The sequence below is a fragment of the Ruegeria sp. AB5 genome, assembly GCF_056542645.1.
In genome coordinates this window covers 1-112,568 of sequence record NZ_JBQGAE010000004.1, presented here as the reverse complement: position 1 = coordinate 112,568, position 112,568 = coordinate 1, and the positions used below count along the sequence as shown (strand labels likewise).

The following is a 112,568-nucleotide window of genomic DNA, read 5'->3' as shown; positions in this document are numbered from 1 at the left end:
CCCTGGCGGTGGCGGCCGTGTTGCCGCCATGCCCAACAAACGCACCGCGTATCTGGCTTATGCCGACCGGTTCATTCGGTCTTCCAGAACGTCGAATGGCACGCCTGGTTCGTCTTTTGCGCCGCGGATAACAAGCGATGTCTTGACGCTGGCCACGTTTGGCGTGGTCAGCAGGTCACCCGTCAGAAACTGTTGAAAACTGCTGAGGTCCGGCGCGACACATTTGAGCATAAAGTCGACCTCACCATTCAGCATGTGGCATTCACGGACCAGAGGCCAATCCCGGCATCGTTCCTCGAACGCGCTCAGCTCTGATTCGGCCTGACTGTCCAACCCGACCATTGCAAATACCTGCACTTCGAAACCGAGTTCTCGCGCGTTTACCTCGGCATGGTAGCCCGTGATGTAACCGGCCTCTTCCAAGGTGCGCACCCGACGCAAGCAGGGGGGTGCCGAAATTCCGACCCGTTTGGCCAATTCCACATTGGTCATACGACCATCTGCCTGCAGTTCCGCCAGAATCTTGCGATCAATCTCATCCAGCCGAGTCGTGACCATAAAATGCTCCTGATTTTTCGGTTCTTATATCAGCACCCGGGCCGCGCGCAATATTGTTTCGTGCATGCGCAATATTCTTTGTTTTCAAATCGCATAGGCGGTTGGCTCCATGCCGGAAGCGCATAGCAGGTCCGGCGCAGGAAGGGGCTTTAAGCCTTGTGCGCCTATCGCTATATCGTTGCGACGGGCAAACGCCCGATGCAGGCAGTTCGAGCGGGGGTACCATGGCCGACACACGACACACCAAGGTTCTGATCATCGGGTCGGGACCCGCAGGGTATACAGCCGGCGTCTATGCCAGCCGCGCAATGCTGGAGCCCATTCTGGTGCAGGGGATCGAACCCGGCGGACAGTTGACCACAACAACTGAGGTCGAAAACTGGCCCGGGGATACCGAAGTGCAAGGGCCGGACTTGATGATCCGCATGCAAGACCATACCAAGGCGATGGGATGTGAAGTCATCGGCGACATCATCAGCGATCTGGACCTCAGCCAACGCCCCTTCACGGCCAAAGGCGACAGCGGCGCCACCTATACCGCCGATGCCGTCATTCTGGCCACCGGTGCGCGCGCCAAGTGGCTCGGTCTGCCGTCAGAAGAAAAGTTCAAGGGTTTCGGTGTCTCGGCCTGCGCAACCTGCGATGGGTTCTTCTATCGTGGACAGGAAATCGTCGTGATCGGTGGTGGCAACACGGCCGTGGAAGAAGCTCTGTTCCTGACCAACTTTGCAAGCAAGGTCACCCTGATCCACCGCCGCGATGAATTGCGCGCCGAGAAGATACTGCAGGACCGGCTGCTCAAGAACGAAAAGATCGAACCGCTCTGGTTCCATGAACTGGAAGAAGTGATCGGCACCGACGCCCCTCTGGGTGTCGAAGGTGTACGCGTCAAGAACGTCAAGACCGGCGAGATCACCGAGATTCCGTGCAAAGGCGTCTTTGTCGCCATCGGCCACGCCCCTGCCAATGAACTGGTCAAGGACACGCTCGAAACCCATATGGGCGGCTATGTCGTGACCCAGCCGGGTTCGACCGTTACCTCAGTACCCGGTGTGTTTGCCGCGGGAGATCTGACGGATCACATATACCGTCAGGCGGTCACCAGCGCCGGGATGGGATGCATGGCCGCACTGGATGCCGAGCGTTTCCTCGCCGAACAGGGCTAAAGCCAGGACCATGGGTCAAGCTGCGGTGATGAACCTTGCTTGACCCGGCCCTGTCGCGGCGACACACTCGGGCAAAACAAAGGGGTGGCGCGTGGTCGCGATGGACAACGCTCTTTGGCGTGGCGGGTGGGCAACCCGGCTTCGGATCGGCAGCGGGCTGGTCCTTTTTGTCTTTGCCTTTTTCCACTTCATCAATATCGGCCTGGGTCTGTTTCACACCGACTATCTGCATGGCATGCAGGATGGACGAAAGGCCGTAACGCGCCACAACGCCATGAGCGTGGTTCTGTACCTCGCATTGATTTTGCATGCCGGTCTGGCGCTGACCTCGATCGTGCAAAGGCGCACGCTGCGCATGCCCTTCAGTTCCGCCTTGCAGATTGTGCTTGGATTGCTGATCCCGATCCAGTTGATCTCGCATATCATTCACACGCGCTATGCACACGAGATCTACGGTGTAAACGATGAAATGGGTTATATCATCGTGCTGATGTGGCCCAGCACCGCAGTTTGGATGCAAAGCCTACTGTTGCTGATAGTCTGGATTCACGGGTGTATCGGGCTGCATATGTGGCTGCGGTTGACGAATTGGTGGCCCAGAACCGTGCCCTATCTGATTGGACTGGCGGTGTTCGTGCCCTCATTCGCTTTGGCCGGAGTGTTGACCGAAGGCCGCAGGATCTGGTCCGATTTCTCCGACGAATTTCTGCGCGAACAGTATATCGAGCACTACAACTGGCCTTCGCCCGAAGCGTTTCAGACCATGTTCAGCATCAAAGACAACGCGCTGTTGGCTTTCTGGGCCGCGCTTGGGGCGACCGCCGTGATTTACATCGGTCGTAAACTGTGGCGTCGCAGGCATTCCGTCAGGGTCACATATGCCCGAGGCCCGGAGGTATTTGCGGAAAAGGGCATGACGCTGCTTGAGATGTCGCAGACCAACGGGATTCCGCATGCCGCGCTGTGCGGTGGCAAAGGGCGCTGCACCACATGCCGCGTGATTGTCGAAGACGGTGGAGATCACCTGCCGCCGCCCAGCGACATCGAAGCCCGCAGCCTCGCTGCTGTCCGTGCGTCGCCCCATACCCGCCTGGCGTGCCAGGTGCGCCCCACAGAACCCGTCAAGGTATTCCGTGTGTTCCGGCCAGATGGCAAACGGGACCGGGCGCATGCCAGTCAGGGGCGTGAGCGCAAGCTTGCGGTTCTGTTTTTGGACATGCGCGGCTTTACGGCCCGGACAACGGGGCAGTTGCCCTATGACATCGTGTTTCTTCTGAACCGGTTTTTTGATGCAATCGTCCCTGCGATAGTCGATCAGGGCGGGGTTGTGGACAAATACATGGGCGACGGTCTACTCGCGGTCTTCGATAGGGCCGACGCACAGAAATCAGCCCGCTCTGGCCTGAAAGCCGCGATCGACATCAGTCGCGCATTGAACCAGTTCAACCGACAGCTTGCCTCGGAAAACAGTCCGGATATCCGCATCGGCATGGGTCTGCATCTGGGCGACCTTGTTCTTGGCGAAATCGGGGCTGCCGGCAACGCCGCACAAACCATCATTGGCGATGCGGTCAATGTTGCGAGCCGCCTAGAGGCCGAGACAAAATCCCTGGGCGTCGAGCTTGTCGTGTCGAAAGAGTTGCTCAAGGCCGCTGGTATGCAAGTGCCCCAAGACCGTATCCAGCAGTTCCAGTTGCGCGGGGTCGCTCAGCCGGTTCCCGCCTTGCCCGTGGCCCGGGCATCCGAGCTTGACCACAGTCCGGAAGACAAGAACACTTATACTCGTGACACCTGAAATACACCAAATGCGCGGAACTTTGATCGCTTTCCCCGTTTTCTGTGGAAAAATCCTTCTAAATCGCAGAAAAACCGCACATTTCATCCTTAGTTTCACCGACACCTGTGGACTCTGGCTCTTTGCCGGGGCAAATGCCCCTCAGACGCCAAAAAAACTCCGGCACATCACCACTGCGACAAGAGTATTTCGATGACAATGTTGAGCAACCTCACCCCAATCCCTGAGCTATATGTTTCGTATGAGTCAGCGCAGAAACTGAAAGTTGAGGCTGCGGATTTGACCAGCCATGATCTGAGCCCGCGTCAGATTTGTGATCTGGAATTGCTGATGAATGGCGGCTTCAATCCTCTGAAGGGCTTTCTGAGCAAGGCAGACTATGACGGCGTGGTCGAAAACATGCGCTTGGCCGATGGCACGCTGTGGCCGATGCCGATCACGCTGGATGTCAGCGAAGAGTTTGCCGACAAAATCGAACTGGGCCAGGATATCGCACTGCGTGATCAGGAAGGCGTGATCCTTGCCACCATGACCGTGACCGACCGCTGGACGCCGGACAAGGCGCGCGAGGCCGAGAAGGTGTTTGGGGCCGATGACGACGCGCACCCGGCGGTGAATTACCTGCATAACGTAGCTGGAAAGGTCTATCTGGGCGGACCTGTTGTCGGCATTCAACAACCTGTCCACTATGATTTCCGCGGTCGCCGTGACACCCCGAACGAGCTGCGCGCCTATTTCCGTAAACTGGGCTGGCGCCGCATCGTGGCCTTCCAGACCCGCAATCCGCTGCACCGCGCGCATCAGGAACTGACCTTCCGCGCCGCCAAGGAAGCGCAGGCCAACCTGCTGATCCACCCGGTCGTGGGCATGACCAAACCGGGCGACGTCGATCATTTTACCCGCGTCCGCTGCTATGAGGCTGTCCTGGACAAATACCCGTCCTCGACCACTTCGATGAGCCTGCTGAACCTCGCCATGCGCATGGCCGGCCCGCGTGAGGCGGTCTGGCACGGGCTGATCCGCGCCAATCATGGTTGCACCCACTTCATCGTGGGCCGGGATCATGCGGGCCCCGGCAAGAACAGTCAGGGCGAAGATTTCTACGGCCCCTATGACGCGCAGGATCTGTTCCGTCAGTTCCAGGACGAGATCGGCCTTGAGATGGTCGACTTCAAACACATGGTCTACGTTCAGGAACGCGCCCAATACGAACCGAATGACGAAATCCTCGACAAGGACAACGTCACGATCCTGAACATCTCGGGAACCGAACTGCGCCGCCGTCTGGCCGAAGGTCTGGAAATCCCCGAATGGTTCAGCTTCCCCGAGGTTGTGGCCGAGCTGCGCAAGACAAGACCGCCGCGCAGCCAGCAGGGCTTTACCGTCTTCTTCACCGGGTTCTCGGGTTCGGGCAAATCGACCATCGCCAACGCGCTGATGGTCAAGCTGATGGAAATGGGCGGCCGTCCGGTGACACTGCTGGATGGGGATATTGTTCGTAAGAACCTGTCCTCTGAACTGGGCTTTTCAAAAGAGCACCGCGACCTGAACATCCGCCGCATTGGCTATGTCGCCTCAGAGATCACAAAGAACGGCGGCATCGCCATCTGCGCGCCCATCGCGCCCTATTCCACCACCCGGCGCGCGGTGCGCGAAGAGATCGAACAATTCGGTGCCTTCTGCGAGGTCCATGTTGCGACAAGCATCGAGGAATGCGAACGCCGCGACCGCAAAGGCCTTTATAAGTTGGCGCGCGAGGGCAAGATCAAGGAATTCACTGGTATCTCTGACCCTTACGATGTTCCCAAAAACCCGGAACTCAGCGTCGAAACCGAAAATGTCGAAGTCGACAACTGCGCCCATCAAGTGCTGCTGAAGCTTGAAAGCATGGGCCTGATCGCAGCGAGCTAGGTCGCAGACCACTCTGAAATTGGCAGACGACCTCCCACGACGGAGGTCGTTTTTCTTGGGCGGCGGCGTTGCAGAGATTGACAAGCCCGTGACGGCTTGCTGCAGTTGACCGATCAGTTTCATCACAACGGCCCATGACCCGCACCCTGCCCCAAATCGCAAGTTTCTGGTTCGGTTCCGATCTGAGTTGGCTGGAGACATTGTGCATTCAGTCCTTTCTGGACAACGGTCACTCCTTCACGCTCTACACCGCCGATGACCTCGCAGGTGTGCCTGCCGGTGCCGAATTGCGGCACGCCAGTGAAATCCTGTGGCCCGCCCCCTTTGACCTAAGGCCCGAGGATCGGTTGGGCGTTGCAGTATTCTCGGACATCTTCAGGCTGACACTGTTGCAGCAGACCGATTTCATCTGGGTCGATCTGGATGCGCTTTGCCTAAAGCCTTTCGATTTCACATCACCCTATGTCTTCGGGCGGTCCCAATCCGGGACATATCCCAACGGTGTGCTGCGCCTGCCAAAGACCTCAGCCACGCTGACGCAAATGCTGAAATTCGTCACATCCCCGAACCCGACCCAACCCTGGCGCGGACCCAAGCTGCACAGGCGCAACCAGCAACGCATCACCCAAGGCGACCGATGGGGCATAGAGGCGTTGCCATGGGGATGTTCCGGCCCAAAAGCCTTTGGACATTTCTTGCGCGAAACGGGTGAAGATGCTTACGCCTTGCCAGCTGACACGTTCTATCCGCTCGCCAATGAAGAGCTTTGGAAGCTGCACGACGCGCATGTGCCGCCTGTCGAGATCGAACGCAGCGGGGTGCATTCCGTTCACATCTTTGGGCATCAAAAAAAACTTATGGCGCAGCAAACCTCCGGCCTGCCCATGCAAGGGTCGTACCTGTGCACCCTCTGCCGGCGGCACGGGATCGACCCGCAGGTCAATCCGATCAAACAGATGGCGTGGATGGGCCTTTGACTACTAGCGCGCTGGTCAGTTCGTCCCGCAAAGCCCGTACGGCCCGTTCTTCAAACCGGCCGAATTCAGCCGCCTTGTCCTGGATGGCCCTAAGGTGTGGTAAGCGATTGGCAAAATCTCGTTCAGAGGTGGATTCGATCGCCTGCTGGATCTCCTCTTGGGTTTCACACAGGATCATGCCCGAGGTATCCATGAAATCCCCGATGTTCGGACAGCCCCAGTAGATCGGGACCGTTGTGCACAAGATCGAGTCGATCAGCTTTTCCGAAAAATAATTCCGTTCGCGTACATTCTCGATCACGACCGAATAGCGGTAAGGGGCCAGACCGTCCTCTTTCTGCTCAAACGGCGTGTATCCGCGCCCCATGATGTCCACATCTGCACCGCTTGCGCGGACCCAATCGATCACGTCATGGCGGAGCTGATGGCCCAAAAGATCCCGCTTGGCCGAGGCGATCAGCGAACATGATTTGGTCTTTTCCACCAGCAGTTCCCGCCAGTTTGGCACCATTGTCACCCCGTAAGGCAGAAAAACCGCGTTGGGCAGGTTTTCGAGCAGAACGCCGTGAAAGGTGAAGACACGGAAGAACCGCCGCCAGGTCAGGCGCAACTGCTGGTCATGTTTGCCATGAATGGCCGAAGGCTCGCCCATCATCAGCGAAATCCGGGCCTTGGTGCCGCGACGCAGCCGCCAATGAACCGTCGAATTGGGGTACATGATCAGATGGTCTGTCGGTGCAAGATCGCCCACTGTTTTGCCAAGCAAACGCTTTGGGCAATCTTCATGCCAGATCAGGTCCGACAATGCGACATCAGACAGCTTTGGTCCCAGACGGTGACCATAGGGTAACACGGCAATCGCGGCGTCTGTCATTGCTCCGCCTCGGGCAGATTGACCTGCCCCCGCATCAGGATATGCCCCCGGCCCGCAACTTTGATGCCGGTCATGGCGTCCGAAGGACCTATGCGCGTCACAGTCGCCTGCCCCGGGCGCCCCATGCCATGGCCCTGCTCTGCCGTGAATCGCTCTTTCTTCATCAACCCGTATTTCCAAAGATAGGCTGCCATGGCCCCGGTGGCTGAACCCGTGAACGGGTCCTCGGGCGGGCTGGGCGGGGCCAGCAACAGGCGCGAAAACGTATCCCCCTGCGTCGTTGCCCCCTGCAATGTGACCAGGAACGGCTCTGCCATATCCGACCCAGAGTGGCCAGCCGCTGCGGCAACCTTGCGCAACGGTCCTTCAACCAGCTTTGCAGCCCGCAAGGCATCGTGATCCCGCAGCACCGTGATACAGAATGGCAACCCGGTTGAGACCACTTGCGGCGGTGAGATGATGGCGTCCTCAGGCAGTGAGATCGCGGCAGAAACAAGATCAACCGGAACATGGGCCCCAAATTCCGGCGCAATCTGGGTCATCTCGATCTCTTCGCCATCCAGTCGAATGGCGATAAGGCCGGCTTTGGTCTCTAACGTCAGTGAGTCGCCCTGAACCAGACCTCGTGACCGCAGGGCCGCGACCGTTGCTATGGTTGGATGCCCGGCAAACGGGATTTCACGACTGGCCAAGAAATACCGGACGCGGACATCGGCAACATCAGACGGTCCGGTAAATGTGCATTCGACCAGAGAAGTTTCGCGCACATAGTCCATACAGACCTGACCCGACAGACGCGCGCCTCCGTGGACAACGGCACAGCCATTTCCACCAAAAGCCGTGTCAGTAAAGGCATCCACCCAGTCAAAATCGAACCAGCTCATCCACGGTTTTCCTTACATGCGTGTGTCATTCCGGATCATATCCGGTTCCGTCGCATGTTTCGCCGGTGTCGGGCGGAATGTCACGCGCATTCGCGCGAAGGTGGGGCCGTTCAGTGAACGGCCACCGGTGACAAATCGTGCTGGCGGGCCAGAACAAAGGCCAGCTTGCGGTCGGCAACCAGTGCCAGTTGCTGCCCATCCGAGTCGTGCACAGCGTAAAGCTGATCCAAATCCCCCGCCTGATCACGCAGATCGCTGGGCAAATCGGCGACCTCGACCGTTTTCACATAAACGATACGGTCGCCTTCGGTGTTGATTTCAATCGGTGTATTCATTGCTCTTACCCCTTTCTTATGTTGATCGTTTGCACCACGGTTTCCGGCACTGCACGGGTCAGATCCACGTGCAGCAGACCGTTCTCCATGATCGCCTCGCCCACCTCGACGCCGTCGGCCAGCACAAACATGCGCTGGAATTGACGCGCCGCGATGCCGCGGTGCAGAAAGATACGCCCATCGCTTTCGTCGCGTTGACGGCCCCGGATCACCAGTTGGCGATCCTCAATGGTGATAGACAGATCCTCTTCCGCGAACCCGGCCACCGCCAGGGTGATGCGATAGGAAAAATCCGAGGTCTGTTCGATATTGTAGGGCGGATACCCTTCGTTGCCGGCCTTTGCAGACCGTTCCAGAAGACGTTCCAACTGCTCGAACCCCAAAAGATGCGGGTATGAGCCTAAGGTAAGTTTTGACACGTGTTTCGTCCTTTTATGTCAAAGCGACGTATTGGGCGGCCCCGTTCCGGCAACCGCACAAGATAGAATATGGGAAGAAACCGAGATGTCCACAAGGTCTGGCGCGATAACGTCTTGCACACTATCTTGTTGGAGACGCACCACAACAAGCCCGAGTCGCCAATGAACGCGCCCACCGATCTTTCGATGAAAACAGATGAAGTTCTGCGGGTTGAATTGGAGGTGTTTCGCCGTCAGCACCGCGATCTGGATGAGGCGATCGAGGCGTTGCAGGCCACGGGCACTTCGGATCAGCTGACCATCAAACGGTTGAAAAAGCAGAAACTGCGGCTGAAAGACATCATCCGGTTGATCGAGGATCGCCTGACCCCTGACATCATCGCCTGACGCATTGCCACGCAGGCGGATTTGGCTATAGTGCGCGCTCTTTCGGAAGGCAGGGACGCAAGCGGATGAGCGATGTGAAAGTGGGGATCATCATGGGCAGCCAATCGGATTGGCCCACGATGAAAGAAGCCGCGACTATCTTGGATGAGTTGGACATCGCATATGAAAAGCGCATCGTCTCGGCACACCGCACACCCGATCGATTGTGGAACTACGGCAAGACCGCCGCGTCACGCGGGTTGAACGTGATCATCGCCGGGGCCGGAGGGGCCGCCCATCTGCCGGGTATGATGGCTTCAAAAACCCGCGTGCCAGTGATCGGCGTTCCGGTGCAAACGCGGGCCTTGTCCGGCGTCGACTCGCTGTATTCTATCGTCCAGATGCCCAAAGGGTTCCCCGTGGCCACCATGGCAATCGGCTCGGCTGGCGGTGCAAATGCAGGTCTGATGGCTGCTGGCATTCTGGCTTTGCAGGACGAAGCCCTGGCCGCGCGGCTGGAGGCATGGCGTGAGGCGCTGTCAGCCTCCATCCCTGAGGAGCCTGTTGATGAGTGACGCTCTGAAACCCGGCGCGAAGATCGGAATTTTGGGCGGCGGCCAATTGGGCCGGATGCTGTCGGTTGCCGCGTCCCGCTTGGGGTTTGTGACCCATATTTACGAACCGGGTGCCAATCCGCCCGCGGGCCAAGTGGCTGATCGGGTAACAACTGCGTCTTATGACGATGCCGAGGCGTTGCTTGCATTTGCCAAGTCCGTTGATGTCATCACCTACGAGTTCGAAAACATCCCGACCGAGGCGCTGGACCTTCTGGAAACTCATCGGCCAATACGTCCGGGGCGCGAAGCTTTGCGGGTCAGCCAGGACCGGCTGACCGAGAAGAACTTTCTGCAAGGGCTCGGACTGAACACCGCGCCTTTTGCCGACGTAACGGATCTGGCCAGCCTGAACGCGGCGATTGAACAGATCGGCGTACCCGCGATCCTGAAAACCCGCCGGTTTGGCTATGATGGCAAAGGGCAGGCCCGCCTGCATGCGCCTGAGGAGGCCGCAACAGCGCTGGCCGATATGGCTGGCGCACCTGCAATCCTTGAGGGGTTTGTGGACTTCAGCCACGAGGTCTCGATCATCGCGGCCCGAGGACTGGATGGTCAGGTCGCCTGCTTTGACCCGGGCGAGAACGTCCACCGCGACGGTATCCTGCACACGACAACGGTCCCTGCCCGCCTGCGCCCTGCGCAGCGGACGGATGCCGTTTTGCTAGCTGCCAACATCCTGAATGCACTGGACTATGTCGGTGTGATGGGGGTCGAGCTGTTCGTCACACCTGCTGGTCTGATCGTGAACGAAATCGCGCCACGCGTACATAACTCGGGTCACTGGACACAGAATGGCTGTGCCGTGGATCAGTTTGAACAACATATTCGCGCGGTGGTCGGTTGGCCTCTGGGTGACGGGCAACGCCACTCGGATGTGGTGATGGAGAACCTGATCGGCGACGACATGGACCGCGTGCCGGAACTGGCACAGGAGCGGGATGTTGCGCTGCACCTCTATGGCAAAGCCGAGGTCAAACCGGGTCGCAAGATGGGCCACTTCAATCGCATTGCACGTTAGTTTTTCGACTGTGCCCGCTCAGTTCACAAAGCGCGCAGCGATATCGCCGGACATATAGCTGAGGCGACCGCCAGCCATAGTCGCGGCGACGCGATGCGTTTTCGCCTCCAGAATCACGATGTCAGCCCGTTGGCCCGGTACCAGCACCCCACGATCCGTCAGGTTCAGCACCCGCGCGGGTCCCGACGAGACCAGTGCCCAAGCCGCAGCGAGGTCCAGCAATCCGCTCTTCGCCAACATCAAGGCGGCACGCCGCGGGCTGGGATAGTGATAGTCCGAGGCCAGCGCATCGCACAGCCCCATCGCAATCAGGTCCACTGCACTGGCGTTGCCCTTGTGCGACCCCCCTCGCACAACGTTTGGAGAGCCCAGTATTATGTGATCCCCGGCCGCCCGTGCGGCGTCAGCTGCAGCAAGCGTTTCAGGGAATTCAGCGATCGATACGCCGCGATCCCGCCACCACGCGCGCGTTTCGCCTGTCGCATCATCATGGCTGCCCAACCTGACGCCGCGTTGGGACAACTCGGCGCACAAGGCCTCAACAGCAGCCGGTACCTCATCCCGGCGCGCGTGCATCGACAACAGCATATCAAAATGTGCGTCAGGATTTCGTCCCGCTTTCAAGGCCTGTCCGGTCAAACGCGGGGGTTTGCGGCCTTCGGCCAGGCGATCATGCGGCAGATGGTCATTGAACACGACATAAGGTACCTGCCACTCGGAAATTTTGTCGGCCAGAGTTTCATAGTCGTCCAGCATGTGGGTTTCGAACCGCAACTGCGGGATCAAATCCGTAACGGTACTTTCTTTGACTGCCGAAATCGCCTCAAAGACCTGGGCTGCAAACTCCGGGCTTCGCACCCCGCCCTCCCAACTATGAAACTGGGCCAGAACGCCTGTCGTGATCCCGTTTGCGCCAAGCTCTGCCTCGACCGAAAGGATACCTTCGTTCATCTGCTTCATGGCCCCCCGGCGCGGAGCAATATGGCGTTCAAAACCGTCACCATGCAGGTCGATGATACCTGGCAAAACAAGATACCCCGATAGATCCACACGCCGTCCAGCCGGGTCCTGTTGCACCAGACCCTCGGCGATGGACAAGTCTGCACGCGACAGCCCAGCTTCCGGTCGCAGAACTTCTGCGCCGGCCAAAGTCAGTTCAAATGCGGTCATTCCGTGCGCTCCGAGTCGGGTTCCGAACAGTCCTGCCCGATGCATATCTCGTCAATTGCGTTCATCACCCCGTCAAGCCAAGTGATTTGCGGGTCGAACTGGCCGAATTCGATAAAGTGAAGCGCTTGCGCCATCACACGCGGGTTGTTCATCATGAAAGTATGTGTCACGGGTAAAACGATATGGTCCGCCATACCTTCGACCCGTGTTGTTCGGATCGACACTTTGCCATCATCCGGCCCGTCGATCATCGACGAGAAAACCGGGTTCAAAGAGTTCTCACCCGCGATCACGCCCAGTTCGAATTCCACCGGAGGCAATTGACGCGGAATGCCCTCGGGACCGGTACCCAACTGCAGGCCAGCCGGGCCGTTCAGATAGCCGAACACCTCCCAAGCGCTCATTTCATCTACCAACTGGCTGCCTTGATTGGGCGGGCCCAGCATCACAACGCGACCCAGGTTCTGCGGGTGGTTGTCCTGCAGCCAATAGCGCAGGAGGATGCCGCCCATGGAATGCGCCACGACGTTTGCGGTGTCATCGCCACAAGCCGCGAAGGCGTCGGGCAGAGTTTGCTCGGCCAGTTCCGGAATACCCAAATCGGTCGAGGGATATCCGGGGCGAATGACCTTATAGTCGTGGGTATAGAACAGTTGCTCCATCACCGAAAAAGACGCCTCGGTCCGTGCCAGACCATGCAGAAGGATCACGCATTTTGCGCTGGCCGCTGCGGGCAGAAGAAGCAATAGGAAGGCACATAGAAATCTCATACCCGCCAGATAAAGGCTAATGTGAAAAGTGAAAAGGTCCGACCTTATCCCCGGCGCTGGACCGCCAAGGCGATGCCGCCCAAAACCAGCACTGTCCCGATCATCAAACGCGTGCTTGCGACTTCGTTCAACAGAATGATACCGGCCACAATGGCGATGATGGGAACGCTTAGCTGTATGACGGCCGCAACAGAAGGCACAAGCTGCGGCAACACGCGGTACCACAGGGCATAACCCAGGCCCGACGTCACGCCACCTGAGAGAGCCGCCAGGAAATAGCCAAGGCCGGTCATATGCCAAGGTCCACCCACCATCACCACGGCGAACCCGGTGACTGGCAGCGCGACCAGGAAATTGGCAGCCGTTCCTTCTAGTGCATCCGGCTCGGACCGCCCGGCCAAAGAATAGACCGCCCAACCGATCCCTGCCGCGACCATCAATGCGCCGCCCAACCCGTCGACTTGTACATTCCCTGCGGGCCATAGCACAAAAGTCAATCCGCCCAGCGCCACAGCGGCGCCACCCAACTGGCGACGCGTCGGGGCAGCACCGGTCATCGAGCCATAGGCAAACATGGTAACCTGGACCACACCGAAAAGAATCAAAGCGCCCAACCCGGCGTCGAGTGTCAGATACGCCAGTGAAAATCCAATCATGTAGATCGAGAGCGACCCCGCCCCGATGATCCGGCGACCATTCAAAAGCGGCAAATGCCCGCCGCGAAACAGGACCAAAGCTGACAGAAGCACAGCGCCACATAAAACACGTATGACAGCAAAACTGATCGGATCGCTGGCACCACTCTCAATCGCCAACCGGTTCAGAATCGAGTTTGCCGCAAAAGCGCACATGGTCAGGCAGGTGAGAAGGAACAGTCTCATATCAATCGCATAGCTGTTTCGCGGCGGCTTGGACACTCACATTCTTGCGCTGGAGCTGAAACAAAGACGGGGCCGCCCAAAGGCGACCCCGTTCCCAGACACTGTGCCCCTTTTCGGCAGCTTGGCCACATGGCCAAACGCCTGTCGGGGCCGCCAGAATTCGCAAAGGCGAATTCGACGTTTTACATCATGCCGCCCATGCCGCCCATGTCGGGCATGCCACCGCCAGGTGCCGCGCCTTCTTTGGCGGGCTTGTCAGCAACCATCGCTTCGGTGGTGACCAACAGGCCAGCAACCGATGCCGCATCTTCCAGAGCGGTACGGACAACCTTGGCCGGGTCAATCACGCCGAACGAGAACATGTCGCCATATTCTTCGGTCTGCGCATTGAAGCCGAATGCTGCGTCAGAGGATTCACGGACTTTGCCAGCAACAACCGCACCGTCAACACCTGCGTTCTCGGCGATCTGGCGCAGCGGCGATTCGATGGCTTTGCGAACGATGTTGATGCCGGCGTTCTGGTCAGGGTTTGCACCTTCCAGTGTTTCCAGCGCTTTACCGGCCTGAACCAGCGCAACACCACCGCCCACAACAACGCCTTCCTGCACAGCAGCGCGAGTCGCGTTCAGAGCATCGTCGACACGGTCCTTACGCTCTTTCACTTCAACTTCGGTCATGCCGCCGACGCGGATAACAGCAACACCGCCGGCCAGTTTGGCAACGCGCTCTTGCAGCTTCTCACGGTCGTAATCGCTGGTGGTTTCTTCGATCTGAGTGCGGATCTGAGCAACACGTGCTTCGATCTCGGCTTTCTCGCCTGCACCGTCAACGATGGTGGTTTCGTCTTTGGTGATCTCGATTTTCTTGGCAGTACCCAGCATGTCCATGGTCACGGACTCGAGCTTCATGCCCAGATCTTCGCTGATGACCTGACCGCCGGTCAGGATTGCGATGTCCTGCAGCATGGCTTTGCGGCGATCGCCGAAGCCCGGTGCTTTGACGGCAGCAATTTTCAGGCCGCCGCGCAGTTTGTTGACAACCAGAGTCGCCAGCGCTTCGCCTTCAACGTCTTCGGCAATGATCAGCAGCGGCTTCTGCGACTGGATCACCTGCTCCAGCAGCGGAACCATCGGCTGAAGCGAAGACAGTTTCTTTTCGTGCAGCAGGATCATGCAGTCATCAAGCTCTGCAATCATCTTGTCTGCGTTGGTGACGAAGTAAGGCGAAAGGTAGCCACGGTCGAACTGCATACCTTCGACAACATCGGTCTCGGTTTCCAGACCTTTGTTTTCTTCGACGGTGATAACGCCTTCGTTGCCAACTTTCTGCATCGCATCCGCGATCTGCTGGCCGATTTCGACTTCGCCGTTGGCCGAGATGGTGCCAACCTGTGCAACCTCTGCCGAGTCCTTGACTTCGCGCGATGCAGCTTTGATGCCCTCTACAACCTTGGCGGTCGCCAGGTCGATGCCGCGCTTCAGGTCCATCGGGTTCAAGCCCGCTGCAACCTGCTTCAGGCCTTCTTTGACGATGGATTGGGCCAGAACGGTCGCGGTGGTGGTGCCGTCACCGGCTTCGTCATTGGTGCGGCTGGCGACTTCTTTCACCATCTGCGCGCCCATGTTCTCGAACTTGTCTTCCAGTTCGATTTCCTTGGCAACCGAAACACCGTCTTTGGTGATGCGCGGTGCGCCGAAGGATTTGTCCAGAACCACGTTGCGGCCTTTGGGGCCCAGGGTCACTTTAACAGCATCAGCCAGAACATTAACGCCTGCCAGCATGCGGTTACGGGCATCGGTGTCGAACTTGACGTCCTTTGCAGCCATGTCGTTTCTCCTTGAGAAATTTGTTGGAAATGAAGATCAGAGAAAGCGCGCGCTTACTCGATGATCCCCATGATGTCGCTTTCTTTCATCATCAGCAGCTCTTCGCCGTTGACCTGAACCTCGGTGCCCGACCATTTGCCGAACAGGATCTTGTCGCCAGCTTTAACAGCCATTGCGATAAGTTCGCCGCTGTCCTTGCGTGCGCCTTCGCCGGTTGCAACAACCTCGCCTTCGCTGGGCTTTTCTTTTGCGCTATCGGGAATGATCAGACCACCAGCGGTTTTCTCGTCGCTTTCGGTACGGCGAACCAGCACGCGGTCATGAAGCGGTTTCAATGCCATCTTTGCAGCTCCTTGGGCTCAAAGTTTGTTTATCCTCCCCTCGTCGACTGACGAGGCGTTAGCACTCATACTTGCCGAGTGATAACGGCGTATAGCTAGGAGGTCCGAAACTCCGAGTCAACAAGCCGTGAAGGTTTTTTTGGCAGGCCCGTTTATTGAGCGTCTTCCCAGCTATAGGCCCAGTGCTTCAGGCCGTCTTTCCCGGCCTCGGCCAGGCCATAGACCCCCTTTTCCACCTTGTCGAACCAACCATAGTGATTATCCCGCATCAGACTGGTGGCATTGGCAACGCCGGTTGCCTTTGCCACCCCCGACCCTTTGGTGGGTCCGTTTTCGGCCAGATGCGCCGCGCATTTCAGCGCGTCCTGCCGATAGGCGGTGACGATCCCATGGCGCGTTGCGCCACCCGCATTCGGGTCGCCCTCCAGCCGGTCGAACGCGCGCAGCAGACGCTCGGCCTTGGCTTTGTTCTTGCGTGGGGCATAGGGGCCGGGATCGCACTGCACCTCGACCGCCCCATCCGACCGGACTGTTATCAACCCAAGGCCCAATCGGCGGCACATCGCCTTGTTGTCATTCAGTGTGCGCCTTGCCGAACGGCCCCGGGGCTTGGAAACGCCGATATAGACCTGATCCGTGACCTTCAGCCGCGTGATCGCCTGATGAAACAGCGCCAATGAAAACCGCAACTTCAGCTCGACGATTACCGGCTCTTCGCCTTCACGAACCGCCACGACGTCGGCGGCGCCGACTTCGCCTTTGACGGTATAGCCCTGACGCTCTAGCAGCGCTTTGATAGGGGGATAGAGATCCTGCTCGCGGTTCATGACTCTATGCTATGCAAATTACTGTGGAATGCCAGACACAGATCCGACCAACGTCGATCAGTGTCGGTTGAAAGCAAGCCTTGGCCCCGGCAAGGTCACCGCGCATATGGGGATTGAACCTAACGGGTTAGTATGATGCGCTTTTTGATCTTTCTGGGAATTTTATTGTTGCCCGCCATGGCCCATGCGGCCTGCGAAGGGCGTGATCTGCGCACCGACCTGACCCCCGATGCGCAGGCAGAGCTGGCGCTGGCATTGGAGGGCTTCCAATATCCCGAGGGCAATCACTGGATCGCTACCAAGGGCGATACCGTCCTGCATCTGATTGGAACGCTGCACACGAACGACCCGCGCATGGATGCTGTTGCCCAGCGGCTGGAACCGACCCTCAGTCAGGCGGACGCGTTCTATTTCGAAGTCACCAAGGACGAGATGTCCGCCTTTGAGAAGAAACTCGTCAAAGATCTCAGCCCGGTTCTGATCACCTCGGGGCCCACCCTGATCGAGATGATGTCCGAAGAGGACTGGGCCGCGCTGTCCGATAGCCTGGCCGAGCGCGGCATTCCCGGCTGGATGGCGGCAAAGATGCGCCCCTGGTTTCTAAGCATCATGCTGGGTATCCCGCCATGCATGACCCAAGACCCCGAGGCCGATTATGGGATGGATGCGCGCCTGACCGATATGGCCGAAGCCCATGGCATCCCCCAACATTCGCTGGAGCAGATCGACGAGCTGATGGCCATGTTCGATCATCATCCGATCGAAAAGCAGGTACAGTCGCTGGTCCGCATGGCCGGCGCCTTTGAAAGCGGCGAGGATCAGCTGGCCACAATGGTAAACGCCTACCTGGAAGAAAAGCATGGCGAGATCATCCAATTTGCCCGACTTCAGGGGCTGGAAACCTCGGGCCTGTCGCAAGAGATCTTTGACGAGGAATGGGAGGGGTTCGAACAGCAACTTCTGGTCGAGCGTAACAACAACTGGATGCGGCACATCCTGGACATTCAGGACCAAACGGCGGTGATTGCTGTGGGGGCCGGTCATCTGGGCGATGAACATGGTCTGCTGAGCTTGCTGGATCAGGCTGGATACACTCTGGAACGCGCCGCGTTTTAGGCCGGGTCATCCCCATCGTCGCAGTCTATGCGCTGGCGGGTGACAACCGTGCCCGACCGCCCTATAAGGCGCCCAAATCTACCTTCCTCAGGACGCTGACATGACAACCCTCGTATTTGGACATAAATCCCCCGACACCGACTCCACCGGTTCGCCGATCCTGTGGTCGTGGTACCTGAACGAAATCAAAGGTGAACAGGCCGAGCCCGTTTTGCTGGGTGAGCCCAACACCGAAGCAGCCTTTATGCTGCAGCGCTGGGACCTGCCCAAGCCGCGCATCATCGCAGATGTTGAGGCCGACGCTCCGGTTGTCATCGTCGACACGAACAACCCCGCCGAGCTGCCCGCCAGCATCAACAGCGCTGATATCCGCACCATTATCGACCACCACAAGCTGGTCGGCGGTCTGGAAACCAAAGGCCCGATCGACATCACCGTGCGCCCTCTGGCCTGCACCGCGACCATCATGGTCGACATGATCGGCGACGATGCCGCCAAAATGCCCGACGCCATCAAAGGCGCGGCGCTGACCTGCATCCTGTCGGACACGCTGGAGTTCCGCTCGCCCACCACAACCGCCCATGACCGCGCTGTGGCTGAAAAACTGGCCGCCGAACTGGGTCTGGACGTCTCGGCCTATGCCGCAGAGATGTTCGCGGCGAAATCGGATGTGTCGTCCTTTTCGGACGCCGAACTGATCCGCATGGACAGCAAGGAATACGAGGTCGACGGCACCAAATTTCGCGTCTCGGTTCTGGAAACCACAGCGCCGGGCGTCGTACTGGATCGTAAAGACAGCCTGGCCGCATCGATGGCTGCCGTGGCCAACGAGGACAGCGTCGATCAGGTCCTGCTGTTCGTCGTAGACATCCTGAACGAAGAAGCCACTCTGCTGGTGCCCAACGATCTGGTCAAATCCGTCGCCGAGAAAAGCTTTGGCGCGTCGGTCGACGGCGACGCTGTGGTCCTGCCCGGGATCATGAGCCGCAAAAAGCAGATCATTCCGAATTTGAAGGTCTGACCGGAAAGACCCAAATCCCAAAGGCCCCCCGACCGGGTGTCTTTTTGTGCGAGGCTCTGCCTCGCGCTCCGGGATATTTAGAGCCAGATGAAGAATGGATCCCCTGCTTCATCCGGCCGGAAATATCCCGGGGAAAGCGCCCGAAGGGCGACGGGGGCAGAGCCCCCTCTGGCAAAACCCGTTGCGCTCTGCCATAGCCTAGGCAACACCCGACCCATCGCCGAAAGAGATCAAATGACCCAGATTATCTCCTCGCTGACCGAGATTTCAGATCGGTACAAGGCGCTCTTTGTTGATCTTTGGGGCTGTGTTCACAACGGCATCACTGCCTTTCCCGAAGCCGTGGCCGCATTGAAAGCCTACCGCGCAAATGGTGGCGTTGTCGTGCTGGTTACGAACTCACCCAAACCACGCGCTGGCGTCGCTGTGCAGTTGTCTCAGTTCAACGTTCCCGAAGATGCCTATGACACCATCGCAACAAGCGGAGATTCGGCGCGCTCGGCCATGTTCCGCGGTACCGTAGGGCACAAGGTATATTTCATGGGGGAATGGGAGCGCGATGCGGGATTCTTTGAACCCTTGAAACTATTGGATCATCCGATCCACATCGAGCGTGTCCCTCTGGACGAGGCCGAAGGCATCGTCTGCTGCGGCCCGTTTGACACGATGGCGGACCCTGACGTGAACCGGCCCGACTTTCTGTATGCAAAGCAAAAAGGTCTGAAGCTGCTGTGTGCCAACCCTGACATTGTTGTCGACCGGGGTGAAGTGCGCGAGTGGTGTGCCGGCGCGCTGGCAAAACTCTACACAGAAATGGGCGGGGAAAGCCTGTACTTTGGCAAACCCCACCCGCCGATCTACGATCTGGCGCGCCGTCGCCTTCAAGAGACAGGGACAGATGTCTCAGACAATGACATTCTTGCCATAGGCGACGGCCCTCACACTGACATTCTGGGCGGTATGGGCGAGGGAATCGATACGCTGTTTATCTCAGGTGGGTTAGCGGCCGCAGAAACAAAAACTGAGCACCATCCACATCATGAATCCCTAACCGATTATATTTCAAGGGAAAAAATAAATCCTACCTATACAATCGGTCGCCTGCGGTAAGCAGAAAAGACTTGATTTTCTGCGCTTGCAAAGTAATAAAGTTGCTCAAGGGCGACTTGTGATGGTCTTTTGTTGCCCTTCCAAATCTGAGTGAGGGCGACATGTTGGACAATCTTCCGCGCGGGACGATCTGCATCGAAGACATCGAGATGGGCATGACCCGACACCTGCGCAAAGTGGTGACGGATGAAGATATCGAGATGTTTGCGCAGGTTTCGACCGACCGCAATCCGGTGCATCTGGACGACGACTACGCCCGCGACACGATTTTCGAAGGCCGCATCGCCCACGGAATGCTGACGGCAGGGTTGATCTCGGCGGTGATTGGTGAGCAGCTGCCTGGCCACGGCACTGTCTACATGGGCCAATCCCTGAAATTCCTGGCCCCTGTACGTCCGGGCGATATGGTCTATGCCGAAGTCAAGGTCACCGACATTGATTTTGCAAAACGGCGGGTCAAGTTGGACTGCCATTGCGCGGTCGATGGCAAGAAAGTTCTGATCGGTGAGGCGATGGTGCTTGCGCCTTCACGCAAGTTCGACTGATAGATCCTAGCGGCAAAGCAATGTTCGTCACCCGGGTCGCCCGCGCGCTGGGATACCGGCGTTTGACCTGTGTCATTGGCGAGATCCAGCGGTTCCTATAGTTCATAGCGCACTGACAACTCACTGGCGTGGTGATCGGTGATGCCTGCAACCAACAAATCAGATCTGCTTGCAATAAGCCGTAAAGAGTATTCAAAACTGAAGTTTCTGGCGGCGTCCATTCTTGAACAGCAGGCCCAGGCAAAAGACGAGCAAGACACATCGATCAAGGACGTGATTGCGCATCGGGCGCATTGGATTGATCTATTTTTGGGATGGTACGTTGACGGACAAGCCGGGGGGCCGGTGTATTTTCCAGCCAAAGGATACAAGTGGAACGAATTGCCCCGGTACAATTCTGATCTCAGGAAAAAACAAGCGCCACTTGGCTGGAATGAGGCGGTCGACCTTCTGGACGGCAGGTACATCAAATTGATCGACTTTATCCAGGCACACTCTGACGTCGAACTGTACGGGGCTCCGATGAAGGGCGCGAAAAACAACTGGACGCCGGGACGATGGGCCGAAGCTGCGGGTCCGAGCCATTTCAGATCAGCCAGCAAGTACATCAGGGCGCGACTTAAATCGATGTAGCAGGTTCACGCAACCCAGATGCGGGTCGATCCCATCCCAGGCAATTCTGACGCATGGATTTGTCCTCATCCTTCACACGATGCGCTTGAAAATACTGGGAATGAACAGTACCCACGCCCTATGCAGATCATCCGGGATTTCCAATTTATCGAGCCAGAAGATCGCGGTGCCAGCGTCGCGATCGGGAATTTTGACGGCGTTCATGTCGGGCATCGGTCGGTAATCGAACTGGCCCGCAACGCGGCCCCAGATGCGCCCTTGGGCGTGCTGACATTCGAACCCCACCCCCGTGAATACTTTGCTCCGGATGCGCCACCCTTTCGGCTGATGCGCGGCGGCGCGCGCGCTCACAGGTTGGAAAAACTGGGCGTGCAAAAACTGTACGAACTGCCGTTCAATGCCGCGTTGGCCGGGCTGTCACCTCAAGAGTTTGCCCACAATGTGATTTGCGACGGCTTGGGCCTGTCCCACGTTGTTGTGGGTGCCGATTTCTGTTTTGGCAAAGGGCGAGTAGGCACGGCAGAGGATATGGTTCGGTTTGGCGAACAGATGGGGTTTGGTGTCACCATCGCACCGCTGACGGAGCGGTCCGAAAATGTGGTGTCCTCGACCGCAATTCGCATCGCGCTCAGTGACGGTCGACCACGAGATGCGGCGGCGATGCTGGGCCATTGGCATCGGATGGAAGGCGAGGTGATCGGCGGCGAGCAGCGCGGGCGTGAAATGGGCTTTCCCACTGCGAACATGTCGATCGAAGGACTGCATCCCCCGAAATTCGGCGTTTATGCTGTGTTGGTCGATGTTCTGGACGGACCCCATAAAGGCAGCTACCACGGCGCAGCGTCGATCGGGGTGCGTCCGATGTTTAATGGTGAGGTCCCCAATATCGAAACCTTCCTGTTCGATTTCTCTGGTGATCTATATGGTGCGACCCTTTCGGTCGGGTTGGTTGAATTCCTTCGACCCGAGATGAAATTCGACGGGCTGGACGGCCTGATCACGCAGATGGACGCCGATTGCGACGAGGCGCGCGGCATTCTGGCGGCCCTATGACCAAAGACCCCATAGATCGCTCGGCCCTCCCCCCCCGGTATTGGGAGCGCAAGCCCTTGCGCAAAATGAACCAGCGCGAATGGGAAGCCCTGTGTGACGGCTGCGGCAAATGTTGCCTGAACAAATTGGAAGATGAGGATACAGGCGAGGTCGCGCTGACCTGTGTCGCCTGCCGCCTGTTGGACGATGAAAGCTGCCGCTGCACCCAATATGACATTCGGCATCAGTTCGTACCAGAATGTATCGTGATGACCCCCGGCAATATCGACGATCACGCCTATTGGTTACCTCAGACCTGCGCCTATCGTCTGCTGTGGGAAGGCAAACCCCTTTACGACTGGCACCCTTTGATATCTGGTACGCCCGACAGTGTGCATGCTGCCGGGGTTTCGGTTCAGGGTCGCACGGTGTCCGAGTTCGAAACGCCCATGGAAGAGTGGGAAGACCATGTTATTGAGGAACCAACCTGATGTATTTCGCCTCTGACAACTCCGGGCCGGTTCATCCGCAGGTTCTGGCCAAACTGGCGCAAGCCAATGAGGGCTATCAGATGGCCTATGGGGCCGACACGCTGATGAATGAGGTGCGCGATCGCATCCGCAGTATCTTCGAGGCACCTGGGGCGGCGGTCTATCTGGTTTCAACGGGCACGGCAGCAAACTCTCTGGCCCTGGCGACGCTGTCGCAACCGTGGGAGACGGTGTTCTGTTCACCGGTCGCGCATATCCATGAGGATGAGTGCAACGCGCCAGAGTTTTACAGCGGCGCCAAACTGACGCTTGTGCCCGGTAGTGACAAGATGACACCCGAAGCGCTGCGCGGTTCGATTCTGGCCGAGGAAACGCGCGGTGTACACGGGCCGCAACGGGGTCCGGTTTCAATCACGCAGGTGACGGAACGTGGATCGGTCTATTCTCTGGACGAACTGCAGGCGCTTTGCTCGGTTGCAAAAACCTACGACCTGCCTGTGCATCTGGATGGGGCGCGGTTCACCAACGCCCTGGTTGCGCTGAACTGTTCACCCGCCGAGATGACCTGGAAAGCAGGTGTGGATGCCGTCAGCTTCGGCGGCACCAAGAATGGGTTGATGGGGGTCGAGGCCGTCGTCTTCTTCGATGAAAGCAAGGCTTGGGAATTCGAACTGCGCCGCAAGCGTGGGGCGCATCTGTTTTCCAAACACCGATACTTGTCGGCCCAGATGGCCGCGTATCTTGAGGATGATCTGTGGCTGAAATTGGCGCGACAGGCCAACGACAATTGCGCCCGCCTTGCCGACGGGTTGCGTGCCAAGGGCGCATCCTTTCTGCACGAACCTCAAGCCAATATGATCTTTGCGTCTTTCCCACGCTCCAGGCATCGCGAACTGCAAAAGGCTGGTGCTGTCTATCACCTGTGGGGAGCCGAGTTGGACGGGACAGATGACTCCGAAGATCTGGCGTGCCGTTTGGTATGCGACTGGTCGATCTCCGCCGATCAGATCGATCAGTTTCTGGCACTGCTCTGATCGCTGCAGGAGCGGGCGTTTGGTCGCCAGCACCCGCACCAACCACAAGCGAACTGCACTCTGCTAGCCTTTCAGATCAGACAGGTGCCGATCCAGATCATCCAGCCTGTCCTGTCCCCAGAAACGCTGATCATCCGGCGTGATGTAGAACGGCGCGCCAAACACGCCCCGGTCCACTGCTTCCTCAAGATTGGCAGCATAGGTTTCGGCCCCGACCAGCAGGCCGCTATCAGCCAGATTTGGGTCGAACCCGGCCTCTGTCAGGCACGCGCGGATCACGTCATCCTGCGCCACATCCTTTTCCTCGGCCCAGCAGGCGCGCAGGAAGGAATGGCAGAGCTGACCAACATCCCCCGCGCCGTCCTTGATCGCTGCAATCACCGCGTATGAGGACGGTGCCATGTTTGTCGGCCAATGCGCCGGTTGCAGGTTGAATTCCATGCCCAGGTTGCGGGACTGGCGGAGCAACTCTTGCGCGCGGTATTCGATGCGGGAAATATGTCGATCTTTCGGCGGCGTCCCCCCAGTACGCGCAAACAGGGCCAGGATGTCCAGAGGCTTGTAGTTGATGGTTGCGCCATGTTTCGCCGCGATCGCTTCCAGCCGGGTTCCGGCCAGATAGCTGTAGGGCGAAATTGTCGCAAAAAAGTAGTCAATCTGGGTCATCTACACTTTCTCCGCTGCGTTATCTTTGCGGAACGGTAAGGCCATGCTAAGCGGTGTCAACATCACGAATCTGTCACAATCTGCCAACGCTGCCCGGGGACCTCAGCCGATGCCGACACTCACCGAACCCAAGCTTATCGCTGGGAACGCCAATCTTCCGCTTGCGCAATCCATTGCACGCCGCATGAGCCTGTATCGCGGCGTCGATCAGGGTCTGGTCGATGCGCGGGTCGAGCGGTTCAATGACGGCGAGATTTTCGTCGAAGTGTTTGAAAACGTCCGGGGCGAGGACATGTTTATCGTCCAGCCGACTTCGAATCCGGCCAATGACAACCTGATGGAGCTGCTGATCATCGCCGATGCGCTGCGCCGGTCTTCGGCCCAGCGGATCACCGCCGTGATCCCCTATTTCGGCTATGCCCGTCAGGACCGCCGCACCAAGGCCCGCACGCCGATCAGTGCCAAACTGGTTGCGAACATGCTGACCGGCGCCGGGATCGAGCGTATCCTGACCATGGATCTGCACGCAGCACAGATTCAGGGGTTCTTCGACATGCCCGTCGACAACCTCTACGCCTCGCCAATCTTTGCGCTGGATGTGAAACACCAATTCAAGGACAGCCTCGATGAGATCATGGTCGTGTCACCCGACGTGGGCGGCGTAGCGCGTGCGCGCGAGTTGGCCAAGCGGATCAACGCCCCGCTGTCGATCGTGGACAAGCGCCGCGAAAAGGCTGGCGAAGTCGCCGAGATGACCGTGATCGGCGATGTCAAAGACAAGATCTGCCTGATCGTGGACGACATGTGCGACACTGCCGGCACCCTCTGCAAAGCGGCGCAGGTGTTGCTGGATAACGGTGCGAAAGAGGTTCATTCCTACATCACCCACGGCGTCATGAGCGGGCCTGCGGTCGAGCGTGTGACCAACTCGGTCATGAAATCCCTGGTGCTGACTGATACAATTCAGCCGACCAAAGAGATCGCCAAGGCCAAGAACATTCGCATCGTACCGACGGCTCCGATCTTCACGCAGGCGATCCTCAATATCTGGAACGGCACCAGCGTGTCGTCGTTGTTCGAAGACAAAACCCTGACGCCCATCTACGAGTCAATGTATCACATGGACTGATGTCGCGGTTGTGCACCCTCACTTCACCCCGCCCCTATTGCATCTTTGACAGGACACCCGAGTCATGACCGCACCCAAGCGTATCGTGCTTTCCAGCGACCATGCCGCCATTGATCTGCGACAGGCCGTCGCCAACCACATCTCGGAAAAGGGATGGGAGGTTGTCGATCTGGGCCCAACCACCCCGGAGAGCACGCATTACCCGGTGCACGGCAAAGCCGCTGCGCAGGCCGTGGCCTCGGGCGAGTGCCAGTTGGGCATTGTCCTGTGCGGCACTGGGCAAGGCATCATGATGGCAGCAAACAAGGTTCCGGGTATTCGCTGTGGCGTCTGCTCGGACACATTCTCGGCCCGGATGATCCGCCAGCACAACGACGCCAACATGCTGTCTATTGGCGCGCGCGTGGTCGGCGAAGGCACGGCGCTGGACATTGTTGACGCGTTTCTGGGGGCGGAGTTCGAAGGGGGTCGCCACGCAACGCGTGTAGACATGATTGAGCCCCGGGACGGCTAGTGCCGCCGCCACACTCGACTATGAGATGTTCCAGTCATCCGCGTGCGAAACTTCGCCAATAGCGGTCCAAGCCACGCGGATACGGGCAATGCGCGTGTCAGACCACGTGCGGAACACGGCTGTAAACCCGTCGGGCGTGACGTCCTGTGCCTTCACCTCAGCCCTAAGTGCCGAAGAAGTGTCCACGTCCCACAGTGAAATTCCGACCTGAACCACGGGAATGCTCCGAAAGGGTTCACTGAACCGGATCACGGTGCGGCGTTCGCGGGGGCCTTCGCCGGTCCACATATCGCCATCATTTGCGAATTCGGAAAACAGCACCTCTTCGCCCTGATCGATACCGATGGGATGGGATAGGAATTTCTTCATTCTGTCATCATTGTTGTTCAATTCCGGCAACTTATTCCGACAGTTCGGCAAAAGCACGACAAAAAAACGGCCCCGCTGGTGCGAGGCCGTTCAATGGCTTTGTTTGAGGAGCCGGTTACAGGCTCATATGCGTCCCAAGCGCTTCCATGTCGGCCAAAAGCTTGGCGGCATCGTCAACGATAGACTGATCCTCGCCTTCCTTTGCGGCCTCATGCGACGCGCGTGCCTCGGAGATCATTTCATCCAGGTGCGAGCGGGTAACTTCCGCCACGGGAATCGCCTTTTCTGCCAGAACCGACAGGCTGTCGCCGTTGATCTGGGCAAACCCGCCGGTGACCAGGTATTCGCTGGACCCTTGGGGTGCCTCAACCTTCAGCAGACCGGGGCGCAGCGTGGTGATGGTAGGGGCATGATCGGGCATCGCCGTCATATCCCCGTCCGCGCCGGGAATCTGGACCGCGGTGGCCTCAAGCGAAGCAAGGCTCCGCTCGGGGCTGACGAGGTCGAATTGCATCGTGTTTGCCATCAGGTGTGCTCCTTAGGCGGCTTCTGCGGCCATCTTCTCCGCTTTTGCGATCACGTCGTCGATGCCGCCAACCATCAGGAAGGCCGCTTCGGGCAGGTGATCGTATTCGCCAGCCACAACGGCCTTGAACGACGAGATGGTAACATCCAGGGCAACCTGAACGCCAGGCGACCCGGTGAAGACTTCGGCCACGTCGAACGGCTGCGACAGGAAGCGTTCGATCTTACGGGCACGGGCCACGGTCAGCTTGTCCTCTTCCGACAGTTCGTCCATGCCGAGGATGGCGATGATGTCCTGCAGCGACTTGTAACGCTGAAGGATCTGCTGAACGTCGGTCGCAACCTTATAGTGCTCTTCACCAACGATGGCCGGATCGAGCAGACGCGAGGTCGAGTCGAGCGGGTCAACGGCCGGGTAGATACCCTTTTCCGAGATCGCACGGTTCAGAACGGTGGTCGCGTCGAGGTGCGCAAACGAGGTCGCAGGCGCAGGGTCGGTAAGGTCATCCGCAGGCACGTAGATCGCCTGAACCGAGGTGATCGAGCCCGACTTGGTCGAGGTGATGCGTTCCTGCAGGGCGCCCATGTCGGTGGCCAGTGTTGGCTGGTAGCCCACCGCCGAAGGAATACGACCCAGCAGAGCCGAAACCTCGGAACCCGCCTGCGTAAAGCGGAAGATGTTGTCGACGAAGAACAGAACGTCGGTCCCGGACTGGTCACGGAACTGCTCGGCCAGGGTCAGACCGGTCAGAGCAACACGCGCACGCGCTCCGGGAGGTTCGTTCATCTGACCGTAAACCAGAGCAACCTGCGATTCTGACAGATTGTCGGGCTTGATCACGTTCGATTCGATCATCTCGTGGTACAGGTCGTTCCCTTCACGGGTCCGTTCACCAACACCCGCAAACACCGAAAAGCCCGAGTGCACTTTTGCGATGTTGTTGATCAGTTCCATGATCAGAACGGTTTTACCAACGCCGGCGCCGCCGAACAGGCCAATTTTACCGCCTTTGGCGTAGGGGGCCAACAGGTCAACAACCTTGATGCCGGTCACCAGAACTTCGGATTCGGTCGACTGTTCCGCGAAGGTCGGTGCGGGCTGGTGGATCGCGCGGGATTCGGTTGCTTCAACCGGACCCTTTTCGTCGATGGGCTCACCCACAACATTCAGGATGCGGCCCAGAGTGGCGTTCCCGACGGGAACCGAGATCGGTGCGCCCATGTCAGTGACTTCCGCACCGCGGACCAGACCTTCGGTCGCGTCCATCGCGATGGTGCGGACCGTGTTTTCACCCAAGTGCTGAGCAACTTCCAGTACCAGGCGCTTGCCGTTGTTTTCGGTTTCCAGCGCGTTCAGAATTTCAGGCAGTGCGTCATCGAAATGCACGTCGACGACGGCCCCGATGATCTGTGTGACTTTGCCTTTTGCATTCGCCATGTTTCGTCTCCGGTTTGTCTCTACAGCGCTTCGGCGCCGGAAATAATTTCAATCAGCTCGTTGGTGATCACGGCCTGACGCGAGCGGTTGAACTGGATCGTCAGCTTGTCGATCATTTCACCCGCGTTGCGTGTCGCGTTGTCCATTGCAGACATCCGTGCACCCTGTTCGGACGCTCCGTTTTCGAGCAGAGCCGAGAAGATCGCGGTCGCAACCCCCTTGGGCAGCAGGTCGGCCAGGATGGCCTCTTCGCTGGGCTCATAGTCGAAAATGGCACCGCTTTCGTCACCCGTCGCGTCATCTTCGAATGAGGCGGGGATGACCTGTTGTGCCGTCGGGATCTGGGTCACGACGTTGACGAACTTCGAATAGAAGATCGTGGCAACATCGAACTCACCCCCGTCAAAGCGAGACAGGACGTCCTTTGCGATGTCCTGCGCGTTGGTATAGCCCAGACGCTTGACTTCGCTCAGGTCGACATGCCCAACGAACAGATCGCCAAAGTCACGCTTCAGCGCGTCGCGGCCTTTCTTGCCGACGGTCAGAACCTTGACCGTCTTGCCCCTGCCGCGCAGCTCGTCCGCCTTTTGGCGGGCCAGCTTGGCGATGTTCGAGTTGAAGCCGCCGCACAGGCCGCGTTCAGCCGTCATCACAACCAGCAAATGGACATCATCACTGCCCGTACCACGGAGCAGCTTGGGGGCGCTGTCGCTGCCCCCGACCGATGCCGCCAACCCCGCCATCACGGCATTGAACCGTTCGGCGTAAGGGCGTGAGGCTTCGGCAGATTCCTGGGCGCGGCGCAGTTTTGCGGCCGCGACCATCTGCATGGCCTTGGTGATCTTGCGGGTCGATTTGACCGACTCGATCCTGTTTTTAAGGTCCTTAAGATTTGGCATATGCCCGCCTCTCCCTTAAGCGAAGGTTGCGGCGTATTCGTCAATCGCAGCCTTGATCTTGTCGGACGCGTCGCCCTTGATCTTGGGATCTTCGTCGGTGATCCACTGAAGAAGGTCCGCGTGTTTGCCACGCAGATGCGCCAGCAGGCCAGCCTCGTAACGGCCAACATCCGCTACGTCGATCTTGTCGAGGTAACCGTTGGTGCCGGCGAAGATGACGCAAACGATCTCGGCGTTGGTCAGCGGCGAGTATTGCGGCTGTTTCATCAGCTCGGTCAGGCGCGCACCACGGTTCAGCAGCTGCTGAGTTGCGGCATCGAGGTCAGAGCCGAACTGCGCAAAGGCCGCCATTTCGCGGTACTGCGCCAGTTCCAGTTTCACCGGGCCGGCAACCGACTTCATCGAGTTGGTCTGGGCGGACGAGCCCACACGCGAAACCGACAGACCGGTGTTCACAGCAGGACGGATGCCCTGATAGAACAGTTCGGTTTCAAGGAAGATCTGACCGTCGGTGATCGAGATCACGTTGGTCGGAATAAACGCCGAAACGTCACCACCCTGGGTTTCGATAACCGGCAGAGCCGTCAGCGAGCCCGCGCCAAAGTCTTCGTTCAGCTTCGCCGAACGCTCCAGCAGGCGCGAGTGGAGATAGAAAACGTCACCAGGATAGGCTTCACGTCCGGGCGGACGGCGCAGCAGCAGCGACATCTGACGATAGGACACAGCCTGTTTCGACAGGTCATCATAGATGATCAGCGCGTGACGGCCATTGTCACGGAAGTATTCGGCCATCGCAGTTGCGGCGTAGGGTGCCAGGAACTGCATCGGCGCCGGGTCGGACGCGGTTGCGGCCACAACGATCGAGTAGTCAATCGCGCCGGACTCTTCCAGTTTCTTCACCAGCTGCGCAACGGTCGAACGCTTTTGACCGATGGCAACATAAACGCAGTACAGCTTTTTCGACTCGTCGTCGCCGGCTGCCTCGTTGTAGGTTTTCTGGTTCAGGATCGCGTCCAGAGCAACAGCAGTTTTACCGGTCTGACGGTCGCCAATGATCAGTTCCCGCTGACCACGGCCAATCGGGATCATCGCGTCAACCGATTTCAGGCCGGTCGCCATCGGCTCGTGAACCGATTTACGTGGGATGATACCCGGGGCTTTGACGTCGGCAACGCCACGCTTGGTTGCGTTGATCGGGCCTTTGCCGTCCAGCGGGTTGCCCAGACCGTCAACAACACGGCCCAGCAGCTCGTCACCGATCGGAACGTCCACGATCGAGTTGGTGCGCTTAACAGTGTCACCTTCTTTGATGTCACGGTCAGAACCGAAGATAACGACACCGACGTTGTCACTTTCCAGGTTCAGCGCCATGCCCATGATTCCACCGGGGAATTCGACCATCTCACCGGCTTGTACATTGTCCAGACCGTATACACGGGCAATCCCGTCACCGACGCTCAGCACGCGGCCGATCTCGGCCACTTCGGCTTCCTGACCAAAATTCTTGATCTGGTCCTTCAGGATTGCAGAAATCTCTGCAGCTTGGATTCCCATTTATCCGACCTCTTTCATTGCATTCTGTAGGGAGTTGAGCTTCGAACGGATCGAGCTATCGATCATCTTCGAGCCCACTTTAACGACAAGACCGCCGATGAGGCTTTCATCCACGGTCGCATTGATTGTCACGGTTTTGCCCACACGCTCGGACAGCGTCTTGGACAGTTTGTCCAGTTGTGTCTTGGTCAGCGCCTTGGCCGAGGCGACATCGGCGGTCACTTCGCCACGCTCGTCGGCCAGCATGTCGCGCAGAACCTGCACCAGTTGCGGCACCACAAACAGGCGGCGCTTCTGCGCCATCAGGCCCAGCGTGTTGCGCAGGATGGCGTTCAGACCCATCTTGTCAGCGATTGCGGTGATTGCGCCTTCTTGTTCAGCGCGCGAAACCAAAGGCGAGGCGATCAGGTCGCGCAGTTCGGCGCTGTCGCCCAATGCTGCTGCCAGATCGTTGATTCCGGTTTCCAGACCTGCGAGGTCATTATTCTCTTTCGCGATCTCGAAAATCGCTGTGGCATAGCGCTCGGCAATGCCAGTGGAAATCGAAGCTGGTTCGGACACGTCCACCCTTCCGATATTTTGGGCCCCGATTTTGTGTAGCGGCCGCTACCCCGGGGCGTGAGGAAACCCCGCCCAAACGGCCGGGGATCAAAATCACCGGGGATGTAGCAGAGGTGAACCAACCTAGCAATATATTATCACGGCCAGCGGGTTATCCACAAAGTCTTTGATTTCAAACGGTTACACCAGGTGCGACCCTTTTGTCCGGGTCGGGGGCTGTAAAATTGTTACCAAAGTGTAGGTTTTTGCGATTCCTGTGACCTATTTCCCGCAATTTTCTGTTCAAACCGTCTTTGGAATACGCGCTTGCCTATGCAGGCTTCAGCAAGCCATCCAACGCCTTGATCGGGCGACGCTCGGCATCTTTCGTGACGCTCCCGCCGGGCGGCCGGATATGTTTGGTCGCTTCAACCATGAGCACTCCGCCCGCCATGACGGTTGGAAGACGCTGCCCGGTTTTTTCGATCAGACTGCCCGATTTCAACCAAAACCGCCGAAAAGACGGCGGTAGATACAGCGCCGAACAATGACCTTCCGGTTTGAAATGGTGCGCCTTGAGCTGGCTTTCCAGCTGTGTCGCCGAATACGGTCGTCCAAAGCCGAACGGCGTACGATCCGTTCGGGACCAAAGACCCGCGCGGTTGGGCACGATGAACACGGCTTTTCCGCCCGGCCCCAACACACGCCAGCATTCCTCGAGCAGTTGGCTTGGCCGCTCGGAAGTCTCCAGCCCGTGCATGACAACCAGTTTGTCCACGTGCCCGGTTTCGATGGGCCACAATGTTTCCTCGGTCAGAACCGAGACATTCGGCAGACCCGCTGGCCAGGGCATCACACCCTGGGGTCCGGGCATTAACCCGATCACCCGCCGCGCATCCGCCAGATAGGGGCGCAGCAAAGGCACCGCGAATCCGAATCCCGCGACGGTCTGACCTTTGGCCTCGGGCCAGAGGGCAGTCAAACGCCCACGGATCGCAGCCTGCGCCGCACGGCCCAACGTGCTGCGATAGTAAAAATTCCTCAGATCCTGCACATCAAGATGCATTGCGGACACCCGGTCAATCGGCTTAGCTGGGCGCAGTCTAGCAATGAAAGGGCAAAAGGCCATGCCTCTTGAGATCGTCACCATCCCATGTCTCAGCGACAATTACGCTTTTCTTGCCCATGACGCTCAAAGCGGCTCAACTGCGTTGATCGACGCGCCTGAGGCCGGGCCAATTCTGGCTGAACTTGACGCGCGGGGATGGACACTTGGCCACGTGCTGCTGACCCACCACCACTGGGATCATGTAGATGGTCTGGCCGCCATTTTAGAAAGGCAACCCGCCAAGGTGGTCGGAGCCGCAGCCGACGCACACCGCCTGCCCCCGCTCGACCAGCAGGTCGCAGATGGCGACAGGTTCGAGTTTGCCGGAGAACCGGTTCAGGTTCTGGACGTGTCAGGCCACACAATTGGCCATATTGCATACTATATGCCAGACAGCGCCGTCGTGTTCACCGCTGACAGCCTGATGGCGCTGGGTTGTGGCCGCCTGTTCGAAGGCACACCCGAGCAGATGTGGCGCTCTCTGAGCAAACTCGCGGCTCTGCCGGATGACACTCTGGTCTGCTCCGGCCACGAATACACGCAGTCGAACGCAAAATTTGCGATAACAGTCGATCCGGACAATGCTGCACTGCGGCAGCGCAGTGCCGACGTCGAGCGCGCGCGCGCCGCTGGAGAGGCCACTGTGCCTTCAAAACTGGGCGTTGAGAAGGCGACCAACCCGTTTCTGCGCGCCGAAGATCCGGCGATTCTTGCCCATTTGGGGATGGAAGGCGCAGGCCCCGAGGCCGTATTCGCTGAAATCAGGGGTAGAAAAGACAGATTCTGATGCTTATTTGCCCCTCTTCACGGCCACGGTCACAACAAATGTGACTGTCAAGTGAAAGAAAACCCTTGAAGCCGGACGCTGATCAACCAAACTCTAATAGTATGAGGACATGGTTGGGATGGGGATCCGGCCGAAAGCCTGCCCCCTTCTGACCCAAGACAGAGGAGCACCCGCGTGCCTTCATTCTCGAGCACACTAGAACAAGCCATTCACGCGGCTCTTGCGGCCGCGAATGAGCGGCGACACGAATTTGCAACGCTTGAGCATCTGCTGCTGGCGTTGTTGGAAGAGCCCGACGCGATCCGCGTCATGAAAGCGTGCAGCGTCGATCTGGACGAGTTGCGCAGCACTTTGGTCGAGTTCATCGACGAAGACCTGTCGAATCTGGTGACAGATATCGACGGATCCGAAGCTGTACCAACGGCGGCTTTCCAACGCGTTATTCAGCGTGCGGCGATCCATGTTCAAAGTTCGGGTCGAACCGAAGTGACCGGAGCCAATGTGTTGGTGGCCATCTTCGCCGAACGCGAAAGCAACGCGGCCTATTTCCTGCAGGAACAGGACATGACCCGCTACGACGCGGTCAACTTTATCGCGCACGGAGTTGCGAAGGACCCGGCCTATGGCGAAAGCCGCTCGGTCTCGGGCGCCGATCAGGTCGAAGAAGAGGTCCAGTCCAGTTCCGGTGACGGCGAACAAAAAGAAAGCGCCTTGGGCAAGTACTGTGTGGACCTGAATGCCAAGTCGCGCGCGGGCGACGTGGACCCATTGATTGGTCGCGCCGATGAAGTCGAACGCTGCATTCAGGTGCTCTGCCGCCGCCGCAAGAACAATCCGCTGCTGGTGGGTGATCCGGGTGTAGGCAAAACGGCGATAGCCGAAGGTCTGGCACATAAGATTGTCGCGGGCGAAGCACCGGATGTACTGTCGCAAACCACGATCTATTCACTGGACATGGGTGCCCTGCTGGCCGGAACCCGCTATCGCGGAGACTTCGAAGAGCGGCTGAAGGCAGTTGTCACCGAACTGGAAGATCACCCCGATGCTGTCCTGTTCATTGACGAGATCCACACTGTTATCGGTGCTGGTGCGACGTCCGGCGGCGCGATGGATGCGTCCAATCTGCTGAAGCCTGCCCTTCAGGGCGGCAAGCTGCGCACCATGGGATCGACCACCTACAAGGAATTCCGTCAGCACTTTGAAAAGGACCGCGCTCTCAGCCGTCGGTTCCAGAAGATCGACGTGAACGAGCCTTCGGTCGAAGACAGCGTCAAGATCCTGCGCGGCCTGAAGCCCTATTTCGAAGAGCATCACGCCATCAAATACACAGCCGACGCGATCAAGACAGCGGTCGAACTGTCGGCACGGTATATCAACGACCGCAAGCTACCGGACAAAGCGATCGACGTCATTGATGAGGCCGGGGCAGCGCAGCATTTGTTGGCCGAAAGCAAGCGTCGCAAGACCATCGGCGTCAAAGAGATCGAAGCCGTCGTTGCCAAGATCGCGCGGATTCCGCCGAAGAACGTCACCAAGGACGATGCCGTGGTACTAAAAGACCTTGAGGCCTCGCTGAAACGGGTGGTGTTTGGACAGGACGACGCAATCGTGGCGCTTGCCAGTGCGATCAAACTGGCCCGCGCAGGACTACGCGAGCCTGAAAAACCCATCGGCAACTATCTGTTTGCCGGCCCGACCGGCGTGGGCAAGACCGAGGTCGCTAAACAGCTGGCCGACAATCTGGGTGTTGAACTGCTTCGCTTCGATATGTCGGAATACATGGAGAAACATGCGGTCAGCCGTCTGATCGGTGCGCCTCCGGGCTATGTCGGGTTTGATCAAGGTGGTCTGCTGACCGATGGGGTCGACCAGCATCCGCATTGCGTGCTGCTGCTGGATGAGATTGAGAAAGCCCATCCGGACGTGTTCAACATCCTGTTGCAGGTGATGGACCACGGCGAATTGACCGATCACAACGGTCGGACGGTGAATTTCCGCAATGTCGTGCTGATCATGACCTCGAACGCAGGCGCTCAGGAACAGGCGAAGGCTGCCATCGGGTTTGGCCGTGACCGTCGCGAGGGCGAAGACACCGCCGCAATCGAGCGCATGTTTACACCGGAATTCCGCAACCGTCTGGATGCCGTAATCTCGTTCGCGCCGCTACCGAAAGAGGTTATCCTGCAAGTGGTCGAAAAGTTCGTTCTGCAGCTTGAAGCACAGTTGCTGGATCGCGGTGTGACCATCGATCTGACTCCCAAAGCCGCCGCGTGGCTGGCGGACAAGGGATATGACGACAAGATGGGGGCACGACCGCTGGGTCGCGTGATCCAGGAGCACATCAAGAAACCACTGGCCGAAGAACTGCTGTTCGGCAAACTGGCCAAAGGTGGCGTGGTCCGTGTGTCGGTCAAGAAAGGCGATCTGCATCTGGATATTCTTGGTCCGGATCAGCCGCGTATTCCGGGGAACAAGCCTCCGCTACTGACTGCGGATTAAATGCGCTGGTGGCTTGCCACAATTCTATCGCTCGTTGCCTCACAGGCGGCGAGCGATTTTTCTTTGCGACTTCCTGTCGACTGTGAACTGGGCAAAACCTGTCACATTCAGAACTACGTTGACCACCTTCCGTCCAGCGAGACGCAAGATTTTCACTGCGGACTGCTCAGCTATGACGGGCACAAAGGAACTGACTTTGCGCTGCCGACACTGGCCGAAATGCGCCAGGGCGTTGCGGTTTTGGCAGCCGCCCCAGGAATCGTTCGTGGTGTGCGCGATGGGATGGACGACAGACGATACACTCCTGAAACCGCGCATCTTGTCGAAAATCGGGAATGCGGAAACGGTCTTGTCATCGAACACGAAGACGGGTGGGAAACCCAATACTGCCATATGAAAAACGGGTCGCTCCGCGTCCAGCCGGGAACTTATGTTCAGGCCGGCACGGTGCTTGGCGAGATTGGGCTGAGCGGGAAAACGCAGTTTCCACATCTGCATCTGTCCGTGCGACAGGACGGCCAGTCCGTTGATCCATTTGTTCCGCAAGGCGTTTCTGCATGCGGACTCTCGGAACAGACCCTTTGGCAGAATCCGATAGACTACGTCCCTGGCGGGCTGATCTCGATAGGATTCGCCGACACGGTTCCCAGCTACGAGGCGATCTTGGACGGATCTGCGGCCAACAGCACGCTGCCGGCAACGGCGGCGGGTTTGGTTTTATTCGGTCATGCTTTTGGCAGTCGTGCCGGGGATATCCTGCGGCTTGAAGTGACGGGACCTGAAGGCAATCTGTTTCGGGAAGAGGCTAGTCTTGAGAAAGCCCAGGCACAGCTTTACCGTGCATTTGGCAGGCGACTGACACAGGACAGTTGGCCTCGAGGAACATATCTTGGCATCGTGTCGATGGAGCGGGACGGGCAGGTTATCAGCCAAAAGTCCGTGTCGTTGTTGATCCGCTGAGGATTACCGTTCGGTCAACTTCAACTCGATCCGGCGATTCTGCGCGCGGGCTTCCGGCGTGTTGGCCGGGTTGACAGGCTGAAACTCTCCAAACCCGTTGGCGGCCAGCCGGTTGGGCGGGATGCCCAGCGCGTTCACCATATAGCGCACGACGGACAGGGAACGGCCCTGGCTCAATTCCCAATTGTCGCGATACCGGCCTGATCCGGCAAACGGAACATTATCGGTATGACCATCCACCCGGATTACCCAGTTCAGACCCTCTGGAATTTCGGCGGCGACCGTACGCAGTATGTCCGCCACTTTGGCCACCTCTTGCCGACCCTCGGCTGACAAAACGGCCGAGCCTGTCGGAAACAGCACTTCGGACGAAAAGACAAACCGGTCGCCCTCGATCCGGACGCCTTCCTGATCGCCCAGAACATCCCGCAGCCTGCCGAAAAACTCTGATCGATATCGTTCCAGGTCCTCCGCCTGAGCGGTGAGTTCCTGGTTCTGCCCCGCCAGAGCCTCGGCCTCGGCCTCAAGGCGCTGGCGCTCGGCCTCTTCCAGCAGGCGGCGGCGGCGTTCCTCGGACGCTGCCCGCGCCAGGGCTGCGTTCAGGTCCTGTCCCAAAGACTGAATCTGGATCTCGGCTGCGGTATTGCGTTCCTCATAGTCGTCCAACAACGCCTGCAAGGACCCCAATTGCCCCCGCAACGCAGCGATCTGTTGATTCAGCAACGCCGCCTCACGCTGCGCTTCGGCTGAAATCGCTTGCTCATTCGACAATGTGTCCTGCGCAAGCGCCAAAAGCGCCGCTTGTTGTTCGGCCAGTGTCCTCTGTTCGAGCGCATCCGCTTGCGCTTGCGTTTGTGCGTCCAAAGCCGCCTGCAACTGTGCCTTCAATTCTTCGGGATTAACCTCACCGAACTGCCGTTCCAATTCCGCCTGTGCTGCCCGTGCTGCTGCAAGCAGTGTAAGCGTGTCTTCGGCTTCTTTCCGTTGCGCCTCAAGCGCCAGAGTCATCGCGGTCAGTTCGGCATCTGCATCCTGAAGACGGTTTCGCAAGACCTCAGCAGCAGCCGCTTCGGCCAAGCGCGCGGCCTCTTCATCACTAAGCTGTTGCTGCAACTGCGCGATTTCTGCAGATCGCTCTTCGCCGCGTTGCTCCAGATCTGCAACCAATGCTTCCAGCGCCTCGCGGCGAGCTGCAGCAAGACGAGCGGCCTCGGTCTGTGCATCGATTTCCGCCCGGCTTTGCGCCAAAGCCTGGTTCAACGCGTCCCGCTCACCCAACAACTCGGAGCGTTGTGTTTCCAAAGCGGCAATATCTTCTTGCGCTTGCGTTTTATCGGCCAGCAACGCGGCGACCTGAGCCTCAAAATCGGTGATACGGCCCTGCGCTTGGGCCAAATCGTCTTCAGCTTGGGTCAAAGTCGCGTTCAATGCACCCAGCCGCGCCTGCAAGCGGCTGTTTTCACGCTCTTCCAGTCCCAAAGCCCCCGCCAGCGCCGCGACCTCATCCGCCAACGCGGTCAGTTCGTCCTCCTGCCCGGAAATCGTCTCGCGCAACACGAATTGCACCACCATGAAGATGGTCAGCACAAAGGTCAGAACCATCAACAGACCGGTCATCGCATCCACGAAACCAGGCCAGACAGAGCCCTGGAAGCGTTGACCGGTGCGACGGGACAGAGCCATCGGTCACTCTCCTTCGTGCGTTTTGCGCACAGCGCCACGTGGCAGGGTCATCGCCTTGACCAGCAATTCTATATCTTTTCGGAATTCGTTCATGCTGTCCTGCCGCCCAGCCGAAATCTCTTCCAGAATGCGCAGCAGCTGCACGTCCATTGACCGTAGGCGCATCCGGCTTTCGGCGTCGATGCCTTCGCCTGCGCCATGCTCGCGCATATGATCCAGCAAGGCGTCCTGTGCCAGCGCCACGCGATCAAGCGCCGCCGAAATGCCTTCGTTGTCGGCCTGACGCTGGTTCATTTGCCCGATGGTGTCGACCAACTGACCCAGCTTGTTTGAAACATCTGTTCGCTCAGCTTCTTGTGCCACAAACATATCTTGCAAGGCATTCATCTGCTCGGACATGGCATCCAGAACAGGGGTCAGTACGGCGATTTCCGCCCCCCCTTCTTCGCTTGATGCAAATCCGACGCGGGTGATGGACGACAGCCATTCTTCAAGTTCGCGATAGAACCGGTTCTGGCCATGCCCCGCAAAGACTTCGAGCAGGCCAACAATCAGCGACCCGGCCAGACCCAGCAGCGAAGAGCCAAAGGCCACGCCCATACCCTGCAACTGTGCCTCAAGACCGGTCATAAGCCGGTTGAAGACGGCAAGACCTTCTTCCCCTTCCTGCGGGTTCAGGCTGCGGATCGTGTCCACGATCGCAGGCACGGTGGTGGCGAGGCCAAAGAATGTGCCCAACAGACCCAGATAGATCAGAACATTGGTGATATAGCGCGTGATCTCGCGTTCTTCTTCCACACGTTCCGCGACCGAGTCCAAAATCGAGCGGGTCGAGGTTGAACTGATCTGCGACCGCGCGCCCCGTTCCCGTAGCAGCGAGGCCAGCGGGGCAAGCAGTTGTGGGGTCCTAGCATCTTCATGCACAACCCCGCCCACAAACGCCTCAATCCAGCGGACCGAACCAATCAGCTGAGCCACCTGGTAGAAACAGGCGAACACCCCGATGATGAACACCAAAATGATGAAGCCGTTCAAATACGGGTTGGCAAAAAAGACGGGCAGAACATAGGGCAGCGCCAGAAACACACCCAGACCCGACAACCCGATTGCAATCAGCATCAAGACGATCTGACGGATCGGTTGCGAGAATTGCGGTCTCGCGCCCTGCTGTGCCTGCGCCATGCGCGTTGTTCCCGGTCTTTTTCTGCTCTGGCTTGAATCTAGCCAAATAATGCCGATGATGCCATGGGTTTATCCGGTGATACTGCGGACCCGTTGCGACAACCACTCAAGATCGGGATCTTGCAAACCGATCTCGGCCAGGTGCTCGGTGGTATTGTAAAGGTATTCTGTGTTGGGTCCGCGCCCTCCGACCGCGTGCGCGATGATCTGGGCCTGTTCTTCAAGCGGCATACCCCCGCAATACTGTACGTGATCCGCGTCGATGACATAGGTCACCGCGTTCACCACATTGCCATTGCCCAGATGCACATCCAGCATGCGTTCAACATAGGCTGACGAGATCAACTCGCGTTCGCGCAACTCGTGCAGAGTGCGGTCCTCATGCCCGGTTTCGACCGCCAAAGCCAGCCCTTTGCAATGCGCGGCGGGTTGCTCGTCGAGCGCCAAAACAAGGCCTGGATTGTCCTCGGTGCCGCGGTGATGGATCGAGCTCATGCAGAAAGACCGGGCGTAACCGTGCAGAGTCGCAAGCTCACTGCGGGCCACAGGGAACCCTGGGTTCCACAGCAGCGATCCATATCCGAAAACCCACATTGTCATTGCGCTGGCCCTTGCCCGTTTGGGCCTATAAACATCAAATCCGAGGCAGGAAAAAGGGCCAATGCTCATGCGCCGTCTGATACGAGTGTTCATTTTTGTCGCCATTGCATGGAGCGCCTATTGGTTTGTCGCAAGCTATGGCCTGCGCAATGCGATTACCGGCTGGTTTGACGCTCAGCAAGCGCGCGGGTGGCAAGCCGATTTCTCCGACGTTGAAACGGCAGGTTTTCCGACGCATCACGTCACCCGGCTGAACAACCCGGCACTGGCCGATCCGGCAACCGGCACGGCCTGGAGTGCCGATTGGATCGAATTCCAAAGCCCCGCAATCTGGCCCGGGCGGCAAATTCTGCGATTTGCCGAGACACCCCAACGCCTGTCCTATTTCGATCAGACCGCGACAATTGAGGCGGGTGATCTTCAAGCCGAACTGCAACTGCAACCCGGTGTTGCGCTGGTGCTGGAAAAGATGGCGTTGACCGCCGGCGCCTGGCTGATCACAGAGGACAGCGACGCCCTTGCCGGCGGGGACACTCTTGGTCTTGTCATGGAACAGACGGCGACCCCCGAAGCTTACGCAATCACCGCGCAAATCGATGGATTCGCTCCGGGTGACGACCTGCGGGCTTTGATGCAATCAGCGACGTCTTTGCCCCAAAGGCTTGAGACGCTGGAGCTGGACATGCTTACGACATTCGACAAGCCCTGGGATCGAACGGCGCTGGAAGAGAGCCGACCCCAGCCCGTGGCCATCGACCTGAATCTGGCCGAGATCAAATGGGGAGAACTCAGTCTGTTTGCCGCCGGTGAGTTGGATGTCGACGCGCGGGGTATTCCGACCGGGGAAATTGCGATCAAGGCCGAGAACTGGCGCGATATGATCGCGATGGCAAATGCGGCGGGGGCTTTGCCCGATCAAGCGGTCGATCCGGTCACCCGCGCGCTGAATTTCCTGGCTGGTCTGGGAGGGAACCCGAATGCGTTGGACCTGCAACTTAACTTTCGCGACGGGTTCGTGGCACTGGGGCCGCTGCCATTGGGCCCTGCCCCGCGTCTGATCCTGCGTTAACGGCAGTAGGGGCCGCTTCGGTAGCGGGCGGTATCCAGATGGAAGTGATCGCGGTGATACCGATCTGAATTCGGCCCCAGAACCGTACCGAACGGACCGCAAGCCCCGCGCCAGACCTTTTTAAGTTGCTTCTGCGACGGATTTTTGCGCCATCCGTTCAGGACGGTGACGACTTCTCCGTCCGCCATGACAAAGCCCGAGATATCAATGGCCCGTCCCTTGCCATGTTCCGAAACACGCGCACCCTTTTGATTGTTCCGCGTCCGGCACGCATAATGCGCGGCGACTTGCAACTGGACCACCGGTCCGCGTCGTTTGAACGTCTTCTTGACGGTTTTGTCGACCCATTCGTTCAATGCGATGGCGGTTCCGCAATCCATTGTCGACGCTCGACTGAGTGTCACGCCTGAAATGGACGTGATCTGAACCGCATCCTTGACCCCACATGACTTGTTCTTGCTCGACACGCGGCCGACCGGCTTGCCCTGAATGGCGATGTCGCCGCAAACAGAGCCTTTGCGCAACTTGCGCTTTTTGAACAACACCGCCTCTTCCAGAGATTTGGGTCGCAGATATGGCATCAGGGATGTATCCGGACCCAGCAACGGCAGGTCCGAAGGGCGCGCGGCAGCGGCAATAACCTGTGGCGAGACAGGTCGCGCCGCGGGACGCAGAGTGAAGAGGTTCAGAGGTGTCGCCGCGCGGCTGGAAACAGCGACCATCTCTACGCTTACCTGCGCATGATCAGGACGGGCGACGGGAAACAGCGATTGCTCTGGGGCTGAGGCCTGCGCGACCGTGGCCCAAAGCGTTGCCATCGGGAACAGGATATACCTCCAGACCTGTTTCATGAACTTGCCTTGCCGCGGCCAAAGTCAGGCGCGTCAGTGTCCTGACCTGCATCGATAATGCCACGGCGGATCGCCCGCGTGCGGGTGAAATAGTCGAACAGGTGGTCTCCGTCCCCGGTGCGGATGGCCCGTTGCAGGGCAAACAGTTCTTCGGTAAAGCGTCCCAGAATTTCCAGTGTCGCGTCCTTGTTGGCCAGGAACACATCGCGCCACATCGTCGGATCGGATGCTGCAATCCGGGTGAAATCCCGAAAGCCCGCAGCAGAATATTTGATAACCTCGGTGTCGGTCACGCGACGCAGGTCATCCGCAACACCAACCATCGTGTAGGCAATGAGGTGTGGCGCATGAGACGTCACCGCCAGCACCAGATCGTGGTGATCGGCGTCCATCTCATCCACGTTGGACCCCATCCCCTCCCACAGAGCCCGCAGGCGCGCGATGGCGTCAGTGTCCGAACCTTCAACAGGCACCAAAAGACACCAGCGATTGTCGTAAAGTTCAGCGAACCCCGCCTCAGGCCCGGAATGCTCGGTCCCAGCCAGAGGATGGGCCGGGATGAAATGCACACCTTCAGGGATATGCGGCGACACGGCCTCGATCACGTGACGTTTGACCGAGCCCACATCCGTTACGGTCGCGCCCTGTTTCAGAACCGGCGCAATGTCCTGCGCGACTGCGCCCATGGCCCCAACGGGAACACAGAGCACAATCAGATCCGCGCCCTCGACGGCCTCTTTCGCGGTATCGCACACGCGGTCGCACAAGCCGATCCTGCGCGCGGTGTCCCGGGTCGCCGCGGACCGGGCATACCCTGTAACTTCGCCCGCAAGACCCCCGCGCTTAATGGCCCAGAACATGGACGAGGCAATCAGACCCAGCCCGATCAGCGCAACACGGTCGTAAATCTGGCTCATGCGGCGCCCTCTTTGAATGCAGTGATGGCCGCGACAACACGGCGACAGGCCTCTTCATCGCCCACGGTGATCCTGAGGGCGTTCGGAAGGTTGTAGCCTGCAACGCGGCGCACAATCAAACCCTGCGATTTGAGATAGTCGTCGCAGGCCTCGGCCTCGGCCCTGTCGGCGAAACGCACGAGGATGAAGTTGGTGAAGGACGGGTCCGAGGGCACACCAACCTTGGCCAATTCATCCGCCAGCCAAACCCGCAGGCGGGCGTTTTCAGACTGACAAAAGGACAGGAAATCCAAATCGTTCACGGCCGCTTCGGCAGCTGCCAGAGCGGTCAGCGACAGATTGAAAGGTTGGCGCACCCGGTTCAGGACATCAATGATCCACTGCGCGGCATAGCCCCAACCAACACGCATTCCTCCCAACCCGTACACTTTCGAAAAGGTCCGGGTCATGATCACGTTTTCATGGGCGTCCACCAGAGACGCACCGCCGTCGAAACCGTCAACGAACTCGGCATAAGCCCCATCGATGACCATCAGACAGCTATCCGGCAGACCCTGCGCCAAACGCTCCAGTTCCTGTTGCGAGATCATGGTTGAGGTTGGATTGCCGGGGTTGGTGACAAACACGATCCGCGTGCGGTCCGTTACCGCGGCCAGAATGGCATCCACATCCACCTTGCGGTCACGCTCGGCCACCATAACCGGCGTTGCCCCGGCCATGCGCGCGATGATGGGGTACATAGAAAACCCATGTTCTGTATACACCACTTCATCCCCTGGTCCCGCATAGGCCTGAGCGACGAATTGCAGCACCTCGTCGCTGCCGACACCGCAGATGATCCGCGCCGGGTCCAACCCGTGGCGTGCGCCAATGGCGGCACGCAAACTGGCGTGATCGGTGCCAGGATAGCGATGCAAGGTTGCGGCGCTGTCGCGCACCGCCTCAATCGCCTTGGGGCTGGGTCCAAAAGGGTTCTCGTTCGAACTGAGCTTGATCACATGCTCCACGCCCGCCACATGCGACTGACCGCCCTGATACAGCGCGATGTCCATTATGCCGGGTTGAGGGGTGATCTTGGTCATGAGAGGCTCCGTTCAATGGGCCTCTCATACCTGTCTCACTGGGTTGAGAAAAGCAGCAATTCCATCATGCGGCTTTGAAACGCGCTGTCGCCGGATCGGCATGGTAATACGGCGCAAACTCTTCGGTCCGTCGGGACAGGTCATTGACGCTGTCGATGATGAACTGAACGGTTGCCTCGCTCATCAAATACGAGAAGTTCAGGCGCACCCATCCCGGTTTCTTCATTTCCTCACCTGCGGACAGCGCGGCGTGCAACTGCTCCGATGCCGCACGGTCGATGCCCAGAAGCCGATGCGCATACGGTCCCGCGCAGGCGCATCCACCGCGCGCCTGAATGCCGTAGACGTCACTGAGCATCCTTGTGAACAACTGCTGATGCACCGGTTGCCCCGCGTTGTCGTGCACGAGGAATGAAAAGATCGGCAGGCGATGCGCATTCTCAATTCCAAGCAGGATCAAGTTCGGATTGCCCTTCCACCCGTCCAGCGCCATTTGATTGAAATGCGCCTCGCGTCTTGCGATCTCTTCGGTACCCACGACATCCTTGACGATGAAAGCAAGCGCTGCACGGATATCACCGATTACGTTCGGGGTTCCTGCCTCCTCACGGGTGGACAAATCTTCGCTGTAGTCATGACGCCAGGGCGAAACGAAACTCACGGTCCCTCCGCCAGGCCAGCTGGGGCAACGGCGCTGAACCACACTCTGGTTCAATATCAGAACACCCGACGCCCCCGGACCGCCCGGGAACTTGTGCGGAGACACTACGATGGCATCCTTGGGCGCATCGGCAGGTCCCATGTCCATCGGCAGATACGGCCCGCCCCCGGCATAGTCCCAAACCGCCAACGCTCCGTACGCCTTCAGCATCCGCGTCACCGGATCAGGGTCAGTGATGATACCCGTGACATTGGATGCCGCCGAAAACGACCCGATCAGCAAATCCGCATCGGCATGGGCCTCCAATGCGTCTTTCAGCGCCTGCAGGTCGACCCCACCACCGTCGGCCTCAGAAATTTCAACCACCAATGCTTTGCTTTCCCGCCATGGCAGAAGGTTTGAATGGTGTTCATAGGGTCCAACCAGAACAACTGGCTGATCCGCGTCTTCCACCCCAAGCAGACTGACCAACCGGTTTAGGCCTGCCGTGGCACCGGACCCCGTGAAGATCACGGCGTCATCTTCCCTTGCACCAACAAGTCGAGCAATTTCCGCGCGGGCCTCACGGCGCAGGCGCGTCATGTAAGAGCCGCAATAGGAGGCCTCGGTGTGGCTGTTGGCGTAAAACGGCAACACATTCTGAGCCACATAGTCTTCGACCTGCCGCAACGCGCGACCCGAGGCAACGTAATCCGCGTAGACAAGCGGCACGTCCCCCTGCAGACCCGGGATCAGAACATTTTCTCCGATCAAGCCGTCGCGCAGGTTGGAATTGTGAGTGGTGGAACAAAGATCCGCGCGAAACTTGGACAGGGTCATGGCATTGGCTCCTAATTGCCCATCCAATGTGATTTATTCGGACTGCATAAACTTCACCAATCTTTGCGTAGAAATCGGAGATTTTGTGTCATATGATTAACTATGGCTTCAAAGTTAGATCATATTGACACACACATCCTTAAAGAATTGCAGAAAGACGCCACACTGTCCCAACGGGAACTGGCGGATCGCGTCGGCCTGTCACAAAACGCCTGCTGGCGGCGGCTGAAGGCCCTGAACGAAAGCGGGGTGCTGATCGGTTCGACGGCCCGGATCGCGCGTGAGAAACTGGGCCTGACCCTCGTGGTTTTTGTCATGCTGCGCACGCGCCACCACTCTGCCGACTGGCTACAGGCCTTTCGGCGTCACGTTCTGACTATCCCCGAAGTGGTGGATTTCCACCGAATTGGCGGAGACTACGACTATCAACTCAAAGTCGTCACGCAGGATATGGCCTCATACGACAAGGTCTACCAGCGCCTGATTGAAAAGGTCGAATTGGACAGCGTCACATCCTATTTCGCCATGGAGTCCATCGCCGAAGGGCGTCCATTGCCGCTCTGATCCGCTCTTCATCTGGCCCAAAATATCCCGGGGGGATCGCGGCTTGCCGCGATGGGGGCAGAGCCCCCCAAACAAAAAAGACCGCGCAGAACTGCGCGGCCCTTTGAATTTGATCCATCGGCGAAGATTAGTTCTTCGCGTAGAATTCCACGACCAGGTTTGGTTCCATCACGACCGGGTAAGGCACATCGCTCAGGCCCGGCGCGCGCACGAAGGTCGCGGTCATTTTCGAGTGATCCGCGTCAATGTAGTCAGGCACGTCACGTTCGGCCAGAGAAGCCGCTTCCAGAACAACAGCCAGTTGCTTGGACTTGTCGCGCACTTCGATCACGTCGCCTTCTTTGACACGATAGCTGGGGATGTTGACCCGCTTGCCGTTCACTTTGACGTGGCCGTGGTTCACGAACTGGCGTGCCGCAAATACTGTCGCAACGAATTTGGCGCGGTAGACAACAGCGTCCAGGCGACGCTCCAGCAGGCCGATCAGGTTTTCACCGGTATCGCCGTTCACACGCACAGCTTCGGCATAGATGCGGCGGAATTGCTTTTCGGTCAGGTCGCCGTAGTAGCCTTTCAGCTTCTGCTTAGCACGAAGCTGCAGACCGAAGTCCGACAGTTTGCCCTTGCGGCGCTGGCCGTGCTGGCCGGGGCCGTATTCGCGACGGTTGACCGGGGATTTCGGACGACCCCAGATGTTTTCGCCCATCCGGCGGTCGATTTTGTACTTGGCAGACGTGCGTTTGGTCACGGCTGATCTCCTTCTAAAAGTCGGGGCCCGCTTGGGCCACTATGAAGGGCGTTGTCCTCTTGAGGTTTCCCCCATGACAGGCATCCCCTTGCGGGGGCCACCAACACCAATGAAGCCGCGCTTATATCCGTGAAAATGCCAGAGTCAACAGCCACCAACGCGCATACAGAGCTTTAGTCAAAAAAACCGGGAAAGCGGTCTCGTTGAAATCCTACAGGATAGTTTGATCGCTTCGTCGCTTCAGGAAAGATGCGATTGACCCGGAAACGCGACCACTTTCGCTGTCGGTCGAAGTTGCACATCGGGCTGTGCTTCGACCTGGTTCAACTCGCTGATCCAAAAGTCCTGATCCCGAGGCGGGTATCCGTTTTCAAACACCAAAGTTGGTGCGGGTTCGTCCGCCACGACGATCAGGTCCGCCTTGAAGCTCTGCGCGCCATTGGTCAAAACAATGCTACCGCCGTAGTCCCCGGTAATATCCCGCACCACCGCGAACACCTCAGTGGTTCGGCCAACCCCAGACCCTGCATTTCCCGCCTGTTCAAGGCTTTGCTCTGCAACGTCGCTCAACATCAAGGCCTGACCCCGCCAGGACCACGCTGCACCAACGACCAAAAAGGCCAGAGGCGCAACCTCAAGCCCGTCAAGCTCTGTTTGTTTCCAAGAAATGGCTACACGACCGTTATACCCGGCTCTCATCTGCCTGCTCGCACCTTTCAACACCCCACCACTTACTCAATGATCTTTATCAGGATGGATTTCGGCGGAAAAGAGACAGAATTGCAGCAATCACGAGATTGTTGCCAAACGGAATCAGTAAAGGTGCCGCCGTCAGGCGCGGCAGATCATCATTCCGGCAACACTGGTGTCGCCCCAGCCAAGAAACCTATTTCGTTACCGGGCCTTACGGCGAACACGCCTATCAGTGCCCTACCTAGGTAAACATAAGGTTAAGAAATGCACAGATTTTGCAAAACTCCTCAAAAAACACAGCCAAGACCCCGATTGCGATCCGACTGAAACAAATCCCGGCAAGAACAATGGCCGGGACTGTCCCGTTTATCATAGCACTTGCGCACCTGAGCTCGGCCCAGATGCATAGTACCGAGATCAGGTTTTTGAGGACGAAGACAGATAGGTCCAGGTCGGTCCGGCAGTTTCACCTGATCCGTCCGGCAAGGGGATGCGCATCAATTTCTGAGCCAACGATTTGATCGTGTACATCGTGGGAACAAGGTCGCGCAAAGCGGATTTATCCTCGTTGAAGGCGCTGTTCAGGCCATCCAGCAAACCTGTCCATGCGGCGTTGAATTCGGCCGAGATGGCGGCAATTTCAGGTGCCGATTTATAGTTGTCTTCGCAGGGATCGTCCTTCATGGGCGAAACCGCACTCCAATCGACGATCAGGTCGTCCCCGGTGGGCGGGTCTGTCGCCAAATCATCCGGGTGGTAATAGCGGCTGTGCAGGATTTCGTTGAACTTGAAATAATGCGCAACGTCTTCGTGGTGTGCTGGTCCGGGAATGGTATCTCCGTCCCCTGCCCGGCCACCCAAATCACTGCCTTCACCCTCTTCCACGATTTCATCGATCGCTTCGAGTGCTGCCTTGCGGCGCTGCGCGGGTGTCCCGGTAATCTCGATGACCTCGCCGCCTGCGCCGAAATAGTCGTCATTGGTTATCTGCCGCTTGGGGTCACCTATGAAAATCTCCTTGTCGCCGAATTCCTTGCACGCGTCTTCCAACAGTTTTCGGACATAGGCGTAGAAGCCGCCAATGGTGTGATAGTGTCCTTTCAAGGCTTTGCGCGTATCTTTAGGCGCGGTTTCGATCTTGCGGAAACTCTTGACCTGTTTGGGCGAGAACCGGCGCAATCGCACCTCGGGTCCGGCCCCATCCAGCAATTCAGAAGGGTATGTCGGAAGCAGATCGGGATTGTTCAGCTGCGGTTTCCCCCCAATCGCATTCATCACGTTCGCTGCAAGAACCATATGCAGCATTTCCTCGACCATGACCTGGCGGATCACCTCGATCGGCTCGGCGTTGACGATGGTCGGTTCAGACCGGTCATATTGCCCCTGTTCCAGAATGGAATAGCAAGCAGTCGCGTAAGGCGGGATGGTGGACAGTTCCAACATCAATGCTTGTTGCAGATGCGTGCAGAGCGTTTTGCGGGTTTCTTCCAGTTTTTTATTCGCGCTCATTTCGCACCCCCTGTCCGAACCGCCTTTTGAATGGCTCTGGCGGCTCTGTAAGCCATCGCCGACAGCGTCAGCGTCGGGTTCGATGTCGCGATTGTTGGCATAGATCCTGCACCAACAAGCCAGAGATTGTCGTGATCCCAAGCCCGCATCTCGTCATTGGTGACCGAGTTGTGCTTGTCCGTCCCGATGCGGTGCGTTCCTACCAAATGGCCCGCCCCGAAGAAGGTGTACCCCTTGCCGTCATAGGTGAAGTACCCCGCATCCGACGGGCTGTAGGACGTGTGGTTCCTGATGCCCAAGCGCTGGAAAATCTGCGCGCAGGTGTCATTGGCCGCCGCCAGCCCGGCACGTGAATAGTCGTCCAGATCATAGCTGATCACCGGGCGGTATTCGCCCATTGGCGTGCGGTAAGCGGGGTCGATGGTCACCCGGTTCGTCGACTTAGGCAGTTGCTCGACCAGAGTACCAAGCCTGACTTGCCGCTGGACATCATGATACAGCTTGTCGCGCAGGGCCGTACCATAGAGGTTGTCCTGCTCGACCAGCCGCGCCACGTCCGAATTCGGCGCGCCTGCGGCAAAGTTCCAGCCCCAATTGCCGATCTCCAGCCGGAAAGCCGCAGTTTTGTCTCGGAACGTACCATCCCTGAAATTGGCGTAGCTCGAGGTCGATCCCGGGCCGCGAAACGGCCCTACGGGCTCGGGTGCTGCACCCCATGTCATCATGTACGGATGATCCATCAGGTTGCGGCCCAGCTCGTCGCTGGTGCTGCAGATCCCAGACGCCAGCGCCAAAGTGACGTTTTCCACCGCACCGCCAGCCAACACATATTGCTTGCCCTTGGCGCGACGCAATTCGTACTGGGGCACACCGGGGAACGGGTATTTTTTGTAGACGATGCCGGATACGCGCCCGCTTTCGGCCAGTTCGACCTTTGAGGCGATAGCCTGCGTGAGCGTCTTCATCCGATGCTTGGCTTTGTGCTTGGCATCCTCCAGCGTTTTCATCGCGTTGTATTTGGCCTGAATCGGGCAGATGGGAATGCAGCTCGAGTTGCCTTCGCACCGCTGGCCCATAAAGGCAAACGGTCCGGTCGAACCACGCGGGCGGAACTGCTGCCGCGACTTGCCGCCAACCCGGATACCGTTGGCACTTTTCGGTCGGCGCGGGGTCGAATTGCGCCCCTGCGGTGTGCGTGATACCTTGAGCTGAACCGCGTCGCTTGCATCCTCACCGATTTCGATGGGCATCCCGTCCGCTTTGGCAAAGAACCCATCCACATAAGAAGATGGGATCGAATGCATCGGGAAGTCATAGTCCTTTGCAAAATACCCTTTGTTGTCATGTGGTCCCGAGGTGCGAATTCCCAGCGCCTTGGGCGTCTGTTCGTCGGCATCCGCTGAGACGCCGATCTCCCACTCGGCCCGTTCGTAATCTGCACGCAGGTCCTGATAGCCAAACGGCCAGTCGACCCCCTGACCGAACCGGCTTTGCATCTCGAAATCCGCGGGCATCATCCGCAGGCTTGTGCCAAGCCAATGCAGAGACGTCCCCCCAAACGCCATCAGATAATTGCTGCCAAAGGGCAGCGGGCCCCGTTGCACAAAATATCCGTTTGTATCGGGTTCGGTGCCCCGCACGGCCGTGATGTCGAGAACCGAAGGCGACGGAACCGTTGGCAGGTTCGGATAGGGCGAGTTTGGCGTCTTGGCCAGCGACAGGTAGTACTGATCCAGATAAGAGCGATATGTCTCCCAGGTTTTGCCGTGATCTTCCCCGGCTTCGAGTATCAGCACCGAATGCCCAGCAGAGACCAATTCTTTCGCCAGGATACCACCGGCAAATCCGGCTCCAACGATCACCACATCATAGGTCTCGTCGTCATCTGTAATCGCGCTCATTTGCCAACCCCCCGCTGTTTCGGGGGTTCAAGGCTCCACGCCCCGAAACCCTGTTGCTTGGCCCCTTGAGGGTGCGCACCAATGGCGTCCCAGACCAGTCCTTCCTTGTACGACCGGGTCGAGATGATCTTGACCACGTCGAACCGCGATGCCCCATAGCTTTCACGCCATTCCTGTGACAGCGGCACCCATTGGCCGGTGTACCAAAGCTGAATCAACGTGCGCGAGACTGGCCCAAGGCATCTGTCCGACAGGTAATCCTGACGGATAATCCGGTCATCGTCCGTCTTGCCCAGTGAGCGGGCATGAGACAGGAACTCTTTGAGGATATCTGCGGGCAGAACCTGCCGAAACTGATGCCAGTATTCGGCGGCGCATCCGGTACCTTGCAGTTCGGCGCTGCTGTAGCCCGTCAGGGCGGCGCTGACGGTCAGAAAGGCCTGATAGTCGGGGGTGTCATCATGCGTGCTCATGGCGGTCCCCATCAATGGCGTCTACGTAAAACCCGCGCGGTTCGAAACAGGCGGGGGGGCTTTCAAAGACCTGAACTGCAACGGGCGTCATGTCCGTGAACAGCTTGCGCATGTCGCGGGTCATCGGAAAATCATTGGTGCCCAGCTTCAGTTTAAAGCCTTTCGCGATGCGTTTGCCTTCCTTCGTGGTCAGCATCGCGGTTTCAAACAGGCCAGAGATGGTCCAGCGGGTCCATACGGTGCGGCCCAGCCCGGTTGCGAATTCGGGGATCGGGGTGCAGTTGGTCAGGGTCCAGTGATCGCCCTTCAGTTTTCCAAGATCAGCCGTCAGATCATAGACGATGGTCTGAGGATCGTCTGGGTTGACCAGTTGGATCCACCACTTCTTGGGGGAAATCGGCGGGTGCCCTTTCATCTTGGCGTTCAGAGACGGAACCTTGTAGTTGAACTTTCCAAGAAACTTGGGCTCACCAAAGGCCTGCCGCCCAGCCTTGACGGCCATCGCGTTGTCGGCGGCGACATGGACCCGCAAGTGACCGATCGTCTTGGTTTGATCCCGGCCATAGAGGTACTCGGCCAAGGTCATTTTCGGTACGCCCGGCACGCGGTTAGACGGATAGGCCAACAGGTTGAACTCGACCTCGTTCACGAAGCCCAGAGAGTTGTCGTAATGTGCGGTGTAGCGCTGAAAGTTCAGCAGGATGACAGCTTTGTTCTCGCCGTTTTCATCCGGGAATTCGGCGACACACAGACCGGTCCCCTTGACGAACTGTTTCGCCACTTCGATCGAGGTGTACCAGTACATCCATTGGCATTGCAGCGAGGCGTAATAAAACGGGAAGGTATCAAATTGCTTTGGCAGTTTTGGCATGACGCCGGTGACATCCGTCTGATGGCACCCGCTATTCTTGTTCTTTTTCTTTGTCATTTGGCTGTGTCCTCCCGCACTGGCTTTGACAGTTCAATGATTTTCAGTTTCCGTCCGATTATGCCTCCGGCACTGCAGTTTTTTGGTTGTTCAAAATGGCTCTTGCTTCGACCAGAGCAGGTGCATCCGCCTCGACGGCGGCCACAGCCTTGGCCACCGCGCTCAGGCACTCCGAGGATATTTTGAGATCTGACAACTCGCGGATCACATGCAGAAGCGGGCCGTAATGTCCAAGATCCAGCGCCACCATGGCGGCGTCCTTCAAATGACCGATCCCGACGCTGTCCTCACCATGAGCCAACGCCAGCCGTCCGCGCAGGCAGGTCAGGCCCACGATCCAGAACTTTTCACCACTGTCCTCGGCAAACTGGTCGGCCTCGTCCAGCAGCTCTTTGGCCAGATCCAGACGGTCGTGCAGAATCGCCGCATCCGCATACAGACACAGGAAATAGCTGAGCCCCAACCGGCAACCGGTGTCACGCCATTCACGCAGGCCCAATGCGATATCGTCCAGAGATTTCTCACCATCCGAGTTGCGACGTGCCCAACCGTTCATCACGCGTGCCCAGCCCCGCCAGAACTGGAACGAATACTCTTCCGACAACGCAATCAGCGTGGCCGAACTGTCCTGAACCGTTGCTTCATCGCCCCGAAACTGAGAAATCCATCCCAGAAAAGCGTTTGCAAAAGACTGGCTGAAGGGATGGGCCGTTTCCTCGGCGTGGACCAAAGCCGCGTCGATGGCTTTCAAGGCGCGGGCTTCGTCGCCAGACAGCCAACTCGACAGGGCGTGATAGCCCTGAAGTGCAACCGCCAGATCAACGACGTCGTAGTCCAGACCCATGAACCGATGCTCGATCGACAGGTTGACCGCAATTCCTGCATCCAGATGTTTCAACGCATCCAACGGGTGGCCCAGGTAGGTTTGCAAAGCCCCATGCGAACGTTCCGCCGAAACCAGAACCAGAGGGCTGCTGAGATCCTCGCACAAGGACACCAACCTGTCCGCGTTGTCCTTTGAGATCGCGTATTCCCCGCCCAGCATCGTTGACCGGAACTGGCCATAGACCACCTTGAACAGCCGCTCGGTTTCGCCGTATTCACGGCACAGGGCCTGCGCCCGCGCATAGGCGGACAGAACCGATTTGTGCGCATAGCCCCGCACAAACGCCAGTGGCACGGCGATCATGATCTGCAAGTCAATCTCGCGTCGGTCCCGATCCTGCGAAGGCGGCAACTCTTGCAAGCATTCCAGCGCATGCTTCAAATGCGTGATCGCTTCGACATTGGCAGAATGGTCCAGCGCCTGACGCGCGGCGCTCATCAATTTGACCTCGGCAGAAGAGTAGTTTCCCGCGCGCCAATAGTGATGGCCCAGAATCTCGGGCTCGCGCGCGACGGTTTCGGTGTATTTCTCCTCAAGCACCTCCGCGATCTGGCCGTGCCATCTGGATGCGGTCGAGCGCAGCATTGACTGATACGCCGCGTCCTGCACCAAGGCATGGCGGAAGCGATAGGTATCTTCGGCACCGGGTTGCCCTGCCGGAACAATCAACTCGGTTTCCAAAAGTTGGCTCAGTGCATCCGAGATATCGCGGTCGCTCCAATCCAGAACTTCCGACAGCAGTTTTCGCTCAAAGTTCCGCCCGATTGCTGCGGCGACCTGAACAATTTCGCGGCTGGCCGACAACCGATCCAGTCGTGCCATCAATGAATCCTGCAAGGATTCAGGAATTGCCATGGACAACTCGGCCTGGCTTTGGCCGCGGCTGACCAGAAGACCTGATTCCATCGCCATTTTGGTCAGCTCTTCAACAAAGAGCGGCACGCCATCGGTGCGATCCGCCAACTGACTCAGGACCTCTTCCGAGGGCCGGACGCCCGATATGCTTTCGACCAGTTTGTAAATGTCGCGGCGCACCAGACGGTTCAGTTCCAGGCTTGTGACATGCGACTGGTTTCTCCAGGGTGACTGGAATTCGGTTCGGGCGGTCATCAGGATCAGGCATTTCCGGTTTGCCACCTGTTCGATCCAGCCATTGACAAATTCCAGTGTCGAGGCATCGAACCAATGCACATCGTCCAGAAGCAGCAACAGCGGATGCCGATGCTCAAGACCCGCGCAAAGTTGCAACAGAGCCTCAATCAGGGCCCCTTTCTCGCGCTCGGGCGCCATCGGCGCGACCAGAGAGGTGCTGTCCTCCAACCCCATCAGTCGCAATATCGGCGCGGCGCAGGTCTCGGGATCCAAATCAAGATCGGTCAGGAAATCCAGCACCTTGCCCCGGCTTTCCTCGGGCGCGGCGCTGGGTGACATTCCGGCCAGTGTCGTCAGAGCGTTCTTGATCGGGAAAAAGACACTGCTTTGATGCAACGGAGAGCCAAACAGGATGAACTGTGTCGATTCCTCGCTCGTCAGCTCATCTTTCAAACCAAAGGCAATCTTGGATTTTCCAACACCTGCATCGCCGGTCAGCAACAGGACCTGCCCTTCGCCATCCAACGCCCCATCCCATCTGGATCGAACCAGCGCGATTTCAGCGGTCCGCCCGATCGTCGGTGTCGGATCATGCGAGAAATCCCGGCGCCCGGCGTCAAAGCCCGAAACCTTAGGCTTCACCCGGTACAGTTGCATTGGGGCACTGACACCGGCCAAGGGCGGACTTCCGATTGAGGTGAAGTCCAGACGCTCTCCGATCAGCCGTCGCGTGACTTCGGACACCACCACCTCGCCTACGTCTGCGGCGGACTGAATGCGCGCGGCGACGTTTGGTGTGTCCCCAAACAGCCATACTTTTTCGTTGACCGATGCGCTTGCGGCAGTACCGACCACGACCGGGCCGGTGTGGATGCCTATCCGCACGTTTGTCGAGACCGATTTGGCTCCCAGTCCCACGTCCAGATCCCGTGCTGTACCCACAATCTCAAGCGCACACAGCGCCGCCGAATAGTGGCTTGCTTCCTGCGCGATCGGATAGCCGAAGATCGCGACCACGCCGTCACCTGCGTAATTCGCGATCTCTCCGCCAAAATTGGTGACAGTTTGACCGACGAGGTCGCGATACTGTGTGATCAACTCGCGGTAGTCTTCGGGATCCAGCCTCTGGGAAAGTGCCGTCGATCCAACCAGATCGCAAAACATCACAGTCAGTTGGCGGCGCTCGGCAACATCTTCGGGTGCGTCCTTGGGGGGTGCATGAGGTTCAGGAACCGGACTGGCAGGCGGTGCCCCTGTCACAGCTGAACCGGACAAAGCCAAGCCACAGGCCGTACAAAACCGTGCATTTGCCATCGCAGCAACACCGCACGAGCCGCAGACAAGGGTCAGCGCACTTCCACAGCTGTGGCAAAAGTTTGATCCGACCGGATTCGCCGAACCGCACTCCTGGCAATTAATATTCGGACTTCCCAATCTGGCTGCCCCTAAGCGCTGGAAATTGCGCGATAACTGAAACCAATAAAAAACTACACATTCGTTCCTAGCACATTATCGGCGGTTCGTCGCCTACCAATTCCCGGGGGCGTTGTGGCCATCCCAAAGGATGATTTGAGCGCTGCAGAAGCACCGAATTGGGACTGCGTCTGTGCCGTCGGGGTCGTCAAAAAGTCAGACCTGCGCCCGATCAAGTGGCCTCGGGCCGAACAAAACCCTGTATGCGGTCGACATTTTCGACCTGAACAAACGGTTTGTCTTGCCCGGGAATGGGCTGAAAGAGATGCCCGTACTCCTTCGAGAACGCCGTAAACACCGGACCATTCAGGTGATCCAGAAACGCCTTGTAGTCTTTGTAGATCTCGACAAACACAATGGTTCCTTCGCTACAGGGCGGCGCAGATCCTTGCGCCCCCGTGTGAACGAGATACCCCCATGTGTCCTGCTCATTTTCTTCGACATCGATGGCCAACTGCCTTAGTGCGGCAATCCCCTCCGCCTCGCTGCCCGGCTTTAGAAACCAAGTCGCTATTGTGCTGTACATTTTGGCACTCCTTTCTAAATGTCGCCGAAACTGATCGACGCGGCGGGTGCACTGTCAAACCAGCGCGGCATCAATCCTGAAAATCAATTGTGTATTCATTTATACACCTGAACCGTGAAAACATCCACGTAAGGGGGCGGTCCAACGCATCACCCGGTGAGTCTTGGTGATGATCTGCAAAGGTATCACGCCTTGCTTGCGGGCAACGGTGACCCTGACTGAGTCACCCTTAATGTTCGCAAATTCAATGACTTGGCGCGATAAAACCAGCTGAGCGTACTCCTATTTCGTCAAGTGTGAATAATTTCACTTCCGCTAAAATGGAATTCTGGCAATAATAGAACTCGTGTTTTTTAGTTAGTATCGTGTTTAGCAGATGTATTTAGCAAAACTGAAAGAGCCCTTTTGCTCGGTCGCCGACATCCAGAAGGATGAATTTGCCCGGAAACACCAATTGCTGGACATTGCCGCAGTGCATGCGCAGTGGAAAAAAGGGACATGGCACGTCACCCGGATTGGTGACATCTGGAAGCGAACCGGGAAGATTTTCGCTGTTCCATATGAATTTGGCGACGCATATCCATCTTTTCAGTTTTCTGAGGATGGAACACCGTTTCCGTTGATGGAAGAAGTTTTGAACGCACTGCCAAACGACATGACACCATGGCAGCGCGCCTTTTGGATGACGTCAACCAAGACCGAGCTTGGAGGAGAAAGCCCGGCAAGCTGTATCCGGTCTGGCGACAAGCGTGTGATCAAACTGGCCTGCAATGTTAGGGCAAAGAGAACGGAATACTAAAACCACCGACACCGAGATGCGGCCATCCATAGTCCGGGCGAGTGGTTACTAGGTCTTGAGCGTTCAGGACATGGGACAATCGTTGAAACAAGATCGTTTTCAGCGGAACTGATACGTCTTTCGTCATTTACAAATTAAAATATTCATTTTATTGATTGTATATGATGGGAAACCGATTTTCACGACGCACGTTCTTGTATCACGCCACATGCCTCGCGGCACTTGGTGTCCAAACCAGAAGCGTGCTTGCTGAGCTTCAGCTGGGTCCTTCGGCTCGGGTTGCAACACTGTCAGATGGGTACCTGTCCTTGCCACCCGACATGGTTTTTGGGTCAATGCCTCAGGAAGAACTCGAGCAGCTTCTAACCCGCAATAACACGGACGCAACAAAGTACGAGCCAGAATGCAACGTGGCGCTCTACCAAGACGCCGAAAACACGGTTCTGTTCGATGTCGGCGCAGGCCCCGATTTCATGCCGACTTCCGGCAAGCTATCAGAAACGCTGGATACTCTTGGCCTGTCGCCCGAAGATGTCACCCAGGTCATCTTTACTCATGCGCACCCCGATCACATCTGGGGTGTGTTGGATGATTTCGGTGATCTGCTGTTTCCCAACGCTACGCATCACTTTGGCCGCGACGAATGGGACTATTGGTGGAACCCATCAACGGTTGAGACGATAGGAGAAGATCGAGCGGCTTTCGCTGTAGGCGCAAAACGGCGTATGGAAGCGATCGAGGATCAGGTTGCGTTCTTTGATGACGGGCAAGAGATCCTTCCCGGTATCGCCGCCCGCGCAAGTTTTGGACACACCCCCGGCCATATGGCCTTTGAAATACGCAATGGCAGCGACTCGGTCATGGTGGTCGGCGACGCGCTGGGGAATCCGCACGTGGCTTTTGAGCGTCCCGATTGGCACAGCGGCACGGATCAGGACCCCCAAACCGCAGCAATAACGCGAAATTCACTGCTGGATCAGATTTCTCAACAGCACATGAAAGTCATTGGTTTCCACCTGCCGAATGGTGGAATTGGCCGGGTCGAAAAGGCCGGGTCTGCATACAGATTTATTGGAGAGCCTTCATGATGCGATCGTTCGTGATTGCCCTAGCCCTGGCCACACCAGCTTGGGCAAGCGAAGATATTTCAGACCAATACCCGCAAAGCGTGCTGTATTCCAAACCGGTCGAATACATTCCCGGCGTCTATTCCGCCATTGGCGCGACTGCGCCGCCCACTTATGAAAACTCTGGGCACAACAACAACCTCAGTTTCATCGTGACCGGTGAGGGGGTCATAGTTGTGAATGGTGGTGCCGCCTATGTGCTGGCGCAGGCGCTGCACAAGGAAATTCAGGCGATCACGGACCAGCCGGTCAGGCTTGTCTTCAACGAGAATGGTCAGGGGCATGCGATGCTTGGCAACGCCTACTGGTCAGAACTTGGCGTTCCAATCATCGCCCATACGGATGCTGCGGCTGAATTCGAGGAATATGGCCCCCAAATTCTGGACGGGATGCAGCGATACAATCGGGACAAGGCAGACGGAACCTTCCTGGCTGGCCCAACCGAGACATTCGAAGATGAATACGTGGTTGAGATGGGCGAGTTCCGGATCGAGGCGAAATACCTCGGACCTGCCCACAGCCCCGGCGATATCTCGATCTGGCTGCCGAACCAACGCCTTGTCATCGCTGGTGACATGGCGTTTCACGAACGTATGCTGCCGATCTTTCAAGAGACCTATACAGCCGATTGGCTTGAAACCTGGGATAGCGAGTTCGAGGCTTTAGGTGCCACCTATGTCATCCCCGGACATGGTCATCCGACAAACATGGAACAGGTGCGCCGCTATACACGCGACTACCTTATCTACCTACGCAGTAAAATTCAGGCCCATATGGACGCGGGTGGCGATCTGGCCGAGGCCTACTATGTCGACCAGTCCCCCTATGCCCATCTGGATACGTTCGAAGAACTGGCAACCAAAAATGCCGGTCGCGTATTCGAGCAAATGGAGTTCGAGTAACTCAGGAAAATTGCGGAACTGGCATTCGCATCAATACCCTATGCGTGATGATCGCACCAACCCACATGAAGAAGACAGCAAGCCAGGCGGTTAAAGACAGAGCGGACCCGCCAGACAGCCCGGCGCCTACGGCGCAACCTCCTGCCAGCATTGCTCCAAACCCCATGAGAACCGCCCCGACGAGGTAGCGTTCCATTGGGGTATCCGGACCAAACCGTTCGATCCGCCACTCTCCGGCCAATATGGCCGATCCTGCGGCACCGATTGCAACGCCCGGAACCAGACCGATACCAAAAGACAAAGCAACGTTTCGCTCTGCAACCAACGCCATCAGTGTATCCGTGGCCGGGCCGGTAAACGTGACCGAAGACACCGGCACAACTTCAAACGAGGCCTGCGCAATCGCAAAGGTCATCAACCAGCCAAGTGCCACCGCCACGCCAACGCCTGCGGCTGACACGATCCTCAGGGGCGTAACATCCCGATAAGCCGCAAACAGAATTGCCAAGAGTAAACCTGAGGCTGCTACAGCGGTATAAGCCACTGGCGAAAAGCCAAGGATGTCTGAAAGATCACGCGCCGCGCCGCCCGAGACAGTCCAGAGACCAGACAGCATCTCGCGCGCGGGGCTCAGAACGCCTGTGAACGCCGCCTGCGCCACCAAGGTCAAGACCAACCCGGTCACCAACGCGCGCAGGTTGCCACAGGAGGCCAAGACCAGCAGGCGGGACGCGCATCCGCGCGCCAGAACCATGCCAATACCGAACATCGCCCCACCGATTATCGCGCCGCTCAAGCTACCCGTTGACGCAATCGCGCGCGTCTCGGACAGGTCCAGCCATTCCAATGAGACAAGCGCCTGTACCAGCGTGAGCGCCGTAGTAAAGGCGATCAGCCACACTGCCAGACGGGGGCCAAGCTCTCCTTCGGCGACCTCGATGGTCGACGCGCGCAAGCAAAAATGAGATTTCTGAGCGGTCACACCGAACAGGATTCCGATGAGCACTCCGGCAAATGCCAAGGCGCCCGGGTCTCCCAGCAGATCGATGAGCTTTTCCATGAACAGAAACTCTCACTTTCCAGCGTTTGCGTCCTTGTCTTCGGTCAAGTTGTCATTGCGCAGCCAAAGGATGTCGCGCCAATTTGCATTGTGTCCAAAGCTCACCCAACGCAGATATTAATCGGTCCACATCTTCGGGAGAATGCACGGGTGACGGTGTGATCCTTAGACGTTCTGTGCCCTTGGGAACGGTCGGATAGTTGATGGGCTGGATGTAAATCCCATAGTCACGCATCAGCACATCCGAGATGAAACGGCATTTGACCGGATCACCAACCGTGACCGGGATGATGTGGCTTGGGTTCGGTGTATGGGGAATTCCCAGATCGTCCAGCCTGTCTCGAACCTCACGCACACGCTGCTGGTGCAAATCTCGTTCTGCACGACTGCGCTTGAGATGCCGAACCGAGGCCGCCGCACCCGCAGCCACGGCCGGAGGCAACGCTGTAGTAAAGATAAACCCGCTGGCAAAGGAGCGGACAAAGTCGACAAGTTCGTGCGAGGCCGCGATGTATCCGCCGACGACACCGAAGGCTTTGCCCAAGGTTCCTTCGATCACGGTCAGGCGATCCATCAGGCCTTCGCGCTCAGCAATACCACCGCCGGATGGGCCGTACAGGCCCACGGCATGCACCTCATCCAGGTAGGTCATCGCGCCATAGCGATCTGCCAGATCACAGATCTCGGCAATCGGTGCGATGTCACCATCCATGGAATAGACGCTTTCGAATGCAATGAGTTTGGGCGCCTTGGCAGGCAGGTCAGCAAGGTGCCGTTCAAGGTCCGCAAGATCATTGTGCTTCCAAATCCGCTTGTGACAGCGGCTGTGACGGATGCCTTCGATCATCGACGCGTGATTCAACTCGTCCGACAGAACTGTGATACCGGGAATTCGAGACGCCAGGGTTCCCAGCGCCGCCCAATTCGACACATAGCCGGAGGTGAACAGCAACGCCGCATCCTTGCCGTGAAGATCCGCAAGCTCTTGTTCCAGCAGAACATGCTGGTGGGTCGTTCCCGAGATATTCCGCGTGCCTCCAGCCCCGGCGCCGCTGGTGTCGATCGCCTCGTGCATGGCCGCAAGCACATCAGGATGCTGACCCATCCCAAGATAGTCATTCGAGCACCAGACCGTCACGTTTTCGGGGCCGTTTTCCACGTAGCTGCGCGCCGTCGGAAACGCGCCACATTGCCGTTCGAGGTCCGCGAAAATCCGGTAGTTTCCGTCCTCTTGCAGCTGGTTCAGCTGGTCACGAAAATACTGCTGGTAGTTCATCTCAATTCCCAACGGCCTCTTCGACGATACCTGCCAGCAATGCCTCTACTTTCTCCATCGCACCGTCGGGATAGCTACGATAGCCAACTTTGACGCCGCTGTCGTCCTCGGCCACGAATATGCCGTACGGGCAATAGCCGATGTTCATCGGATCGGCCTCCATCACCTCGCGCGAGACTTTTGCCGAGCAAAAGATGAAGATATCGGCGGCCGCGAATATCTGTTTGTCGCTGCCGACATCAGCGCCAGTCCGGTTCAGCATTTCGCCAACGTGGCTCACATAGTCGATGACCAACCCCTGCCCGACGATCGCGGACTCGACAGCAAATGTGGCGTCATCAAAGCTGCCGTCAAAGGGCACGGCAATGACCTCTTCGGCAATCGCATGGCTTGCCAAAACAGCAGAAAACACAGCCGTTGCAATGGAAAGTTTCATGATCTTGGTGCTCCTCGTGAACCGCTTTTTCAAGTTTGTTTGGGGGGGCTCTGCCCCCCCAAAAGTTCCTTACCCAAACATGTCGGACGTGATACCCGCGTACCAACCCAGAGACTCTTGGTAGGTTGCCTTCCGCAGGTCGGCGTCTTCGCCAGTCTGGCTGATAAAGCCGTCCACTTTGGCGATTTTCTCGGGCGTTGCCTCGTAGGTTGCGCCAACCTTCACACCATCGTCCGTGTCGATGAGCGACCAGCACGTGTTCGAGAATTTGGCCGGGAACACTTTGGACCCGGTCAACGCGCCACGAACGGCATTTGCACAGACCTTCGCCTGGCTGTTGGCAGAAAAGCCTGATTTCGGCATGTCACCCTGCTGGCTGGCATCGCCAAGGACATGGATATCCGGGTCAGCCTTCGAGGACATGTCAGCCGCGTTCACCGGTGCCCAATTGCCATCCGTCACGCCAGCCATTTCCGCAATACGCCCGGCCTTCATCGCAGGGATAACGTTGCAGACATCGACCTTGGTCTCCTCCCCATCGATGGTCACTGTCATCGCGTCCGGGTTCACCGAGACGTTGCCACCGCCGAAATCCTCTCCGATCCAGTCAACCATGCCTTCGTAGTGGTTGGCCCAACCTTCCTGAAACAGCGACATCTTGGAAAACTTCGGTTTTGGATCGGCAACAATGATCTTGGCCGTCGGATTGTTTGCCTTCAGAACATGCGCCACCATCGAAACCCGCTCATAGGGTCCGGGCGGGCACCGGAACGGATTTGGCGGGGCGACCATCGCAAAAGTTCCGCCCTCGGGCATCGCCATGATCTGTGCCTTGAGCAGCTCGGTCTGGGACCCGGCCTTGTAGGCGTGCGGCATCTTGTTTTGGGCTGAGACATCCCAGCCTTCGACTGCGCCATCGACGAAATCGATACCCGGGCTCAGGATGAGTTTGTCATAAGGAACAGATCCACCACCCGCCAAGGACACGGTCTTGGCGTCGCGATCAACACCGACGGCCCAGTCGTGAACCACGTTGACGCCGTAGTTCGCAGCCAGCGTTCCATAGCTGTGGGCGATATCGGAAAGTTCCTGAAACCCTCCCAGATACAGGTTCGAGAAGAAACAGGTATAGTATGTTCGGGACGGCTCGATCAGGATTACATCGATCTCGCCTTTGCTGTCTTTTGCGATATAGCGCGCGGCCGTGGCACCGCCTGCGCCGCCTCCGACGACCACGACCCGCGGCCTGCCTTGCGCCAGCACCATCGGAGCCGATAGCCCCGCCGCAATTGCCCCGGCGGTTCCCAGAAATGTGCGTCTATTGAATGTCATAGCGTTTCCTCCCCTTAGGCATTGTCACTCTGGACTGTTGAAGTAGGCAGCCAATGCTGCGATTTCGTCATTGCTCAGCCGACCCGCTATCATCTGCATAACGGGATGCGGCCGCTGTTTGTCCTTATAGGCGTGCATGGCGACCACAAAATCCTCATCAGGCCAGTACACGATGGACGGGATGCCCTCATCGCCCCCTTCGATCTGGTGGCAGGTTGTACATTCGCTGCTGAGGTATGCGCCGTATTCCGGATCTCCCTGGATCGCCAGAATCGCCGGGTCGATAGAATGATCCGTACCCCTCGCCGTTGGATCGGCTTCGGGAATGTCCCGAGGATTGTCGGAAAACACCCGTAAATAGGCGATCACATTTGCCCGGTCTTCCGGGTCTTTCAGGCCACGAAAACTCATCCGTGTACCGGACGCAAAGGCGCGCGGATTTTCAATATACGCGGACAGAGTATCAGCATGCCATTCCAGACCCGAATTGCCTGCACGTGCAAGGCTCTTGGAATAGTTGAAACCGTCAAGACCGGCGGCCTTGCGCCCAAAGACGCCATTCAGATGCGGGCCGATCGTGTTTTCAGCCCCTTCACCGACTTGATGACAGCCCTTGCATTTACCGAACACCGCTTTGCCGGCTTCGGCATCGCCGAGGTCTTCTGTGGCATAGGTTGGAGAGGCGAGAACCCCACAAACCAAAGCGCACGTCAACACACCCGGCCGCCGCATGGTCAACTGCCAAACATCTTAAGATAGACGATCACAGCTTCGATATCGTCCTGCTTTTTAAGGCCTGCAAAAGACATACGTGTGCCTTTCATGTATGCCTTGGGTTTTGCAAGAAAGGCGGCCATTTCTTCCTCGGTCCAGACAAGGCCTGCGTCAGCAGCGGCCTGCATGGCGTTGGAGTATTTGAACCCTTCGACTGATCCCGCATGGGCTCCGATAACCCCGTTCAATGCGGGCCCTGTGCTGTGCTTCGCACCTTCACCCACCTGGTGACAGGCCTTGCATTTCTTGAAGACTTTCTCTCCTGCAGCAACCAAAGGCGCAGTATCGTCAGCCTCTGAGGTTTCCTGAACAGCCGGTGTCGCCGCGGCTTCTTCTTGTGGCTTCGGTGCGGTGGTTGGAATGAATGAAGGGCCGTCTGCCGTGAAGGAGGGCAACTCATCCGCACTGGCATCATTCATGACCGAGTTCGACCCACCTTCGGGCGGCGTTTCAACAAGAAAGACCGAGCGCATGGTGACCACGGCCTCTGCCTTGCAATTTTCCATGCAAGGCTCGTTGCTCCATTCAGGGTATTCGGTCTCGGGGCGCACATCGACGACGAAACCGTTCATGTTATACATCTCGAAATCGGCAAAGTTTTCGTTGTTCAGCTCGAAATCATCATCCACCAGATCGTTGGAATACAGGATGTATGCCACAATGGCGTAGGTCTCATCTGCTGTCAGGGTGCCTGCCTCACCAAAAGGCATTGAGCGGGAAATGTAATCCCACGCCGTTGACAGATGTGGCCAATAGGAACCTACGGTTTTCACAGGATCATCGTCTGCAAGCGTATCGAATCCACCCGCCAAAACGGGCCAGTTGTCGGCACCTTCGGCAAATTCGCCGTGACATGATGCGCAGCGGTCAACAAATACCTCTTCTCCGGTCCATACATCGCCCGACCCTGCTGGCAAGCCACGCCCGTCAGGCAGGACGTCGACGTCCCAGGCGGCGATTTCTTCGTCTAGTGCCGTCCGCCCAAGCCCATAAGTGCCGTCGCTTCTGGGCGCGGGTGCGGTCAAGTTGGTACCATGTGCGACCCGTTCTGCTGCCGCAGCCTGAATTTCTGCAACTTTGAGCTCCAGTTCAGCTGCCCGGCTGGCTTCGGTTTGCGCATTGTCCTTGGCCGTTGCCGCATGCGCCTCAACCTGACCGATCCGGGTTTCCAGCGTTTCTATCTGCGACTGGCCGTAATTCCGGTTCGCGACAACAACCGCGACGGCAAGCACCAACGCCGTGCCCCCAAATACGGGCAGGAAAACCTGACTAAGAGACTTCGACATTCTCAGCGATCCCTTCTGCGCTCACGTACCAAGTCTGGATACAGTTGTTGTGATAGACCGAATTCTCTCCGCGCTTTTCGCGCAGCTGGTCTTTGGTGGGCTGCACATAGCCGGTCTCGTCCATCGCCCGAGCCTGCAAAAGCATTGGTGCTCCGTCCCAGTTCGTGTCGAGATAGAAACGCGTCAAAGCCTTGCTGTCGCCCTGCTTGCCAAGGCGCGCGGTCTCCCAAGTGATGCCACCATCCTTGGACACATCGACCCGGGTGATCTGGCCGTGCCCCGACCATGCAAGACCGGAAATGACCAGTGGGCCCGGTCCATGCTTGATCGGCATTTGCGGACTGGGTGAGGTGATGACGGATTTCGCGTCCATCACCCAGGTCCATTTCTGGGCGGTGCCATCTTCGTAAACATCGGTGTACTTCGAGGTTTCTTCGCGGCTTTCCACGGCCATGTCTACGACCTCGATCCGGCGCAACCATTTGACCCACATGTTGCCTTCCCAGCCGGGCACGACCAGACGGACAGGATAGCCATGTTCCATCCTCAGTGCCTCACCATTCGCCTTGAAGGCCACCAACACGTCATCCAGCGCTTTTTCCATCGGGATGGAGCGGCCATTGGAAGACGCATCCGCGCCCTCGACATAGACCCATTTGTCGGATGAGATATCGGCCCCTGCTTCTTGCAACAACGTTCGCAGCGGAACACCGGTATACTCCATGTTGTGGATCATGCCGTGCGTAAATTGAACGCCATTGAGTTGCGCACCGGCCCACTCCATTCCTGTATTTGCTGCGCATTCGCAGAAATACACATGGTTTTCGCGCGGGAAACGCTCGATATCGTCATAAGTAAAGACAAGTGGGCGATCGACCAGCCCGTTGATCATCAGACGATAGTCTTCCTTGCGCAGCTCGATCGCGCCTGAATGGTGTCGTTCAAAGGCGCACCCCTGAGGCGTGATCGTGCCGTCCAGCGCATGGATCGGCGTAAAGTTGATCGACGAGATCGGAGAGGCGGTCAGCCACTCCACATTTCGGCGCACGACATGGGATTCAAAGCTGATCGGCATCCCATACGGCGACTCATCAACACCTGCGCCCGTGTAGGACGCCCAATCCTGAAGCTCGGTTATCAGGGGGTCGGGCGTATCTGCCGCAGCCGCACCGGCGACTGAGCCTGCCGCAACCGCGGCGCTGCCTTTCAGGAAGGCCCGACGGGACGGTTTGAACGCGTCATCCATATCTCTTTAGGTCTCCAACTGTTTCTTAAGCGCCGATGACATCGACGCTGGTGTTCTCTTGCACCGTGACGGTGCCGAGATTGCGAATGTGGTTTTCGACGACATCCCAGATCGGGGGACCTTCGGTGCCTTCGTTGACGCTGGCCCAACCGGCCACGACATAGGTTTTCGACGGATCAATTGCTTCGCCCGTTTTGAGCAGGGTCATTTCGCTGATCCGTTGCCCTTGTGGCTTGGTGACGTCGATACGGTAGCCAAGCCCACCGACGCGGACCATGTCGCCACCCTGCTGGTAGTAGGGATCAGGGTTGAACAGGTTGTCGCCGACATCTTCGAGAATGACGTGGATGAATTCGCCTGTCATTTCAGTGCGATACGCATTTGGGTAGGACATCGAGGTGACGTTCCAGATATCCTCGCGCGTGATCTCCTGCCCCGGCAGGATCGACGGACCCCACCGCACGCCAGGCGACATTGCTATATCTGCCTCGCGCTCCTTGATCAGGGCATCACAGATCAGGTCGTCCCAAGTGCCGTTAAAGTTGCCGCGGCGGTACAGCAACGAGTCCGTTTTACCGATCACTTCACTCAGCGCCGCCTCATATGGTGCGCGCTGTTCACTGATCAGCGCAGTGATTGCGGGATCGGGTGCAATGACGTCTGAGAAGATCGGTATCAGCTTGTGCTTCAGCCCCATCATCTGTCCATCCCGCACATCCAGATCCACGCGGCTGACGAACTTGCCGTTCGAGCCAGACGCGATGATATGCGTCTTGCCCACCAGAACGGGTTCCGGCAGCGCATCATGGGTGTGGCCGCTGAGAATCACGTCGATCCCCTGAACCCGGCCCGCCATTTTCTTGTCGACATCAAAACCGTTATGGCTGAGGACGACGACGACGTCGGCACCGGCGGCGCGCACCTCATCGACCATGGCCTGCATATTCTCATCGCGGATACCGAATGAGTATTCGGGGAACATCCAACCGGGATTAGCGATGGGCATGTAGGGAAACGCCTGCCCGATGACAGCGACCTTTGAGCCGCCCCGATCAAAGAACTTATAGGGCTTGAACAACTCGGCAGGCTCGTCCCATTCGGCGTCAAAGATGTTCTGGCCCAGCGCGGCAAAGGGCAAACCTTCGACGATTTCATTCACGCGCTCGCTGCCCAACGTGAACTCCCAATGGAACGTCATCGCATCGGGCTTCAGCGCGTTCATGACGTTGACCATGTCCTGACCCGCCGTCTGATAACAGGTGTATGACCCGTGCCAGGTGTCGCCTCCGTCCAACAGCAGGGCGTCAGGGCGGTCCGCGCGAATGGCGTTTATCACGGTCGAAACCCGGTCAAGGCCGCCGACCCGTCCATAGGTCTTCGCAAGCGCCGCGAAATCCGTGTAGGTCAATGCATAGGCAGAAGGGCTGCCGTCTTCGATCCCGTACGCCTTGCGGAATGCGGCCCCCGTGACATGTGGCATCTGTCCGCGCGCATCGCCAATGCCAAGGTTGATCTCGGGCTCGCGGAAGAAAATCGGTTTGAGTTGCGCGTGAATGTCGGTGACATGAATCAGGCTGATATTGCCAAAGGTCTCGAACTCCAGCAGCTGATCCTGCGTCAGACTTTGTTGCGCTGCAACTCTGGCCCAGTTGCCAAACCCGGACGCTCCGTACAGCGCCGAAGCTGCCATTGAAACCTGTAGGAAGTCACGTCTAGAAATCATCTACCAGCTCTCTTGTAACACATATAAATGTGTGAATGTTAATTCCGTGAAAAACCCGTGCGAGGCATCGCCCACACGGGTCAGTTGTTATTGGCGCACAGCCGGAGTTTCGACGGAAAGTCCGTTGCCCCGCGAGGCTACGTACAGCTCCAATGCACGGAACTCGTCTGAACCTTCGGCGAAAGTTTCCGCCCGGGTGTCACGAATACAGCCGCGGAACCGGTTGTGCCGCGAGATCAACTTGGCCTGTTTCAGGCGATAGGTCGGGAACCCGTTGATCATGCCCTGGCTCAGGTGGTCCGCCCGGATCATGTTGCCCCAATTGTCTTCGTGACAATTGGCACAGCTGAGTTCCAGCTGACCGTAGCGGGTATAGTACATCTCTTTGCCCTGCTCCCAGTACGGTGCGGCATCGCCGTCAATCGCGACATTCATCGGCATCCCGCGTGACTGCAGGCCGATCAGAGCAACCATCGCCTGCATGTCTGCTCCGGACCACTTCCAGGGCTCGGCTTCCATACGGTCGGTTCGGCAGGCGTTGATCAGATCTTCCATGACCACCAACTTGCCACTTGCGGCATCGACCTTGGGCATGGACGCCTGCAGCCCTTCAAAGCTTTCCACGCCCTCATGGCATGAGGCACAACTTTCACCCGCAGCACCGTCAACAGTTTCGAAAAGGTCCGCAGCCTGATCGACGAAGATCATGGCCGGGTTGTCAAAATCATCGATCTGCAGCGCTTGGGTTTCATCCGTGCGAAAGTGCCAACCCGAATAAATCGTGTCGAAGTTTTCGAGATGCGCCGGTGCTTCGGTGACCGACGTCATCTCAAGCTCGTCATTGATCACAAGATTGTCTTCGTCTGGTCCGGCCAGCGCTGCCACTGGGAAAGCCAGAACGGCCGCGATCGCCGTAAGTGCCTTGGTATTCATTGCGTTCCTCCCTTGGTGGATCAGCGCCAGCGTTCAGGCCAGCGCTGATCTGCCTTAGCGGTCGAGCCGTCAGGCGATCTCGATCGATTTTGTCTCGTCATAGACAGAGCCGTCGTCATCGTACCAGGTGAAGACGAATTCACCGGCCTCGGGCACGGTTGCTTCGAACTGGAAGTACGGATTGGTTGAAATCGCGGGCTCCATCGTCACATCAACAACCAATTCACCGTTAAACTCGCAAGTGAAACGGTTGATGATCGAACGCGGGATGGCGTTGCCTTCTTTGTCCTTGCGCTGACCGCTTTCCATCTTGTGGCTGATCAAAGTCTTGATCGTGATGGTTTCACCAGCTGCGGCTGTCTTTGGAACCTTGACGCGGGGTTTTACACCGGATGCCATGGGTTAATCTCCTGTTCTTCGAGGCGCGCGTGGCGATCAGCCGCCGCAGCCGCCGATTGTCACTTTTACGGTCGCGGATACCTGGGCGAAGCTGCCATCTGCCATCTTGGCCACGGCAATGACATCCTGCGTCCCGGCAAGACGGATACGGGTTGAAGCGGATTGCTGAGCAGCCAGCGGGCCGAAATTGAATGTTGCAACGCCCGGTTCGGGGTTGCCTGCGGCCACGATCAGAATTGCAGAAGCACCCGGAGCACTGACTTCGATTGGTACAGTGTTGCCGTTTTCTGCGATTTCCGGCGCCGTCAGAGTGACGCCACCATCGACCACATCCGCCCCACCTGTGAACGCGGCGATGGCATCTTCGGCGGCTGCATTTGCGCGGAGCGGCAGCATTGTCAGGAACGCGGCGCCCAGCCCAAGGGCCAGAGTCTCGCGGCGAGAGAGTTCCATTTTCGTCTCCTTTGAATCTTCGAAAGTTCACGCCTGAAAAGCGCGACTATTCTTCTTTCAGGGTCGCAAGAAACGCGACCACGTCCTCTATTTCCTGTGCGGTCAGGATCGACGCCAAGGGTGCCGTTGGCGCTTTGCCCGTATAGGCATCTCCCGGACGAATGAAGCCGTCATCCTTGTAGAACGCTGGCATGACCGTACCGTCAAACGTCATTTTGGCGTTTGCGACCAACCCGCGAAGCTCGGCCTCGGACCAGCGATCACCGGCACCATCCAGCATCGGGCCAACCTCGCCATGGAACGGAATATCCGCCAAGGCCGTGACCGCGTGACACGCCACGCAGTTGCCTTTTGACTTGTCGCCAACAATGAGCGCACCGTTGGCCGCATCACCGGCAACGCCAGTCAAAGAGACTTCGATTGCACCATAGTCGTCGTATGCGACGTCTTTCGGACCTGTATCAGCCGCAAAGGCGGCTCCACCCGTCAGTGCGCAGATCATCGTTAAGAGTCTCAGCTTCATGATCCCTCCCATTTGCTATCGCGCCATTGGCGCTTTGCGACCTAAAGCTTTTGTGTACCGTAGTCGACGAGGGCAGCGTATCGCAACATTAAATTCATCTTATTGAATTTTTTTATTTGTGATGCACGCTGTCAGTCTTGTGAAACATTGTTTCTCTCTTGAATGCGCCGCGCGTGATACCTTTGAAAATCTTCACCGTTATCAAGCGCGTAACGTTTCTCGTCGACCCACGTGAACAGGTCCAAGGTTGTTCCTTTGCCAAAGGCGCCCGGCATCACGGCAACTGCGGCCTCGATGGCTGTTGCGCCTTCCGGGACGTCTTCCGGTAGAAAGACAAGCGTCGGAGTGAACAGAATCCCCCATTTGCGCATCAGCGTCCTTTGTTCGGCTTCCTGCCCGTCAAAATCAGTGGCCGTGGTGCTTCCGTGCAGATCCAGTTGGACGACAAAGAAGTTGTCCTCGATATACGCCGACAAGTCGGGCTGAGGGAAAACTTCTTCATGAATTTTCTGGCAATAGATGCAGCCTTGTTGTTCAATGAACAAAACCAACCGCTTGCCTTCGCTCGACGCCTCTTCAAGGTCCTCGCGGAGGTCTTTGAACGTGTCCCGCATCCACGGAGTTTTGTGCAGGCCGTCGTCGCCAAGTTCAGCAGCAGCAACTGCCCCGCCCAGCAGACATGCAATCAAGATCGACAATACTCGTTTCATAGCTTCCTCCCGAATTAGCCAATGACCGCGAACCAGGGAATATGGTCCAGCATCCATTGCGCGATGTGATTGATGGAGTTGGTTGCGATGAGCACGCCGAAGAGAATCAGCAGACCGCCCATTGCTTTTTCGATCAGTCCCAAGTGTTTTCTGAACCGTGCCATCCAGCGCATGAAGGGGCGGACCAAAAACGCCGCCAAAACAAACGGGGCGGTCATGCCAACCCCGTAGACGAACAACAGCACCGCCCCGCGCCATGCTGTCTCGGTTCCCGCTGCCGTGAACAGAATCGCGGCAAGCACCGGCCCGACGCAGGGCGTCCAGCCAAAGGCAAAGGCCAGGCCAAGAACATAGGCCCCGATCAGGCTGACATTTGATGTCTCACCGACGTCGGCACGAAACTGACGATACAGGAACCCAATGCGAATAAGACCCAGGAAATGAAGGCCCATCGCAATGATGATGGCGGCTGCGATCCAGCGCAGAACGTCGAAATAATCTCGCACAAGCTGCCCAAATATCGAGGCCGTCGCGCCGAGAGCCATGAAGATGGTTATGATCCCTGCTGCAAATGCGATTGCAAAAAACGTCGCCCTTCGGCGGACGTCAGCGGAAATGGCGGAACCTGACGAAATCTGCTCCATCCCGACGCCTGCCAGATAGCTGAGATAAAACGGCACAATCGGCAGAATGCACGGAGAGAGAAAGGACAACAGACCCGCAATCAATGCGCCTGCAAATGTAATGTCGAGCATGGTCAAACCTGTCCTGACGCGCTATTATTCACACATTCAAAATAATAAAGATATGCCGCTGCGGTCAATCGGAGCTTGAAATGCGCCACCTGTTTCTACTTTTGCTGGCAGTTGCCATGCTTGTTGCGCCGGTGTCATTGCGTGCCGAAATGACGCTTTTGATGGCAGAGGAAGAGGGGTGCATGTGGTGCGCCCGCTGGGATTCCGAAATCTCGGCTATTTATCCAATGACGCCCGAAGGACAGGCCGCGCCGCTTCAGCGTGTCGATATCCACACGGCGATGCCGAATGACATCGCTTTGGAAAGGCCTCTCTACTACACGCCCACTTTTGTTTTGCTGGACAATGGCAGAGAGGTCGGTCGGATCGAAGGCTATCCGGGTGAGGATTTTTTCTGGGGGATTTTGGGCGTTTTGCTCCGTGACGCAGGGGTACCGATCGAGAGCTCTGGATAAACGGCGCCAAGCCACATAAACTGTTTTGAATTCGTGAAGCTATGAAAGCGAGGCGATCTTGTTGGACAAATCTTCGAAACTGCCTGTGTTCTCCAAGGACATGTGCGCCGAAGACATGGACAAAATGATGGAAAACGCTCAGACGGCATCAAGCTTTCTGAAGGCCATCAGCCATGAGGGACGTCTGATGATTTTGTGTTATCTGTCGTCTGGGGAAAAGTCGGTCACGCAGATGGAGGAGATGCTGTCTGCCCGGCAGGCGGCTGTATCTCAACAATTGTCCCGACTGCGGTTTGAGGGGCTGGTCAAAACACGACGCGAGGGGAAAACGATCTATTACAGGCTGGCGGATGACCGGTCGACGCAGATCCTCGAAGTCGTCTACGATCTTTTCTGTCGGGAGAAATAGAAGGCCCTGACAACACCGCCAGCTTTGGGAGGAGACTGGCCATGTTCGAATTTCTGGGAGACGCCAATACAGTTGCCCTGATTGGCCTGATCGGCGGCATCGTGTTGGGCTTGGCTGCGCGCATCGGCCGTTTCTGTACCTTGGGCGCGATCGAGGACTACCTGTACGCCGATGACGACCGCAGGCTGCGCATGTGGGCCATTGCAATCGGCGTTGCGATCATCGGCAGTCACACAGCTATGGCGCTTGGGTGGCTTGATCCAATCGGGTCAAACTACCTGGCCCAGACGTGGAATCCGCTTGGATCGATCGTGGGGGGCCTCATGTTTGGATACGGCATGGCCATCAGCGGGAACTGTGGGTATGGCGCATTGGCCCGGCTGGGCGGTGGCGACCTTCGATCCTTCGTGATCGTTTTGATTCTGGGCCTGTCCGCATATGTCGTGATGTCCGGCCCGCTGGCCTATCTAAGAGTGTGGGTTTTCCCGGTGCAAATGGATCTGAGCGAGCCTCAGGGTATCAGCTTTCTGGCCGAAAGGCTGACCGCAGTTCCGGCATGGCTCGTGGGCTCACTCGTCGGCGTCGTTTTGGTGATTTTCGCTTTGGCAAATGAACGCTTTCGCCGTACGCAATCTCAGGTGTTCTGGGGCGGCGCGGTTGGATTGGCGATCGTTTCGGGCTGGCTTGGTACAAGTTGGGTCGCAACGCACGGATTTGACGGAGAGCCGGTGCAAACTCACACCTTTGCCGCGCCTCTCGGAGACACGATGTTCTACCTGATGACCGCATCCGGCACCACGCTTTCATTTGCAGTCGGGTCCGTTGCGGGTGTTCTTATCGGAGCATTCCTTGGATCATGGTCCAAAGGTCATTTCCGATGGGAAGCATGCGAAGATCCACGCGAGCTCAAGCGTCAAATGCTGGGGGCCGCGATCATGGGTCCGGGAGCCATCATCGCGGTCGGGTGCAGCGTCGGACAAGGTATATCTGCTTTCTCACTGTTGGCGTACAGCGCACCTGTAACATTTGCGGCAATCTTTGCCGGGGCTGCGCTTGGTCTAAGGCAGCTCGTATCAGGATTGTCCTTCATTCCTGAGCGCTAAGTTACGAGTGCATGTCCGCAGGACCGTTGCGTGCGTGGGTGTTAAACCCGAAGTTCGGCCTGATGCGCAGATCGACAAATCATCTGCGACAAATCCGAGACCTTTTTCAACCGCATATTTGACGGAAGAAATTTGTGCTGGATATCAGTCTACCTATTGATAATTTGCTCACGCATCGGTTTGTGAGCGCATCACTTCTTTTCGAAAAACCTATTGGAGCGCATTTTGGTAATTCCGTTTCACGTTCGGGAAATGCTTCAACGCATAAAGGCACGATTTGACGCCGATCAGATACCGCGCCAGATGGCTCCAAATGATGCCGAGTTTTCAACATTGCGCCCGTCCCGCAAGCCTTCGAAAGAGGTGGTCGCGCGTTTCTGGGACAAGTTGAAACCCACGGCCAGTCCTGCGGATCAAGCACAGATCGCAGATCCGACATCTGTTGAAGCTGCTGAAACCTACGGCGCCAATATCGAGAACTTCATCGGGACAGTTAAGCTGCCCGTTGGGGTCATAGGCCCCCTGCGCCTGAACGGAATGAATGCAAACGGGGATTTTCATGTTCCGCTTGCCACGACCGAGGCCGCGCTTGTCGCCTCTTACGCCCGGGGTGCATATGCCGCCACCCGGTCAGGTGGGATCAGCACTGCCGTGCTTTACGAAGGCGTGTTGCGGACCCCGGCTTTTGTATTCGAAAGTCTGCTATTGGCCGGGCAGTTTGTCGATTGGGTGGTGACGCATGTCGACATGCTCAAATCCGCAGCTGAATCGACCACCCGTCATGGCCAGCTTGTATCGTTGGAGCCTTTCATAGACACCAACGTCGTCTTCCTGATTTGCCGTTATACAACGGGCGATGCGGCGGGTCAGAACATGGTGACCATCGCCACCGATGCAATGTGTCACGCGATTGCAGACAATTGCCCTGTCCCGATCGAGAACTGGTATATCGAAGGCAATTTCTCGGGCGACAAGAAGGCCTCGGCGCTTGGCCTTGTAACAGGGCGCGGGCGCAAGGTCAGCGCCTCAGTCACGCTTCCTGCCGACATTGTCGAAAAGACACTGGGCACAACGGTCGAGGAGATGCTGGCCTATGGGCGCGTTGCCAACCTGGGGGCGCATCTGTCGGGCCAGTTCGGCGCACAGGCGCATTATGCCAATGGGCTGGCGGCCTTTTACATCGCCACCGGTCAAGATGCGGCATGCGTGGCTGAAAGCGCGATGGGCGTCACAAGGATGGAACCACGAGGTGACGACCTGTTCTGCTCGGTGACGCTTCCCAACATTCTGGTTGGATCAGTCGGCGGCGGCACCGGTTTGCCAAGTCAGACTGCTGCGCTGAACATACTTGGCCTCCGGGGCACCGGGTGCGGCACGGCTTTGGCCGAAGTGGCCGCCGCCACCTGCCTGTGTGGTGAGATTTCCATCGTTGCGGCGATTGCAGCGGGTCATTTTACCCGCGCCCATGAAAGTCTGGCCCGGCAAAGATGAGTTTTCAGAACCGATTCTGGATTTATCAATCCGAGCGATTTCCACTGAAAAAAACCGTCCCGCTGCTGCTTGTGTTTTCAGCTGCCAGTATCTGCGTGTCCGCGCGTCTGGCGGACCGACCGTTGCCCGAATGGCCAGCCTTTGCCGCAGGATTTGTGCTTGCCATGGCGCTGTTCTTCCAGATGCGCGTCTGTGATGAGTTCAAGGACGCCGAAGACGACCGGCTCTATCGACCCGACAGACCAATTCCGCGCGGTCTGGTCTCTGAGAGAGAGATTTTGCGCCTTGGCCTTTTGACCATTCCCGTGGCTCTGGCCGCCGCCTGGATTTGGGATCCATCGGTTTTGTGGCTGTTGGGGGGTGTCTGGATCTGGCTTGCAGCGTTGACCATCGAATTCGGCGTTCCCGCCTGGCTGAAGGCACGACCGGTTCTGTACTTGCTGACTCATATGGCGATCATGCCCCTGATTGATCTGCTGCTGACCGGGATCGAGTGGATGCCGGCGGGCGGCGCTGCATCCTCCTTGTGGTTGTTTCTGGCCCTGTCTTTTGTAAATGGTTGCGTCCTTGAGATCGGTCGCAAATTGTGGGCCCCCGAAAACGAAATCACGGGGGTCGACACCTATTCGGGCCTTTGGGGCCCTCGTCAGGCGGGGCGCGTCTGGATCGGCTGTGTTCTGCTATCCTATGCGTTACTTGTCGGCACAGGCGTTGCAACCGGGGTTGGCTGGCAAAGCGCCGTGATCGGAGCACTGGCCTTGGGTCCATGCGGGGTTTCCGCATACTTCTACATTCAATCGCCCACAGCAAAAGCCCAAGCGAGAATGGACACCGTTGCAGGCCTTTGGGTGTTTTTCTGCTATGCCACAGCGGGTTTCCTGCCGTTTCTGATCGGAGCCCGCGCATGACGTTCATTGTCCCCCAAACCGAAGCCGAAGATGTTTCCGTCGTCGGAGGCAAAGCGGCGGCGCTGTCGTATCTTGCCCAGCATGGCTTTGCGCCACCAGCATTTTTTGTCATCACCAATGGCGCGTTTCGCATCGGGCACACTGGGCCAACGGCTCAAAAGGGCCTGCGGCCCGCCGTTGCCACAGCGCTTGAGACACTCGGGTCGGGGCCCTACGCCGTTCGCAGTTCCGGCCGCAGCGAAGATGGCGTGGAACACAGCCACGCGGGACAATACGATACGGTCCTCAATGTGTCGGGCCGCGATGTGATCAAGGCGGCCAAGCAGGTTTGGCAATCCGGTTTCTCTGATACCGTCGAAATCTATCGCGCGGTCAAATCGGGAGGCGGGGCCGAAGCGCCTGCGATCATCGTACAGCGCATGATCGATGCGAAAGCTGCGGGCGTCGCCTTTTCCGCCGATCCTGTCAGCGGTCGCCGGAACGTTGTTGTGATCTCGGCCATTGATGGGCTTGCAGAACGACTTGTATCAGGCGAAGCAGATGGAGAGGATTGGATTGTTGGAATGGATGGTGCGCCGGAAAGTGCACCAGATACCCCCGCACATCTGACATTGGCTGAGGCGCAATCCATTGCAGCCCTTGCCCGAAAGGCCGAGACTCTGTTTGGGTCACCGCAGGACATAGAATGGGCCATTGACGCGCAGGGGCTTCACATTCTGCAGGCCCGGCCAATCACCACGGCCCTGCGCCCTGCGGCTGTTGACGACAAGACGCTCACCATCTTTGACAATTCCAATATCGTCGAAAGCTATCCGGGCATTGTCAGCCCGCTGACCTATTCCTTTGCCCTACACGTCTATGCCCAGGTTTACAGGGCATTCGTCAGGCTGTTAGGCGTGTCCCAACATACGGTTTCTCAGAACCCGACCGTATTCGACAATCTGCTCGGACGTGTGGACGGTCGCGCCTACTACAATCTGATCAACTGGTATCGCGCCCTGGCCCTGTTGCCGGGATTCTCGCTGAACCGTGACTACATGGAAACGATGATGGGTGTCTCTGAGCCGATGCCCCGTGAGATCACGGATGCGCTTGCCCCTGCCCCCACTGTCGGCTGGCGCAAGGTCGCAGAGTACGCAAAACTGGCCAAAGTCGCGGTTGGCCTGATTTGGCAGGCCATCCGTCTGCCGCGGACCCGGCGTGACTTCTACCAGCGGCTCAACAGCGTATTGCGGGCCGGGTTGGATGTCGAAGCCTCGAATGCATCTGAACTGACCGCCGAATATCGCCGCATCGAAAGCACCCTGTTGGATCGTTGGGACGCGCCGTTGATCAATGATTTTCTGTGCATGATCGCATTTGGCGGCTCGCGGAATCTGCTGCAAAAGTGGCTGGGTGAGGACGGGTTGACCCTGCACAATGATCTCATGATCGGACAAGGCGACATCATTTCCGCCGAACCGGCGCAACGCATCGCCCGGATGGGCGCGCTGGTACGGCAGGCTGGTCTTGCTGAAGGATTGAAAGCCAAAGCGCATATGTCAGTTCTGTCTGGACACCTGCAAATCGAGGCCGAGGTCGACGCATATCTCGAGAAGTTCGGAGACCGGTGCACGGAAGAGCTCAAACTGGAGAGCATTCCGCTGCGCGATGACCCGTCCAGCCTGTTGTTGGCCGTCGCTGCCAGCGCCGAACGCCCGACCAACACGCGTCAGGACGGTGTGGAACCGGATTGGAAAGCGTTGTTTCCGGCGAACCCGATCAAGCGGCAGTTGGCCAAGTGGATTTTGGGCTGGACCAAGGCGCGCGTACGCGACCGCGAGAACCTGCGCTTTGAGCGCACGCGCATCTTTGGCTATGCGCGGCGCGTGTTTTTGGGGATAGGCCGGGAATTCGCCGCGCGCGACATTCTTGAAACGCCTAGGGACGTGTTTTTCCTGACCACGCACGAGGTTCTCGGAGCGGTTGAAGGCTTTAGCCTGTCGCCTGATCTCAAAGGTATCGTCACGCGGCGCAAGCAGGAAGACGACGCTTCGTCCAGACGCCCGGACCCGCCAGAACGTATCGAAATTCGCGGCCCCGCCATCGCGCCGATCTGGTCGGAAAACGCTGATGTTCAGGCAGATGCAACGCAGACCAAGCACGGCACGGGCTGTTCCGCAGGTCAGGTCACGGCACCAGCGCGTGTGATCCGCGATCCCCGCACCGAAGCCTTGAGTTCCGGGGATATCCTGGTGGCCCGTCACACCGATCCGGGCTGGATTGCCGTGTTCTCAAACGCGTCAGCCATCGTTGTCGAACGCGGGTCGCTGTTGTCACACTCGGCCATTGTTGCGCGCGAGTTGGGAATTCCTTGCGTGGTTGGCCTGAAAGGGGCGACACAGTGGATCGAAGACGGCGAGATGCTTTCGGTTGACGGGGCAAGCGGCGCAGTGGAACGGTGCGATGCATAGCAGCGAAATCGAGAAGAAGGCGGATTTCGATCACATTCGATATGCCCAGTTGTGGGAGGACGCAGACGTCCTGACGACCGCCTTGGGAGATTGCGCGGGCAAGACATTGGTGTCCATCTGTTCGGCAGGAGACAACGCGCTGGCCATGCTGACGCTTGATCCCGCACGTGTCGTCGTGCTGGACCTGTCGCCCGCACAGATCGCCTGCCTCAAGCTCAGGATCGGGGCCTACACGGCACTTTCGCATTCCGAGTTCATCGAACTCACGGGATCTCGCCCAAGCAAACGGCGGATCGAACTGCTGGGCCGTGTTTTGGAAGCTACGGATTCCGACACCCGCGCTTTTTGGCAGACGCTGGCACCGATGGTTGAACGATATGGCATCGGTGGCGTCGGCAAGTTCGAACGCTATTTCCGCATCTTTCGAACATGGTTGCTGCCGCTGGTGCATTCTCGGCGCACCATCAATGACGTGTTCGTTCCCCGCACCCCACAAGACCGGCAAGCGTTTTTCGACACGCGGTTCAACACGTTCCGTTGGCGCCTTTTGCTGAACACCTTCTTCTCCCGCTTCGTCATGGGACGCATGGGACGGGACCAAGCGTTTTTCGACCATGTCGAGGGCAGCCCGGCCCAACATGTGGCACGCCGTATCCGTCATGCCGGTGTGGACACCGATCCATCGCAAAACCCCTATCTGCATTGGATTCTGAAGGGGACACACGGCGATGCGCTGCCTATGGCATGGCGGCCCGAGCACTATGAGACGATCCGGTCCCGACTGGATCGTCTGGACATTCGCCTTGGGTCGCTGGAGGCGTTTGTGTCGACCGGAGAAAAAGCCAGCGGCTTCAACCTGTCCGACATCTTTGAATACATGTCACCCGATACGTTCCGGGAGGTGTACGGCACAGCGCTGACGGCCGCCGAGCCAAGCGCCCGGTTGGTCTACTGGAACATGATGGCCCCTCGGCGCGTCCCGCCACAGTACAGGGACAAGGTGGCACTCCTGACCGACATCGAAACCCGGCTGAAAGCCCGCGACATGGCATTCTTCTACTCGGATTTTGTTGTCGAAGAGGTGCGGGCTTGACCGTCCTTCTACAGATCATTCTGGCCGTTGGGTCTGTGTTGGCATTGCTGGGTTTAATGGTGATCATCCGCCATATGGCCAAGGCTGCGGGTCTGAATGCCGAAGTACAGCGAAAGCTGATGCATGTCAGCACGGGCCTGTTTGCGTTGCTTTTACCCTGGCTCTTTCCTGACCGATGGCCGGTCTACATGCTGATTGCGGCCACGATGCTTGTGATGCTGATTTTGCGTTTGCCGCGGTTTTCAAAAGGACTTGGCGCAACCCTGCACGGGGTCGAGCGCACGTCCTACGGTGACTTTCTGCTCGCCCTGTCCGTTGGACTTTGCTTTCTGTTGGCGGGGGAAAACTCGTTGATTTACATACTGCCAATTGCTGTCCTGACGCTGGCGGATGCGGCCGCGGCCCTGGCCGGAACCACTTATGGAACACGCCGTTTCATGGTGGAAGACGGAGAAAAAAGCGTTGAAGGGTCCGTGGTATTCTTCGTGATTACCTTGTTGATCGCAATCATCTGTTTTCTGTTCATGTCAGACCTGCCACCGGCAAACACCGTGATGCTTTGCGTTATGGTCGCGGCCTTCGGAACCCTGGTCGAGGCACAAAGCTGGCGCGGCTTTGACAATCTGTTCCTGCCCCTTGGGCTGCTGATTTTTCTGAGCGTACATGCCGATAGCTCGCTGGTCGAACTGGCGACTATCGCTGTTGTGTTTCTGGCTGCAATTGCAGGTTTCAGCACGCTCGGCACAAGGTTGGGACTTACCAAACATGCCACCCGGGTCTATGTCATCACAGCTTTTCTTCTGTTGTCGGTCACCGCGCTTCAGAATGCGGTCTTGCCGATCTTGGTGCTGACCACGCATCTTTGGGCGCGCGTCCTGAACCCTTGTGACGCCAAATTCCCGGATCTCGATATCGTCGCTTCGGTGGGACTGTTCAGTTTCGGATGGCTGGCTCTAGGCAACGCCACCGGATGGAATGCGGTGTCGTTCTACGGACTCTCTGCAATGGGGCTTGCCATGGGGTTCAGTGTCCTGGCGTTGCAGGGCAAGATCCCTGCAATTCTGGCCGTGGCCATTGCACTTTTTGCGATCCGGCATTTGGTCGTTGCGCTAAACCCGGATACATCCCGCTGGGCGGAACCGCTGACAGCGGTCGCCCTGATGTCCCTTCTATGTTCGACTGCCGTACCATTGGTCCGGCCGGACTGGTTCGGAAAGGACCGGGTGCTGAGGTTGACTGTCCTGGCCCTTGTCCCACCGCTGATTTACTATGGCTGGGCTGTCTTGGGGTCGGTCGATTCAGGGTTCTTCGCCGGAGTTGCTTCATGAGCAAAGAGACGATCAAAACAGCTGATGCGCGGCTGACGGTTTATTTGGAAGGTCCCGACTGGAACGGCGTCCCCGCTGCAACCTTCGGTGATTTTTCCTGCACTTCTTCCGAGGCGGGTGCCGAAATTCTGGACAAAGGGATAGAGCGGGTCCGGAACGCGGGTATCGACCGTATCATAGGTCCGATGTCTGGCGATACCTGGCACAGCTATCGATTTGTCTCGTTCAGCGACGGGTCCGCTCCGTTCTTGATGGAGCCAAACAACCAACCTCATGAACTTGATGTGTTTCGGACAGCAGGATTTACGGAAATCAGCCGGTACTTCTCGGCCCGCGTGACACTGCAGGAAGCTGCCGGGTCAGCCCCACCTGAAACCGATGGCCTTGTGGTGGAAGAGTGGGACGGTACGGACCCCGAAGCCCTGTTCCGTCAGGTGTTCGCCCTTTCGACCCGCGCCTTTTCCAACAACGCATTCTACAAGCCGATTTCCGAGGCGGATTTTCTGGCCATGTACATGCCGGTTGTACCCATGATGAAGCGCGAACTGATCCTTTTTGCGCGCCGCCCCGATGGGACATTGGCCGGGTTTCTGTTTGGCATTCCAAACTATGCCGAAGGCCCCAACCCCACTTCTGCGATCCTCAAAACCTACGCAAGTCTCGAACCGGGGGCCGGGCGGCATCTGGCCCACAGGTTTCACAAGGCCGCGTACACGTTGGGTTACGACAGCGCCATCCATGCCCTCATTCACGATGACAACACTTCTGCCAACCGCAGTGCGGCAGAAGGGGCGACGATATTCAGGCGCTACTCTCTGCTTGGGTACAAGCTGAATGGCTGATCTGCTCGCCCATTTTGCTGCCGCAGTTGAACGGTTCCCGGACAGAACCGCCATAGTGGATGGCAAAGGCCACCAGATCAGCTTTCAGGACCTGCAATCGCGTGTTCAATACTTGGCAGGTCGATGGAAGAACAAGGGTATCAGACCCGGAGATCGCGTGCTGTTGGCCATGCCGGTCAACGCAGATCTCTATGCAAGCCTGGCGGCCCTATGGTCCCTTGGAGCAACTGTGGTTCTGCCGGAACCGGCGATGGGGCTGGCCGGTCTGCGCCACGCCGCCCGGACCACAAAGCCAAAGGCGTTCTGTGCCACAGGCGCGTTTTGCCTGCTGAAACTTCTGGTCCCCGAGCTTTGGGCCCTCCCCCTGCTTGCGCCAGGAAAAGGCCGCAGCGAACCGCCATCGCACAGTATTCGGTCGGATGATATCGCGCTTATCTCTTTTACGTCCGGGACGACAGGACAGCCAAAAGCCATTCCACGCTCTCATGCATTTCTGATGGCGCAGCACGATGCGATCTCGCCCCTGCTCGACAGCGACAAGGCAGAGCGCGATCTGGTGGCCTTTCCGGTCTTCACATTGATCAATCTGGCGGCCGGGCGCACAAGTATTCTGCCAAATTGGAGGCTCAGCAAGCTTGACCGTCTCTCGCCCCTTCAGTTGGAACGCTGGATTGGGGCACAACGGATCACCCGTGCGCTCATACCACCGTCACTGTGCGAGAAACTGAACCAATCGGTCGACACCGGCCAGTTGCATACGGTATTTACAGGCGGCGGTCCGGTGTTCCCAAATCTTGTCGAGGCCCTGCACAACCAGCACGGGCTTTCAGTCGTGTGTGTTTATGGATCGACCGAGGCTGAACCGATTGCGCATCTCGATGCACGGCACATCTCGGAACAGGATCACAGACAGATGGCGCTTGGTCGGGGTCTTCTTGTCGGATACCCGGTGCCCGAAATTTCGGTCCGAATTTGCGACAACGAGATTCAGGTCGCTGGGGCCCATGTCAATGACGGGTACCTTGACCCGGCCCATTCAAAGGAAAACAAGATCACGGAAAACCACATCACATGGCATCGAACGGGCGATGCTGGCACGCTGGATGACACTGGTCGTTTGTGGTTGTGGGGGCGCGTGGGGTCCGAAATTCAAGTTGCTTCAGGTGTGCTTTTCCCATTTTCGATCGAAGTCGCGGCGCAACAATGGCAGGGAGTTGATCGGTGTGCGCTTGTCAACACGAAGAAAGGCCCGGCGCTTTGTGTTCAAGGAAGCCCCGATCATGTCGAAGCTTGGCGGACATCTGCGCGTGGCTTTGGCGTTCACAATGTGATTGCAGTTCAGAAAATCCCCATAGACAAACGCCACGCATCCAAGGTCGACCGGGCGAAACTTGAACGTATCACGGGCTCCTGACGCCTTACGGATCAAAGGCCCGCGGGTCTGCATCCGACGACGTCCAATCGTCTTTGGCAGATGCCGTTCTGTGGATCGATCACTATTCTGCCGCCTCTACCGGTTTGGCCCAATCCTCCCATCCGGTGCCGGCTGTCAGGACCGGGCCGTCCCAGGCAAAGGGAATCTGATGGATCGTGGTATCTTGCCCGTCGATCAGCAGCACAAAATAGGCCGGGTCCATCGGAGCGCCTTTCAGCAAGTGGGTTTCGCTTAGGTCCGGGATCGACTGGTTGCCGGTCGAAGGCACACTGGCAAAGGGTACACCTGCGAGGCGCCCGTGGATCGGCGCGTGGACATGTCCGAAATGTATATAGTCGATTTTGGCGACATGTTCCCTCATCAGGTTCCGGAATGGGCCTCGGTCTTCCTGAACCAATGCGATCCTGTCTTCCGCGGGCAACCCAACCAGCATTGGATTGTGATGCAGGAAGATGCGCGCGCGCGCGCAGCTGTTCAACTCTGCCCGCAGCCAGGCGCGCCGGGCGGCACAGAAATGCCCGGCATGGGTTCGTTCGCCTACGCTGTCGAGATAGATGAAACGCACGCCGTCAACCGTCTCAGCGTGGTTTACGAAGCCGTTTTCGTCCACGGGATGATCCGTGAAGACAGACCTGAAGGCCGCCCGATCGTCATGGTTGCCAATCATCAGGCGCACGGGGATGGAAACATCGCAGGTGGCTTTTTGCAGTGCGTCGTACGCCGCATGTTCACCCCAATGGGCCAGGTCGCCGGTGATGATGATCCGCGCGGCGTCGGCATGGTTTTCCGACACATGGGCCAATGCACGCGCGAACCGGGCATGGGGATCCAGCCCGCCCATTTCTTCGCCGGGAACTGTCAGGTGAATGTCTGAAATATGGATGATTTTCATGTTCGTACTCTGCCCGAAAGAAAACCGGCCACGCGCCAATCGACACGCAGCCGGAAGTAGGATTTAGCCGTTGGGCAGCAGGTCGCTGACTTCTTCGACCAGTTCCTGCTGCAGCTCTTTCATGTCGGTGGCATCGCCGGTGACAATGCGCTCGATGCTGTCATAGATCACCTGGGTGATCGCCAGACCATTGTCGCCCGGATAGGCCAGCCAGTCGCGCAGCAGCGGCAGCTGGTCCACGGCGGTCTGCTTGTTGGGGTTCTGCTCGTAGAAATCCGCCAGGATCACTTCGTTTGCGGCCTTGTTCGGCGGCATGTAACCGGTGGTCTTGGCCACTTCGGCAGCCCCTTCGCCGCTGGTGATGAACTTCAACCACGTCCACGCGGCTTCTTGCACCTTGGGATCATCCGAGGCCGATGTCAGCATGGCAGCGTTGCCCCCCGCGGGCAGACCCTTGGGCGTTTCGCCCATGCCGGGGAACGGGCCGGTTTTCAGTTCAAAATCACCCTGCGAACGCTCGACCGCGCCCAAAGCCGATGTTGACCAGAACATCATACCAATCTCACCCGCCGAAAAGGACGACAAGGCCGCTTTCCACTCGAGGTTCTGCATCTCGCATTTGGTGAAGATCTCTTGCATCTGCTCCATTGCAGCCAATGCCTCAGGACTGTCCAGAGTGACCCTGCCACCTTCGACAATCGCCTTGTCCTGCGACCACATCAGGGCCTGCACAAACCAGTTGCCGGTGACGTTCCAGCCCCAGAAGATCGGGTTATCGACACCATTGGCCTTCATGGTTTCGCACATGCCGATCACCTCGTCCCAGGTGGTGGGCAGCGTTTCGACACCGGCCTCTTTCAATATGTCCATGTTATAGTATCCGACCGGCAGCGAGACCGAGAATGGCAGACCGTGAACATTGCCGTCAAAGGTCGACAGCGACAGCATCGCATCGTGGTAGCCGTCCTTGGTGAAGTCCGCTTCTTTGGCGATGAAGGGTTCAAGCGACTTGGCGATACCCTTTTCCACCAGGATCTGCTGTCGGTTCAGGCCCTGCATGGTGACGTCTGGCAGGTTGCCGGAAACCGCTTCGCGCAGGATCGTATTGGTGCCATCCTCGTAGGATTCGTACGTGGCACGGAATTTCACTTCGATGTTCGGATGCGCTTCCTTGAAGGCGGGCATCATGGCTTCATAGGTGACGTCGAACAGATGGCTGTAGGGATAGGCGAATTCGATGGTCACGGTGTCTTCGGCCATCACGGCGGTGGCGGTCAGTGCCAAAGCCATTGCAGACAGGGTGGTTTTCATGGAAATCTTCCTCTCGTTCCTGACGTGGAGCGTTTGTGTTTGGCGATGCACGCTCCGGGTTGATCCCTGGCGGGATTTCGGGAGGGTGCGGGTCAGCCCGCACCCGAAACTCATTTCATTCCATTCAAGGTGATCCCGTCGATGAAGCGTTTCTGCGCCAGCAAGAAGGCAACGATCAGCGGAGTGACGATTACGGTGGCGGTGGCCATCATCGGGCCAAAGAACGACCCGTCACCGTCGCCCTTGAATTCCCGCAGACCCAGGGGCGGCGTGAACAGATCACGATTGCCGGTCACCACGATACGGGGCCAGAAATAGTCGTTCCAGTGGGCCACGAAGGAAAAGATCGCAAAGGCCAGAAGCGCTGGGATCGCAGTCGGCAGCATGACGCGCCAGACGATGGCAAATTCTCCCATACCGTCCATACGTGCGGCATCAATAAGATCATCAGGCACGGTCATGAAAAACTGGCGCATCAGAAAGATGCCAAAGACCGAAATTGTCCAGGGGACGACTAGCGCCGCGTAGGTATTGGTCAGCCCGAGCTTGGCTAGCATGATGTAGAGAGGCAGTGCAATGGCGTGGACCGGGATCAACAGGCAGAACAGGACCAGCCCGAATACTGCTTCACGGCCCCAAAACTTCAGCTTGGCCAGGGCATAAGCTGCGGGCAACGCAACCACGACCTGGATCAGGAAGATCGATGCCGTCACGATCACCCCGTTGAGCAGGTAACGCAGCAGCGGCGCTTCGGTGAAAGCCTTGGTATAGTTGAAAATGACAGGTCGCGTGGAACAGTCGGCCACGGCCTCTGCAACCAACGCGTCGCGGATCGCGTCGTCACTATGCCCCGGGAACCGGCCTGCCGCGTCAACGATGTCATCGCGGCTGGGGTCGCGCAGCTTGACGCAGCGCTCGTCCACCATCATGTCCTGACGTCCGAAGAATCCGCCCTCGCCCCGGTCAATCTCGCCCGGGGATTTGAACGAATAGCTGACCATCAAATAGAACGGTGCAATCACGACGATCACGCCAAGGATCAGAATCAGGTGTTTCCACCAATCACGGGTCATTTGTAGTGGACCTTTCGCTCGACCAGCCAGCGCTGCATCAGGGTGAGGAACATGACAAAGAGAAGGAACAACATGGTGATGGCCGAGCCGATCCCGATCAGATTCTGCTGGATGCCTTTCTCGAAAATGGCGAACATCATCACATAGGTGGACTTGTTCGGCCCCCCTCCCTGCGGCCAGAAGGCTTCGATCGTGTCAAAGACCTGGAAAGCGCGGATGCAGGTGATGGTGACAACAAAGACCGTGGTCGGGCCAAGTGCGGGCCATGTCACCAGCCGAAACCGCTCCCACGCTGACTTTGCGCCGTCCATTTCAGCGGCATGATACAGCTCCCGATGCACACTGGTCAGGCCGGCCAGGTACAACACCATGTTGAAGCCGAACCCCTGCCATATACCGATGAAGCAGATCACCCAGATCGCATAGCGTTTGTCGCCCAGCCAGACCGGAAACCGATCAGCGCAACCCTTGGCCAAGAAAGGCCAAATCTGTTCCAGAAACGTGCCGCACCCCGTCTCAAGAGTGCGGTTCACCATGCCGATCGACGGGTGCAGCATGAATTCCCAGGCAATGGCCATCGCCAGAAGCGTCGCCATCACCGGCAGGAAGTAGATCGTCTTGTAGAGTTCGCGGAAACGACCCAACGAGTTGATCAGCAACGCCGCCCCCAACCCCAGGCCCACCGACATTGGCACCACGGTCACCACATAGGTCAATGTGGCCAGAAACATTTTTTCATAGGTCGACCGCGTGAACAGTCTTTCGTAGTTGCTGGTACCAACCCAATCGAAGCCGCTGTTTCCAAGCGAATAATTGGTGAAGGACAAAAGCCCTGCGATAGCGACCGGTGCCAGCAGGACAATCACCATCAAAAACAAGGCGGGTGCAGTCAAAACCCATGCCGTGCGACGCTCATTGGTTGTCTGGTTTGAGGGCGGCTGCGACGGGATGTCCGTCAGGGATGGCTCGACGGCAGACATCTCAGGCCACCTCGGACGTTGCGGTATTGAGATGACGCACCCGGCGCTGGCGCGCGCCATCGGCGTCGAACACCAGTGCCTTGTCCGTTTCAAAGGCCAAGGCAACAGGTGTTCCCAGCGCCAAAGCCTTGCGTTGCTCGGGCAGTGCGCGCAGCGTCACACACTCTTCCAGCCCAGCCACTTCGATTTGAACGAACAGCTCAGAGCCAAGGTTTTCGCTGTGAACAACACGGCCTCGAATGGGGCTGTCCCCACTTGTAAGCCGAAGCGCTTCTGGCCTGAGCCCAAGCGAGGCGACACCTCTGCTCTGGTCGACCACCGCCAAATCCAGGGCGTGATCAAGCAGGCTCAGCCGACCGTCAGCTGCGATCTCAAGCGGGAGGATATTGATTTTCGGAGAGCCGATGAACTCGGCAACCTCAATCCGGTCGGGATCTTCATAAACCACATCAGGCGGCGCACATTGCAGGATGCGCCCGCCCATCATCACCGCGATCCGGTCCGACATCGTCATCGCCTCAACCTGATCGTGGGTAACGTAGACAAAGGTAGCCGCAAGACGACGATGCAGCTGGGCGATCTCGGCCCGGGTTTGGACCCTCAGTTTCGCGTCGAGATTGGAGAGCGGTTCGTCCAGCAAAAACGCGGCAGGTTCCCGGACAAGTGCCCGCCCCAGTGCCACCCGCTGACGTTGTCCGCCAGAAAGCTGCCCTGGCTTGCGGTCCAGAAGGTGCCCGATCTCGAGCATTTCCGCCGCATGGGTGACGTCCCGACCAATGCCGCTGGCCACGGCGCGCGTGCCGGGCACGAGGCCGCCGACAAGCGGCAGCCGCTGCAACCCGTTCATCCGACGCATCTTGAGCGGCACGGCAATGTTCTCACCGACGCTCAGGTGCGGATAAAGCGCATAGGACTGAAACACCATCGACAGGTTGCGGTCTGCCGCTCTTTGGCTTTCAACGGGATTTCCCCCAATTCGTATCCCTCCCGAACTCTGCTCTTCAAGGCCGGCAATGATCCGCAACAGCGTGGACTTGCCGCAGCCAGACGGCCCGACCAAAGAGACGAACTCACCATCAGCGATGTCCAGTGACACACCTTTGAGCACTTCGGTGTCGCCAAATTGTTTGGTTACATTCTCGATACTCAGCCCTGCCATCTGATTCCCCCGTCTGACACGGGTGGTCTAAGCAGCTGAGCCTTCATTTTTATGACGTCATATTAGTGAGACTAATGGAGGTTATGGCCTTGCAAAGACGGAGGTCAGACATGCGCCCCAACCACCACCAGTTCGTAGCCTTTGCCTATGTCGTTCGAGAGGGCAGCTTTTCGGCTGCTGCCGCACGGCTGGGGGTGACACAGTCAGCCGTGACCCAGCATGTCAGCAGGCTGGAAAGGCAGGTGGGTTCGCAGTTGCTGGTACGCAGCCGAGATGGTGTGTCCCTCACCCGAACCGGTCAGGAGTTCTACGATCTGGCCGACCGTCTGGTCGCCTTGGACACCGAATTAAGTGAGCGGCTCGAAGGGTTCGAGGCCATGGCGCGCGGCCACCTTAAGATCATCGCCAACGCTCCGCTTCCCGCACTCAGAGCGATCAGTCTGTTCCGGCAAGCCTATCCCGAAGTGGAAATCGACTTTGCCCTTTATGGGTGGACAACCGCGACCAATCTTTTGCGTGAACGCCGTGCGGATGTTGGTTTGATCGCGGACCCGCCACGCTCGGATGACTGGGAGCGCGTACTGGTTCAAAAAAACCGGTATGTGGCCTACCTGCTGCCAAATTCTGCGCTCGCCAAACGCGACACCCTGAGTTTTCGGGACCTGTTGGGAGAAACCATCATCCTGCCGGAAAACGGATCTCTTACAGAACGTGTCGTGCGCGAGGCGCAACTTGCAAGCGGCATCCGCTTTCATCGCACGATAAAGATGACCACATTTCCATTGATGTGTGAGGCAGTGTTGCAAGGGGCCGGGATTGCAATCTTCCTGGGTCAGAGCGGATTGATATCAAAAGGTCTGGTCGAAGTTCCGGTTGCCGAACTTTCACAGCAGTTTGAAACGGCGGTTGTGGCGCCGAAGGACAGGGCGAAACTGCGGCTGGTGAAAGCTTTCATCGAAACCGCCTCATCCTCGGACTTTCGCGATCCAGACAGATAAGCTCCGTGCCTCGCGGCACTTTTGCGTATAACCACAGCTAATACTTTGCCGGAAATCTTGATATGCGCTTCTATTGGTTCAGCCCAAGGAGCCGGAGGCCGTCGTTTGCTTCGGCGATTGGTCCATGGCCGAGATTTTGAACTAGGTTGATCTTTGCTGATGGCAACTTTGGTTCCAATGCGTGTTCAAACTATCCACCCAAACGTATATCCTGCCGCGAGCGACCCCGAAACCGAGAGCAAGAGATAGAGCAGAAATGGCTTCAGTTTGAGAACTGGCGCTATCGCCATTGCGCCCCAGATACTGATCACACCACCCGAGATCAAAAAGGCCATGGCCGCGCCTTCGGACATGCCATTGTCGACAAGCCCCCGCGTCAGCGGAAGTGCAGCATATCCATCAATGTAGGCCGGAGCACCCACAAAGACTGCAGCAGGAATAGCCCACCATTGATCCTCGCCAACATAGGCCGCAAGCACCCCTGGGGTCAGTGCGGCGTTCAGGGCGTATTCGGCTGCGAAAGCAGGGATCAGGCAGATCAGGATCAGCCGCGCAGTTGCCCAGAACTGTTTACCATATGAGAGCCGACGCGCCTCACTTTTCCAAACCCATGGATCGAAAGTCCGGTCAACGCCGCATCGCTCTGCGCTCAGTTGTCGCGCTAGTCTGTTGTCGCGAAGTGCATTCAATACCCAAGGTGTCTTGGCAAACAGGCTGGTCACTGCACCACCGAACACACCCAATCCCACTGCCGCGAGTGACTTACCAATTGCAAAGCTCAATCCAAGAGTGGCGGCTGTCGTCGCAAGCATCGCAGGATCTGTGATCGGGGATGACAACCAAAACGCCATGATCGGGGCCAGCGGCACGCCCGCGGCCAACAATCCAGCCATCAAGGGCAGCACAGTAACACCACAAACCGGAGTGATGGCCCCGATTATGGATGCGGTCACGACCGTTTGAAGCGTTCTGCCCTCGAACGCGCGGGCAATGTGTGCATCGGCACCGCTGGCGATGATCCACGCGGCAAGAAGGATGCCCGGAATGACGATTGGAGCAACGACAACAAGGCCCAACAATACAAACTTGGTGGCATCCGCGATGTGCTCGGGCCAAGCAAGACCGATGCCGATCAACAGGGACAGGCATACGCCCCATACCACATAGTACTTACCTGTTTGTCGGTGGGAAATGGTCCATTCGTTCATGGCATGCTCCTCTGTACTTGAAAAATAGGAGTGGATAAGGCATGTGTGAAACGAATAATAACAATTTCTGATATTGGGAAATTGAATGGAAAATCTGGACAGCGATTTGCTGCGCACCTTTGTTGCTGTCGCCGAAGCGGGGAGCGTCACCGACGGCGCGTCGCGCATCCACAGATCTCAATCTGCCACCAGCCTCCAGATCAAACGCCTCGAAGCCATCCTCGGCCAGTCCGTTTTTGAACGGCACGGGCGCGGGGTAGTCTTGAGCGACACAGGCCATCGGCTGTTGCCCATTGCACTTGACGTGACCGCGCGCCTCGACTCAGCGTTGCGGGATATTTCCCAAACTACAGTATCCGGCAAGCTGCGCATTGGCATTCCAGATGACCATAGCCGAGCTAAGCTGGCGCAGATCATCGCGGCATTCACCCGACACCATCCACAAGCCGAACTGGAGGTAACCTGCGCTATCAGTGCAGAGTTTCCCGACGCGCTCGACAAAGGATCCCTGGACCTCGCAATCTATGAGGTGGAACGCACAAGAAAACATGAAGAACTGTTGTTAGAAGACCCAACATGCTGGGTCTCATCAGCGCATCGGGATTTCTACTCAGACGACATTTTGCCAGTGGCCTTGTTCGATCATGCCTGCTGGTGGCGCGATGCGGCAATCGCTTCTCTAGAGCGCCGTTCCAGACCATATCGAATCGTCTATTCAAGCCAAAGTGTCTCCGGCGTAATCGCGGCAGTAGAAGCTGGGATCGCGGTTGGGCTGCTGGGGCGCTCTTCGCTTCATTCCGGACTGTTAATTGTAGATGAAGCTCTTGGCTTCAACAGCACACCTGCTTCGAAGCTGGTCATGGCTGCAAACGGTTCACCGGAGACCGGACCACTGAATGCAATGAAATCAGCTATCCGAACTGCGTTTCTAACGAGGGCCTAGCAAAGCTGCCTATCGGTAAACCACCGTCGTGTCAGAGCTGATGCCGATACCGTGGCGTTCCGGTGGAAGGATTACTGGATCAAATGTGACGACCGCATGAAGGTCATGCGTCTCGCGGCGCATATCCTCCCTGACCGGTTCCATCGCATTCGTCACTACGGCTTCCTCGCCGGCGTCGGACACAAAGGAAAAATCGCCCAGATGCGCACACTGCTCTGAGTCACGGCACCCACCTAGACAGAGCAGCCCCCATGATGAAAAATGAAAAGCCCATCTTCCGACCACGCTCGGATCCGACGCTTAATACGCTGGTCAAAAGTAGGCTTGGGCCGAAACAACAAAGCGCGGGTCAATGCGCTGACAGGCTGCACTCGGCTTCCACCTTGTCAGATTTGTAAACGCGGGCCACACCACAAAAACACACCTAACTAATTGGCCCGCATTAATAAATTTTAAAGACTTTGCTATTGTTGATGACTAACTGCTTAGTGTCTCTCCCTGCACCTTAGCGGACCATTGTCACTCAGCTCGGCAAAACCGAGATCAGTACAGCAAAACAAAATCTCAAATTGGTCAACGACCGATCTGGGCCATTGCATTCTGCACCGCGTAATATCTTTGAGCGTTTGGAGGATGTGTGCCTAGAAAACGATCACCAGGATCAGGAACTCGTGCGAAGTAGAGCGCACCTTTGAGTGGATCATAGCCCGCTTTGTAAGCTATCACCGTGCCTAGCCGATCAGCTTCCAGCTCGAAGTCCTTCGAATAGCTGCGCCCACCAACAAAGGCTCCTAGGTCTTGCGCTGCGGCAATGTCATTGGGTCCAGTCCCGACTATTGTCACCAGACCCCCCAAAATTATTGCACCAGCCGCCGCATTTTGGGCACGCCGCGCCAAATGCCCTTGAATATGGTGAGCGGCCTCATGCGCCATTACAAATGCGAGTTCATCGGAATTGTTCACATTCCGTGTCAGCGCTTGAGTCATTGTGATAATGGGGCGTCCCGACTTGCTCAAACTTTGATACGCGTTTGAGGGTGCTTTTTTGTTTGGATCAATGCGGATCAAAAAATCGCAATTCACTCCCTGAGTTTGACGACGACATTCTCGCTCTGCGACGGGCTCTATTCGAGAGGCAACCTGCCGAAATCTTAATTGTGCCTGCTGTGGACTGACCTGTGCATTCGCGCGACCGGGATTTGGGATAGGTGCCGATGGAGGAGCCACGGTTGACACGCATCCCGCGAACAACAAAACAGTACATACCAAGACACTCCGCTTCATAAATACACCTTTCTACCGTTCAATAGAGCTGAAATAGAGTTCGTAGTCGTCGATAGAGCAACGACCAATCCCGAACCTTAGGCGCCGCCTAAATTGTTATTCAATAACAGAGAAGAATGGGTGTAGTCGCATCACGATTCAGATGCCGTCAAAATGGTGAGCACCGAAGATGGCATTGTGTCGAACGAACAGCCGGTCCGCACAAGATCTAATACCCACTAATCGTGATATGCATCTTGGCGCCGATTCTTCGCGCAATTGGCAGGGTTTGTAGTTCGGGGAGTTCAAAGTGCTCAACGGTGCGATGCTTGTGCGGTTTTGGTTGACCGGTGCCAGCGTGGAACTCGTCGTTTGGGATTCAATTAGCAATGGCGTGACCAGTTGGGTTCAACGTATGGCTTGGGTTCTGGTGAAGACAATTCAGGACCAGTCCGACTGATTTTCTACCTCATCACCTGCCGTCGCCCATTTTCAGGCGGGCATGACCGTTTCACGCGCAAAGCGGAAACAAGGGGTTAACAACGAAATCCACTGCTTGGCTGGCCACGCCACAGGGATCATAGTCACTGCAATCCTTGTTCATTTCCTTGTGCTGTCGAATGGATGGGACATTGCGGTCGAATATGTTTTTGGTTTCGCCTCAGGGCTTTTCATCTTTCAAACCCCTATGATGCTTTCGATGTATGGAAGTTATTCGCAAGCTGTCGGAAAGACGCTCTTCGCAGAAAACGTGTCAATGAACATGGTAATGACGGGCATGATTCCGACTATGATCCTGTTAGCCATGGCTTGGCTTGGATCGGAAGACCCGCTTTCTCCAACTTTCTGGTTTCGCATGAGTTTGGCAACAATTGTGAGTGGTTTTGTTGCATTCCCAATCAATCGTTGGCACGTGGCCAATCAATTGAAACACGGATTTATGACCCTACCCGGGGCAGATGGCCCTGCGTTAGGCATAGGGCATGCGTCTTCAGACAAGAACGGCGTGTTCCATGACAAAATGAAAAACACTCCGGGTCACAGTATGAGCATGAAGGCGCTGCCTTTGCACTCCATGTTGCTCTGAGTCATTGGCACCTACACGATCCTGCTGATCGCAGTCTAGGTGACTTCGCGAATTGCACCCATCCATTTTTAGCACTTCAAAACCTGTTGGGCTCCTAAATCACGACGACATTGCAGGCCAAGTCGAATGCTCGCCGAACTGACCTCGCAAAACCGTAAGCTGCACCAGATGCCAGTTTTTACTCGTGCGGAAGGTTACGACTGGCCTGCAATTGCAGAATATCATAGTGCCAAGTGGAGCCGATATAGGCGAGGATGTCCCAGATTTGGCCATCGGTTGGGGCATCGCCAAATCCGGGCATACCACTTACAAAGCCGTCAACGCCGCCTCGCCGCCTAGCAGGGTGTATTCGAACAGAAACTGGTTGTCGTGGTACCATGTATGTCCACTCTCGTCATGGGGCGGCACAGGCAGAATGCCGTTGTTGTCAGGCGTCTGCCAATCCGGTTGTCCTTCAAGATTGACGCCATGACAAGACGCGGATCTATCGACGTACAGGGCTTGCCCATTGGCCAAATCCCGGTCGACCATTTCGTGACCGGCACTTGCAACCGTTGCGAAGCTGAAGAATGTGACGATCAAAAAGTCCTGCCTGTTCATGGGATACCTCAATTCGGTAGAGCCAAAACGCTGGCAAGCGTCGCGGTTGCTGCAAGAAGCACCAGAATGATTACAGTTTCGATTTCTATGGAACGCTCCAAGTGGCGGGCGGTTTTTTCGTCCCCGGACCGCATGACCGGAACGAAGCGGAGTTTGTTTGCGGCTGCCAAGGTTAGGACCACGCCCATAAGTGCAAGTTCGATCAGCAGGGTTTGTCCGTATCCCATGGTCATTAACTCACTGAGATCGCCCAGTAACATCCAAGCCATCAGCAGTCCCGCCAAAATCTATGCAGGAACAATGATCGAAGCTGCCTGACCAAACCGATGCCCCATCATGGTCGCGCTGCTCAGATATTCTGGCCGTTGCGACAGGGCACGCAAGGGTCCAAGGATGCCGATCCAAAACGCAATTCCCAAAAGTTGCAGGAGCAATAGAAACCGAACGCCGGTTGTCTCCAACTCGGAGACATTCCCAATCTGAGCAAAGGACCACAGAGCGAGCAATCCACCAGCGAGAGCGATCCATTGCCCAACGAGCGGAACAAACACTCTGGCGATGATTGGTACGGCCCCTGTGATCCGATAAACAAGAACGTCCCCAATCGAGGTTTGCCACAATAGACCGAGCATTTCCGGATAGGTCATGCCATCCGCTCCTCCCGTCAGGGCGCGGCCGCGAAGCATAAACCCAAGGACAGAGCCCGCGAGCGCAAGCCCTGCCGTTCAACGCGATAGATGCCTTCACCCATGTTTTGAAGCCGGAGCGTGAACGCGCGCCCAAAACTTTTATGGTCTTCAAGTTCGAGGGATACCTTATGAACATCCTGATAGATCATGTTGACTTTTTCAGGCGAATATCATCCGCGAAATCGAAACTGATCTCGGAGGGCACTTCGGCAACTGTCGCGCCATTTTTCGGTGTGGTGGCGTCCACACTCGAATGGGCAAAAGCGCTGGTGGCAAGTGAGGAGATCAATGCAATTGTGGTGAGCTTCTTCATTGGGGGGTTCCTCAGTTTATTCCATTGGCACGCTGTATTTCGCGTATGTAGTCGATGACCATAGCCACGTCACCACGAGGCAAGCCTTCAACTGGAGGCATGTCGCCAAACTGCCAGTGGTGGCTTCTGACTCCCATCGCAACGGCGGGTTGAAAGGATTCGTCTGCATGATGGCTGGATTCATAGATAACATGGATCAGCGGTGGCCCTGCGCCATCAACACCGACCGCATTGCTGCCGTGGCATACGTCGCACGCGCTTTCGAACATGCGTTGGCCGACGACCGCATTTCCTTCGATAGGCGGCATCTGAATGGCCACCATGGCATTGCCTTCGGTAGGTGTCGATTGCGTGGTCTCATCAACTGGAGCGGGGCGTAGAGTGTTGTAGGCAGCAACGGCTACCACGACGCATGCGCAGATCAGGAGATATCTTCGGTTCATGGTCTGGTTCTTACCTCACGTAACAGAGTGGTGCCGCACATAATGCGCAGCACACCGGAACGTGTTCACCGCTGTGAACAGCCTCGAAATTCTGTTTCAAGCGTTAGGTGGTCTGTCCGGGCTATCCGGTTCATTGAACGTCGAGAGGCTTGGAACCAGCAATGTCGAGACTACCTCCGCTTGGCCAAAATTGGTTTCGGAAATCTGCGTCGCGAGCGCGAGAACATTGCATAGGATTGGATTGCACCCTTCGTGTGTCGCGCCGCCCGGATTATGCTGTCCGTCTTCGCTTTGCGCTACCGATGCATGGTCAGCGTGGTGTTCTTCTACAGACACGTGCGGATGACAATCGCAATGCCCACCATCGCAGTTCTCTAGGATCGCATGCACGTGGTCGCCGAGCCCTGTCATCAAGGACAACAAAAACAACAAGCAGCAATGTGATTGTGTTTCGAGCAGGCTTCACACCTGCAACCTATTCTAGGTTCCAAAAAACACAACGAAAGCCGTCATTGATGCGCCGTGCAGCATAGGTAGGTTTGGGTTCCTAGCAGACTTCGGGGCCAGCGCAGCACAAGCCCCTGCCCTGTATTCCACAGCCCCTACCGAATTTTCAGTCCATTGTTTTGTGTTGCGATTGCCCACGCAATGCGGCGGTTCGCGGTATATGAGAATTGAGAACGTTGCCTAATTCACAGATTGCGAACTTGACTGCCGATTGCATATAGAATTTGGATACCCTGCCTTGATTTGCTGCTCGTCGCAATTCAATGGCCCCAAAAAAGGAAGCGGTTAGTGGTATAGCCGAAGATTCTTCGGCATCTCTGGCTCAAGTAAAATTGGAGGAACATTTGAAGCAAGTTTTTGCAACACTTTGCATCGTAATCGCCCTTTTTGCGGGCCCATCAGCGGCGCATGAACGGTTTGCGTTGGTGATTGGGAATGGTGGATACACAAGTGTCCCAGCGCTCGACAATCCTGTGAACGATGCGCGTTTGATGAGCGATAAACTGCGAGACGTCGGATTTTTGGTCACGACGCTGACAGATGTGAACCGTGCCGAGATGATGGCGGAAGTGGAGACCTTTGCTAGCACGGTTCGTGCTGCAGGGTGGGAGTCGCTGGCCGTGTTCTATTTCGCAGGGCATGGAGTGCGCAGTGATGATTTTAACTATCTTCTTCCGCTGAACGTGAACATTCGGTCTGAAGCCGACATTGCCGGTGAAGCCGTCCCTGCGGAATGGATACTGGATCGCATTCACACGCCGCAGGCCGTCAGCGTGATGATTCTGGACGCCTGCCGCGACAATCCTTTTAGCAGTCAATCGGACGTGAACGTGGATGTGGGCGACGGGCTTGCGCGTATGACCGCCCGCACGAACAACCTGATCGCCTATGCTACAGGGCCAGGCGAAGTTGCACTGGACGGAACTGGAGCCAACAGCCCTTACACAGCGGCGATTGCGCGTGCGATCAGCACCTCTGTCCTGCCCTTAGAGCAGATGTTTGATCAGGTGCGTTCAGACGTGATTAATGAAACCGTTGGACTCCAATCCCCTTGGGCACGGTCATCGTTAAACATAAGGATTGGCATGAAGGACCCGGCTGCAAACTGAAAGAGGTCAGCCTGATGAGGTTGCTTGGATGGGGCTTAAAATCATACATTTGTTTGTCCCTTCCTAGGTTCCAGACTCATTGAGTTTCAAAGCCAGAAGGTGACGGCGGCTGCGAGAATGATGGCTGATAGGAACACCTTCGGGCATCTATCGTAGCGGGTTGTTCCTCGGCACCAATCCTTCATCAGGCCAAACATGATCTTGATACGGTTGCGTCTTTTTTAACTGCGCTTGTCGAATCGCACAGGCTTCTCACGAGACTTCCTGCCTGGGATGCGGGTCCGTATCCCTTTGTCTTTCAACGCCTTTCGAAACCAGTCGGTATCGTAGCCGGGGTCAGCGATCATCCAATCGGCGGCTGGCAGGTTGCTCAGGAGTGCGCGGGCACCCGTGTTGTCACTTTTCCTGGTCAACTGTCTAAAGACCGATGGCGATGTTACGAGAACTCCCAAGATGGTAAAGAAACTAGAATTTTTATTAAGCTAGCCGTTTTTGTTTGTATAGTTTCGCGAAACGAGATGCTTGCCAAGATTGAACCGAAAGTGTTTTTTGGCTTGGACGTTCGGCAGATGGGGTAAGAGTACATGGGCGACCGACGAAAAATGCAGATTGGGGACTGGTTAAATGGAGCTGCAATTCTAGCGGTGGGCCTCTTTCTCGGGATGGCTGTCGGCGAATGGATAAACCTGGAGGGAACCGCGTTCTGGCTCACGATTGTTTACGTTTTTATTCCGTTCGGTTTCGTTTTTCTTTTCATTTTCTTTTTGGATGACTTGCTGGATCGTAGCTTATTCAGCGGTATAAAGCCCGCTTCTTCCAATGGAACGGAAAAGCGCAAACCCCTTGCCCTTTTATTTAGTCTACCCACCGGCTTCGTGATCGGGGTAATCGGGGCTCAGTTTGGTTTAAGCGAAGTACTTCTTTCGAAAATCTGATCAACTGATTAACACAGAGTGGTTTGATTTCGGCCGCGCGCCGGGCGTCGAGTGGGGCTTTGTTTTCTGATCCGTGAATTCAGCTTATTCTCGACTTTGCGTGTGTAGCCAACAGCAGGTTCGACGAGCCGCACCACAACGAATGAGACCGATGTCAACGGCGGCTGTGGGCCGTTTGTTTCGATAAAAATCTTAATGACCTAAAAATTACTGGGGGTACTTCAAATGTATCAGAATGCCCAAACTATTGATGATACAATGGGCATCAACAGTTCCATTCGCTCAGCTGATTGTCAGTCGTTTCAATTACTAGTTTCGGGCGAAATGTTGTCGCCCTGTCTTATCTCGCCATCCTCCAGGATGTCGGCTCTTAGGCCGCCACGATGAACAAGACCTCGGAGCATGCCGGGCGGCGTCGTTCTTTGCAGCCATGCGCACGGTTCCGCCAGCCGAGATCCCTGGCACAGGATGCCGCCAACCCGAAAGCGTTGACCCATTAAGGCATTGAGATCGATACCGCGCGTCACAATGTTCCTTCGAGCGTCCACGGCTGACATCTCGACATCGTGTTCCGATGCCAAAAACTCTATTGCTTCTGCTTCAATGAGCGTGAGAGCCTGACCCCAACGGCCTTCGCTCTGGAAGTGTCCCTTTCCGAGCGCGTAGCGGTCGCCGTCAATGCCGACGCCTGCAATAAGGCGCGCCGATGACAGCAATTCTCCGGGTGCGCCGGAGTCTGCAAACCGGAAAATTGCTTCGATGGTCCCTTGCTTTTCATCGCGGCTGGGCAGAGCCAATGCAGGGGGGGCGATGACCCAACCCTCCAAGACATCTCCACATCCACTCATGATTCCTTCTGGCACCCAGGCCACACCGGATGGCGTACCCGCCATCGCAACATACCCATCACCGCCCTCAAGTCGCCCGATCCACCATCCGGCCCATTGAAAACACTCGGGCGCGCGGACAGGGATAAGAGCAAGGTTTTGAGCGGCCAGCCAGTAACCGATTTTCTCTAGCCCAAGGTCGTCGAGCGCAGCGGGAATTTCGTTCAATTCAGCGCCCAGAATTTGGGCCAAACAATCCGAAAAAGACTTGTTTTCGGAGGACCGGATAGAGGATGGGAAAGATGTCTTTTTCATAGCTGAAGATATCCAATCTTAGATCGTAAACGACGAAAAACTCCGAGCCAGCATCAGGAAACACCTTCCGCGATCAGAAAATCTGCATCTGCATTTGCTTGCCTGATGGCGCGCGCAGCGCTGTATTCGGGAGAGTTATAGCATGCCAATGCCGTGTCGAAGTCTTTGAACTCAACCACCACATTTCGGTCACGTGAGGCACCTTCAAGGGCGACGTATCGACCTCCACGCACGTGGAATTTTGCATCGAACTTTTCAAAAGCCTCTCGCGCGGCTTCAAGATACTTGGGATATTCACTGTTGTTGTGTACGGCTACCCGCACAATCCAATACCCTTTTGGCATTTTTGTTCCTCTTTTGATCCAATGTATTGTGCCGCTTGCAGGGGCGGTCATGGGGACGTCTGCATTGGGTTAAATGTGGATCCGGCTTTCCCGGACATGTGCGATGTCTTGGTTGTCCATAACGTTCTCCTGAAACTCGAGGTGCGGCTTTCAGTGCGTCTTAGTGCAGTAGAGCCATCGAGAAAAACGAGTTATTCTGATCTAAAAGATCGATTTCGGAGATGAATAGATGGAGCTTTCCGATTTGCGGGTTCTTCGCGCTGTGGTGCACGAGGGCGGCGTAACGCGCGCTGCAAAGCGTCTGGGTCGCGTGCAATCCGCGGTTACAAGCCGCATCCAGCAACTTGAGGATCGATTGGAGACAACGCTCTTTATCCGGCAAGGTCGTAAGATGGTTCTTACCCCGGCTGGCAGGATTCTGATGGAGTATGCCGAGCGACTTCTGGCGCTGGCTGAAGAAGCAGAGGACGCACTGCATTCTGACAAGCCAACAGGCGTCCTGCGTATCGGATCAATGGAAAGCACTGCAGCGGTTCGCCTCCCCGGACCGCTTGCTACATTCTCCGAACGTTTTCCCAGTGTGATTCTGGAGATGCAGACAGGCAATCCTGTCATGCTTCTCGATGCTTTGATGCAAGGTGAGATCGATGCCGCCTTTGTCGCGGAGCCTGTACCAGAGAAGCGATTTGACCAAATGACCGCTTTCACGGAAACGCCGGTCCTTGTGACGTCGGATACACACGCACCGATTGGAGGCAAGAATGGCTGCCCCCGAACGGTATTGGTGTTCGAGCATGGATGCCCGCATCGCAAGCTTCTTGAGCAATGGTTTGCGCAACAAGAGGATGTTCCTGAACGCACGATCCAAATGGGTTCGTATCATGCCATGCTGGGCTGCGTACTGGCTGGAATGGGTGCGGCACTCGTTCCTCACAGCGTCATTGATACCTTTCCGTCGGCTCGTAGGCTGCGGGTCACGTATCTGCCGGAAGGGAGCAACACGTTGCGAACAATGCTGGCTTGGCCGAAGGGTAAATTGTCACCCAATGTCGCGGCGCTAAAAAGTGCCGTCAAAGATCATTGCGACCAAGCCCGAAGCTTGCAACAAAAAACAGACTGTTGAGACGAGAATGGCTACGGAGATGTTTGGCCATCTTTGTGAACTCACACCGCTACGGCGCTCTGAGCCGCGCAATCGGCGAGGGTTGATTGACAAAAACACTTGACCGGTATTGGTTCGCTCACCGGCGTTGCTCCGAAATTCGAAGGCAACGCAACGATAGCGTGCTAGTCAGGTTTGGGAATTCAGGACTTAACTGCCGTCAATACGATTTGGAGCAAATTACAATCTGTTTCAGGCAGCAAAGAACGCAGTTTCAGATAGATATGCTGAGGTTTAATACCGCTGGCGTGCTGATCGGGAGAAACCATGCGGAAAACCATAATACACCCTGAGTTGTTGGTCATTGTATTTGGGGCGGTTCTATTAAATACGGTTCCGATTTGGGTAGGTGCTCTGGCTCGGGCTCATGGACTTTCTGACACTGTCTCGGGACTTCATGCAAGTTTGCTCTTGCTCTCCTCGGCCAGCACCTGTGCCGGCCTGATACCTTTTCTGAACGCGCGGTCGTCCACGGTTTTGGCGATTTTCGCGCTGATAATCCTCTCGGCCGGATCCCTTCTTTCGGTATTCGTGGCAACAGCGGCATGCGGTGCTCTGGGACTGGCTTTAGGCGCTCTCAGCCGGGGCGCACTTAGCTCCGTGTCCCAGGAACCGCAACGGGTGCGTATGCTGAGTGTTGCCCTGACCATCGGGCTTGTTTTGTCCCTTTGCGTCTATCTTGTCGCGCCGTTGCTTGGGGTTGGTCCGTTTCCGGTTTTGACGGTTCTCGCCGTCATCCTGTTTGTCCCGCGATGGGAAGGTTCCACATCGGGACCGCCGCTCCGGTCCGCGTTGGTTTTTTCTGGCGGAACGCTTCGGATGGTGCCGTTTTTCGTAATGATGGGTGCATACTGGACGTTTCTGGAGCTTTTCGGACAATCCATCGGTTCGGCCGAGGCGATGTCTTACTGGCTTTTGGGGAGTTTGGTGGCCAGCGCCGTTGGATCGGGGGTCGCCGGAGTGGTTTCAGCGGCTGGGACAAGGATTGTGCGCGACGTGTCGCTATTGATAGCGGCAATCTCAGGCGCCGCGAGCTACGTGGCATCCGACATGCTCGTTCTAGGGCTTACGATCCTGGCAAACGGTTTTGCGCTGTTTCTGTTTTTTCCGCTTTATCTTGGCCTTGCTGGTGCGCGGGCGACTGAGGCGATGGCGATCTACCTCTTGGGCTTTGCCTTCGGTGGCATTGCAGGTGCGCTGATCGTTTCGCTTGGGGGATACAATCTTCTTGCCGCGACTATTCTTGTTGCTGCGTTTGTGGCTTTGTCGCGATGGCCTTTTCGGCGGGGAGACTGACCACGAGCCCTGCCTTTCGCCATCCTTCAAAAGCCTTGTCGACCAATGGGCCTGTGAAATGATTGAAAACCATCTCGTCGGGAATGTGATCTTCGAAGTTTGGCAGAAGCCCGAGCAGTGCGTCGCGTGCGGCTTCCGCTTCTCTTAGATTGCCGAGTTCCGCGTGAAACCATGCAAGATGTGCATGGTACCAGGGGAACCCGTCCATCGGGACCTTTTCGATCTCCAGCAGCGCGGCTTGCCAGAAATCGCCAAGGGCAAATCGCCATGCATGCGCGTAGTGATACCAGCCGGGGTGAATGGGGCTCAGGTCGATCGCTCGATCAAGCAGAGGAATGGCGCGGTCAAAATCACCCAGAAAGGCATAGCAATGCCCGATCTCGGCCAAAACATCGGCATGCCCCGGATTGAGGTTCAGAGCGATGCCTGCGGATGCGCGAAAGCCCGGAAGATCCAGCGTGTGGAACTGGCAAAGCGCCAGTACCATGCGGGCGAAACCGCTTTGAGGATCGCAAACGACCCCCCGCTGCGCCGCCGCCAAGGCCAGATGCGGGGCGTCTATGCCAGTACGTTCGTTCAGGTGATAGCGACGTTCTTCCAGCAGGACATGCGCATAGGCGGCCCAACCGTCGGAAGAGTTTTGATCGACTTGCAGTAGTCCCGGCAAGGTGTCGCGAAGTTCCAGATGTAGCTGCGGATCGTAGGTTTTGTAGAACTCATAGAACTTCGCAACTGCCGCATAGGCGTCCCAGGTTTGCGATTGTCCGCTGAGTGCCCGACGCTGGATGCGGTGGCCGAGATCGCCGTGCCGAGATCCGACGCGACCGGCGGTCAACAGCCCAATCTCGTTCTGCAACTCAAAAATGTCCTGAGGCTGCGCGGTGCGGTCGAATTGCTCGATCAGAGCAATCTCACCCGAATGGGCGTCGCTGACTTGAATGGTCACCCGCAGTTGTTCAGAGGATCGGCGCAGGCTGCCTTCCAGGATAAAATCAACGCCATATTGTTCGGCAATCTTCGCGTGATCCATCCGGCTTTCGTGAATATGCAGGCCGGTGAGTTGCGACAAGACCCGGAGATTGCGGAACCGTGTCAGGTTCGATGTGATTTCCTCGCTAAACCCGTCAGCAATCTGCTGGTCGCCATCCTTCGCACTGAGGCTGCGAAATGGCAAGACGATCAGGCAGGGCAACTGCGATTTCGCATTCGCGCCACAGGCGATGGGTTTGGCGACTTCGGACAGCCGAAATCCGACCCCATGCACGGTCTTGATCACTCTTTGAGCGTTGCCTGAATCCCCGACGGCACGCCGCGCCTCTTTGATCGCGGTCGAGAGTGTTGCGTCCGTGATGATACGCCCATTCCAGACCTGCTCGATCAATTCGTCCTTGCTGACGATCTCTCCGCCGGCCGCATGCAACGCACGCAATATGCCAAGAGTTTGACGGGTGAGAGCCGCGGTGTGACCACCCCTGAGGGTCGTCATCTGATCAAAGTCGATCTCGGTATCGGCGATCATGATTCTCATGGCCGGACCAGAATCGTCGAACTTCTCATCGAAGAAAAGGACGATCTCAGGAAAATCTCAGACTTCTCTCAAGCTCCGCACGCCAACGCCGCGTAGGTCCACTCCCAATACACCGTCGCGATTCACCGATGCAATTTGGAGAGTAGACCATGAAATACCGCAATGCCTTGCCGCAACTGAACGGCACAAACATGATCACCGATGGCGGGCTTGAGACGACCCTGATCTTTCACGAAGGCATCGATCTGCCAATGTTCGCTGCCTTCACAGCGCTCGACACAGCTCAAGGTTTGGCCACCATGGACGCCTATATGGAACGTCACGCACGGATCGCCCTTGCCGAGCAGCGTGGATTCCTGATGGACACGCCGACCTGGCGAGCCAGCGCCCGATGGGCGGCTGAACTTGGTATATCCCATGACAAACTTCGCGCTGTACATCTTGAAGCTATTTGCGCACTTAAAGCTCTAAGGGACCAACTGGAGCAGCCCGATACAAGTCCTTTCGTCATTAACGGCGTAGTCGGCCCGCAGGATGATGGATATGCGCCCGCACGCCTGCTGACTGTGGATCAGGCGGAAGCCTACCACCGCGTTCAGATCGGCTGGTTCGAAGAGTTCGGGGCCGACATGGTGTCTGCCATCACCATGACCTACTCTGACGAGGCCATTGGCATCGCCCGCGCGGCCAAGGCAAAGGCCATGCCGCTTGCGATCGCCTTTACGGTGGAGACTGACGGCAACCTTCCCTCTGGTGAGACTCTGAAGGATGCCATCGCGCGGGTTGATGAAGCCACCGACGCAGCACCGGCCTACTACATGATCAATTGTGCGCATCCGGATCACTTTGCGCATGTCCTTCACGGGGATTGGACGGCGCGCATCATGGGGATCCGGGCGAACGCTTCGCGCCTGAGCCATGAAGAACTCGACGCCGCTGATACGTTAGACGACGGGGACCCGGTCGAGTTTGGCGCGCTTTATGCGGGCCTCGATGTCCTATTGCCCAACCTGACGGTTGTTGGAGGATGCTGTGGCACCGACCATCGGCATATCGCGGCCATCTGCGAGGCGCTTGGCGCAGCGGGAAACGTAAGACCCAGTCAAGGTCATCTCGAAGGAACACGACATGCCAGCTGACACGAGCTTTGTGACCTCATGGGCGCTGCCCCCGGCTCGGCGCAGACGCGTATCGTCGGCCATTCTCCAAATGCGTCAGGCGCTGCGAGCGCATTGGCGTCAACGTCAGATGGCATCCTTGGTCGACTATCTGGACGATCACCTGCGGTCTGACATCGGGTTGCCGCCGCAAGGTCGCCGGCAAAGGCTCAACCCTATTTTTCCAAAGTTCTGAAGAGCTTGTGAGAAACCAAAACGTCCGGCCGGTGCAGTAAACCGGACGGCGCCACAGGTGTCACGTACACCCGTTTCCATCCTCCAACCCCTAATTTCTAGGAGACTAAAATGAAACCGACCAACCTTCTGATCGCCACCGCGATCGCCCTTGCCCCCGGATTGGCGAATGCCGAGATGCTGTCGGCCTTTGACGTGGCTGAGGACCACACACGCATCTTCATGGCGGCTCAGCCGGTTCATGAAAACGGGATGCCTGCTCATGGCAATGCCTTTGTTAGCCAGGGCTACATCTACCCCGAAGGCACGCTTGCCGATGGGACAGTAGGCGTTCTCGAGGACGGCAGCCCGGCTTTCCCGGACCTCGTTCTTGGCACATGGACCTGTGACGGGTACTTCGTCGGCGAAGGCGGCAACGCCACCACGGGCGTCTGGATCATCAGCCGTCAGACCTTTGCCTTTGAGGATGGAGCAACGCTCGTCACCCAAGGCACCGAGATTGCGGATATAGGTCAGCCCAACCTGCGACCGGTAACTGGGGTAACCGGGGACTATGCTGAAATAGATGGCGGCCTGATCCAGACGACGCTGGGATTCACCGACTTCTGGGGATTGAGCGCGACATACGCGTTCGAACAGCCTTTCGAGGATGCGGCAGGAGCACAAGACGCCGCGTACCGCAAAGGAGACCAGCAACCGTTGCCCGTAGACGAGCATGACCATCTGGAATGGGACTCAGGCGTGCCAGTGGGGCCAATCTCTGAAGAGCACATTGCCCCGTCAACATAAACTGCGATCAGGGGACGAGCCACTTTACAGCTCGCCCCCATCCATTCCTTGAGGCTTGAAAATGAACATCCAAACACATCCTCCCATTCGTCGGGCAGAGCCTTCGGACGCTGAAAGCCTGGCCAATTTGATCAATCTTGCGGGTGAGGGCATTCCGAACTGGCTGTGGACCCGCGCGTGTGTCGAAGGGCAAACGCCGCTCGAAATTGGCATTGAGCGCGCCAAGCGCAGAACCGGCGGGTTTTCCTACACGAATGCGTTGGTTGCAGAGCCGCATGGATATCCAATCGGCATGGTGCTGAGCTATGCGATCACCGAACCCCCAACGGATGATCCTGATGATCTGCCGGCACCGATAGCCCCTTTTGTTGCCCTCGAAAAGCAGTCGGTGAACACATGGTTCATCAATGCCTTGGCCGTATTCGCCGAAGGGCGAAACCAAGGTATTGGTTCTCGGTTGTTGGCGGAGGCCGAAAGTCAGGCCCGCTTCAACGGCTTTCAAAAGATGAGCATTCAGGTCTATGAGCAGAACACCGGAGCAGTGCGACTCTACGAACGGTTAGGGTACGATCGCGTGGCAAGTGAACCCGTGCGTCTGCACCCGAGTCCGCCTTACTACACAGGCGATGTTCTTTTGCTGATGAAATCCCTTTCAACCCAAGTCGCTTGAAGCAACAGCGTTCCGAAAGACACAACATGACGTCCTATTGGCTCGTTCTTTTAGCTGCCGGTGCCAGCTTCACAATGGGCAGCGTGCTGCTCAAACAGTTTGCAGACACGGGTGTGGGCTTTGTCCTGATGCTCGCCATTGTCGCGCTCGGGCTTGGCAATTTGGCCTATATCCGTCTTCTGGCACATGGGCTTGGGCAAGGCGCAGTGATGTCTAGCATGAGTCAGGTCATCGCGCTTTCTGTACTTGGCGTGCTCCTTTTTGGAGAACGCTTTGGGTCTCCGCAACTAGCTGGGTTGGGGCTGGCCATCGCCAGCATCTGGCTCTTTTCACAATCGCGTTGAATTTCCGTGAGGTACCAAAATTGATCAAACGACCTCAATTCCTGATCGTTCTTGTCGCGTTCTCTGGCGGCCTGTTGACCACAGTTCTGGCTGCAGCGTCCAGCAACGATACTAACGCTGGCATCTCCCTACCGTCACCGTTGACGGACCAGGACTTTCTTTACGACGGCGCGCCTGAGCCATCCCTCGTAGAGCTCGGGCGCAACCTCTTTTTTGATCCGATCCTGTCGGGAAATCGCAACATATCGTGCGGCACCTGCCATGACCCAGCGTTCGGATCGGGCGACGGCCTAGCGCTTGGAATCGGAGAAGGTGGCTCTGGGGCCGGACCGCAACGCGTGACCGTTGACCCGGTCACCGGGCGGGTGCCCCGCAACGCGCAGCCGCTCTGGAACATCGGCGCGCGCAGCTATGTGTCGCTGTTTCACGACGGGCGCGTTGAAGCGCTGAGTCCTGTCGGTCCCACAGGCATGATACGCAATCCTGCAGGGTCGGATTTGCCCACCGGCATATCCAGCCCGTTGGCTGCACAGGCGTTCTTCCCTGTGACCTCCCCAATCGAAATGGCAGGGCAATATGGCGAGAACCTGATTGCCAACGCCGCCCATCTCGGAGACAGGCCTCAGATATGGGAATACCTGGCGCAACGGGTCGCGAGTGTTGCGGAGTATCTGGAGATGCTCCGCGTTGCGTTTCCCGCGATCAGCAATGCCGAGGACGTTCAATATAAGCACATTGCGGAAGCGCTGGCCGCATTCCAAACGACAACCTTCCGGTCCGATGAGAGCCCGTACGATGCGGTGCTGCGAACCGGGAACCTGTCGCTGCTAACGCCAGACGCGCAGGCCGGCCTTAACCTTTTTACGGTGCAGCCGGCTGCGCAAACTGCCATAGCGGCCCGTTGCTGACCGATCATCAGTTCCATGCCATTGCCGTCCCACAAATCGGGCCGGGCAAAGGTCATGGGGGGGATATGAACTACCTCAACAAGACCGGCCTGCCGGGGCGGGCTAAGGATGAGGGCCGATACCGGGTGACCGGTGATCCCGCAGATCTGTTTGCCTTTCGAACACCGTCCCTGCGCAACGTAGCTTTGACCGGCCCGTGGGGCCATAGCGGCGCGTTTGCTGCGCTCGCAGACATGGTGCGGCACCATCTCGATCCCGAGGACAGCTTTGCTGCCTTCGATTCCAGGGATGTTTCTCTGCCAGATCTTGATCATGTGCAGCGCCTTGTCTCACGTGGTTCGGCGCTTGAATTCGGACCGTTGGAGGATACACGTCGTGACGCTTTCGATCTGCGGGACACATGGGTGATGAACACACCCGCTTTGCGCAACCGCATTGTCGCGGCAAATTCGTTGAGTCCCGTTGTCTTGAACGACGAAGCAATCCGCCAGCTTGTCGCGTTTCTTCATAGCCTGAGCGATCCATCTGCACTGAACCCTGGCGAGATGATTCCGAGCGATCTACCGTCTGGGTTGGAACCGCAACCACAGGCTCAGAGTCGCACAATTCGCAACTGAAGCGTTTCGAGATTCTGAGCGGAACGTCACATTTGTACGTGTTACTCAGCTTTTGGTTTCGCTCTCAGAAAGCCATTTTTCCAAGCTCGCCACGCGAGCCTCCTATGCGATAGGGTGGATTACGTGAAGCTCAGTGCGTCTGACTTCGTCGAAACGCGCGCTGGCTTGACCGGAAAGACTTTTTCATTCGGACTGCAGCAAGGATTGCGCGGTTTTGGGTACCGAGCTCTACACGGTCTACGGAACGCCAACCTGCCGAGGCATAAGACGTTTTCCTGCAAGCGTCTCGACTATTTCACCGCAATGAAGACCAGAAAGGCGCGCAGCGGCCTCGGTTGTTACCAGCGGGGTTCCGTTTTCGGAACGAAAGTTGTCACTATCGATTAACTCAGACCACCGGCTCCATCCTCCCCTCGCCCGGATAGACCATCAGACATCGATGACAAAGTAGGTGCCATCTACGATTGATGTTTGGTCAATAACCGTCAATTCAGCCAATCCGGCCAATTGCACGGGCGTGTATGAGGTCGACCAAACAATGATTTCGCACTCGCAGCGAAAGTCTGCAATGCGGGTTGGGTATAAGAGACCTTGTCCTCTTGCTCGTGGATGATCGCCTTCACCAATAGAACGCTTGCATTGGCATGTGCAGGGCACGACTGCCTCTTAACCACCTACCCGAATTGAGACCGGCTATGACCTGTTCCACGGAAAGACTGTAGGCTTACGCGTCTACCGGCCGCCTCCTCAAACCAATCTGACTCATATTCAGACTGCCTTTTTGAGATATATTTTGTGTTGCAGTTCTACATTTGGTTGAGTGATGCACAAGATTTGGGCAAATCATGCAAAATTTTACTCTAAATTCAATACTATGCTGTAGGCGCGCTCGTAATGCTGCATTCCTGTCATTTATTTCATTCAGAAAAATCGCGTGTCCTCTCTCATAGGTTTGCACGACTTTCGCGCATAAGTTTGCATGATTTGCCCATAAGATTGCGCGGCATACAAAATTCACTCAGGTGATGGTAGCAACTGCGCAACCTCGTCAACTTTGAGGCGTTGTCCCTCAATCAAAGGTGCATTCAAGCGACGAATTTCACCCCTTATTTAAAGGAAGAAGCTCGTCCGCACTTGTGGTAGATAGTAGAATTGGAATCTAATTCGTGGCGTGAGAGCCAGATCTAGCAATGGCTCTAAGTCCGGACCAACTTCTTCCGGACTAGTTTGCTAAGCTAGCCCGGCAACTAGCCTAGTCGTTCTAGACTCACTGGTTGGTCACGGCAGTCAATTTTTTTACTTGTCAGACCTGCGCCTAAACTGTTGTACCAAAAACTCAATGAATGCGCGGGTTCTTGGTGCAAGGTTTCGCTTGTCAGCAAACATTGCAACAATTTCGGTACTCGGCGGCGCGTATTCTGGCATGACATGCACAAGTTCGCCGGAAACAAACTTCTGTTCGGCCATGTAACAAGGCAGGCGTGCAATCCCCAGGCCAGCCAGCGCGGCGCGAAAAACAACATCTGTGCTGTTTCCTTCAAAACTACCTTGTGCTTCGAAACACTGTTCACTACCAGAGCTTTGGCGTTGCCAAATGTTGCGTCCGATTTCCCCAGATACCCGCAAGCAATTGTGTTCTGACAGGTCAGCAAAATTGGTTGGGGTTCCGTAGCGCTCAAGATAATCGGGAGCTGCGCACAGTACCCGATGACTCTGCATGATACGGCGTACGACGGTGTCGGGATTTTTGCGCTGCTCGTCAAAGCATACGATTGTGTCGTACCCTTCAGCTTGCAGGTCGAGGTTTCGGTCTGTCAGATCCAAAGAAACGTGAACTTCAGGGAATCGATCCAAGAACTTTGGCAGAATTGGGATTAATTGCGATTTTCCGAATGCAACGGTGGACGCGATTTTCAGGTTGCCGCGCGGGGTGCCGTCCAGATTCGATATCAGGGCTTCGGCTTCATTGAGCAAGTCTGCCATAGCCTTGCATTTTTTGTAGAACACCCGACCTTCCTGTGTCGGTGTAACACCTGTCCGGGTCCGGTTCAACAACCGGTACTTTACATGATCTTCAAGCAAGCCAACCTGCTTGCTGACTGCAGACGGCGTCTGCCCTATTGATCGAGCAGCGGCAGAAATGCTCCTGCAATCGACAACAGTTGCAAAGATTATCATCTGTGCTGAGACATCCATGCGTACCAACCAATTGTGCCACCCAGGAAAGGGCACTGTTCCAAACTGAGTAATTGTGAGCGCTACCAAATTCACTTACCTCTGCGGTGCAGCATAAACGCTGCGATGCAGCAACAACCGAGGCGCAAACATGGCAATTACACGCTCGATACTTAGCCTAGAGGCACTTTTAGATGCTGGTCGCACATTGTTTCAGCAAAAAAGAGAACACGTGCGAAGTTCTCTCGCACGCCACAAAGTCTATCGCAGTACCTACTATGAGCTTTCGATGCTAACCAACCGCGATCTAGCGGATCTAGGCATTCCACGCAGTGGCATAAGAAGACTTGCGAAGGAGGCCGCTTATGGCGAATAGTTTGCAATCATCCCCAGCTTGGATAGTCGCATCGCAGAAGACGACCGACTTCGTGGCCGGGTTCTGCACCAGCTTTTTGAATAGTGCACGTTCCGCTTTGAACACACTCCAGACAGCCCGGATGATGTCGACGCTTTCCAGCTTGAGCGATACTCAGCTTTCTCAAATTGGCATCTCACGGTCTGACATTCCCGAATACGCGGCAAAACTCATGGAGACTAAATAGGGCTGCGTTTTGAAACGACTGCCTGAGACGGAACTTAATACACGACTGTCCGTCGTCAGGGTTTTTGGAACCACAGGCGACCTAAACTAAGGGGGCGTTTGGCTCATCTGGTTGGTTTGATTATGCGGCGTGCTGGCGGTGATGCAAGCGTCGCGCTTCGAGTGTCTTTCGTTTGATCCTTTCGCGTTGTCTTAGAATGGCTTTGTCGCGTCCGAAGTAGACGTCAGCGGGTGTGACGTTGTTCAGGCTCTCGTGATAGCGTTGATGATTATAGTGCTCCACGAAGGCCGTGATCTGCGCCTTGAGGTCACCAGGCAGGAAGTAGTTTTCCAGCAAAATCCGGTTTTTCAGGGTTTGATGCCAACGTTCGATCTTTCCTTGGGTTTGAAGATGACAAGGCGCACCCCGCGAGTGCTTTATGCCTTTGTCCTGCAACCATTCAGCCAGGTCGCCAGAGACATAACTTGAGCCGTTATCGCTGAGCAATCTTGGCTTGTGAACAACATGGACCTGATC

General features: G+C 57.2%; 115 protein-coding genes and 2 pseudogenes. 51 read left to right on the top strand and 66 right to left on the bottom strand.

What is annotated here, in order from left to right:
- Positions 1-57 precede the first annotated feature (57 nt).
- A complete protein-coding gene (locus tag ACR0L4_RS09765; protein ID WP_170750379.1) occupies positions 58-558 on the bottom strand; it encodes an Lrp/AsnC family transcriptional regulator in 501 nt (166 codons plus the stop codon).
- Positions 559-782: 224 nt separating this feature from the next.
- Between ACR0L4_RS09765 and trxB the strand changes: the two genes are divergently transcribed.
- The 4 genes from trxB to ACR0L4_RS09745 all read left to right on the top strand — a co-directional run bounded on the left by trxB (position 783) and on the right by ACR0L4_RS09745 (position 6,407).
- Positions 783-1,724, top strand: a complete 942-nt coding sequence (trxB, locus tag ACR0L4_RS09760) for a thioredoxin-disulfide reductase (RefSeq protein WP_480512547.1) — start codon at positions 783-785, stop codon at positions 1,722-1,724.
- 100 nt (positions 1,725-1,824) lie between these two features.
- Positions 1,825-3,519 carry an adenylate/guanylate cyclase domain-containing protein gene (locus ACR0L4_RS09755; RefSeq protein WP_480512545.1) on the top strand — a complete coding sequence of 565 codons (1,695 nt, stop codon included), beginning with the start codon at positions 1,825-1,827 and terminating at the stop codon, positions 3,517-3,519.
- Between the two features lie 192 nt (positions 3,520-3,711).
- A complete protein-coding gene (locus ACR0L4_RS09750) occupies positions 3,712-5,430 on the top strand; it encodes a bifunctional sulfate adenylyltransferase/adenylylsulfate kinase (protein ID WP_480512543.1) in 1,719 nt (572 codons plus the stop codon).
- Between the two features lie 134 nt (positions 5,431-5,564).
- Positions 5,565-6,407 carry a hypothetical protein gene (locus ACR0L4_RS09745; RefSeq protein ID WP_480512541.1) on the top strand — a complete coding sequence of 281 codons (843 nt, stop codon included), beginning with the start codon at positions 5,565-5,567 and terminating at the stop codon, positions 6,405-6,407.
- On the opposite strand, the gene ACR0L4_RS09740 is transcribed toward ACR0L4_RS09745, so the two are convergent.
- From ACR0L4_RS09740 to ACR0L4_RS09725, 4 genes are all read right to left on the bottom strand, one after another.
- Positions 6,379-7,281: a hypothetical protein gene (locus ACR0L4_RS09740; RefSeq protein ID WP_480512539.1), complete on the bottom strand. Its 903-nt coding sequence runs from the start codon at positions 7,279-7,281 to the stop codon at positions 6,379-6,381. The genes ACR0L4_RS09745 and ACR0L4_RS09740 overlap by 29 nt on opposite strands.
- Positions 7,278-8,165: a PhzF family phenazine biosynthesis protein gene (locus ACR0L4_RS09735; protein WP_480512537.1), complete on the bottom strand. Its 888-nt coding sequence runs from the start codon at positions 8,163-8,165 to the stop codon at positions 7,278-7,280. Before ACR0L4_RS09735 ends, ACR0L4_RS09740 begins: the two co-directional genes overlap by 4 nt.
- Positions 8,166-8,275: 110 nt before the next feature.
- Entirely contained in the window at positions 8,276-8,500 is a 225-nt protein-coding gene (locus tag ACR0L4_RS09730) for a DUF1150 family protein (RefSeq protein WP_170750372.1), read from the bottom strand.
- A 5-nt stretch (positions 8,501-8,505) separates the two neighbouring features.
- Entirely contained in the window at positions 8,506-8,919 is a 414-nt protein-coding gene (locus ACR0L4_RS09725) for an Hsp20 family protein (RefSeq protein ID WP_170750371.1), read from the bottom strand.
- 162 nt (positions 8,920-9,081) lie between these two features.
- Here ACR0L4_RS09725 and ACR0L4_RS09720 point away from each other — a divergent pair, with 162 nt between their 5' ends.
- The 3 genes from ACR0L4_RS09720 to ACR0L4_RS09710 all read left to right on the top strand — a co-directional run bounded on the left by ACR0L4_RS09720 (position 9,082) and on the right by ACR0L4_RS09710 (position 10,920).
- Entirely contained in the window at positions 9,082-9,306 is a 225-nt protein-coding gene (locus ACR0L4_RS09720) for a YdcH family protein (protein ID WP_037308505.1), read from the top strand.
- A gap of 65 nt (positions 9,307-9,371) precedes the next feature.
- Entirely contained in the window at positions 9,372-9,860 is a 489-nt protein-coding gene (gene purE / locus ACR0L4_RS09715) for a 5-(carboxyamino)imidazole ribonucleotide mutase (RefSeq protein WP_480512534.1), read from the top strand.
- Entirely contained in the window at positions 9,853-10,920 is a 1,068-nt protein-coding gene (locus ACR0L4_RS09710; RefSeq protein WP_480512532.1) for a 5-(carboxyamino)imidazole ribonucleotide synthase, read from the top strand. The genes purE and ACR0L4_RS09710 overlap by 8 nt, the downstream gene beginning before the upstream one ends.
- A gap of 18 nt (positions 10,921-10,938) precedes the next feature.
- Here the strand turns inward: ACR0L4_RS09710 and ACR0L4_RS09705 are convergent, their stop codons facing one another.
- The 6 genes from ACR0L4_RS09705 to ACR0L4_RS09680 all read right to left on the bottom strand — a co-directional run bounded on the left by ACR0L4_RS09705 (position 10,939) and on the right by ACR0L4_RS09680 (position 16,735).
- Positions 10,939-12,090: an alpha-D-ribose 1-methylphosphonate 5-triphosphate diphosphatase gene (locus tag ACR0L4_RS09705; protein WP_480512530.1), complete on the bottom strand. Its 1,152-nt coding sequence runs from the start codon at positions 12,088-12,090 to the stop codon at positions 10,939-10,941.
- Positions 12,087-12,860, bottom strand: coding sequence for an alpha/beta fold hydrolase (locus ACR0L4_RS09700; RefSeq protein WP_480512528.1), 774 nt, complete (start codon positions 12,858-12,860; stop codon positions 12,087-12,089). Before ACR0L4_RS09700 ends, ACR0L4_RS09705 begins: the two co-directional genes overlap by 4 nt.
- 44 nt (positions 12,861-12,904) lie before the next feature.
- Positions 12,905-13,741, bottom strand: coding sequence for a DMT family transporter (locus ACR0L4_RS09695; RefSeq protein ID WP_480512526.1), 837 nt, complete (start codon positions 13,739-13,741; stop codon positions 12,905-12,907).
- 182 nt (positions 13,742-13,923) lie between these two features.
- Positions 13,924-15,567 carry a chaperonin GroEL gene (gene groL / locus ACR0L4_RS09690; RefSeq protein ID WP_480512524.1) on the bottom strand — a complete coding sequence of 548 codons (1,644 nt, stop codon included), beginning with the start codon at positions 15,565-15,567 and terminating at the stop codon, positions 13,924-13,926.
- A 53-nt stretch (positions 15,568-15,620) separates the two neighbouring features.
- The gene (locus ACR0L4_RS09685; protein WP_120632017.1) at positions 15,621-15,908 is read right to left on the bottom strand and encodes a co-chaperone GroES; all 288 of its coding nucleotides are present in this window, start codon (positions 15,906-15,908) and stop codon (positions 15,621-15,623) included.
- Between the two features lie 152 nt (positions 15,909-16,060).
- Complete coding sequence (locus ACR0L4_RS09680) at positions 16,061-16,735, bottom strand: DUF2161 domain-containing phosphodiesterase (protein WP_480512522.1); 675 nt, start codon at positions 16,733-16,735, stop codon at positions 16,061-16,063.
- A gap of 135 nt (positions 16,736-16,870) precedes the next feature.
- On the opposite strand from ACR0L4_RS09680, the gene ACR0L4_RS09675 reads away from it, so the two are divergent.
- From ACR0L4_RS09675 to ACR0L4_RS09640, 8 genes are all read left to right on the top strand, one after another.
- Entirely contained in the window at positions 16,871-17,851 is a 981-nt protein-coding gene (locus tag ACR0L4_RS09675) for a TraB/GumN family protein (RefSeq protein WP_480512520.1), read from the top strand.
- 100 nt (positions 17,852-17,951) lie between these two features.
- Entirely contained in the window at positions 17,952-18,872 is a 921-nt protein-coding gene (locus tag ACR0L4_RS09670) for a manganese-dependent inorganic pyrophosphatase (RefSeq protein ID WP_480512518.1), read from the top strand.
- Between the two features lie 234 nt (positions 18,873-19,106).
- Positions 19,107-19,982 carry a TIGR01459 family HAD-type hydrolase gene (locus tag ACR0L4_RS09665; protein ID WP_480512516.1) on the top strand — a complete coding sequence of 292 codons (876 nt, stop codon included), beginning with the start codon at positions 19,107-19,109 and terminating at the stop codon, positions 19,980-19,982.
- A 101-nt stretch (positions 19,983-20,083) separates the two neighbouring features.
- The gene (locus ACR0L4_RS09660; RefSeq protein ID WP_170750361.1) at positions 20,084-20,527 is read left to right on the top strand and encodes a MaoC family dehydratase; all 444 of its coding nucleotides are present in this window, start codon (positions 20,084-20,086) and stop codon (positions 20,525-20,527) included.
- 141 nt (positions 20,528-20,668) lie between these two features.
- Positions 20,669-21,160, top strand: coding sequence for a ClbS/DfsB family four-helix bundle protein (locus ACR0L4_RS09655; RefSeq protein WP_480512514.1), 492 nt, complete (start codon positions 20,669-20,671; stop codon positions 21,158-21,160).
- A 120-nt stretch (positions 21,161-21,280) separates the two neighbouring features.
- Positions 21,281-22,213, top strand: a complete 933-nt coding sequence (locus ACR0L4_RS09650) for a bifunctional riboflavin kinase/FAD synthetase (protein ID WP_480512512.1) — start codon at positions 21,281-21,283, stop codon at positions 22,211-22,213.
- Complete coding sequence (locus tag ACR0L4_RS09645) at positions 22,210-22,683, top strand: YcgN family cysteine cluster protein (RefSeq protein WP_480512510.1); 474 nt, start codon at positions 22,210-22,212, stop codon at positions 22,681-22,683. Before ACR0L4_RS09650 ends, ACR0L4_RS09645 begins: the two co-directional genes overlap by 4 nt.
- Positions 22,683-23,717, top strand: coding sequence for a threonine aldolase family protein (locus tag ACR0L4_RS09640; RefSeq protein ID WP_480512508.1), 1,035 nt, complete (start codon positions 22,683-22,685; stop codon positions 23,715-23,717). The genes ACR0L4_RS09645 and ACR0L4_RS09640 overlap by 1 nt, the downstream gene beginning before the upstream one ends.
- A gap of 63 nt (positions 23,718-23,780) precedes the next feature.
- On the opposite strand, the gene ACR0L4_RS09635 is transcribed toward ACR0L4_RS09640, so the two are convergent.
- A complete protein-coding gene (locus ACR0L4_RS09635) occupies positions 23,781-24,383 on the bottom strand; it encodes a DsbA family protein (RefSeq protein ID WP_480512506.1) in 603 nt (200 codons plus the stop codon).
- A gap of 109 nt (positions 24,384-24,492) precedes the next feature.
- On the opposite strand from ACR0L4_RS09635, the gene ACR0L4_RS09630 reads away from it, so the two are divergent.
- Both ACR0L4_RS09630 and rpiB read left to right on the top strand, forming a co-directional pair.
- A complete protein-coding gene (locus ACR0L4_RS09630; RefSeq protein ID WP_170750355.1) occupies positions 24,493-25,512 on the top strand; it encodes a ribose-phosphate pyrophosphokinase in 1,020 nt (339 codons plus the stop codon).
- Positions 25,513-25,576: 64 nt separating this feature from the next.
- Positions 25,577-26,026, top strand: coding sequence for a ribose 5-phosphate isomerase B (gene rpiB, locus ACR0L4_RS09625; protein WP_480512504.1), 450 nt, complete (start codon positions 25,577-25,579; stop codon positions 26,024-26,026).
- Between the two features lie 18 nt (positions 26,027-26,044).
- On the opposite strand, the gene ACR0L4_RS09620 is transcribed toward rpiB, so the two are convergent.
- From ACR0L4_RS09620 to ACR0L4_RS09590, 7 genes are all read right to left on the bottom strand, one after another.
- Entirely contained in the window at positions 26,045-26,395 is a 351-nt protein-coding gene (locus ACR0L4_RS09620; RefSeq protein ID WP_480512502.1) for an H-type lectin domain-containing protein, read from the bottom strand.
- A gap of 115 nt (positions 26,396-26,510) precedes the next feature.
- A complete protein-coding gene (locus ACR0L4_RS09615) occupies positions 26,511-26,921 on the bottom strand; it encodes a F0F1 ATP synthase subunit epsilon (RefSeq protein ID WP_170750352.1) in 411 nt (136 codons plus the stop codon).
- A 12-nt stretch (positions 26,922-26,933) separates the two neighbouring features.
- Positions 26,934-28,358: a F0F1 ATP synthase subunit beta gene (gene atpD / locus ACR0L4_RS09610; protein WP_170750351.1), complete on the bottom strand. Its 1,425-nt coding sequence runs from the start codon at positions 28,356-28,358 to the stop codon at positions 26,934-26,936.
- Positions 28,359-28,378: 20 nt separating this feature from the next.
- Entirely contained in the window at positions 28,379-29,257 is an 879-nt protein-coding gene (locus ACR0L4_RS09605; protein WP_480512499.1) for a F0F1 ATP synthase subunit gamma, read from the bottom strand.
- A 15-nt stretch (positions 29,258-29,272) separates the two neighbouring features.
- A complete protein-coding gene (gene atpA / locus ACR0L4_RS09600; RefSeq protein WP_480512497.1) occupies positions 29,273-30,811 on the bottom strand; it encodes a F0F1 ATP synthase subunit alpha in 1,539 nt (512 codons plus the stop codon).
- Positions 30,812-31,372: a F0F1 ATP synthase subunit delta gene (locus ACR0L4_RS09595; RefSeq protein ID WP_170750348.1), complete on the bottom strand. Its 561-nt coding sequence runs from the start codon at positions 31,370-31,372 to the stop codon at positions 30,812-30,814.
- 310 nt (positions 31,373-31,682) lie between these two features.
- Positions 31,683-32,417 carry a methyltransferase domain-containing protein gene (locus ACR0L4_RS09590; RefSeq protein WP_480512495.1) on the bottom strand — a complete coding sequence of 245 codons (735 nt, stop codon included), beginning with the start codon at positions 32,415-32,417 and terminating at the stop codon, positions 31,683-31,685.
- Positions 32,418-32,460: 43 nt separating this feature from the next.
- Here ACR0L4_RS09590 and gloB point away from each other — a divergent pair, with 43 nt between their 5' ends.
- The 3 genes from gloB to ACR0L4_RS09575 all read left to right on the top strand — a co-directional run bounded on the left by gloB (position 32,461) and on the right by ACR0L4_RS09575 (position 36,705).
- Positions 32,461-33,246, top strand: coding sequence for a hydroxyacylglutathione hydrolase (gene gloB, locus ACR0L4_RS09585; protein WP_480512493.1), 786 nt, complete (start codon positions 32,461-32,463; stop codon positions 33,244-33,246).
- Between the two features lie 174 nt (positions 33,247-33,420).
- Complete coding sequence (clpA, locus tag ACR0L4_RS09580; protein ID WP_170750345.1) at positions 33,421-35,745, top strand: ATP-dependent Clp protease ATP-binding subunit ClpA; 2,325 nt, start codon at positions 33,421-33,423, stop codon at positions 35,743-35,745.
- Positions 35,746-36,705 (top strand): M23 family metallopeptidase, encoded by a 960-nt coding sequence (locus ACR0L4_RS09575; protein WP_480512491.1) that lies wholly within the window; start codon positions 35,746-35,748, stop codon positions 36,703-36,705. It begins immediately after the preceding gene.
- Between the two features lie 3 nt (positions 36,706-36,708).
- Here ACR0L4_RS09575 and ACR0L4_RS09570 read toward each other — a convergent pair whose 3' ends face one another.
- The 3 genes from ACR0L4_RS09570 to ACR0L4_RS09560 all read right to left on the bottom strand — a co-directional run bounded on the left by ACR0L4_RS09570 (position 36,709) and on the right by ACR0L4_RS09560 (position 40,170).
- Positions 36,709-38,388 (bottom strand): peptidoglycan -binding protein, encoded by a 1,680-nt coding sequence (locus ACR0L4_RS09570; RefSeq protein WP_480512489.1) that lies wholly within the window; start codon positions 38,386-38,388, stop codon positions 36,709-36,711.
- Between the two features lie 3 nt (positions 38,389-38,391).
- The gene (locus ACR0L4_RS09565) at positions 38,392-39,570 is read right to left on the bottom strand and encodes a biopolymer transporter ExbB (protein WP_480512487.1); all 1,179 of its coding nucleotides are present in this window, start codon (positions 39,568-39,570) and stop codon (positions 38,392-38,394) included.
- A gap of 69 nt (positions 39,571-39,639) precedes the next feature.
- Positions 39,640-40,170, bottom strand: a complete 531-nt coding sequence (locus ACR0L4_RS09560; RefSeq protein WP_170750341.1) for a gamma-glutamylcyclotransferase — start codon at positions 40,168-40,170, stop codon at positions 39,640-39,642.
- A 67-nt stretch (positions 40,171-40,237) separates the two neighbouring features.
- Here ACR0L4_RS09560 and ACR0L4_RS09555 point away from each other — a divergent pair, with 67 nt between their 5' ends.
- Complete coding sequence (locus ACR0L4_RS09555) at positions 40,238-41,239, top strand: DUF2125 domain-containing protein (RefSeq protein WP_480512485.1); 1,002 nt, start codon at positions 40,238-40,240, stop codon at positions 41,237-41,239.
- On the opposite strand, the gene ACR0L4_RS09550 is transcribed toward ACR0L4_RS09555, so the two are convergent.
- The 4 genes from ACR0L4_RS09550 to ACR0L4_RS09535 all read right to left on the bottom strand — a co-directional run bounded on the left by ACR0L4_RS09550 (position 41,236) and on the right by ACR0L4_RS09535 (position 45,569).
- On the bottom strand, positions 41,236-42,090 hold the full coding sequence (locus ACR0L4_RS09550) for an extensin-like domain-containing protein (RefSeq protein WP_480512483.1): 855 nt from the start codon (positions 42,088-42,090) through the stop codon (positions 41,236-41,238). The genes ACR0L4_RS09555 and ACR0L4_RS09550 overlap by 4 nt on opposite strands.
- Positions 42,087-43,007 (bottom strand): prephenate/arogenate dehydrogenase family protein, encoded by a 921-nt coding sequence (locus tag ACR0L4_RS09545; protein ID WP_480512481.1) that lies wholly within the window; start codon positions 43,005-43,007, stop codon positions 42,087-42,089. The genes ACR0L4_RS09550 and ACR0L4_RS09545 overlap by 4 nt, the downstream gene beginning before the upstream one ends.
- On the bottom strand, positions 43,004-44,089 hold the full coding sequence (gene hisC, locus ACR0L4_RS09540; protein WP_480512479.1) for a histidinol-phosphate transaminase: 1,086 nt from the start codon (positions 44,087-44,089) through the stop codon (positions 43,004-43,006). The genes ACR0L4_RS09545 and hisC overlap by 4 nt, the downstream gene beginning before the upstream one ends.
- 64 nt (positions 44,090-44,153) lie before the next feature.
- The gene (locus tag ACR0L4_RS09535; protein WP_480512477.1) at positions 44,154-45,569 is read right to left on the bottom strand and encodes an aminotransferase class V-fold PLP-dependent enzyme; all 1,416 of its coding nucleotides are present in this window, start codon (positions 45,567-45,569) and stop codon (positions 44,154-44,156) included.
- Between the two features lie 102 nt (positions 45,570-45,671).
- Between ACR0L4_RS09535 and ACR0L4_RS09530 the strand changes: the two genes are divergently transcribed.
- Entirely contained in the window at positions 45,672-46,133 is a 462-nt protein-coding gene (locus ACR0L4_RS09530) for an Lrp/AsnC family transcriptional regulator (RefSeq protein ID WP_480512475.1), read from the top strand.
- Positions 46,134-46,260: 127 nt separating this feature from the next.
- On the opposite strand, the gene rpsD is transcribed toward ACR0L4_RS09530, so the two are convergent.
- The 8 genes from rpsD to ACR0L4_RS09490 all read right to left on the bottom strand — a co-directional run bounded on the left by rpsD (position 46,261) and on the right by ACR0L4_RS09490 (position 56,362).
- Positions 46,261-46,881 (bottom strand): 30S ribosomal protein S4, encoded by a 621-nt coding sequence (gene rpsD / locus ACR0L4_RS09525; protein ID WP_170750334.1) that lies wholly within the window; start codon positions 46,879-46,881, stop codon positions 46,261-46,263.
- Positions 46,882-47,121: 240 nt separating this feature from the next.
- Complete coding sequence (locus tag ACR0L4_RS09520) at positions 47,122-47,580, bottom strand: hypothetical protein (RefSeq protein WP_480512473.1); 459 nt, start codon at positions 47,578-47,580, stop codon at positions 47,122-47,124.
- Between the two features lie 411 nt (positions 47,581-47,991).
- Complete coding sequence (locus ACR0L4_RS09515) at positions 47,992-49,083, bottom strand: ferritin-like domain-containing protein (RefSeq protein WP_170750332.1); 1,092 nt, start codon at positions 49,081-49,083, stop codon at positions 47,992-47,994.
- Positions 49,080-50,984 carry a GMC family oxidoreductase gene (locus ACR0L4_RS09510; protein ID WP_480512470.1) on the bottom strand — a complete coding sequence of 635 codons (1,905 nt, stop codon included), beginning with the start codon at positions 50,982-50,984 and terminating at the stop codon, positions 49,080-49,082. The genes ACR0L4_RS09515 and ACR0L4_RS09510 overlap by 4 nt, the downstream gene beginning before the upstream one ends.
- Entirely contained in the window at positions 50,981-51,457 is a 477-nt protein-coding gene (locus tag ACR0L4_RS09505) for a hypothetical protein (RefSeq protein WP_170750330.1), read from the bottom strand. Before ACR0L4_RS09505 ends, ACR0L4_RS09510 begins: the two co-directional genes overlap by 4 nt.
- The gene (locus ACR0L4_RS09500) at positions 51,444-52,385 is read right to left on the bottom strand and encodes a hypothetical protein (RefSeq protein ID WP_170750329.1); all 942 of its coding nucleotides are present in this window, start codon (positions 52,383-52,385) and stop codon (positions 51,444-51,446) included. Before ACR0L4_RS09500 ends, ACR0L4_RS09505 begins: the two co-directional genes overlap by 14 nt.
- A 58-nt stretch (positions 52,386-52,443) precedes the next feature.
- Positions 52,444-55,797, bottom strand: coding sequence for an adenylate/guanylate cyclase domain-containing protein (locus ACR0L4_RS09495; RefSeq protein WP_480512468.1), 3,354 nt, complete (start codon positions 55,795-55,797; stop codon positions 52,444-52,446).
- 211 nt (positions 55,798-56,008) lie between these two features.
- Positions 56,009-56,362, bottom strand: a complete 354-nt coding sequence (locus ACR0L4_RS09490) for a putative quinol monooxygenase (RefSeq protein WP_480512466.1) — start codon at positions 56,360-56,362, stop codon at positions 56,009-56,011.
- A 376-nt stretch (positions 56,363-56,738) separates the two neighbouring features.
- On the opposite strand from ACR0L4_RS09490, the gene ACR0L4_RS09485 reads away from it, so the two are divergent.
- The 3 genes from ACR0L4_RS09485 to ACR0L4_RS09475 all read left to right on the top strand — a co-directional run bounded on the left by ACR0L4_RS09485 (position 56,739) and on the right by ACR0L4_RS09475 (position 59,190).
- Positions 56,739-57,161 carry a hypothetical protein gene (locus ACR0L4_RS09485; protein WP_480512464.1) on the top strand — a complete coding sequence of 141 codons (423 nt, stop codon included), beginning with the start codon at positions 56,739-56,741 and terminating at the stop codon, positions 57,159-57,161.
- Between the two features lie 242 nt (positions 57,162-57,403).
- Positions 57,404-58,249: an MBL fold metallo-hydrolase gene (locus ACR0L4_RS09480; RefSeq protein WP_480512462.1), complete on the top strand. Its 846-nt coding sequence runs from the start codon at positions 57,404-57,406 to the stop codon at positions 58,247-58,249.
- Positions 58,246-59,190, top strand: coding sequence for an MBL fold metallo-hydrolase (locus tag ACR0L4_RS09475; RefSeq protein ID WP_170750325.1), 945 nt, complete (start codon positions 58,246-58,248; stop codon positions 59,188-59,190). Before ACR0L4_RS09480 ends, ACR0L4_RS09475 begins: the two co-directional genes overlap by 4 nt.
- Before the next feature lies 1 nt (position 59,191).
- Here the strand turns inward: ACR0L4_RS09475 and ACR0L4_RS09470 are convergent, their stop codons facing one another.
- The 14 genes from ACR0L4_RS09470 to ACR0L4_RS09405 form a co-directional block, all read right to left on the bottom strand.
- Entirely contained in the window at positions 59,192-60,250 is a 1,059-nt protein-coding gene (locus ACR0L4_RS09470; RefSeq protein WP_480512460.1) for a YeeE/YedE family protein, read from the bottom strand.
- 52 nt (positions 60,251-60,302) lie between these two features.
- Positions 60,303-61,526, bottom strand: coding sequence for a 5-aminolevulinate synthase (gene hemA / locus ACR0L4_RS09465; RefSeq protein ID WP_480512458.1), 1,224 nt, complete (start codon positions 61,524-61,526; stop codon positions 60,303-60,305).
- 1 nt (position 61,527) lies between these two features.
- Positions 61,528-61,962 (bottom strand): DUF302 domain-containing protein, encoded by a 435-nt coding sequence (locus tag ACR0L4_RS09460; protein WP_480512456.1) that lies wholly within the window; start codon positions 61,960-61,962, stop codon positions 61,528-61,530.
- A gap of 69 nt (positions 61,963-62,031) precedes the next feature.
- Entirely contained in the window at positions 62,032-63,294 is a 1,263-nt protein-coding gene (locus tag ACR0L4_RS09455; RefSeq protein WP_480512454.1) for an FCSD flavin-binding domain-containing protein, read from the bottom strand.
- Positions 63,295-63,318: 24 nt separating this feature from the next.
- The gene (locus tag ACR0L4_RS09450; RefSeq protein ID WP_480512452.1) at positions 63,319-64,026 is read right to left on the bottom strand and encodes a c-type cytochrome; all 708 of its coding nucleotides are present in this window, start codon (positions 64,024-64,026) and stop codon (positions 63,319-63,321) included.
- Between the two features lie 2 nt (positions 64,027-64,028).
- Positions 64,029-65,354 (bottom strand): c-type cytochrome, encoded by a 1,326-nt coding sequence (locus ACR0L4_RS09445; RefSeq protein ID WP_480512450.1) that lies wholly within the window; start codon positions 65,352-65,354, stop codon positions 64,029-64,031.
- Positions 65,338-66,600: a sulfite dehydrogenase gene (soxC, locus tag ACR0L4_RS09440; protein WP_170750318.1), complete on the bottom strand. Its 1,263-nt coding sequence runs from the start codon at positions 66,598-66,600 to the stop codon at positions 65,338-65,340. Before soxC ends, ACR0L4_RS09445 begins: the two co-directional genes overlap by 17 nt.
- 25 nt (positions 66,601-66,625) lie before the next feature.
- Positions 66,626-68,323, bottom strand: a complete 1,698-nt coding sequence (gene soxB / locus ACR0L4_RS09435) for a thiosulfohydrolase SoxB (protein ID WP_480512448.1) — start codon at positions 68,321-68,323, stop codon at positions 66,626-66,628.
- Between the two features lie 87 nt (positions 68,324-68,410).
- Positions 68,411-69,256 carry a sulfur oxidation c-type cytochrome SoxA gene (soxA, locus tag ACR0L4_RS09430; protein ID WP_170643560.1) on the bottom strand — a complete coding sequence of 282 codons (846 nt, stop codon included), beginning with the start codon at positions 69,254-69,256 and terminating at the stop codon, positions 68,411-68,413.
- 69 nt (positions 69,257-69,325) lie between these two features.
- The gene (gene soxZ, locus ACR0L4_RS09425; protein WP_170750316.1) at positions 69,326-69,655 is read right to left on the bottom strand and encodes a thiosulfate oxidation carrier complex protein SoxZ; all 330 of its coding nucleotides are present in this window, start codon (positions 69,653-69,655) and stop codon (positions 69,326-69,328) included.
- 36 nt (positions 69,656-69,691) lie between these two features.
- Positions 69,692-70,108 carry a thiosulfate oxidation carrier protein SoxY gene (gene soxY, locus ACR0L4_RS09420; RefSeq protein ID WP_480512445.1) on the bottom strand — a complete coding sequence of 139 codons (417 nt, stop codon included), beginning with the start codon at positions 70,106-70,108 and terminating at the stop codon, positions 69,692-69,694.
- Positions 70,109-70,154: 46 nt separating this feature from the next.
- A complete protein-coding gene (gene soxX, locus ACR0L4_RS09415) occupies positions 70,155-70,631 on the bottom strand; it encodes a sulfur oxidation c-type cytochrome SoxX (RefSeq protein ID WP_170750314.1) in 477 nt (158 codons plus the stop codon).
- A 131-nt stretch (positions 70,632-70,762) separates the two neighbouring features.
- Positions 70,763-71,341: a thioredoxin family protein gene (locus ACR0L4_RS09410; RefSeq protein ID WP_480512443.1), complete on the bottom strand. Its 579-nt coding sequence runs from the start codon at positions 71,339-71,341 to the stop codon at positions 70,763-70,765.
- A 14-nt stretch (positions 71,342-71,355) separates the two neighbouring features.
- Positions 71,356-72,096, bottom strand: a complete 741-nt coding sequence (locus ACR0L4_RS09405; RefSeq protein ID WP_480512441.1) for a cytochrome c biogenesis CcdA family protein — start codon at positions 72,094-72,096, stop codon at positions 71,356-71,358.
- 80 nt (positions 72,097-72,176) lie between these two features.
- Here ACR0L4_RS09405 and ACR0L4_RS09400 point away from each other — a divergent pair, with 80 nt between their 5' ends.
- The 10 genes from ACR0L4_RS09400 (at position 72,177) to ACR0L4_RS09355 (ending at position 83,592) form a co-directional block, all read left to right on the top strand.
- Entirely contained in the window at positions 72,177-72,551 is a 375-nt protein-coding gene (locus ACR0L4_RS09400; RefSeq protein ID WP_170750311.1) for a thioredoxin domain-containing protein, read from the top strand.
- Between the two features lie 100 nt (positions 72,552-72,651).
- The gene (locus tag ACR0L4_RS09395) at positions 72,652-72,960 is read left to right on the top strand and encodes a metalloregulator ArsR/SmtB family transcription factor (protein WP_170750676.1); all 309 of its coding nucleotides are present in this window, start codon (positions 72,652-72,654) and stop codon (positions 72,958-72,960) included.
- A 41-nt stretch (positions 72,961-73,001) separates the two neighbouring features.
- A complete protein-coding gene (locus ACR0L4_RS09390) occupies positions 73,002-74,063 on the top strand; it encodes a YeeE/YedE family protein (RefSeq protein WP_480512439.1) in 1,062 nt (353 codons plus the stop codon).
- 252 nt (positions 74,064-74,315) lie between these two features.
- Positions 74,316-75,554, top strand: coding sequence for a hydroxymethylglutaryl-CoA reductase (locus tag ACR0L4_RS09385; RefSeq protein WP_480512437.1), 1,239 nt, complete (start codon positions 74,316-74,318; stop codon positions 75,552-75,554).
- A complete protein-coding gene (locus ACR0L4_RS09380) occupies positions 75,551-76,462 on the top strand; it encodes a UbiA family prenyltransferase (RefSeq protein ID WP_480512436.1) in 912 nt (303 codons plus the stop codon). The genes ACR0L4_RS09385 and ACR0L4_RS09380 overlap by 4 nt, the downstream gene beginning before the upstream one ends.
- Positions 76,459-78,915, top strand: a complete 2,457-nt coding sequence (locus ACR0L4_RS09375; RefSeq protein ID WP_480512434.1) for a PEP/pyruvate-binding domain-containing protein — start codon at positions 76,459-76,461, stop codon at positions 78,913-78,915. The genes ACR0L4_RS09380 and ACR0L4_RS09375 overlap by 4 nt, the downstream gene beginning before the upstream one ends.
- Positions 78,908-80,008, top strand: a complete 1,101-nt coding sequence (locus tag ACR0L4_RS09370; RefSeq protein WP_480512432.1) for a BtaA family protein — start codon at positions 78,908-78,910, stop codon at positions 80,006-80,008. Before ACR0L4_RS09375 ends, ACR0L4_RS09370 begins: the two co-directional genes overlap by 8 nt.
- Entirely contained in the window at positions 80,005-81,336 is a 1,332-nt protein-coding gene (locus ACR0L4_RS09365; RefSeq protein ID WP_480512430.1) for a hypothetical protein, read from the top strand. Before ACR0L4_RS09370 ends, ACR0L4_RS09365 begins: the two co-directional genes overlap by 4 nt.
- Entirely contained in the window at positions 81,333-82,178 is an 846-nt protein-coding gene (locus ACR0L4_RS09360; RefSeq protein WP_480512428.1) for a hypothetical protein, read from the top strand. The genes ACR0L4_RS09365 and ACR0L4_RS09360 overlap by 4 nt, the downstream gene beginning before the upstream one ends.
- Positions 82,171-83,592 (top strand): AMP-binding protein, encoded by a 1,422-nt coding sequence (locus ACR0L4_RS09355; RefSeq protein WP_480512426.1) that lies wholly within the window; start codon positions 82,171-82,173, stop codon positions 83,590-83,592. The genes ACR0L4_RS09360 and ACR0L4_RS09355 overlap by 8 nt, the downstream gene beginning before the upstream one ends.
- A gap of 82 nt (positions 83,593-83,674) precedes the next feature.
- Here the strand turns inward: ACR0L4_RS09355 and ACR0L4_RS09350 are convergent, their stop codons facing one another.
- The 5 genes from ACR0L4_RS09350 to ACR0L4_RS09330 form a co-directional block, all read right to left on the bottom strand.
- Positions 83,675-84,505 carry a metallophosphoesterase gene (locus tag ACR0L4_RS09350; RefSeq protein ID WP_480512424.1) on the bottom strand — a complete coding sequence of 277 codons (831 nt, stop codon included), beginning with the start codon at positions 84,503-84,505 and terminating at the stop codon, positions 83,675-83,677.
- Positions 84,506-84,568: 63 nt separating this feature from the next.
- A complete protein-coding gene (locus ACR0L4_RS09345) occupies positions 84,569-85,816 on the bottom strand; it encodes an ABC transporter substrate-binding protein (protein ID WP_480512422.1) in 1,248 nt (415 codons plus the stop codon).
- A gap of 110 nt (positions 85,817-85,926) precedes the next feature.
- Positions 85,927-86,889, bottom strand: coding sequence for a carbohydrate ABC transporter permease (locus ACR0L4_RS09340; RefSeq protein ID WP_480512420.1), 963 nt, complete (start codon positions 86,887-86,889; stop codon positions 85,927-85,929).
- Positions 86,886-87,869, bottom strand: a complete 984-nt coding sequence (locus tag ACR0L4_RS09335) for a carbohydrate ABC transporter permease (protein ID WP_480512418.1) — start codon at positions 87,867-87,869, stop codon at positions 86,886-86,888. Before ACR0L4_RS09335 ends, ACR0L4_RS09340 begins: the two co-directional genes overlap by 4 nt.
- Position 87,870: 1 nt before the next feature.
- Positions 87,871-89,028, bottom strand: a complete 1,158-nt coding sequence (locus ACR0L4_RS09330) for an ABC transporter ATP-binding protein (protein WP_480512416.1) — start codon at positions 89,026-89,028, stop codon at positions 87,871-87,873.
- 110 nt (positions 89,029-89,138) lie between these two features.
- On the opposite strand from ACR0L4_RS09330, the gene ACR0L4_RS09325 reads away from it, so the two are divergent.
- The gene (locus ACR0L4_RS09325) at positions 89,139-90,026 is read left to right on the top strand and encodes a LysR family transcriptional regulator (protein WP_480512414.1); all 888 of its coding nucleotides are present in this window, start codon (positions 89,139-89,141) and stop codon (positions 90,024-90,026) included.
- Between the two features lie 185 nt (positions 90,027-90,211).
- Here the strand turns inward: ACR0L4_RS09325 and ACR0L4_RS09320 are convergent, their stop codons facing one another.
- A complete protein-coding gene (locus ACR0L4_RS09320) occupies positions 90,212-91,234 on the bottom strand; it encodes a permease (RefSeq protein ID WP_480512412.1) in 1,023 nt (340 codons plus the stop codon).
- A gap of 85 nt (positions 91,235-91,319) precedes the next feature.
- Between ACR0L4_RS09320 and ACR0L4_RS09315 the strand changes: the two genes are divergently transcribed.
- Positions 91,320-92,177 carry a LysR substrate-binding domain-containing protein gene (locus ACR0L4_RS09315; RefSeq protein ID WP_480512410.1) on the top strand — a complete coding sequence of 286 codons (858 nt, stop codon included), beginning with the start codon at positions 91,320-91,322 and terminating at the stop codon, positions 92,175-92,177.
- A gap of 18 nt (positions 92,178-92,195) precedes the next feature.
- A pseudogene (locus ACR0L4_RS09310) lies at positions 92,196-92,393 on the top strand (transposase); the annotation flags it as partial.
- A 357-nt stretch (positions 92,394-92,750) separates the two neighbouring features.
- Here ACR0L4_RS09310 and ACR0L4_RS09305 read toward each other — a convergent pair.
- Complete coding sequence (locus ACR0L4_RS09305; RefSeq protein WP_480512408.1) at positions 92,751-93,461, bottom strand: M48 family metalloprotease; 711 nt, start codon at positions 93,459-93,461, stop codon at positions 92,751-92,753.
- Positions 93,462-93,942: 481 nt separating this feature from the next.
- On the opposite strand from ACR0L4_RS09305, the gene ACR0L4_RS09300 reads away from it, so the two are divergent.
- Positions 93,943-94,527, top strand: a complete 585-nt coding sequence (locus ACR0L4_RS09300; protein ID WP_480512406.1) for a DUF4396 domain-containing protein — start codon at positions 93,943-93,945, stop codon at positions 94,525-94,527.
- A 306-nt stretch (positions 94,528-94,833) separates the two neighbouring features.
- Here ACR0L4_RS09300 and ACR0L4_RS09295 read toward each other — a convergent pair whose 3' ends face one another.
- From ACR0L4_RS09295 to ACR0L4_RS09275, 5 genes are all read right to left on the bottom strand, one after another.
- Positions 94,834-95,127 carry a hypothetical protein gene (locus tag ACR0L4_RS09295; RefSeq protein WP_480512404.1) on the bottom strand — a complete coding sequence of 98 codons (294 nt, stop codon included), beginning with the start codon at positions 95,125-95,127 and terminating at the stop codon, positions 94,834-94,836.
- Between the two features lie 8 nt (positions 95,128-95,135).
- Complete coding sequence (locus tag ACR0L4_RS09290) at positions 95,136-95,411, bottom strand: CopD family protein (protein WP_480512402.1); 276 nt, start codon at positions 95,409-95,411, stop codon at positions 95,136-95,138.
- Positions 95,412-95,414: 3 nt separating this feature from the next.
- Positions 95,415-95,774 (bottom strand): hypothetical protein, encoded by a 360-nt coding sequence (locus ACR0L4_RS09285; RefSeq protein ID WP_480512400.1) that lies wholly within the window; start codon positions 95,772-95,774, stop codon positions 95,415-95,417.
- Between the two features lie 187 nt (positions 95,775-95,961).
- Positions 95,962-96,129: a hypothetical protein gene (locus tag ACR0L4_RS09280; RefSeq protein ID WP_480512398.1), complete on the bottom strand. Its 168-nt coding sequence runs from the start codon at positions 96,127-96,129 to the stop codon at positions 95,962-95,964.
- A gap of 11 nt (positions 96,130-96,140) precedes the next feature.
- Positions 96,141-96,572: a c-type cytochrome gene (locus ACR0L4_RS09275; RefSeq protein ID WP_480512396.1), complete on the bottom strand. Its 432-nt coding sequence runs from the start codon at positions 96,570-96,572 to the stop codon at positions 96,141-96,143.
- Positions 96,573-97,342: 770 nt separating this feature from the next.
- Here ACR0L4_RS09275 and ACR0L4_RS09270 point away from each other — a divergent pair.
- Positions 97,343-98,188 carry a caspase family protein gene (locus ACR0L4_RS09270; RefSeq protein ID WP_480512394.1) on the top strand — a complete coding sequence of 282 codons (846 nt, stop codon included), beginning with the start codon at positions 97,343-97,345 and terminating at the stop codon, positions 98,186-98,188.
- A gap of 86 nt (positions 98,189-98,274) precedes the next feature.
- Here the strand turns inward: ACR0L4_RS09270 and ACR0L4_RS09265 are convergent.
- Positions 98,275-98,589: pseudogene (locus tag ACR0L4_RS09265) on the bottom strand (transposase); the annotation flags it as partial.
- A 183-nt stretch (positions 98,590-98,772) separates the two neighbouring features.
- On the opposite strand from ACR0L4_RS09265, the gene ACR0L4_RS09260 reads away from it, so the two are divergent.
- Positions 98,773-99,123, top strand: coding sequence for a hypothetical protein (locus ACR0L4_RS09260; protein ID WP_480512392.1), 351 nt, complete (start codon positions 98,773-98,775; stop codon positions 99,121-99,123).
- A gap of 302 nt (positions 99,124-99,425) precedes the next feature.
- On the opposite strand, the gene ACR0L4_RS09255 is transcribed toward ACR0L4_RS09260, so the two are convergent.
- Positions 99,426-100,265: an MOSC domain-containing protein gene (locus ACR0L4_RS09255; RefSeq protein WP_480512390.1), complete on the bottom strand. Its 840-nt coding sequence runs from the start codon at positions 100,263-100,265 to the stop codon at positions 99,426-99,428.
- Positions 100,266-100,318: 53 nt separating this feature from the next.
- Complete coding sequence (locus ACR0L4_RS09250; RefSeq protein WP_480512388.1) at positions 100,319-100,660, bottom strand: DUF1330 domain-containing protein; 342 nt, start codon at positions 100,658-100,660, stop codon at positions 100,319-100,321.
- A gap of 178 nt (positions 100,661-100,838) precedes the next feature.
- On the opposite strand from ACR0L4_RS09250, the gene ACR0L4_RS09245 reads away from it, so the two are divergent.
- Both ACR0L4_RS09245 and ACR0L4_RS09240 read left to right on the top strand, forming a co-directional pair.
- Entirely contained in the window at positions 100,839-101,732 is an 894-nt protein-coding gene (locus tag ACR0L4_RS09245) for a LysR family transcriptional regulator (protein ID WP_480512386.1), read from the top strand.
- 660 nt (positions 101,733-102,392) lie between these two features.
- On the top strand, positions 102,393-103,067 hold the full coding sequence (locus ACR0L4_RS09240; RefSeq protein WP_480512384.1) for a hypothetical protein: 675 nt from the start codon (positions 102,393-102,395) through the stop codon (positions 103,065-103,067).
- Here the strand turns inward: ACR0L4_RS09240 and ACR0L4_RS09235 are convergent.
- Positions 103,009-104,595 (bottom strand): winged helix-turn-helix domain-containing protein, encoded by a 1,587-nt coding sequence (locus ACR0L4_RS09235; protein WP_480512382.1) that lies wholly within the window; start codon positions 104,593-104,595, stop codon positions 103,009-103,011. The two genes, ACR0L4_RS09240 and ACR0L4_RS09235, sit on opposite strands and share 59 nt — an antisense overlap.
- Before the next feature lie 149 nt (positions 104,596-104,744).
- Between ACR0L4_RS09235 and ACR0L4_RS09230 the strand changes: the two genes are divergently transcribed.
- The 7 genes from ACR0L4_RS09230 (at position 104,745) to ACR0L4_RS09200 (ending at position 109,275) form a co-directional block, all read left to right on the top strand.
- Positions 104,745-105,734 (top strand): homocysteine S-methyltransferase family protein, encoded by a 990-nt coding sequence (locus tag ACR0L4_RS09230; RefSeq protein ID WP_480512380.1) that lies wholly within the window; start codon positions 104,745-104,747, stop codon positions 105,732-105,734.
- Positions 105,724-105,948, top strand: a complete 225-nt coding sequence (locus tag ACR0L4_RS09225; protein WP_480512378.1) for a hypothetical protein — start codon at positions 105,724-105,726, stop codon at positions 105,946-105,948. The genes ACR0L4_RS09230 and ACR0L4_RS09225 overlap by 11 nt, the downstream gene beginning before the upstream one ends.
- Before the next feature lie 110 nt (positions 105,949-106,058).
- Complete coding sequence (locus ACR0L4_RS09220) at positions 106,059-106,736, top strand: hypothetical protein (protein ID WP_480512376.1); 678 nt, start codon at positions 106,059-106,061, stop codon at positions 106,734-106,736.
- A 61-nt stretch (positions 106,737-106,797) separates the two neighbouring features.
- A complete protein-coding gene (locus ACR0L4_RS09215) occupies positions 106,798-107,406 on the top strand; it encodes a GNAT family N-acetyltransferase (RefSeq protein WP_480512374.1) in 609 nt (202 codons plus the stop codon).
- 26 nt (positions 107,407-107,432) lie between these two features.
- The gene (locus tag ACR0L4_RS09210) at positions 107,433-107,750 is read left to right on the top strand and encodes a hypothetical protein (RefSeq protein WP_480512372.1); all 318 of its coding nucleotides are present in this window, start codon (positions 107,433-107,435) and stop codon (positions 107,748-107,750) included.
- A gap of 20 nt (positions 107,751-107,770) precedes the next feature.
- Entirely contained in the window at positions 107,771-108,658 is an 888-nt protein-coding gene (locus tag ACR0L4_RS09205; protein ID WP_480512370.1) for a cytochrome-c peroxidase, read from the top strand.
- Between the two features lie 65 nt (positions 108,659-108,723).
- Positions 108,724-109,275: a hypothetical protein gene (locus ACR0L4_RS09200; RefSeq protein ID WP_480512368.1), complete on the top strand. Its 552-nt coding sequence runs from the start codon at positions 108,724-108,726 to the stop codon at positions 109,273-109,275.
- Between the two features lie 1,296 nt (positions 109,276-110,571).
- On the opposite strand, the gene ACR0L4_RS09195 is transcribed toward ACR0L4_RS09200, so the two are convergent.
- Complete coding sequence (locus tag ACR0L4_RS09195) at positions 110,572-111,471, bottom strand: LysR family transcriptional regulator (protein WP_480512366.1); 900 nt, start codon at positions 111,469-111,471, stop codon at positions 110,572-110,574.
- A gap of 130 nt (positions 111,472-111,601) precedes the next feature.
- Between ACR0L4_RS09195 and ACR0L4_RS09190 the strand changes: the two genes are divergently transcribed.
- Positions 111,602-111,826, top strand: a complete 225-nt coding sequence (locus ACR0L4_RS09190; protein ID WP_480512364.1) for a DUF1127 domain-containing protein — start codon at positions 111,602-111,604, stop codon at positions 111,824-111,826.
- A gap of 346 nt (positions 111,827-112,172) precedes the next feature.
- On the opposite strand, the gene ACR0L4_RS09185 is transcribed toward ACR0L4_RS09190, so the two are convergent.
- Positions 112,173-112,568: integrase core domain-containing protein (locus ACR0L4_RS09185; RefSeq protein ID WP_480512362.1), on the bottom strand; the 396-nt coding region annotated here is incomplete at its 5' end.

Coding starts and splice junctions, on each gene's coding strand:
- ACR0L4_RS09590 (WP_480512495.1), bottom strand. CDS start 32,417: ATGCATCTTGATGTGCAGGATCTGAGGAATTTTTACTATCGCAGCACG.
- ACR0L4_RS09510 (WP_480512470.1), bottom strand. CDS start 50,984: ATGAGCGCGATTACAGATGACGACGAGACCTATGATGTGGTGATCGTT.
- soxB (WP_480512448.1), bottom strand. CDS start 68,323: ATGATTTCTAGACGTGACTTCCTACAGGTTTCAATGGCAGCTTCGGCG.
- ACR0L4_RS09210 (WP_480512372.1), top strand. CDS start 107,433: ATGACGTCCTATTGGCTCGTTCTTTTAGCTGCCGGTGCCAGCTTCACA.
- ACR0L4_RS09355 (WP_480512426.1), top strand. CDS start 82,171: ATGGCTGATCTGCTCGCCCATTTTGCTGCCGCAGTTGAACGGTTCCCG.
- ACR0L4_RS09695 (WP_480512526.1), bottom strand. CDS start 13,741: ATGAGACTGTTCCTTCTCACCTGCCTGACCATGTGCGCTTTTGCGGCA.
- ACR0L4_RS09710 (WP_480512532.1), top strand. CDS start 9,853: ATGAGTGACGCTCTGAAACCCGGCGCGAAGATCGGAATTTTGGGCGGC.
- ACR0L4_RS09250 (WP_480512388.1), bottom strand. CDS start 100,660: ATGACCGCCCCTGCAAGCGGCACAATACATTGGATCAAAAGAGGAACA.
- ACR0L4_RS09750 (WP_480512543.1), top strand. CDS start 3,712: ATGACAATGTTGAGCAACCTCACCCCAATCCCTGAGCTATATGTTTCG.
- ACR0L4_RS09485 (WP_480512464.1), top strand. CDS start 56,739: ATGTATTTAGCAAAACTGAAAGAGCCCTTTTGCTCGGTCGCCGACATC.
- ACR0L4_RS09705 (WP_480512530.1), bottom strand. CDS start 12,090: ATGACCGCATTTGAACTGACTTTGGCCGGCGCAGAAGTTCTGCGACCG.
- ACR0L4_RS09295 (WP_480512404.1), bottom strand. CDS start 95,127: ATGAACAGGCAGGACTTTTTGATCGTCACATTCTTCAGCTTCGCAACG.
- ACR0L4_RS09530 (WP_480512475.1), top strand. CDS start 45,672: ATGGCTTCAAAGTTAGATCATATTGACACACACATCCTTAAAGAATTG.
- soxA (WP_170643560.1), bottom strand. CDS start 69,256: ATGAATACCAAGGCACTTACGGCGATCGCGGCCGTTCTGGCTTTCCCA.
- ACR0L4_RS09720 (WP_037308505.1), top strand. CDS start 9,082: ATGAACGCGCCCACCGATCTTTCGATGAAAACAGATGAAGTTCTGCGG.
- soxX (WP_170750314.1), bottom strand. CDS start 70,631: ATGAAGCTGAGACTCTTAACGATGATCTGCGCACTGACGGGTGGAGCC.
- purE (WP_480512534.1), top strand. CDS start 9,372: ATGAGCGATGTGAAAGTGGGGATCATCATGGGCAGCCAATCGGATTGG.
- trxB (WP_480512547.1), top strand. CDS start 783: ATGGCCGACACACGACACACCAAGGTTCTGATCATCGGGTCGGGACCC.
- ACR0L4_RS09270 (WP_480512394.1), top strand. CDS start 97,343: ATGGCCCCAAAAAAGGAAGCGGTTAGTGGTATAGCCGAAGATTCTTCG.
- ACR0L4_RS09260 (WP_480512392.1), top strand. CDS start 98,773: ATGGGCGACCGACGAAAAATGCAGATTGGGGACTGGTTAAATGGAGCT.
- hisC (WP_480512479.1), bottom strand. CDS start 44,089: ATGACCAAGATCACCCCTCAACCCGGCATAATGGACATCGCGCTGTAT.
- ACR0L4_RS09640 (WP_480512508.1), top strand. CDS start 22,683: ATGTATTTCGCCTCTGACAACTCCGGGCCGGTTCATCCGCAGGTTCTG.
- ACR0L4_RS09635 (WP_480512506.1), bottom strand. CDS start 24,383: ATGACCCAGATTGACTACTTTTTTGCGACAATTTCGCCCTACAGCTAT.
- ACR0L4_RS09385 (WP_480512437.1), top strand. CDS start 74,316: ATGCTTCAACGCATAAAGGCACGATTTGACGCCGATCAGATACCGCGC.
- ACR0L4_RS09505 (WP_170750330.1), bottom strand. CDS start 51,457: ATGAGCACGCATGATGACACCCCCGACTATCAGGCCTTTCTGACCGTC.
- ACR0L4_RS09645 (WP_480512510.1), top strand. CDS start 22,210: ATGACCAAAGACCCCATAGATCGCTCGGCCCTCCCCCCCCGGTATTGG.
- ACR0L4_RS09460 (WP_480512456.1), bottom strand. CDS start 61,962: ATGAAACTTTCCATTGCAACGGCTGTGTTTTCTGCTGTTTTGGCAAGC.
- ACR0L4_RS09375 (WP_480512434.1), top strand. CDS start 76,459: ATGACGTTCATTGTCCCCCAAACCGAAGCCGAAGATGTTTCCGTCGTC.
- ACR0L4_RS09565 (WP_480512487.1), bottom strand. CDS start 39,570: ATGGCGCAGGCACAGCAGGGCGCGAGACCGCAATTCTCGCAACCGATC.
- ACR0L4_RS09765 (WP_170750379.1), bottom strand. CDS start 558: ATGGTCACGACTCGGCTGGATGAGATTGATCGCAAGATTCTGGCGGAA.
- ACR0L4_RS09285 (WP_480512400.1), bottom strand. CDS start 95,774: ATGACCTATCCGGAAATGCTCGGTCTATTGTGGCAAACCTCGATTGGG.
- ACR0L4_RS09410 (WP_480512443.1), bottom strand. CDS start 71,341: ATGAAACGAGTATTGTCGATCTTGATTGCATGTCTGCTGGGCGGGGCA.
- ACR0L4_RS09670 (WP_480512518.1), top strand. CDS start 17,952: ATGACAACCCTCGTATTTGGACATAAATCCCCCGACACCGACTCCACC.
- ACR0L4_RS09275 (WP_480512396.1), bottom strand. CDS start 96,572: ATGAACCGAAGATATCTCCTGATCTGCGCATGCGTCGTGGTAGCCGTT.
- hemA (WP_480512458.1), bottom strand. CDS start 61,526: ATGAACTACCAGCAGTATTTTCGTGACCAGCTGAACCAGCTGCAAGAG.
- ACR0L4_RS09445 (WP_480512450.1), bottom strand. CDS start 65,354: ATGTCGAAGTCTCTTAGTCAGGTTTTCCTGCCCGTATTTGGGGGCACG.
- ACR0L4_RS09500 (WP_170750329.1), bottom strand. CDS start 52,385: ATGACAAAGAAAAAGAACAAGAATAGCGGGTGCCATCAGACGGATGTC.
- ACR0L4_RS09255 (WP_480512390.1), bottom strand. CDS start 100,265: ATGAAAAAGACATCTTTCCCATCCTCTATCCGGTCCTCCGAAAACAAG.
- gloB (WP_480512493.1), top strand. CDS start 32,461: ATGAAAGGGCAAAAGGCCATGCCTCTTGAGATCGTCACCATCCCATGT.
- ACR0L4_RS09755 (WP_480512545.1), top strand. CDS start 1,825: ATGGACAACGCTCTTTGGCGTGGCGGGTGGGCAACCCGGCTTCGGATC.
- ACR0L4_RS09650 (WP_480512512.1), top strand. CDS start 21,281: ATGCAGATCATCCGGGATTTCCAATTTATCGAGCCAGAAGATCGCGGT.
- ACR0L4_RS09325 (WP_480512414.1), top strand. CDS start 89,139: ATGCGCCCCAACCACCACCAGTTCGTAGCCTTTGCCTATGTCGTTCGA.
- ACR0L4_RS09405 (WP_480512441.1), bottom strand. CDS start 72,096: ATGCTCGACATTACATTTGCAGGCGCATTGATTGCGGGTCTGTTGTCC.
- ACR0L4_RS09225 (WP_480512378.1), top strand. CDS start 105,724: ATGCCAGCTGACACGAGCTTTGTGACCTCATGGGCGCTGCCCCCGGCT.
- ACR0L4_RS09215 (WP_480512374.1), top strand. CDS start 106,798: ATGAACATCCAAACACATCCTCCCATTCGTCGGGCAGAGCCTTCGGAC.
- ACR0L4_RS09535 (WP_480512477.1), bottom strand. CDS start 45,569: ATGACCCTGTCCAAGTTTCGCGCGGATCTTTGTTCCACCACTCACAAT.
- ACR0L4_RS09345 (WP_480512422.1), bottom strand. CDS start 85,816: ATGAAAACCACCCTGTCTGCAATGGCTTTGGCACTGACCGCCACCGCC.
- atpD (WP_170750351.1), bottom strand. CDS start 28,358: ATGGCGAATGCAAAAGGCAAAGTCACACAGATCATCGGGGCCGTCGTC.
- ACR0L4_RS09305 (WP_480512408.1), bottom strand. CDS start 93,461: ATGAAGCGGAGTGTCTTGGTATGTACTGTTTTGTTGTTCGCGGGATGC.
- ACR0L4_RS09630 (WP_170750355.1), top strand. CDS start 24,493: ATGCCGACACTCACCGAACCCAAGCTTATCGCTGGGAACGCCAATCTT.
- soxC (WP_170750318.1), bottom strand. CDS start 66,600: ATGGATGACGCGTTCAAACCGTCCCGTCGGGCCTTCCTGAAAGGCAGC.
- ACR0L4_RS09620 (WP_480512502.1), bottom strand. CDS start 26,395: ATGAAGAAATTCCTATCCCATCCCATCGGTATCGATCAGGGCGAAGAG.
- ACR0L4_RS09380 (WP_480512436.1), top strand. CDS start 75,551: ATGAGTTTTCAGAACCGATTCTGGATTTATCAATCCGAGCGATTTCCA.
- ACR0L4_RS09230 (WP_480512380.1), top strand. CDS start 104,745: ATGAAATACCGCAATGCCTTGCCGCAACTGAACGGCACAAACATGATC.
- ACR0L4_RS09735 (WP_480512537.1), bottom strand. CDS start 8,165: ATGAGCTGGTTCGATTTTGACTGGGTGGATGCCTTTACTGACACGGCT.
- ACR0L4_RS09190 (WP_480512364.1), top strand. CDS start 111,602: ATGGCAATTACACGCTCGATACTTAGCCTAGAGGCACTTTTAGATGCT.
- ACR0L4_RS09550 (WP_480512483.1), bottom strand. CDS start 42,090: ATGAAACAGGTCTGGAGGTATATCCTGTTCCCGATGGCAACGCTTTGG.
- ACR0L4_RS09360 (WP_480512428.1), top strand. CDS start 81,333: ATGAGCAAAGAGACGATCAAAACAGCTGATGCGCGGCTGACGGTTTAT.
- ACR0L4_RS09350 (WP_480512424.1), bottom strand. CDS start 84,505: ATGAAAATCATCCATATTTCAGACATTCACCTGACAGTTCCCGGCGAA.
- rpiB (WP_480512504.1), top strand. CDS start 25,577: ATGACCGCACCCAAGCGTATCGTGCTTTCCAGCGACCATGCCGCCATT.
- ACR0L4_RS09320 (WP_480512412.1), bottom strand. CDS start 91,234: ATGAACGAATGGACCATTTCCCACCGACAAACAGGTAAGTACTATGTG.
- ACR0L4_RS09675 (WP_480512520.1), top strand. CDS start 16,871: ATGCGCTTTTTGATCTTTCTGGGAATTTTATTGTTGCCCGCCATGGCC.
- ACR0L4_RS09235 (WP_480512382.1), bottom strand. CDS start 104,595: ATGAGAATCATGATCGCCGATACCGAGATCGACTTTGATCAGATGACG.
- groL (WP_480512524.1), bottom strand. CDS start 15,567: ATGGCTGCAAAGGACGTCAAGTTCGACACCGATGCCCGTAACCGCATG.
- ACR0L4_RS09220 (WP_480512376.1), top strand. CDS start 106,059: ATGAAACCGACCAACCTTCTGATCGCCACCGCGATCGCCCTTGCCCCC.
- ACR0L4_RS09340 (WP_480512420.1), bottom strand. CDS start 86,889: ATGACCCGTGATTGGTGGAAACACCTGATTCTGATCCTTGGCGTGATC.
- ACR0L4_RS09520 (WP_480512473.1), bottom strand. CDS start 47,580: ATGAGAGCCGGGTATAACGGTCGTGTAGCCATTTCTTGGAAACAAACA.
- ACR0L4_RS09315 (WP_480512410.1), top strand. CDS start 91,320: ATGGAAAATCTGGACAGCGATTTGCTGCGCACCTTTGTTGCTGTCGCC.
- ACR0L4_RS09730 (WP_170750372.1), bottom strand. CDS start 8,500: ATGAATACACCGATTGAAATCAACACCGAAGGCGACCGTATCGTTTAT.
- ACR0L4_RS09605 (WP_480512499.1), bottom strand. CDS start 29,257: ATGCCAAATCTTAAGGACCTTAAAAACAGGATCGAGTCGGTCAAATCG.
- ACR0L4_RS09575 (WP_480512491.1), top strand. CDS start 35,746: ATGCGCTGGTGGCTTGCCACAATTCTATCGCTCGTTGCCTCACAGGCG.
- ACR0L4_RS09700 (WP_480512528.1), bottom strand. CDS start 12,860: ATGAGATTTCTATGTGCCTTCCTATTGCTTCTTCTGCCCGCAGCGGCC.
- ACR0L4_RS09745 (WP_480512541.1), top strand. CDS start 5,565: ATGACCCGCACCCTGCCCCAAATCGCAAGTTTCTGGTTCGGTTCCGAT.
- ACR0L4_RS09195 (WP_480512366.1), bottom strand. CDS start 111,471: ATGGATGTCTCAGCACAGATGATAATCTTTGCAACTGTTGTCGATTGC.
- soxZ (WP_170750316.1), bottom strand. CDS start 69,655: ATGGCATCCGGTGTAAAACCCCGCGTCAAGGTTCCAAAGACAGCCGCA.
- ACR0L4_RS09330 (WP_480512416.1), bottom strand. CDS start 89,028: ATGGCAGGGCTGAGTATCGAGAATGTAACCAAACAATTTGGCGACACC.
- ACR0L4_RS09450 (WP_480512452.1), bottom strand. CDS start 64,026: ATGCGGCGGCCGGGTGTGTTGACGTGCGCTTTGGTTTGTGGGGTTCTC.
- ACR0L4_RS09490 (WP_480512466.1), bottom strand. CDS start 56,362: ATGTACAGCACAATAGCGACTTGGTTTCTAAAGCCGGGCAGCGAGGCG.
- ACR0L4_RS09680 (WP_480512522.1), bottom strand. CDS start 16,735: ATGAACCGCGAGCAGGATCTCTATCCCCCTATCAAAGCGCTGCTAGAG.
- ACR0L4_RS09615 (WP_170750352.1), bottom strand. CDS start 26,921: ATGGCAAACACGATGCAATTCGACCTCGTCAGCCCCGAGCGGAGCCTT.
- ACR0L4_RS09370 (WP_480512432.1), top strand. CDS start 78,908: ATGCATAGCAGCGAAATCGAGAAGAAGGCGGATTTCGATCACATTCGA.
- ACR0L4_RS09515 (WP_170750332.1), bottom strand. CDS start 49,083: ATGAGCGCGAATAAAAAACTGGAAGAAACCCGCAAAACGCTCTGCACG.
- ACR0L4_RS09245 (WP_480512386.1), top strand. CDS start 100,839: ATGGAGCTTTCCGATTTGCGGGTTCTTCGCGCTGTGGTGCACGAGGGC.
- ACR0L4_RS09280 (WP_480512398.1), bottom strand. CDS start 96,129: ATGAAGAAGCTCACCACAATTGCATTGATCTCCTCACTTGCCACCAGC.
- ACR0L4_RS09335 (WP_480512418.1), bottom strand. CDS start 87,869: ATGTCTGCCGTCGAGCCATCCCTGACGGACATCCCGTCGCAGCCGCCC.
- ACR0L4_RS09655 (WP_480512514.1), top strand. CDS start 20,669: ATGCCTGCAACCAACAAATCAGATCTGCTTGCAATAAGCCGTAAAGAG.
- ACR0L4_RS09390 (WP_480512439.1), top strand. CDS start 73,002: ATGTTCGAATTTCTGGGAGACGCCAATACAGTTGCCCTGATTGGCCTG.
- ACR0L4_RS09560 (WP_170750341.1), bottom strand. CDS start 40,170: ATGACAATGTGGGTTTTCGGATATGGATCGCTGCTGTGGAACCCAGGG.
- ACR0L4_RS09570 (WP_480512489.1), bottom strand. CDS start 38,388: ATGGCTCTGTCCCGTCGCACCGGTCAACGCTTCCAGGGCTCTGTCTGG.
- ACR0L4_RS09740 (WP_480512539.1), bottom strand. CDS start 7,281: ATGACAGACGCCGCGATTGCCGTGTTACCCTATGGTCACCGTCTGGGA.
- ACR0L4_RS09300 (WP_480512406.1), top strand. CDS start 93,943: ATGACCGTTTCACGCGCAAAGCGGAAACAAGGGGTTAACAACGAAATC.
- ACR0L4_RS09660 (WP_170750361.1), top strand. CDS start 20,084: ATGTTGGACAATCTTCCGCGCGGGACGATCTGCATCGAAGACATCGAG.
- ACR0L4_RS09685 (WP_120632017.1), bottom strand. CDS start 15,908: ATGGCATTGAAACCGCTTCATGACCGCGTGCTGGTTCGCCGTACCGAA.
- ACR0L4_RS09455 (WP_480512454.1), bottom strand. CDS start 63,294: ATGACATTCAATAGACGCACATTTCTGGGAACCGCCGGGGCAATTGCG.
- ACR0L4_RS09470 (WP_480512460.1), bottom strand. CDS start 60,250: ATGGAAAAGCTCATCGATCTGCTGGGAGACCCGGGCGCCTTGGCATTT.
- ACR0L4_RS09545 (WP_480512481.1), bottom strand. CDS start 43,007: ATGAGCCAGATTTACGACCGTGTTGCGCTGATCGGGCTGGGTCTGATT.
- ACR0L4_RS09475 (WP_170750325.1), top strand. CDS start 58,246: ATGATGCGATCGTTCGTGATTGCCCTAGCCCTGGCCACACCAGCTTGG.
- ACR0L4_RS09555 (WP_480512485.1), top strand. CDS start 40,238: ATGCGCCGTCTGATACGAGTGTTCATTTTTGTCGCCATTGCATGGAGC.
- ACR0L4_RS09665 (WP_480512516.1), top strand. CDS start 19,107: ATGACCCAGATTATCTCCTCGCTGACCGAGATTTCAGATCGGTACAAG.
- atpA (WP_480512497.1), bottom strand. CDS start 30,811: ATGGGAATCCAAGCTGCAGAGATTTCTGCAATCCTGAAGGACCAGATC.
- ACR0L4_RS09200 (WP_480512368.1), top strand. CDS start 108,724: ATGAACTACCTCAACAAGACCGGCCTGCCGGGGCGGGCTAAGGATGAG.
- ACR0L4_RS09395 (WP_170750676.1), top strand. CDS start 72,652: ATGTGCGCCGAAGACATGGACAAAATGATGGAAAACGCTCAGACGGCA.
- ACR0L4_RS09400 (WP_170750311.1), top strand. CDS start 72,177: ATGCGCCACCTGTTTCTACTTTTGCTGGCAGTTGCCATGCTTGTTGCG.
- soxY (WP_480512445.1), bottom strand. CDS start 70,108: ATGGAACTCTCTCGCCGCGAGACTCTGGCCCTTGGGCTGGGCGCCGCG.